This window comes from Vibrio sp. TBV020, from assembly GCF_046056895.1.
In the GTDB taxonomy this organism is placed as follows: Bacteria; Pseudomonadota; Gammaproteobacteria; order Enterobacterales; family Vibrionaceae; genus Vibrio.
The window spans coordinates 575764-691106 of sequence record NZ_JBEEAQ010000001.1 but is presented as its reverse complement, the minus strand read 5'-3'; the positions used below and the strand labels follow the sequence as shown (position 1 = coordinate 691106).

Below are 115343 nucleotides of genomic sequence, written 5' to 3'. Positions count from 1 at the left end.
AACAGTTCATGGGTTGATCATGGTGTTCGGTGCCGTGATGCCGGCGTTTACTGGTCTTGCCAACTGGATGATTCCAATGATGATTGGCGCGCCAGATATGGCACTGCCACGTATGAACAACTTGAGCTTTTGGATCTTACCTTTTGCCTTTGCCATTTTGCTTGCTTCTCTGTTTACGGAAGGCGGTGGTCCTGATTTCGGTTGGACGTTCTATGCACCACTTTCGACGACCTACGGGCCTGATAGCACAGCCTTATTTGTGTTCTCCGTACATATTATGGGTATCAGCTCAATAATGGGCGCAATCAATGTTATAGTAACCATAGTGAACATGCGAGCACCAGGTATGACGTGGTTCAAGTTACCTATGTTTGTTTGGACTTGGTTGATTACAGCATTTCTATTGATAGCCGTTATGCCGGTGCTTGCCGGAGCTGTAACCATGGTGTTAACCGATAAATACTTCGGGACCTCATTCTTTGATGCGGCGGGTGGTGGTGATCCGGTTATGTTCCAACATATATTCTGGTTCTTTGGTCACCCTGAAGTGTACATCATGATCTTGCCATCTTTCGGTATTGTTTCGGCCATTATCCCGGCATTTAGCGGCAAAAAACTGTTTGGTTACCACTCCATGGTATACGCAACCTGTAGTATCGCATTACTATCCTTCTTAGTATGGGCTCACCATATGTTTACCACAGGTATGCCCGTTTTTGCCGAACTGTTCTTTATGTATTGCACCATGTTGATAGCGGTGCCTACAGGGGTGAAAGTCTTTAACTGGGTAGCGACGATGTGGCGTGGGGCAATGACGTTTGAAACCCCAATGTTGTTTGCTATAGCCTTTATTATCCTGTTTACCATCGGCGGTTTTTCAGGGTTAATGCTGGCGATAGTTCCTGCTGATTTCCAATATCATGATACCTATTTTGTGGTCGCCCACTTCCATTACGTACTGGTATCGGGAGCGGTATTCTCCATCATGGCAGCGGCTTACTATTGGTTGCCGAAGTGGACAGGGAATATGTATGACCATAGGCTGAGCTTGTGGCACTTCTGGTGCTCAGTGATTTCGGTCAATGTGTTGTTCTTCCCGATGCATTTCCTTGGGCTTGCGGGTATGCCAAGACGTATTCCTGACTATGCAATCCAGTTTGCAGATGTAAACCAAATTGTTTCGATTGGTGGCTTTGCATTTGGCTTATCACAACTGATCTTTTTGTGGCTGGTGATTAAGTGTATTCGTGGTGGTGAGAAAGCGAGTGCGAAGCCTTGGGACAGAGCGGAAGGGTTAGAGTGGACTGTGCCAAGCCCAGCGCCTCATCATACATTCTCTACGCCACCAAAAGTGGACTAGGTAGCAGCCATGGATGGACAAGCGAAATCTCATAAAAAGCTAACTGCAAGACTATGTGTTGCAGTGCTTGCAATGTTTGGTTTTGGGTTTGCGCTTGTTCCGCTCTACGACATCATGTGTGATGCTTTAGGCATTAATGGTAAGACAAATAGTGAATCTGTCTTGCAGCCACAAGGAATGGTGCCAGATACGTCACGTCTTATTCGCGTCGAGTTCATGGCACACAACAATCAAGGAATCCCTTGGTCTTTCACGCCAGAGCAAACCATTATGGATGTTCATCCTGGCCAAGTGATTCAAACGGCTTATTTGGCAAAAAACCTCTCAAGCAAAGCGATTGTTGGGCAAGCCGTCCCTTCTGTATCCCCCGGATTAGGTGCAACCTACTTCAATAAGATCGAATGTTTTTGTTTTAACCATCAACCGTTACAAGCAAAAGCCAACGCAGAAATGCCACTGATCTTTTACATCGAACCTGATATCTCAGAATCTATTCATACTCTGACTTTGTCTTACACCCTCTATGACATTACAGATAAGGCAACCCCGTCAGAGATAGCGAAAGCTTCACTCGCTATTGCAAGTGAAGTGATGCAAGGAGCAACACAATGAGTTCTAAACATCAGCCTTATTACGTACCCGCACAAAGCAGTTGGCCCATCGTTGGAGCAGTTTCTCTTTTTCTGATCGCAGTAGGCGCCGGATTGACTGTTCAAAATATGGCAGAGGGAGGCGATGGTAGTGTCTTTGGCAAATTGATCTTACTCGCTGGCTTTTTGTTTTTGCTTTATATGTTTGCGGGCTGGTTTAGCAATGTGATTACTGAATCAATGAGTGGTAAAAATTCTGCCCAGCTATCACGCTCCTATCGACAAGGAATGAGTTGGTTCATCTTCTCAGAGATTATGTTCTTTGGCGCTTTCTTCGGTGCTCTGTTTTACGCTCGCATGATTTCCGTACCCTGGTTGGGAGGGGCGAGTAATAACGCGATGACACATGAAGTGTTGTGGCCAACCTTCGAAGCGTTATGGCCGCTGACATTAACTCCTGGTGGTGATACGACTACCGCTATGTCGTGGAAAGGGATACCACTGATTAATACCATTTTGCTGCTGACTTCTTCTGTGACGCTTCACTTAGCTCACGTCAGTTTAGAGCAGAATAAACGCATGGCGTTGATCGTATGGTTAGAGATTACGATCGTGCTAGCGTGCTTTTTCCTTTATTACCAAGGTGTCGAGTATGCCCATGCTTATCAAGACCTAGGGCTCACTTTGCAGTCGGGAGTCTATGGCAATACGTTCTTTCTTCTGACTGGGTTTCATGGAATGCACGTTCTTTTAGGAACAACATTCTTGATAGTACTGCTTGCAAGGGTAGCGAAAGATCACTTTACGCCAAAAGATCATTTCGCCTTTCAAGCAGGGAGTTGGTATTGGCACTTTGTTGATGTGGTGTGGTTGTGCTTGTTTGTCTTTGTTTATGTTATTTAATGCTAGGTTAAGCCGAAAAGTTTGACCGTTTAATAAGGCCGAATATTGGGCTCAATAAATCCAGAAAGTAGCGCGGCAACAAGTAGAACAACGGCAAGGGCAGAAAGAAATACGCGGCGGCCTAAATAGAAGCTCATGGGTTTATCGTCGTCAAGGGAGTCTTCGCCATCTTCTTCGTCGTTTGAGTCAGTACCTTTGACCATCTCAAACATTGCTCGGCCAAGGTTAATTAGGATGAAAAGTAATAGCAGCACTAGAACCAGTTTAAAGATGAATACCATGAGGGTTTCCTTTTTTTCTCAGCTCAATACCCGAGGGTTTCTTGTTGTTGTTCTTTTAACTGTGGTTGCCTTTTCTATATTGGTCAACTTGGGTTTATGGCAGCTTTCGAGAGCTGAAGAGAAAAAAGCAATCGAACACAAGGTAAGTTTGAGAGCATCCCAACAAAGGATCAATTTAGCTCAGCTAACCGCTCAGGAATTGGTGTCACCTACAGGAATAAGAGTCGAGTTTTACGCAACGCCAATCAAAGATAAGTACTTGCTGCTCGATAATCAGAATTACCAGGGAGAGGTTGGCTACATCGCAATGCAATTGGTGAAAGCTGAGAGCGGGGAACATGTATTGCTGGAGAGAGGCTTTATTGTAGCCCCTCCTACAAGAGCTGAACTGCCAACGGTGGATTGGCTAGATCAGCTGACCAAGGTTGAAGGCCGTTTGTATCGGAAGTCGCCGAACCCGTTGAGTCAAGAGCTGTACCTAGAGTCAGGTGTGCCAAGCCGAATACAGAATTTGAATTTTTCACAGTTAGAGCAACAGTGGCAGCTCAAGCTAGCGCGTTATGTGGTTCAACCTCAATCTGAGAATTGGCCGTATCCGCAACCGTGGCAGCCTGTGTCGATGAAGTCAGAGAAACATCAAGGATACGCAGTGCAATGGTTCTCTATGGCTGCAGCCTTATTACTGTTAAGCGGCTTTATTTTAATTCGCATGTTCAAGCAAGGAGAGCAAAATGATCAATAACCCAGTCTATCGAGGACGCATCATTTTCGTCAGTCTTGTTGTGATGTTTGCCTTACCGGCCATTATTGCTAAAACCGTGCTCAGTCAAGATTGGTATGAGTCTGGTGTGACAAATAAAGGGGAGCTTATAGAGCCACTCAAGACGTTTGAAATACTTGGGCTTTCGAATCCATATCAAAGCGAGCAATGGCAGCTAGGGTATGTGATTCCAAAAGAATGTGATGAGTTTTGTCAGCAGCAAATTCACCTCTTAGGGCAAAGCCATATCGCACTTGGAAAGTATCAACAGCGCGTTCAACCGGTCCTTTTAGTTTCTCCTGACAGTGACGCTATCGAAATCCCAGAAGGAAGTTATCAAACAATCGTTGTTAATAAGGAATTTGAACAAGTCGTAGGCCAATTTGAGTATGTCATTGTTGACCCTTTGGGACAGCTTGTGATGCGTTACCCAAAAGTGAGCTCTTCCTCTGAGCTAGTTCCTCAAAGCAAAGGCTTACTGGCCGATTTACGCAAACTTCTTAAGCTTTCTCGCGTAGGTTAATGGATTGGGAGTGGTGCTATGAACTTAGTTAATCTCATTCGTTGCAGTTTATTTCTCACCTTTGTTGTCGTGATGCTTGGCGCCTACACCAGATTGGCAGATGCTGGATTGGGCTGTCCCGACTGGCCTGGTTGTTATGGCCAACTGACCGTACCGAATGAACAACATGAAATTGCATTGGCACAGTCGTTATATCCAGCGTTAACAGTAGAAGCAGATAAAGCATGGCTCGAGATGATTCATCGCTATTTCGCTGGAACGCTTGGACTGTTTGTGTTTGCTATTACCTTTTTAGGCATTCGTTCTAAGCTCCTTTCAACGCGACTTTCTGTTTTGCTCTCGATTGTGATTGTGTTCCAAGCCTTGTTAGGTATGTGGACAGTGACAATGAAGCTGATGCCCATCGTTGTAATGGGGCACTTGCTTGGTGGGTTTACTCTATTTTGTTTGTTAGCGCTCGCTTACTGGTCAATCCAATCTAAACAAATAAATCTCGATTCAGCTATGGAATATGTCGGTCAGTTGAAGCTGCTTGCTGGTTTGACGCTTAGTATTGTCGTCGCCCAGATTGCATTAGGGGGATGGACATCCTCTAATTACGCAGCACTGATGTGTACCACACTGCCCATATGTCAGGGAGATTGGGTGTCTCACCTCGATTTCAAACATGCTTTCGATTTAATCCAGCCAGAGAAAGAGAGTTATGAGTTTGGCACTTTGGATTACGGAGCTCGGATGACTATCCACGTGACGCATCGAATCGGTGCACTTATTGTGGCAATTTTTACGTTGGCATTTGTGTTCCAATTGCTTCGCTCACGCATCAAGCTTTTACAACGTAACGGGCAAGTCGTACTTGCGTTACTCATGCTTCAAATAGCGCTTGGTATCGGCAATGTGATGTTTAGTTTGCCGCTGGCTATCGCGGTCGCTCATAACTTAGGGGCCGCATTGCTGCTATTGTCACTACTCCGAGCGAACTACTATATTTGGTTTTTTTCTAGCATTTACTCAGAACAAACAGCCACACAACAGGGAGAGTACTCATGAGCAAATCAATAAGTGTTACTTCTATTCCCCAAAAAGCCTTGTGGCGAAGCTATTTGTCACTGACTAAACCCAAGGTAGTGGCGTTGATGCTGCTGACGGCTTTGGTAGGAATGTGTTTAGCGGTTCCTGGCGCACTTCCACTTCAAAGTACTTTGTTAGGCTTATTGGGAATTGGGTTGATGGCTGGATCAGCAGCTGCATTTAATCATCTGATTGACCAACGAATTGATGCGATTATGGCACGTACTTATCAGCGCCCATTACCTTCGGGTGAGATTAAATCAAGTCGCGTATTCGGCTTTGCTTTGGCTATTGGAATTGTAGGATTTGCGGTACTTTACTTGGGCGTGAATGGGTTAACAGCGTGGTTAACCTTTGCAAGCCTATTGGGTTATGCGGTTGTCTACACTCTCTACTTAAAGCGAGCGACGCCACAGAATATTGTGATTGCTGGGATCGCTGGAGCTATGCCACCATTGCTTGGTTGGACGGCGGTAACGGGTGAGTTACATGCGAACGCGTGGCTGTTGGTCATGATCATCTTTATTTGGACCCCGCCTCATTTTTGGGCCCTAGCAATCCACAGAAAAGATGATTACGCCAAAGCGGATATACCGATGCTGCCAGTGACCCATGGTGTTGAATACACCAAAACATCTATTTTGCTCTACACCATTCTTTTGTATTTAATTTGCCTGCTACCCGTATTAGTCGAGATGGCTGGAGTCTTTTACTTAACCGCTGCGACAATCTTGTGTTCAATATTTATGTGGCATGCCTGGAAGTTGAAGTTTGCTCCTGATCCTACACGAGCAATCAAGACGTTTGTCTTCTCGATTTACCACTTGATGTTGTTGTTTGTCGCACTTCTTATTGATCATTATCTGTTGTAAACAAGACTGATGACGCGTGGCTTTACGTAATCATTGGAAATGGTGTCATAGCTGCTAAGTGCTTTTAAAAGAACAAGAAAACCTCTTTCATCTCTTTTGTGCATAAAGTAGTCTATTAGGCGCTTATCATTACACTTAGGTCATACTGCTAGTGGCGCTTCAACTGCTTAATAAACGACTATTGTTGTTATTCACTCTTATCCTGTTAGGTGGAACCGCCTCAATGGCCAAGTCATGGGATATATACGGCGACGCGGTGAGAAGCATAGAAGTGTCAGTTGGTGGGGCGTGGGTGCTGCATACCGTTATCGCTACGGTGCTAGGGTTTGTCGCAGCATGGGCAACGCCAAAAGCTTATTACGCCCAGTCTTCAATACCAATATCTCCGTGGGTGTTGTTACTTGTTTTGATGGTGACGACTGATGAGCTTCTGCAGGCATTCAATCCATTACGAGAATTCTCGCTGTTGGATATGAGTATCAACGTTATCTGTGTGGTGATGGGAGCGTTACTCTACCGTCTATTCAACCTGAATAACGCATAACAACTAACGACCTAAATGCTTTAAGCTACGCTTCTCTATTGCTCTAAACATCAGCGATAGGGCAAGACATAGCACCAAGTAAATTAGCCCAACAATAAGCCAAATTTCAAAAATCAAACCAGAAGAGTTGGCTATTTCTGTTCCAACAAAGGTCATTTCTTGAATTGAAATCAGAGATACAATTGAAGTGTCTTTGACCAAGGATATCGCTTGTCCTGCAAGTGCAGGGGTAATGGCTGCAAGTACTTGAGGTGCAATCACATAACGATATTTCACCCAAGTTGATAAACCTAGTGAGTCTGCCGCTTCCCACTGTCCGTTAGGGATACTACTCAAACCTGAACGTACCACTTCGGCTACATAAGCAGAAGATAGCAAACCAACACACAGTATGCCTGAGAGTAGGTTTTCCCACAGATTCGCTGGGCCAAAAAGAATGCTTTGAAGCGCATTGACGTCGCCATTGTGCTCACGAAGCAATGTGTCCAGCCCTAGCAACGGAATCAGTTGGTTTGAGATAAAGAAATAGAAGATAAATACAAACACCAGCGGTGGGATATTTCTAATCAACTGGACAAAAGCATTGGCAGGCAGGCGAAGCAGGGTAATGGTCGATTGCCTTGCGATGCCAAGTATCGTACCTAAGCTGAGAGCGAGCAACATACCCCATACACTAATACGGACCGTTGAAATCAATCCTTGAAAGAAATAAGGAAGAGAGCCGTCGGAACGAGGCGTGAAGATCAAAGTAAAAGCATCTTGCCAGCGCCAACTATAGTTAACGCCTGTAATTGAGCGTTCATACAACCAATATCCAGCTAACACCAAAAGAATGGTTAGTACCATATCGAACTTGTTGAATGTCGGTTTTGATTCAATAGAAGACGGATGAGAGAGCGATTTAGCTTTTGACACGTCGAGTAACTTTCCTAGCAGAAAAGCCCTACTCGCATAACAAGAGAGTAGGGCGATGTTGATTATTGACCTGAAGCGATCTGATTTTGCCAATCTAGAGTCGAGAACCAGTATTCGTAGCGTTCTTCCAACCAACCATCTTCAGTACGTGCTTGGATCCATTGGTTAAAGAATGCCTCTTTATCACTTTCACCTAAGCGAACAGCGAATGCTTCGTTTCCTTTCGATAGACGTTCAGTAAAAGGAATGAACAGCTTGTCACTGTTTTTGACTGCTTCGTGTTCTGGTTTTGGGCTAGAAGCGATAACAGCGTGTGCATTTCCATTAAGAACTTCTTGGAATGCCTGTGCATCGTCATCAAACTGTAGAATTTTCGCTTTCGGGAAGGTTTCTCGAGCGACTTGAACAGTAAAAGCACCACGACGAGCAGCGATTTTTACACGGCGTGAGTTAAAATCACTAAACTCAGAGAAGCCCTCACCCAACTGCTTGTTCGCTGCAACCTGAACACCTGAGTGAGAGTATGGTGAGGTAAACAGTACGCTTTTTGAACGCTCGGGAGTGATACTCATACCGCCGATAATGACGTCAAATTTGTTGGCAAGTAGCGCTGGAATAATGCCGTCCCAAGCCGTCGGTACAAACTCCACTTTCCAGCCAGAATCTTGAGCTAGTCTGTTCGCTACATCAATTTCAAAGCCAATTAAATCCCCCTGCTTGTCTCTCATCGCCCAAGGAACGAAAGTAGACATACCGACTCGCAGTGTGCCTCTATCATTGATTTTATCTAGGTTCGGCGTGTCAGACGCCAAACTCGGTAAACTGATAGCCAAGCCTAGTAACGCTGTAATTGCTGCTTTAAAGCCTTTGCCTTTCAGCAGCGCTCTTCCTATGTTTCGCATAGTTTATTTCCTTATTGTGTGCGCCAACTCGCGCCAAGTTTATGTTCCATCCAAGCAGAAAGCCCTGACAACATCAGCGTCAGAGTTAAATAAATTGCAGCGACCGTGAACCAGATTTCAAAAGGCATAGCGGTTTCAGACACAATATTGCGGCCTTCTGTCGTTAAATCAAAAATTGCCATCACGCTAACAATGGACGAGTTTTTAATTAGTGACACGACTTCGTTCGTTAGCGGCGGTAATGTACGTTGCAACAGTTGCGGCAAAACCACGTCATAAAAGGTGAAAAATGGATTCAGCCCTAATGATTTTGCCGCCTCAAATTGACCTTTAGGAATGCTATTTAGGCCGCCACGGAAGATCTCTGCGGTATAAGCACCTTGAAAGAGTGATAGAGCAAGAACGGCTGTAGCAAAGCGGTCGAGGCCTATCACTGGGCCAAATACAAAGTAAAGTAAGTAGATTTGTACTAGTAATGGTGTGTTTCGGATCAGTTCGATATAAACGTTAGCGATACCGCGTCCAACCCAAGAGTTAGAGAGCTTAAGCATCGCAGTAGTTAGACCTATTAATAAGGTAAAACATAAACTTAAAGTTGATATTTTAATGGTAACGACCAGACCTTCTAGCAATTCAGCAGGCCACCATTCGCCATCTTCAAAAAACAGAATGTAATCTGGAACGCGTTCCCATTGCCACTGATAGCCCATACTTTTTGCGCCCGAGTCGAGCAACCACACGACACCGATTAACAGTAGCGTGATTTGAAGCAAGGCAGATAAGACTGGCTTAAGTATTCTCTTCATGGTTAGTGGCTCAAAATCTGTTGCAAGAACTGTTGAGTTCGTGGGTGATTTGGATTCGAGAAGAGTTGCTTGGGCGTGTTAACTTCGAGAATTTCACCTTGGTCCATAAAAATTACGCGGTCGGCGACTTTACGCGCAAACCCCATTTCATGTGTCACGCACATCATAGTGATGCCATCTTTGGCCAAATCAATCATCACATCTAAAACTTCTTGAATCGTTTCTGGATCGAGTGCAGAAGTCGGCTCGTCAAAAAGTAGAATCTCTGGCTGCATGCAAAGTGAACGAGCGATGGCCACCCTTTGTTGCTGGCCGCCAGATAGCTGTATCGGATACTTGTTAGCTTGCTCTTCAATATTAACTCGGCTAAGGAAGTGCAGTGCTCGTTCTTGTGCTTCTAACTTTGACAGACCAAGGGTTCGTATTGGCGCAAGTGTTAGATTCTCGAGTACGGTCAGATGTGGAAACAAGTTAAAGTGCTGAAAAACCATTCCTACTTTGCCAGCACTAGGAAGGGCATTATCTTCTCCAAGTACAGAAATACTGCCATGGGAAATCTTTTCTAAGCCGTTTACGGTACGGATTAATGTGGACTTACCTGAGCCGGATGGTCCACAGATCACTAAGATCTCTCCTTTTAAAACACTTAGGTTAATCCCTTTTAGTGCTTGAAATGAGCCATACCACTTATTGACATTATTAAACTCAATGGCTTTCATGCCTGTTCTTATCTTTTTTCTAATTATACGCTTACCTTAGCAATATCAGCGAGATAATGCATCTTGTACGAAAAGAGGTATCGAAAAAGTAGGCTAATTGTCTCAAAATAACCGTATGTAATTTATATTTTACACGTTATGTAAATTGTAAAAATATAGAAAATATTGCCTTTTATTTAAAATAGTGGTTGCAAGCTTGGTTTTTGCTAGATAAGTTACACAGAACAGGAACAAGAAAGCACGAACGTTTTTTCACCACCTTATTTCGGTGTAGCGTTCAAATCGAGAGAAATAGGAAGAAGTAAGCAATGTTTCAAACTGATGATGTCCGAATTAATAAATCAAAAGAATTATTACCACCAGTTGCGGTTTTAGAGAAGTTTCCGGCAACTGAATCTGCTTCTTCTACAACATTCCGTTCAAGAGAAGCCATTTCAAATATTTTAAAGGGTGAAGATGACCGCTTACTGGTTATTGTTGGCCCATGTTCTATTCATGATACTGAAGCCGCAATCGAATACGGTAAGCGACTAAAAGTTCTTCGTGATGAGCTAGGCGATCGCCTAGAAGTCGTGATGCGTGTGTACTTTGAGAAACCACGTACGACGGTAGGTTGGAAAGGTTTGATCAATGACCCATACCTAAATGACACATTTAAGATCAACGATGGTCTAAGAATGGGCCGTAAACTGCTGCTTGATCTAACAGATATGGGTATGCCAACGGCAAGTGAGTTCCTTGATATGATCACACCTCAATACGTTGCTGATCTTATTAGTTGGGGTGCGATTGGCGCTCGTACTACTGAGTCACAAGTACACCGTGAGCTAGCATCTGGTATTTCATGCCCAGTAGGTTTCAAGAATGGTACAGACGGCAATATTAAGATTGCTTCTGACGCGATTCGTTCTGCAAGTGCATCGCACCATTTCCTATCGGTAACTAAGTACGGTCACTCTGCGATTATTGAAACGGCTGGTAACCCAGACTGTCATATCATTCTTCGTGGTGGTAAAGAGCCAAACTACAGCGCTGATCATGTTGGTGGAATTAAACAAGAACTTGAAGCATCAGGCCTACCTCAAAAAGTAATGATCGACTTCAGCCATGCAAATAGCTCTAAACAGTACCAACGTCAGATAGTTGTTTCTGAAGATGTAGCAGGTCAGATTGCGGGTGGTGAAGATGCTATTTTTGGTGTGATGATTGAATCTCACCTTGTTGAAGGTCGACAAGACCTCATTAATGGTGAAGCTCCAACGTATGGTCAGTCTATTACTGATGCATGTATCGGCTGGGATGATACTGAAATGGTACTACGCCAATTAGCAGATGCAGTTGCAGAGCGTCGCAACAATAAATAATGAGATTTGAGCTTTATACGCTCCAATCGCCATGATGAAAAAGCTCCTTCGGGGGCTTTTTTGTTTTTGATTCATTAATGAATGAACTGGTCTGATTTCGACAGTATATTGAAAAAACATGGAATAACATATTGTAAATATTTTAAGGAATGGTATCCTCTATCACGTAATGGTTCTCAGCGTAATGGATTGCGCATTTCAGGCTTTATGTTTATTGACATATTAATCGGGCATGTATGCCCGTTTTTTTCTCTTCTGTCAGTGAATGCCCTTCTATTTTGTCTATAATCAACTTGTTGCATTTATTCTTCTAAATCTCATTTTTGATACATTTGGCATAATTTTCATTGGAATTACTACCTTAATCACCTATTCCAAGGAAAATTCCCTTTAATTACCTATACTTATAATCGACTGGTTATTTTAAAACGCTTAGTGCAATCTACTGAAAAATAAGAAGTATCTGTATTGTTGTGTTACTCTGAGTTACAAAATTTATAAAAATGTTTCAGTCAAAGGTTTTGAGTAGGTGAGGAGACCTTATGGACGTAGAAGTTGTACGCCAAGCTGCCGTAGTAAAAGAAGTCTCGGGTGATGTGATCGGGGTTAATCCTGATGGCAAAGCTCGTAAGTTGATAGTAGGCGATCAGATCAATTCTGGCGAGATCGTGATTACTTCTAATCGAGCGACTCTTGACATTGAGACGGTGCAATCCGATTTTCATTTTGGTGAAAATTGCATTGCATGTGAGCAAGAACTCGGTGTGTGGGGAGATGCGCCGATTGCTGGTGAGGTTAACTTCGATGTACCTCTTGCTGAGTCAGCATCTATCGATGTTGATGAGTTAGCAGCAATCCAACAAGCTATCCTCGATGGCGTTGACCCGACGCAATTATTGGAAGCAACCGCCGCAGGTGGAGGAGCTGGGTCCGCCAATGCAGGGTTTGTCACCATCGACTACACCGGGGCTGAAGTGCTTGCGAGTACCTTCTTTGAAACCTCTGCGATTTCGAGTAGTGCTCAAGCTTTCGATCAAGATGATGAAATTGCCCCTCTAATCTTAGCTGATGGCGGTGAAAGTCTTAGCGTCCAATTAACAGAGGGTGACTTATCCTCTTCTACCTACCCTGTTTCTTCTACTACTTCTGCAACGATTTTTGCTGGTGGTCTGGCTCTAGACCCCGACTCTTTTGTTCCTGACACACTTTCTCTCACCTCTCTACTCAGTGAACTGAACTCGGATATTACATCAAATGGCGAAGTGGTATCGTTTATCTACAATGCAGCTGACAACGCAATTGTTGGTGTATTAGGTGGAGAAGAAGTACTTCGAATAGATATTGACGTAACCAGTGTTGGAAAAGACGTTAGCTTAGAGCTGACAACGACAATATCTCAACCCATTGACCATGTTCCATCAGTCGGCGGTGGTCAAGTCGCTTTATCCGGTGACCAAATTACTATCTCTTTCGAAGTGACAGGCACAGATATTGGTGGTAACCCAATTCGAACACCGATTGATGCGCAAGTTGCTATCAATGATGGTGTTGCGCCAGAATTTACTTCAATCGATACGGCCAACCTTTATGAAGCTGGTTTGGATGATGGATCGAATGTAGGTCTAACTGACACTGATTACACAGGTACATTAAAGGGTGATCTGGGTAGTGATACAGTTACAGAGTTACAAATCGATGTCGACGCTTTTAATGTCTCTCAGCAAACCTCACCTATTACTTCTCAAGGCCAAACTATCGTTCTTGAAGCGGTCAGTGGACAGCCGGGTAGCTACCTTGGTTATATCACTCTAGAAGGCATCCGAGTTGATGTTCTTAAAATCACAATAGGTGATGTTGCAACGTCGGAGACTGAGTTTAATGCCAGCTATCAAGTCGAGTTGCTTGAAGAAATTGATCAAGCGAGTCAAGGTGGTGCTACAGACAATGATTTCACTGCAATTTCACTCCCTGTATATGCTATTGATGCCGACAATGATCAATCGAGTCGTTCAGATCTGATCATTAATGTTGGCGATGACATTCAAGTCGTAGTGGATGGTAGCTTGAGTGTTGTAGAGCCAACGATTAGTGAGTCTAGTGAAAGTAATAGCATTAATGTGATTGCTCAAGCGGGTGCAGACCAGGGGCAAGTAACGTCATTTACGTTTGATAACGATGAGTACACTTTAGAGTCGGGAAAAACTGAATATCCAGTGACCGATGGTAAAGTGATTATCTCACCAAATGGCACGCTATCGTTCATCCCTAATAGTAATGTTGACCACTCTTTGAACGACGAAGTGAAACACACCATTGTCGTAACCGTTACCGATAAAGATGGCGATGAGCTGACGAGTAACGTTGAATTAACGATTACTGATGGGAAAAATCCTGAAATTGTCGCAATCACAGAAGCCACAGTTTATGAAGCGGGACTCAATGATGGCTCAGGTGTTGGCCCTACTCAAACCGAGTTTTCTGGAACTCTTGCTGGCAACTTAGGCAGTGATAAAGTTACTGACCTTCAGATTGATCTTCAAGCGTTTAAAACCGCACAACAAAGCTCTCCGATCACTTCTCAAGGTGAGACGATAGAGCTCGAAGCGGTGAATGGACAAGCAGGGGTTTACCTTGGTTATATTACCTTAGATGATGGTACGCGAGTCGATGTACTCAGAGTGACGATTGGTGCAATCAGTGAAAACAACGATACGTTTAACGCAAACTATAAAGTAGAGCTTTTACAAGAGATTGATCAGCCGAAACAAGGTGGTGTCGCTGAGAATGATTTCACTGCGATTTCATTGCCTATTTTTGCCACGGATTCTGACAATGATGAGTCTGTACGCTCTAATCTAGTGGTAAATATCGGTGATGATATCCAAGTCGTCACCAATGGAAGTCTTGAAGTGGTTGAGTCGACCATCGGTGGCTCTAATCAGAGTAATATCATTGAGGTAATTAGCCAGGCAGGTGCTGACCAAGGCGAGGTCACTTCGTTCACGTTTGACGGTAATAGTTACACGCTCCAAGAAGGGCAAACAAATTACTCTGTAACAGATGGCAACTCAGTTCCTGTAGGTAAAGTTGTAATTACACCGGATGGAAAAGTCTCTTTCATCCCGAATAGTCAACTCGACCACTCTACGAGCGAAGAGAACAAACACACCATTGTTGTGACTGTGACCGATAAAGATGGCGATAAACTGGAAAGCACCGTCGATCTAGTGATTAAGGATGGTGAGAACCCAGTAATATCTAATATCACGACAGCTACCGTTTATGAGGCTGGTCTAGATGATGGCTCAAAAATTGGTGCCACTGAGACCGAATTTACCGGTAAATTAACAGGGCAACTCGTTAGCGATAGTGTTACTGATGTACAGATTGATCTACAAGCATTTGAAACTGCTCAGCAGACGTCACCGATTACGTCTCAAGGCAAAACAATTGTATTAGAGGCTGTTTCGGGTCAGCAGGGCGTTTATCTAGGTTATATCACGTTAGATAACGGTACCCGAGTTGATGTGCTGAAAGTGACTCTTGGCTCAGTGAGCATGGTGGGGACGGAATTTAGCTCCGATTATACCGTTGAACTGTTGCAAGAGATTGATCAGCCCGCGCAAGGTGGCGCTGTCAGTGGTGATTTTACTAGCATCTCCTTACCTATTTTTGCCACTGATGCGGATAAAGACGAGTCTGTACGTTCAAACCTCGAAATTAAGGTCGGTGATGATATTCAAGTTGTCACCGATGGCAGTATTGAGGTCGTCGAGTCGACCATTGGAGGGGCTAACCAAAGCAACATCATTGATGTGATCTCTAAAACAGGTGCTGATCAAGCCAAAGTGAGCAAAGTCACTTTTGATGGTGATGATGTTCCACTCCTTGACGGTGAAACCGAGTACAAAGTTACGGATGGCACATTGGTCATTACCCTAGATGGCCAAGTCTCGTTTATTCCTGATAGCAATCGCGATCACTCAGGCAGCGAAGAGTTAAAGCACACTATTGTAGTTACGAGCACAGACACTGATGGTGATGCTCTTGTTAGCACGGTGGAACTTACGATCACCGATGGTCAGAACCCAGTGATCACTAATATCACTGAAGCAACTGTCTATGAAGCAGGATTAACTGATGGCTCGGGCATAGCAGGGCAAACTAATACTGAGTTTTCGGGCTCGTTAGTCGGCCAATTGGGCAGTGATAAAGTGACGGGTTTTGAAATTGATCTCAAAGCGTTTGAAACCGCACAGGAAACGTCACCAATCACTTCTCAAGGAAAAGTAGTTGAACTCGAAGCAGTGGATGGACAGCAAGGCGTTTATCTAGGCTATATCACTTTAGACAATGGGACACGAGTCGATGTGCTAAAAGTGACCATTGGCGCTGTAAGTATGACAGGAACCGAATTTAGTTCCGGCTATAAAATTGAACTACTGCAAGAGATTGAACAACCGAAACAAGGTGGTGCCGCTGCTGATGATTTCTCGACAATTTCCCTTCCTATTTTTGCAACAGATACTGATAACGATGAGTCTGTACGTTCAGATTTAGTCATCAAAGTTGGTGATGACATTCAAGTGGTGACCGACGGCGCGATAGAAGTCGTAGAGCCAATAATTGGTCAAACAACACAAAGTGTGACCGTTAATGTGATCACTGAAGCAGGTGCTGATCAGGCTAAGGTAACTGAGGTTAGCTTTGACGGAACGGATATTAAGTTTAATCAGGGCCAAACGGATTACCCTCTTGATCACGGTACCTTAGTGGTGACTGCAGATGGCCAAGTCTCATTTAAACCAAACCCTGAGCTTATTCACCCTGATAATGACCGTATTGAGCACACGATTGTTGTGACTGTAACTGATAGAGATGGTGACAAAACAACCAGTACGGTCGATCTGGTGATTAAAGATGGACAAGATCCGGTGATCACCAATATCACAGCGGGTAATGTGTATGAAGCTGGTTTAACTGATGGCGGCTCTCAACAGGGGGCTACTGAGACGATCGCAACGGGTGAGATTGCGTTCACGACCGGCAGTGATGATGTAACAGAATTAAATATCGATGTTGATGCCTTTAACCTTCTTCCTGCTAATCAAGGGCTGTACTCTAATAACGAACGAGTGATCCTAGAAGAGGTTTCAACTGGCGTATACCGAGGGTTTATCACCAAAGAAGTCAACGGTGTGGATACCGAAATTGATGTCTTTAGTGTCAGCTTTGATCAGTCTAAATTAGGCAACTATAAGTTTGAGTTGTTGCAAGAAGTTGATCACGCTAATCAAGGCCAAGACAACCTTGAAGTTCACCTTCCTGTGTATGCAGTCGATAGAGACAACGATGAGTCTGCCAACCATGATCTCGTGATTAATATTGGCGATGACATGGCTAAGATTAATGGCTTGGGTGCTGGTAGCAATCTATTGGTGAACGAAGATGACACTTCGACGGGATCTTCACCAGGTCAAGCGTATGTCACGGGCACATTCGACACCAACCAAGGTGCGGATACGGTAGTGAAGTATGAGCTAGTCAATATTGGTACTTCTGAAAGTGGCCTTCAATCGGGTGGCTTTAACGTTACTATCAAGGATGTGAGTACTGATCCCGCAACGACCGTTTACCACGGCATTGCCAATGGTATTGTTGTATTCACGCTTGAGTTAGAAAGTGATGGCAGCTACACCTATAGCCAAATTAAAGCGCTAGATCATGCTCAAGGTGAAGATAGCTTAACCATCCCATTTGATGTCGTTGCAGTTGATCGTGATGGGGATGTATCACCGTCTATTCGCTTACCGATTGAAGTGGCGGATGACAAACCAATATTGACGGGTACGACAGGTCAAACGACGGTTGATGAAGATGATCTATCCGGTATTGGCTCGTCACCAAATCTAAGTACAGAGATTTCAGGGAATTTCTCTGTTACTGAAGGTGCGGATGGTGTTGTCGAATATGAGTTGGTGGATGCAAATAAAACTCTAGAGGGGCTTCAATCTGGCGGCGAAACTCTAGAGTGGGCAACGACTTCTACGGCCACAACGTTTACATACACCGCGCAAACCGCGTCAGGTGAACCTGTCTTTACCATTAAATTTAATACTACCGATAATAGCTACACCTTTGAGCTATTAAAACCACTCGATCACCTTGATGGAAATGATCAAAACTCACTCGATATTGACTTTAAGATCAAAGCAACCGACTACGATGGCGACGAAAGTGATGTTATCAGTCTACCGATTACCGTGATTGATGATGTACCAACATTGACTGAACAAGGCATCTCTCGTGTTGAAGGTGAAGGCTTTAATGGCTCTATCGTCGACATGTTTGAAAATGAAACAGATAAAGGGGCCGATGGTGCTTCTTTGACCAAACTTGAAGGGACGACGAGTGACGGTGCAACCATTGTTTTTGGTGGCCCGAAAGGCACTTATTTAGATTCAGTTGATCTAAAAGAGGGTGTGCAAAACGTCAAGGTATATGAGCAAAATCCAAATGACCCAGAGCCTCGCCAGTTAGGAGTACTGCGTATTAACTCTAATGGTGAAGTAGAGTTTAAGGCACAAGGCACTCTTGCTCATCAAGGGGATGAGATTAAGTTCAATGTTAACCTTACCGCAACGGATGGTGACAAAGATACTTCCGTAGCACCACTTGAAATCACTATCACTGACCGTGAATCACAGCCAATCGCACTTAAAGTGAAGACGTTTGAAGATGCCGGTCGAGATAGCCAAATTAAGTATGCATCAGGGGATGAGCCTGAGTGGGAAAACATCCAAGATAACCAATCTGGTATGCCTAATTCTCCAGCTCAAGTATCGCTGTCGGTGAATCTATTCGACCGAGACAATAGCGAAGAAATCGGTCAGCTAACCATTAAAGCGGGTGAGCATCGTGGCACGTTCTACTATGAAGACAATGGTGTGTTGCACAAGTTAGATGTAGACCCCGTGACTGGCGATCTACTTTTAACTAAAGATCATATCCAACAGACCTTTAGCGGAACGAGTGATAATACAACGTCAACGATCAATAACCTCTATTTCGTACCAGATCGTAACTACTCCTCAAATGGTAAAGGCGTAAACATCAACTACCAACTGCAAATCGATAATAATGGTAGCGAAGATCACAGCGTCGATTCTAACTTTAGAATTGAGATAGAAAGCGTTGCTGATATCGCCACTTGGAACGATGGGCGTAGTACTTATGAGTACGAAACGGTAGAAGACCAAAGCAATGTTCGTTTACAGCTCAATGCTGAAACTCAAGACGCAAGTCGTCCTGAAACGATCACTTACGAGCTTAAAGTTGTCGAAGGTGAGGGCCAATTTGAGCTGCAAATTGGAAATCGAGTACTGACTCCTGTTGATGGTGCTTATACGCTTAAGGCATCGGAGATCAACAAAGTCGAAGTCAATCCGAACGACCACTACTCAGGTAAAATTCGTTTGGAAGCGACAGCGATCACCACAGAGCGTTCGAATCCATATAATGATGGTTCAACCGATAAATCTAGTGCTCGATCTGAACCGAAAGACATTATTATTGATGTTAAAGCTGATGCCGATTTAGGCAGCTTCAGTGTCAGTCGTATCTCGATTAACGAAGACAATATTGATGATCCAAATAAAGATCCATCGGCCTCTAACCGCGACCCATTCACGCTAAATGAAGTGATCGACATGAAGCCATCGGTTGATACTGATGGTTCAGAAACGCTTCATGTGCGTATTTCTGATATGACTGAAGGCGCGACCTTAGTTTGGGTTGGAGCGGGCGATAGTCAAATTACGACGGTCACTGTCGATGGTAAGACTTACCAAGAAATCCCTTACGATCAACTGACTAATGTTGAGGTCGTTCCTGAGCTGCATAGCAATAAGGACTTTAAGTTTGATGTGACTGGAGTGGTGAAAGACACGGCACAGTTGTCTGGCAACGTCACACATGTTGATACGCAAGTGATAGGCACTAAAACGGTGAACGTTGAAGTGACGGGCGTAGCCGATATCCCGAGAGGAAATACACTCAACTCTCATTGGGACGGCTTTGTTGATGGTGACATTGCAGGTGTCGAAACAACGATCAAAGAAAATGAAACGGTAGAGCTCGATTTCACTGTCATTTCTGGTGAGAGTATTGCTAAACCAAACGATGGCTCAGAATCTTTAACGGTATTGCTCTCTAATATACCGGAAGGTGTTGAAATTAAAGATGGCAACGGCTCAGTAGTAAACCTTAACTTTGCTGGCTATGAGACGGGGCCAGATGGTCAACCTGATACATCAAAGCCAATTTATGAGGCTAATATTACTGGGCTACAAAAGTCTGGAATTACGATCACTCCGATTAACTCTTCGACAGAGAATATTCATATTAAAGCTACGATCATCGTGACAGAAGATGATGGTCATAGTCGAAGCTTTGAACAAGAAGTCCGCGTTAAGGTTGAGCCTGTAATCAATACTAGCACCACGTATGAAACAGTTTCTAAAGGGTTAGAAGACAAGGCGATCAACATAGATTGGCACCCGAAAGGGCAAGGTGACTATCCTGACTCAGACGAGCACTTCACCTCAATTGTGATTAAAGGTGTCCCTGAGGGCGCAACAGTGGATGTGAACGGCGCTGTGGAATGGAGTTTTGATAGTGCTACCGGAACCATCACGCTTTCACCTCTTGATGGTCAGACTCCGGCAGAGTTTACTCAAATTGCTTTGAAGAGTGATTTCATTCAGATTACGCCACCGCAAGACTCGAGCACTAACTTCACACTGAATACTGTGGTTGAAATCGAAGAACGTGACCACGAATACACCAGTGATAACATTGTGGGTGAAGGCGGCCGAGTAACGGCAACGATTACAGGCACGATCAAAGTGACAGTGACGCCTGTGGTTGAGGACGCTGACAGTAACAATAAATTGGTTGTTGAGAATGAAAGTAGCACTGTCGTTGGTGATAATAGCAATAAGATTGTTGCGAATGACAAGGGCGTTATTAACTTCACCTCCAATGCAGATTCTGCCGATATGCAAGGCGAATACATCATTCGATACCAAGAAACAGATGCGACAGATACTCAGTACGAATCGTCTGAAACGGTAGAAAAGTTAGTCGTCCAATTTGATAACGTTGACCCTCTTATCATGGATCAATTGGTGGTGACAGGGGCATTGTATGAAGGAGGGGGCCGTTGGGTCATCTTAGATGCGAAGTCCTTTAGTATCAGTGCGCCAGCTGGATTAGATTTAACGCCAAGCAATGATAAAGACGATGACCCCGATCGTTTCAGTGATATTGGGTTGACGATTCATGCTCAAGTGCTCGACAAAGGGGACTTAGCTGACACCGACAAGAGTCCTGGCGTAATCGCTGAGCGTAAGACATCGGTGATTCTGTCTTTCCCTGAACATGTCAAAGACGTGAATAATATTGCCGCTGAAATTGATATTGTCGATAACAGTGTTATTACGGCAACGGAAGACTCCGTGTTGGATCTTGGTCACCAACTAAAACCGTTCTTGAAGGTGACCGGAGGAGATAGTAACCCTGATACAGTGACTATCGTGATTGATGACCAATTCACTGAAAACGGTCAAACTTTCTCAATTGGTATTTCAGGCGCGAATGTCGACTTCACTAATGGTAAATATGTCTTTTCTGCCCAGCTTGATGCAGATGGCAACATCAGTTCTTTGGATGGATTACAGCTGACATTACCGAAAGACTATTCTGGTGATTTCAAATTACCTTTGACCATTATTACGACAGATACGACATCTGGTCATAGTGAAACTCACACTGAATCAGTGACGGTTGAGGCTACTCCTATTGCCGATGTCTCTGCGAGTAAACCGGAGATATCACTCAATATTGTGGAATCGCTTGATGATAGCCTAAATCCAATGGCTCAGAATAGCGGTGATATAAAAGGATTTGAAGATAGCTATATTAAGCTCGATCTTGATTATAAGCTGGGTGATAAAGTCTCAAGCACAGACTCTCACAATGAGGGTGGTAATGAGGTTATCTCATCGATCACATTAACTGTAGAAGATGGTACGCCAGGCCAGTTTTATGATCTGACCGGTAAACCATTGGGGAATGAAATCACCTTCAATCAAAGTGATATTGAAAATGGTGCGCTGGACAATATCTTGTTTAGACCAGATGCCAACTACCCGACGAAAGACAGCGGCAACACGATTAATATTAAGGTCTCAGGTGTTGTCACAGATACAGTAGTGTTTGACGTAAATGGTCAAAGCAATCCCCAATCGCACTCAAAACCATTTACCGATACTGTGAGTTTTGAAGTTGAGCCTGTCGTTGATGGCGTTGTTGTTTCAGGACCAGGAGCGACCGGTGGCACTGTTGAACTTGTCGGTACAGAAGACACTGAAATCTCATTGGGCAGCGCTTCTGATCCGGTATCCATATCGTTGACTGATACCGATGGCTCAGAAACGTTCGTCTCGATTAAGTTCACTGATGTACCTGAAGGTTTTCTATTCCACACAGATCCAGGTAGTGATTACGTAATCAAGAACAACGGTGGTGGTGAATGGAGTGTCAAACTCCCTGCAGACGCAACTAGCTCTCTAAACTTGGAAGACATATCAATCCTGCCACCTAAACATTTTAGCGGTACTGCTGAGTTTGGTGTCACAGTGTATACCCAAGAAAACTTGCTAGGTGTACCAGTAGAAGCAAAAAATCTACCAAACTTTAAACTGACGGTAACCCCAGTAGGTGATGCGGTTGATATTGATGCAACGGATAACGTGGCAGGCTCGGAAGGGCAGAATATTGATATTGCTATCAACGCTTCTGTCATTGATAAAGCTTTGTCTGCCTCGGGTAGTGGCACCTATACCGAAAATAGTGCTGAGACGATTCGCGTCGAAGTGACCAATGTTCCTCAAGATGCGAAGATCTACTATCCAGATGGTACCACGTTAGCAAGCTACGACCCTGTGACTAAAATCTGGACGTTAGACATTGCGAAGCAGCAACTCGATAAGATTGTGTTTAATTCTGGTGAGCACAACAGCGACAAAGGCAATGCGCAAGGAATTGATAGCCCAATTCATATTGCGGTTCAGTCGATTGATAATGGTGTACTAGGGCCTAAGTCTGAGTTTGATGTCGAGCTTGTGGTTGATCCAGTTAATGACCAACCAACCTTTGTTAATATCATTAACCTCGAAACGTCAGAAGATGTCATCGGTGGGTTAGCGATCAATCAATTTGAAATCGCCGATGTTGATGCAACTTACGATGATCCAAACGCTACATATACGCTGACTTTACAAGTCGATAGTGGCACATTGGAGTTTGTCAGTGATCAAAATGTTAGCTTCACAATTGCTGCAGATGGAAGCCTTATAGTAACGGGTAAGTTGGCTGATATTAATGCAGCACTAAAAGACGGTAAGGTTATCTTTAAGCCAGATGCTGACAGCAATAATGTTACCGACGGCCCAGTGACCGTAACGGCAACGGTTGACGATGGTGGGAATAACGGCTCGATTGATCCTAATGATAGCTCAACCTCATCGAGCAATCAGGCGACCTTCTTGATTAACGTTACTGAGGTGAATGATGCCCCTGAACCGAAAGATCTCGATTTTGGGACGATGTTAGAAGAAGGCTTCTTGACGATAGATGCTCAAGACCTAATCAATGCAACAGACGACAAAGAAAACGACGATATCACGATTGAACGTCTTACGTTAGTTGAGGGGCAAGGCACCCTTACTCAACAAGGTTCAACGTGGATCTTTGAAGCGGCTCAAGACTACAATGGCCCAGTTAAGTTTAGCTATGTAGTCAAAGATGACGGTACGACCAATGGTCAAGCTGACCACAAAGAGGCAACAGCAAACATTAATGTTGTCGTAGAAGCTGTTAACGATAAGCCAATCATAGATATTGATGACATCACCTCTGTGATCGAAGAATCATCGGGTCAACAAATCAGAGGTATTAATGTTTCAGATGTGGACTATGTTGGAGGTTCCGCAGATGACTTAATGACCGTTACACTGACCGTCGATTATGGAAAGCTGTCGGTAGTTGCACCGGCTGGTGTCATGGTGGCAGGTGATGGGAGTGCTTCTGTAACGCTGACCGGAACACTGACTGAACTGAATGCCTTGATCGATACACCAACGGGTAGCAACGGCGTCTTCATTGATGCAAGCCTAGCGCCTTCTAATTCTATTAGTTTGGAAGTGACCGCAAAAGACAGTTGGAACTCTTCTGGTCTTGCTCTAGAAGCAGAACCTAAGCAGTATGACATCGTGGTTAATCCCGTGGCGAATGCTCCGATATTGTCGCTTGATCCTAAATTCAGCTCTACTAAGAACATCATAGCCACTTCAAACGCTAGTGCTAGTGGAGTTGCTGTGCTGGGCATCATGGCAGCATTAACCGATACAACAGAGGCGCTGACCTTAGAGGTGAAAAACGTCCCAGCGGGAGCGACGTTAGAAAGTAGCTCGGGTACGGTTACTTTTGAGAACAACGTGTGGCATGTTTCGCAAGATGCAATTGATACGTTGAAGGTTAAAGGTGCGAGCGTTGGTGATCACACACTGAAAATCACGGCTGTTTCTGAAGAAGTGAGTGACAATGGCATCAGCCTCGACCGAGCCGAATCGACAAACTCGATTGATATTCACTTAAGCGTTGTATCAAATGCCTCGATCATTGATAAGTCTTCTGAAACTGATGCGGTGCACCTTGATGGTAGTGGCGTCAATGCGACCCTGACCGGGGGAAGTGGTGATGACTATCTAGAAGGTGGAATTGGCCATGATATTTTGGTTGGTGGAGCCGGCAACGATACCTTAATAGGTGGTGACGGGAATGACACTCTAGAAGGCGGTCTAGGTAATGACATCCTAATTGGTGGTACAGGAATGGATACCTTTATCTGGAATGAAATTGATGATGGTGGTCTCGATACAATCAAAGATTTCAATGTCAGTGAAGGAGACAAAATTGATCTGCGTGAAGTGCTACCGGAACTTAAGTCGAATTCAGTGAATATGGATGAATTGCTTAAACACCTTGATGTTCAGGTTGATGGTGACAACGTAGAACTGCACATTCATCCACAAGGGCAAGGAACGCAAGATCAAGGTATTCTGGTCGAGAATCTTGTCCATCAACTGGACAGCGGCTTTAGCGGTATGTCTCATGAGGATAGAGTTTCTTCGCTATTGCAGCATGTCATGGTTCACGACAATAACTAAAACAGCAACGCCCCGTTAAGGGGCGTTTTTACATCTCGATGTAAACGAACTCACTTTACTTTGTAGGTTGCGACAAAGCTTGTTACGGCGTGTTCAATGGTCTCTTTTACCTGCTCGCAACTTGGAGGGGGAGTATGAGTGATCAATTGTGGCCAGAAGATGATCGCTTTAATACTTCCAATGTATTGTTCAATGGCAAGCGAGATATTGGCAATACTAAGCACTCCGGCATCAATACCCTGTTGAGCCCATTTCTGTAAGCCATAAGAGTCCTCGATCGACTCAAATTTAGACACCAGTACTTTAGACGTTTCATGGCAACGAATGCATTCTGCCATCACTAAGCGTGCGGTGATTTGAAAATCTTCATTATTGATGTAACACATCTGCTTCAGAGTAATTTCAGTCAACTGCTGCTCAATTGGTACAGAAGGATCAAACTCGACTTCATGTTGGTCATCAAAGCGGCACATCAATCTGTCTACAATCACTTCAAAAAGCGCATCTTTGTTTGGGTAGTACTTGTAAAGCGTGCGTTTTGATACGCCAGCTTGTTTGGAAATACCCTCCATACTGGCTTGGTCAAAGCCTTTCTGAGAAAAAACTTCGATAGCAGATTTAATGATATCTTCTTGTTTTATATCGCTTCTTTTTATCATTGCTCTATTCCAGAATAGTTAAAGTAAACGGATGTGTTTACTTTTTGATTCGGAGTAACTAAAGTATACACCATCGTTTACTTTTTTGAATAGCGAAGAGATCATGAAAATGAGCAATGTGATTAAAGCATCAGTAATTTCTGCGTTGGGTTTATTTGGATACAACCAATACCAAAGCCTGAACAACACACACGAATCCACGCAAAGCAAACAGCAACGCGCTGAGAAAATTGCTCAGTCTACGCAATTCAAAGAGGGCAAAGTCATCTCTCGACTACCGAGCGTTGCTTCTCCTGAAAGCATGCCATCGGTGATGTGGAAATTTTTCTTCGAGCGCGGTTCTTTAAAGCCAAGTCATACACTGCCTCATCAACCAGTAAATCTTGAGCTACTTTCGCAGCGAAGTGATTCAATGCGAGTGACTTGGTTAGGCCACTCAAGCTTGTTCATTGATATTGACCAAACGCGAGTCTTGATCGACCCAGTTTTTGAATACGCTTCACCGTGGGTGGCGCAAAAATTATTTAGCCGAAATGTGGAAGCGCCGATTAACCGTGAGAAACTGCCAGTACCTGACGCGATTGTTATCTCACACGATCACTATGATCATTTAGAAGAGTCGACCATTCGTTTCTACGCAGACAAAAATGTGAAATTCTTTGTTCCTCTAGCGGTGGGCAAACATCTTGAATCTTGGGGTGTATCACCGAAGCAGATAACAGAGCTGGATTGGTGGGAATCAGCCGAGATTAATGGCGTTGAGTTAGTCGCCACACCCGCTAACCATAACTCAGGCCGCACTGGATTTGATTCAAACACGACGCTTTGGGCATCTTGGGTTGTTAAAGGCGGTAATGGATCATTTTTCTACAGTGGTGATACTGCTTACGATACCCACTTCAAAGAAATTGGTGAAAAGTATGGCCCGTTTAATATGGCGTTTATTGAAGTAGCGGCCAACGTTAAAGAGGGAAAGGGCTTCCCTGTTGAAAACTGGGGCCACATGCAGGCAAGACATACCATGCAAGCCTTTATCGACGTAAAAGCGGAAAACCTGTTCCCGGTTCACTGGTCAACTTACGAATTGTTTGCTCATAAATGGGATGAACCAATGACTGATTTAATCGCTGAAGCAGAGGTCTCTGGCGCGAACTTAGTGACGCCTATGGTTGGTGAAACCTTGAACGTAACCAGTGGGATGAAAACCAGTTACTGGTGGCAACACAAAGACTTACAACTGGCAAACGTGCCGATGACATTTCAAAACTAAATTTCTTTTTAATGACTTAATGCCTTTTCAATTTTTGCTCGCTTTTAGCGGGCATTTTTTTTGATAACTACTTTCATTTAGACTTACCAAACGTATACTGTTGCATAACAAATAGATAACAATGCGGCTAGGGAAGGAGAGTAAATGAATAAGGAGCAGAGCTTATTTCAGTGGGAACGAGTACGCCGATTTAATCTACCAGTATGGACGGTCTTAGTTGGTGTTCTTATCGCTCGAACCAGCTTCTTTATGGCTTGGCCTTTTTTAGTTGTCTTCTTGTATAATGATTATGACGCAAGTGCGATTGAAGTTGGCTCTATGCTTGCGGCTGCCTCTCTACTGGGCTCTGTTGTTGGGCTTTATTCAGGGTATTTGTCAGACAAATTTGGCCGCAAATGGCTGATGGTAACGGGGTGTGTTATCGCCTTCTTCGCCTACAGTGGTATTGGTTTGGCCGATCAAATGTGGCAGTTTTATATTCTCGTCTTGATGACAGGTTTGATGCATCCGCTGATTGATGGCCCTGCCAAAGCGGTGTTAGGTGACTCCCTCTCTGATCATAAAGATAGAGAACTCGCGCTCAACATTCGTTATTTTGTCCTTAACATTGGCGGAGCGGTAGGCCCTTTGCTTGGTGTGACACTGGCGTTAGCGAACCCGCAAGGTCTGTTTTTAGTTACGGGTTTTACACACCTGGCTTATGCGTTGTGGATCATCTTTGGGATTGAAAGAAAACAGTCATTGCGTGAAAAGCTGAAAGAAACATCAGTACTGCCTAACTTCCGTCAAACGTTAAAAGTGATCAGTAAAGATAAGATTTTCATCTTATTACTACTGGCAAACCTGTTGCTGATGTTTGTCTACGCTCAACTTGAATCATCGGTACCACAGGTCATCGTGCGCAGTGACATAGCGGATGCAGCCACTCTGATCGCCATGTTGATGCTTGTAAACACTGCCACAATCGTGTTACTCCAATTCCCAATGCTTAAGTTGATGGAGTCGCTTCCTCTGTTTACTCGAACGCGCATCGGAATGGTCGCCATTGCACTCGGTCAGTTAGCGTTTGTTGTGTCGCCAAATGACTCGGCAATAGGTTGGGCGATTGCGTGTTTCATTGTCAGTGTTGGTGAAGTGATAACTTTCCCTACTATCAATGTACAAATCGACCGTTTGGCGCCTGCACACTTACGAGGTTCGTATTTCGGAGCGACGGGAATTTATACGCTTGGTTTTGCAATTGGGCCGTTGGTTGGAGGGATGATGATTCAGTGGCTCGGTTCTACCTGGCTGTTCAGTTTATGCTTTGTCATCTGTCTAGTGATGATTTGGCTCTACTTTGTTGCAGAGAGAGTCGAAGATACCGTGGAACGCGAAGTCGCATTGCAGTAGCTGACGGCTCAGCTATTGCGTGATTCGGTGTTAGTGCGATGCGGGTGAAACTTCGACTTCCCCCGCTTTTTGTGGCTCTAACTGAATAGTTTGGGTTGGGAACGCAATATCAGCACCATGAGAGCGAATGATGTCATAGATCTTTAGGAGAACATCTTGCTTCACTTCGTGATAGCGAATCCAGTTAACCGTCTTAGTAAATGTGTAGACAAGGAGCGTCAATGAAGAGGGTGCAAAGCCGTTAAAATTAACGATAAGTGTTTGTTTTGTGTCGATATCAGAATGATTTTCTAACATCGATTTAATTTCAGAGACGATCAGCTCTACCTTGGCACCATCTTGATAACGAATACCGATATTTTCATTGATACGACGATTGAGCATTCTAGACGGGTTCTCGACCACAATGTTGCTAAATACCGAATTTGGAACATAGATTGGTCGTTTGTCGAATGTACGGATGATGGTCATTCGCCAACCGATTCTTTCTACTGTTCCTTCTATTTGACGGTCGGGAGAGCGAATCCAATCACCCACTTTAAATGGACGGTCGAAGTAAATCATCATGCCGCCGAAGAAGTTAGATAGAAGATCTTTAGCGGCGAGACCGACAATTAAACCACCGACACCACCAAAGGTGAGAAGACCTGAAAGGCTTAAGCCGAAAGCTTGCATTACCGTCAACGCACCAATAACGATAAAGAATAACCTTGCGACTTTTGCAACCGCTTGAACCGTGGTCTCATCTCTATTTTGATTCGCTAAGACGTATTCTTCGATATTGTTAATCAGGCGCATAGTGATCCACACAAAGATCCCTATAACGAGAATTAGTTTGAGGGTACTTAGCCAATTTAACTTTGAACCCATGTAATCTTGAAGGATAAATCCAGCAGATATCGTGGCAGGCCAACACCAAATCAAAGTGCTAACAGGTGTTTTTAAAGCGGCTAAGGTGAGGTCATCCCAGTGGAATTGAGTCTTACTTACTAGGATTTCTAGACGACCGTAAACAATGCGCCAAGCAATCCATGCGAGTAAGCTGGCAATCGTGATAAATAGAACATTGGTGTCCCAGCTGTTCAACATCTCAGCGATGGATGGTGGTAAATAGGTGAGCAAGTCGTTCATTTTTCAATTCTATTTCATAAATTTGTAGCGTAAGTATAAGTCTTTGCCTATACCCAAACTAGTGTCTTTATTCAGTGCGTATTGTTGATATATTGAACAAGGTTAGAACTGTGTCAAGATTTTGGAATCAGTTTGATAACTGAATTAGACAGGCGCACACTTTGGCGTTTTCTCCCCTATCGAAATAGGAACTAAGATGAAATCAGGCGATAAACAGTTTGCGGTCATTGGGCTGGGTCGATTTGGCCTTTCTGTATGTCAGGAGCTTCAGCAAGCAGGTGCCGAGGTTCTTGCAGTAGACATAGATGAAGAAAGAGTGAGAGCCGCCGCTGGAATGGTTAGCCAAGCATTAGTAGCAAATTGTACTAACGAAGAAACGGTGGCTGAGTTGCGTTTAAGTGATTACGACATGGTGATGGTATCTATTGGTTCTGACGTAAACGCGAGCATTTTAAGCACTCTAGTAGTAAAAGAGGCCGGAGCAAAAAATGTTTGGGTAAAAGCCAATGATAAATTCCATTCAAAAATTCTACATAAAATTGGTGCTGACCATGTGATTCTGCCTGAGAGAGACATGGGTATTAGAGTCGCGAGAAAAATGCTCGATAAACGCGTGCTGGAATTCCAAGAACTTGGATCGGGTTTGGCGATGACGGAGATTGTTGTTGGGGCAAAATTATTAGGCAAGACACTTGGCGATCTCGCACTATGTAAAGAAGTCGGTGTGCAGGTTCTAGGTTTTAAGCGCGGGCCCGAAGTGACCAAAGCTCCCGAGTTAGAAAGAACGCTCGAAATTGGTGATTTGATCATAATTGTTGGCCCCCGCGATATTTTGGCTAAAAAGCTGAGCTCTCTATGAACCCTTTCGCTCGTAAAGATATGTTCTATGCGTTGGACTCGGGACAAAAACAACGCAAAGGCTCAGAGCCGCGTGTCATCTTATTTAGTTTTCTTGGCGTGCTTCTTCCTGCCGCCGTGCTCCTCACGTTGCCCGTTTTTTCTGTCACTGGCTTATCGATTACGGATGCGTTATTTACCGCGACCTCTGCGATAAGTGTGACAGGACTGGGAGTAGTTGATACTGGCGCCCATTTTACAATTGCGGGGAAAATCCTGCTCATGCTGCTTATGCAGATTGGTGGACTTGGTCAAATGACACTATCTGCTGTTTTGCTGTATATGTTTGGTGTTCGGTTGAGCCTTAAACAACAAGCTCTCGCGAAAGATGCATTAGGGCAAGATAGACGGATAAACCTACGCTTACTGGTGAAACGTATCATTATTTTTGCCTGCGTTGCTGAGGCTATTGGCTTTATCGTGTTAGCGTGTCGTTGGGTTCCGGAAATGGGTTGGAGTGAAGGGCTATTCTTTGCTTTGTTTCATGCTATCTCGGCGTTTAATAACGCAGGGTTTGCTCTATTCTCCGATAGCATGATGAGCTATGTAGACGATCCCGTTGTGATATTCACGCTGGCAAGTTTGTTCATTTTTGGCGGCTTAGGGTTTACTGTCGTTGGTGATGTCTCTTCTAACTGGCGGCGAGGCTTCAGAGCCTTTCAACTACACACTAAAATTATGCTGGTGGCCACTCCGGCACTACTGTTGACTGGTACTGTTCTTTTCTGGCTCCTTGAACATGACAATGAAGCAACCATGGCGGGCTTAACAACAAGCGGTCAGTGGTTAGCTGCATTCTTCCAATCGGCAAGTGCAAGAACTGCTGGTTTTAATAGTGTGGACCTTGCACAGTATACGCAGCCTGCCTTACTCGTAATGATCATTTTGATGTTGATCGGTGCTGGTTCGACTTCGACCGGCGGCGGAATCAAAGTATCGACGTTTGCGGTAGCATTTGTCGCAACGTGGTCCTTTTTACGTCAGAAAAAACATGTGGTGATGTTTAAACGTACTGTTGGTTGGCCAGTTGTGACTAAATCTCTGGCAATTATCGTTGTAAGTGGAGCGATACTGACACTTGCGATGTTTTTGTTGATGTTGACTGAGAAGGCTAGTTTCGAAAAAGTATTGTTCGAGACAATCTCAGCATTCGCCACAGTAGGGTTGACCGCGGGCCTGACTGCTGAGCTTTCTGAACCGGGCAAATATATCATGATTGTCGTGATGACTATCGGCCGTATCGGGCCGCTAACCTTGGCATATATGCTTGCTAGGCCTGAGCCATCTTTAGTGAAACGCCCTGAAGGTGTTGTGCTGACAGGATAGGTTGGTCATTTATTCCCAAAATGCTCTGAGAGTGCGGCTCGGCGATGTTTAGCTGCACCTCCTCCTTCCATATCGACTGTACTTTCATAACCCTCTTTGATAAATCTCTGTGTAGGACTATTCGGCTGAAGGCGTCTGAGTTGAGGTGAACTAAAGGTACCTGCAATCTGATAAATTGAAGTACCACCTCCGGTTTGTACCGTAATACGTTTACCGTCAAATTCAAACTGTGTAGAAACTAAGCGATTATTTCTATATACCCCTTGCGCATTGAGTGTTAGAACTTCTGTTTGATACGGAGGAGCACCAACCTCAATCCAATTGCCATAGACATGTTTTGGGTGAATATAGTCTTGATAGCTGACATAAAGCAGACTAGAAAACCCTGCGGCTAACAAAAGAAAGACTACGATGGCAGCAGTTTTTATGGCGACATTTTTGGTCATAATGGTAGGGAGTATCCCATATAAATAAACAAAGTACGGCAACAGTACAGACTGTAGGATATCTAGTACCAACATTCGTCAGATTGTAGGATATCGAGCACCAACGCAATTTCTTGCCCACAGAATATTGAACCTAAGCCCAAACTTTGATGCAGAAAATGAGTTGTTTCATTATAGTTTAGCGCTCATTTAGTTTAGACGATGGCAAATATAGAATTTTTATAAACACGGATATGTCCAGCGGATAATCGACCACCAGTAAAAAGTTCTGGCATTTTGAATTGCAAATCGTCCTTTCTTCAATGAATCATAAAGTTGCAAAGTCGGCACCGAGAAATTTGTTTATTGCTGAATGGCCTTAGTTCGTATAAAACAATCGATGGAAACAATATTATCCCCCAAGGAGAAAAGGATGATCAAAGCGAATAGCTATTTTGAAGGGCAGGTTCAGTCGTTAGGTTTTACTCAAGAGGATGGCGACTCGAGCGTTGGCGTTATGGCACCTGGTGAATATACATTTGGTACAGCAGCTGCAGAACGTATGACCGTTGTAAAAGGCGCTTTGACAGTGAAAAAAGCAGGTGAAACAGAGTGGAACACGTACCGCGCGGGAGAGTCATTCGATGTGCAAGGTGATTCATCTTTCGACTTACAAGTAGCGGTCTCGACGGCTTACTTATGTGAATATCTAAGTGAATAAGATGAGTGGAGTGTTGCTGCGCTCTAGCGTCTAGTTTTACACTTTCAAATAACAGGTGGTTATTTCCTCCTTTTTGCATAGCAGAGCTTTTCATGGCTCTGCTTTTTTATTTTCTATGTTTCCTCAGCCTTGACTACGAATTGTTATCATCATTGATTCTTGTCGGCGTCAATAATTGGTTATGGTACGAAAGGTTGTATGTTGCCGATCTTTGGTTTAAATTTTAATAATGTCAGGCACAAGGATAACTAAACGAAAGTCGCATTGATGAATATGGGTATTAGACTCAATATGCCCTAAGCGTCAAATTGTGATAGAGAAAACGAACGTTTCTTGATCGATTTAGTGTGCGAGAAATTGATGTCAGAAACAAAGCTTGCAAAAACATAACCTTATTACTGTTTTTTCGCTTAAATTTTGGCAAATGTGATCTATAAACTTTTCGAGCGAGTGCTCAACTATTATAAATCACATACGGAAGTATTTGCATAAAGGTCAATTATGACAGAATTAGCTGAAGATAAAGAACAGCAGGGTATTGATTTAGCTTCTTCAGACGGTGAGCAGCCCGAAAGTGCGAGTCAGGAAGGTGCAGATCACTCTTCTTCGATACGTTTTGGTGAAGACGCATTTCAAGACGTACTTCCCCTGTGTGAAGTTGCTTGTATAGTGACGACCCCGACAGGTAAAGTGCTTAAATGTCGTACTCGTTACATCGGCTTACACTCAAAAAATATCCTGTTGCTCGAAATGCCACCTGTGTCAGCACAAGAAATGTCACTGTTTATGCAGCGTGGTTATTCGATTAAAGCGTGTGTCATTTCTTCAAAAGGTGAGGGAGCACGCGTCTATTTCAAGAGTAAAATAGAATATGTCCTGAATGGTGGCGAGGCTGAATTACTTCTGATCACTCTACCAAAAGCAACCCAAGTTGTCGTTGGACTGCGATCTAGTGCTCGTTTGGAAATAGGTCTTGAAGGCTTACTATCACCAAGTAAACATAAATATGCTTGTCAGGTTCGAGATATATCTCAACACGGTTGTCTCATTGTTGTTGATCGTAACAAAACTAATTACCGAGTTGGTTCGGTGATAGAGCTAGAAATAAATCATGCAACAGCAGTGGATTTAGGCGCTGACAAGATCTTAAAAGCGATCGTGAAAAACGTATCAAAGACGTCTCATTACCATAAGTATGGGGTTCAATTTGATGATGACAGTTTAGACTACGCGTCGAAGCTTATCGAAGGCTTACAGTTCTGTTCACTACAACAAAAGTTTACTTTGTAGCTCACATACTTTATCCCTTTGGAACTGAATATTTCTACTAAACTTATTAGTGAGAATGCAAGCTACAAAGAAGGGATATAGTGATGGAATTACGAAATGAACGTGGTGAGAAAACACAAGTCGCGGATAATCTCACTATAAAGGAAGTGCTTGATATGGGGTACTCTATTGATCTATGTGATGAAGCATTTGATCCCAATGAACATTGGATTGCTAGTGCTGATGGGCAAGCGGCAAAAGGTGAATTTCCTGAGTCTTAACCTTAGGTAGTTTACACGGTAAGAATGAAAAGAAATCCGAGCTCTGCTCGGATTTTTTGTATGGGCATGATTATATCAACCAATATTAATTAGTGTTGGAGGTATCTGTGTACGAATTTTCGATATCAGGTATGATGAAAAGCCTTAATGATTTGAGTTTGCTGCCGATACAAAAATGTGAACGGTAAAGCGAAATACGATAAGAGAACGAATGAATATTATAGGGATTGCCATAGGGGTTACAGGGCTGCTCTTACTTGGTATGTTTATGTGGATGCTTGCTTTATCCGTTAGAAAAAAGCGACTAGAGCAAGAGCGTAAACAACGAGAAATTGCTCATAGAAAAGCAATCGAGCGAAACCGTCGGCAAGAACACCAAGAACGGATTGCAAAAGCAGAAGGTGGAGATATTCCTACCATTCTGTTTATGGGTAAAGAAGCTGAGCGAAAAAATCCCAAAGAGGCGATTTACTGGTATACCAAAGCAGCAAAGCTCGATAGCGTGATGGGCATGTACGGTATTGTGCGCATCAGTAACAAAATGCAGCAGGATGTAATCCTAAAAGAACAAGCGAGATTTTGGCAGACTTGTATTAATGCTTCAGAGGGGAGCTTGCCCCATAAATTTGAGATGGCACAAGCGCTTATCCATGGCCGCGGGACAGAAATTAATACGCCTAAAGCGTTAATGGTGATGGAGCAAGCCGCGAAAGAAAACTACGTAGATGCGTTGGTGTTCTTGGGGGATTGGTGGGCTCCTGACAATAACAATGATCCTACTAAATCCACTTCCTATTATCGACGAGCGACAGAGCTAAAAAGTAATGAAGGCCGGATGAAATTGGGCCTGAACTACATTAACGGTGTTGGTGTCGCGAGCAATTTTGCCCGAGGCTGCTATTGGTTAGAGCGTGCCGGCGAAAAGGGTCACCTAGAGGCTATGTACAAAGCGGGTGAAATTTGGATGGGGCAGAAGCCTAACGGAAATGCTATCAGCTACATCTGGCTCTTTCTCGCGGCTCAATTAGGGCATGAACCTTCGAGAGCTTTGCGTGATCAAGTTGCTTTGCAAATTGGTGTCGATACCGTTGTCGGCTTACAAAGCTTATCTAAGCCCATGTTGAAGAAAATACGTGAAAACAAAGTCGGTAAACACTCGATCATTAAGGCTCTGAATAAGCTATACAAGCGCGGTATACCCGTTGACGATGATGGAACAGTGCCGGTGGACTCTAATGTTATAGAGCCAACAAAAGAAGAATCTCAAGTGGAGAAGAAACTGGATTTTTCTCAGTCCCCGATGGACAAGCAGTAGAAACAAAAACGCCCGATGAGTCTCATCGGGCGTTTCCATACCTAGAAAGTACTAACGTTAGAAATGCAGTTGAATGACCGATGTTACGACAGCTCCAGGGCGACGAACACCTTCGATTTCTACTTTAATTTCACGTTCAATTTCTAAACCTTTACGGATAGGCGTTACTTTTGAAAGTGTACTCACTGCACGAACACGGTTGTCCGCTTTTACTGGGTATGGGAAACGTACCTGATTTAGGCCGATGTTTACTACCATTTTAGCTGTAGGGAACATGTTCTTATCTGGATCAACACTGTCAGTCAGTTTAGGCAGCAGTGCCAGAGTTAAAAAACCGTGCGCAATTGTGGTTTTGAATGGTGATTCTGCTTCAGCACGCTCAGGATCAGTATGGATCCATTGCATATCTTCAGTCACTTGACCAAATTGGTTGATACGTTGCTGAGAGACATCTAGCCAATCACCAGTATGAATAACCTCCCCAAGTTTTGCTTGAAGCTCTAAATACAAAGCTTCAGCCTCAGGTTTCATTTCAATGGCTTTTGGTTGCTTAGGTTCAACTGGCGCTGGTTTCACCTCGTCATTAACTGCAGGTGCATGGAAATCACGCAGACGAGTGAACAGATGACGGTTATGTGCCTTGTTAACAATCTCACCCCAGTATTCACGTACTACAGGCGTCATCCAGTGCATAAGCTCTGAATGTTGTTTAGAATTTGTTAGACCGCGATGTTTAAATAAGTCAGCGACTTTCATAAAAACCTCAGATAAAGACCATATTGCTCAGTTAATCCGTTAATTTTGAAACAGTTCACACTATTGTGCAATTACTTTCGGGCGTACAAGTGTTTCTCGAAAGTGGTTTTTCCTTTTATATTCAATTGCTTATTAATAAAACACTATTTTATTGCAAATCTATCAATAGAGCATTTATTTCAGGAAATAGGCCAAAAATAACTCTCTTTGAGTCCTGAATTAGCTTAGAGCTGTTTAGTTTATCAACACTTAAACCATAGGCAGTGAATTAATGCTTTACAAGCTCAGGCCTTATACCTAATATACGTCCCGCAACGGAGAGATGGCTGAGTGGTTGAAAGCACCGGTCTTGAAAACCGGCATACGTTAATAGCGTATCTAGGGTTCAAATCCCTATCTCTCCGCCACATTCAAAACCCCAGTCGAAAGACTGGGGTTTTCTCGTTTTAAGCGGGAAGTTTTTGATAGGGAATTCGAAAATCCCTAGTTCTTAGCAACATCCAGAAAAAAGGCCACTAACTAGTTAGTGGCCTTTTTCGCTTCTAGATATCTGAGCCTTATTTGCTTAACTACGATGAGTCTGGCGTTTAGGTTTACTTTGAAACTGCTTAATGCTTTTCTTGTTGTTTGTTCGGCGGTTAGCTTTCTTGTCGCGCGGGGCTCGTTTGCTCTCGTCTGTCGATGGCTTATCGGTAACAGGGAAACCTTCAAGCTCAAGCAGTGGCAAATCACGTTGAGTTAGATGACGAATCGCGTTGAGTGCATCCATTTCACCGTGACATACTAGCGACATAGCGCAACCTTGCTTGCCTGCTCGAGCAGTGCGACCCACTCGATGAACATATGTTTCAGCGTGCATTGGCAATTCAAAGTTAACCACAACAGGTAGCTGTTCTATGTGGATACCGCGAGCGAGAAGATCGGTGGCGATAAGCACTTGTGTCTGACCTGATTTAAATTGTGACAGCGCCTCTTCACGTTCGCCTTGACTCTTATTGCCGTGTAATGCGTTAGAGGACACACCAGCTTTGTTTAATTTCTTTGCCAAACCATCAGCATTCTCTTTGGCTCCAATAAACACTAAGACCTGAGACCAAGAATGTTGTTTGATAAGCTCAATCAGTGCTTTGGTTTTGCTCCCTTTATTGACCAAATAGAGTGTTTCAGCGATGTCTTGGTTAACGCTGTTTTCTTGGTGAGCCACAATTTGCTTTGGTGACTGCATGAGTTCGTTGGCTTTTAGTTTAAGTTCATCGGAGAACGTAGCTGAGAACATTGCAGTTTGGCGTTGGCGAGATGTTTGTTTAGCGATGGCGTGTACGTCTGGCCAGAATCCCATATCGAGTAAGCGATCAGCTTCATCCAATACTAAGTAATGGATTTGACTCAAATCTAAACCATTTTTAACAAGGTCAACCAAACGGCCAGTTGTCGCGACAAGAATGTTCGGCTCTTTATCGAGTTCTTGTTGCTGTAACTCTTTATCGACGCCACCACATAAACAGATTGCGCTAAGCTTGAGCTTTTGAGCAATTTGGTTGATTGATTGGCTCACTTGGGTCGCGAGCTCGCGTGTTGGTACTAATATTAAGGCTTGCTGCTTTGCGTTTGCTCGTAGCTTCTCTAGTAAAGGTAGGCCGTATGCTAGAGTCTTTCCGCTGCCTGTCTTTGCCAATGCCAATACGTCTATACCGTTGACAAGTTCGGGGATTGCTAACGCTTGAATCTCGGTTGGCTTGTTGAAGCTTTGCGGTAGAGCTTGAGTAACCTCGGAGCTTAGTGAAAGAGTAGAGAATGGCATACGAGAAGCCTCATATTTAATGGTGTTGGAACGATGACAGTGCCACAAAATGCAGGTGCGGACTGTACCACAATCTTAATGATCAAGCGTAACGCTTTAATGGTTGCTGACCTGATAATGAGCTTATTAGCGATTTGAGCTGTTAATCAATTTCCTCGAAATAGGATTTCAGCTTGTTCCTTAACCAAATATTAGACGGGCTCTTGCGTACTCGATTGTGAGCCATTAAACGATAGTGGATGGGAATGTCAGTAAATGGCGTCTTCAACACTTGGATATCCAGCTTATCAGCGAAAAGTTTGGCAATGCTGGCGGTCATGGTTGCAATACAATCGCTGGTCGAGACCATCGACATCTGCGACACCAAAGAAGTGCATTCCGCAGCAACAGTCCTTTCGTGCAGACTCTCTTCAGTAAAAAAATCGGCGAGATAAGCATCTTCCCGACGTAGTTTCAACGTAATGTGTTTTTCTTTATAGAACTGCTCCCGACTGATGCTTTGTGACACTCTCGGGTGGTCCTTTCGTGCAATGACACATATTTTGTCGTTGAAAAGAGGCTCAGTGAAGAAGGTATTGGTTGCGTGATCAGCGAACTCTATCGCTAAGTCTGCTTGGTGCTGGTTTAATCCATGTACGAGTCTTTCTTCATTGGAGTGAGTGGGCTGCAGCTCAATAGATACATTTCCAAGTGTCTTGTCAGCTTCAATCTTGGGTAACAGCATTAACATCACGGGTTCTGAGGTATACACCACGAACTTGTGTGGGTGATGAGTACTAAATCCATTGAGACTTTCTAATGCATTGCTTATTTGAATCAGGGCGGGCTCTACGTGCCGAATCAGTTCGTGAGCATGGTGAGTTGGGGCGATGCCTCTGCCCGAACGTACAAATAGCTGGCTCCCAACTTGTTGGTGTAGCCTTTTGAGCAATCCACTGACTCCAGGTTGGGTCATTCCCATCTCTTCAGCTGCAAGTGTAATTGATTGATGCCGATAAACGGCGACAAAAACTTTCAATAGATTTAGATCTAAGTCATTGAGCATAACGGCTTGCACATAATGAATTGTGATGTCTTAAATACAGTTTCATGCATGTATTGCTATGTGTCAACGGAGTAGATTAGCTTCATACCCGATATCAAACCCCAAGAGGTTCAGTATGAAAACTCGATTTGCTCCTTCCATTCTTTCTCTCGCAGTCGTTATGTCGTTTGGTGCATCAGCCAATGACTATACATCTATTGATACCTATGAAGGTAAGCCAGCAACTGAACATACTGTGAATGCGAATGCTGCGATGACAAAAGTTCTACCATGGGAAGATACTTCTGCATTTGAGCGCACAACTCGTGGTTTGATTGCTGAGTTCGGCACTCATGAAGCTGGCGAACTAAAAAATCGTTTCGAATATATGACGGATATGTCAGTAGAAGATCTACCACCAACGGTGAATCCTTCTATTTGGCGCCAAGGAATGCTCAATTACGCGGCTGGTGGTTTGTATGAAGTGACTGACGGTGTGTATCAAATTCGCGGCGCAGATTTATCTAACATGACGATCTATCGTACTGATAACGGCTATGTGGTTCATGATCCTCTGTTATCCAAGCAAGCCGCTGCAGCCTCTTGGGAGTTCGCGAAGGCCCACTTGCCTGCAATTAATGGTGAGCACAAAATAACAGGCCTTATCTATTCTCACATGCATGCTGATCACTTTGGTGGTTCTCGTGGCATTGTCGAGTCAGGAGATTTTGCTGAAGATGCAAAAATCTATGCGCCAAAAGACTTTATTAAAGAGTTAGCAGATGAAAACGTGATCGCAGGTACTGCGATGGGTCGACGCGCAAACTACCAATATGGCACGACCTTAGACAACAACACTAAAGGTATTGTTGATAACGCTCTAGGCTTGGGTACCTCGCGTGGTGAAGTGACCTTAGTTGCGCCAACCGATGAAATTCAAGAGCGTGAAAAAGTGATTACCATTGATGGTTTGGAGTTCCACGCGATCAATATGCCAGGAGCAGAAGCGCCTGCAGAGATTGTACTTTACGTTCCTGAGTATCGCTCACTCAATACGGCTGAACTTACCTACGATGGTATGCACAACATCTACACCTTCCGCGGTGCAAAAGTTCGTGATTCTTTGATTTGGACTAAGTACTTAACTGAGCTAAAAATGCGTTATGTTGACAGCGGTTTAGTCGACAATATTCATGCCGCTCACTCGGCGCCAGTTTGGAACAACGCTAATACTGATGTTAATGAAATCTCTGAATACATGACGTTGCAGCGTGATAACTATGGTTTTATTCATAATCAGGCGATGCGTTTAGCGAATCACGGTGTAACGATTAATGATGTTGGCCGTGAGATTGAGAAGATTGTTCCTCAATCACAAATCGATACTTGGCACACCAATGGTTACCACGGTTCATACAGTCACAATGCTCGCGCAGTCGTGAACTTATACTTGGGCTACCATGATATGAATCCAGTGAACACTAACCCGTTACAAACAACTGAAAAGTCATGCGTTTATGTTAACGCAGCGGGTGCGGACACCTTGTATAAAGCAGGTATGAATCACTTTAACCAAGGTGAATACCAAGAAGCGTCTCAGCTATTTAATGACTTAGTGCAGTGTGACCCGAATAACATCGACTACCGTTTCGCATTGGCGGACAGCTTTGAGCAGCAAGGCTACCAGTCAGAAACCATGGCATGGCGTAACAGCTACCTGCAAGGTGCAGTAGAGCTACGTACAGGTGATATTCAACCGTCAATTAAGCTGGCTTCAGCAGACGTGATTGCCAATACGCCAACGGGTATGTTCCTAGACTTTATCGCGGTAAGTTTAAACGCACCTAAAGCAGAAGCAGCCGAACTCAACTTTAACTTTGGTGTTTACCATCCAGACATTGAAGAGCGCTACTACGGTGAAGTATCAAACGCTAATATGTCTAACATTGAGGTAGAGAAAATCCCAGCAGTTGATGTTGAGCTAATCATCAACAAATCAGATTTCACACGAGTCGTTCTAGGTGAAACAACGTTAGATAAATTAGTGACGTCAGGCCAAGCTGGTATTAAAGGCGATGCGCCTCTTATTAAGCAGCTAGGTGGTTCACTCGATAAGTTTGATGGTCTGTTTGAAATCTTACCGATGCCGACTAAATAGTTGAGTTAGAATGAAAAAAGCCCCGTAGTTTTCGGGGCTTTTTTATCGTACAGGATGCAAGGCAGTTCCGTCATATTCGTAACATGCATTTTTATAGACTTCTAATGTGTACGCACTTTCACCCGATATGCATAGTTGATTGGACGAAACATTGAATTTAGCATCAAACTCTTGCTTCTCTGATGCTCCGATGAAGTCGTCAGGGAATGAGACAAAGCGGTTACTTGAAGAGTCAAAAATACTACCGCATACCGCGCCACCTCCGCATGGATATGTCACAACAAAGTCTTCAGAATTAAAATTTGGTCCTTTCTCATATACCTTAAGGAAGGTCTGCTTAAAATCAACAGGGCTCTCTTCATTTTTGAGGATATCGTTTATTGAAGCAGACGCTCTGTTTGTAAGGTATCCACTCAAGACAAGCAAGACGAAGGTTAAGATATATAGCTGAGTTCCCTTGAGCATTAAATACAACTTAGTTGTTGAACATCTTATTAAATTCACTTAGGGCGAAATTATAGACTCTAGCGTTTGTATCTTTTATCGAGAGTACTTCATTTGGAACAGACTTTAACTTTGTTTGGCTGTCAAAGTAAAAGAACCAAAAACTTTTAAGTTCCCGGTCTGATAAGCGATCTAGTTCTTCTATTGCAGTATTTTTGTGGGAAGTTAAAAATTCACGTAGAAGGTATTGCAGGTAGGCGACATTATCTACTTGCCAATGACCGTTAACACCGAGCTGGAACATATTAGAGTATTGGTTCTTTGAGATAGCAAGTTTGAAAAACTGGTCAAGGTAATCGTACGACTTTTCATTTCCTGCGAGTAGGCCGTCTGTGCCTGAGTCTGCTTCGGAATAACCAAATATTGCTAAGAAACGGTCAAAGTTTTTTGGGAAACACTGATAAAAGCGTTCCTGATTGCTTACAACATCATTATTTTTCTCAATCATACTGTACGTCGATTCGATACAGGTTACATCGGATGCTAGGTTATAAGGCCTTACTGGCTGTGCAGATGCAGAGAGAGACAGTATTAGAGTCGATAACAACAGTACGTTTCTAAGCTTATTACTAGTCTTCATATATTAATGTGATTTCAATTTTTTCGCATCTTAACTTCAGATGAATAGCGTATCGAATCTATGTCAGACTATCGTGAGCTGCACTGGTAGGAAAGGTGAATGAAAATAAAGTATCGTCATCTATTTGTTTCAAAGAGTAAATTTGGGAAGATTGTTATTGATTAGTTCTTTAATAGACACCTATTTATTTGTGTGACGAACTCTCGTGAATTATTGACATCGGGGGAGAACTCTCCCTCTAAATTTCCACTTATGTATACAGAAAAGTAATTGGCATGTTGTAAGCTTAGAATGAAATCATTCCACTTTTTATAGCTAGTTTTGTCTTCAAAGTTAGTGGGAAGTTCGTGGCTTGTTGAGTTAATTACAATGTTTACTTTAGAAAATTCTGGTGTGTAACTATTGCCTTCACCGATATCTAGAGCTACTGAGCTCATTTCTCCTGTGTCAGAAAAACCAACATCACAACTGACAATAAGCTTTGAACCTTGTTCATTAGTAATACTAAATTCGAGAATGCCTTGCCCATAGCCAGATAGCCATTTTTGATTGGACTTTGAGCACGTTGCAAATGAGTAACTTGATAGTGAAATAAGCACTATACCCAACAAAAAAGCTCTCTTCACGGCTGCGTAGCCTTTAGTTTTCATATTTTTTTCCGTTCTCATAGTATGCTCGAATATTAGAAGCTATTTCTTTTTTTGTGATTCTTCCATCCTTATCTACATCATGGAATAAGTTGTCTTCATACGCACGCTGCCCTTTTTTATATATGACATCATTAAGATCCTTTTTTATAATTGCAGGTGTGAAAATAGCAAAGTACACATCTTCTAAGGTCCACTCTTCTGTGGGCACTTTAACCATCCTCGCGATTTTTACAAAATATAGTTCTACATAGTCTAGCTGTTGACTATGAGACATTTTTGCTAAATCTGATGTTGTCGTACCCAACCATCGTGCAGTACGGTCCATAAATTGAATTAAGCCAGTAGCGGAGGACCTTGGGTTTTTAACAGCAGGGTCAAACGTTTGTCCTGTTTCTAAGGCAATGCATGCGAGAATATAGTTAGGGTCTATGCTCAAGTTTTCACCAACTTCGATAACCTTTTGTCTAAAAGACTTAGCAACTTCTAAGCCATAAATATCAATGACTTTTTTCATCCAGATTAGAGGATAATTATTTTTAGTTTCATTATTTATCGGCCACCAGTTCCATACCTGTTTTGTGTTACTTAGAGTCTGTGTATTAGGCATCCAGATCAAGTTATCAATACGACTCTTCTCATGTTCTATTAGCTGTTTAAAGTCGTTGTTGCTGTACTTTTCAGTCAACTTATCTAAGAAAGGCTTTTCGCCTGACTTGATGGCCCATTCGCTAGCATGCTTAGTGATAGCATGCTTACAACTATCCCACTCGGTTAAGTTCTCAATGATATCAGAGCCAGGGACATCCTCTTCACCAAGAGTGAGTTTTTTGAACAGAAGTTTGAAAAACTCTGATGGTTCATCTTTATCAAGAAAACCATCGCTTTCAAAGCTGTCTTCAACGATTTTAAATTCAGCAGTATCGTCACTATTGGTCTGAGTCGTGTCGGTAGGGCTAAGCTCCGTATTTGATGATTGGCCAAAGAAAATATCAATAAAAAACTGAGGCGGTTGCTCCGTTGAGAAAACTTCAAAGTGAACTTGATAACGACTCTTATATGATGACTGCTGGCCGAGTTGAGCTGCGTCAAAGCGCCCTAAGTAACCGATAGGATCTCCGGCTTTTACGGTGAGCTTCGAGCTGTTACCAAAGTTGTTAACCTTGTGAGCCCCATCAGAGCTAAGCGCAACAGTTTTTGGTCGTATTACTTCAACTAGGTTGTCTTCAATGCAAACCCAAGCAGCACGAATAGGTTGGCCGTCGTCATCCTTAACATCGTTATCAGGGAAGGAGCAACGTGCCATGTGACGCTCAGTACTACCGATGAATTGCATGCTGGAATCTTTAACTTTTGAATACTTTACTCGGGTCCCTTTAGGGATCGTGCAAATTTTTTCGCCTGCATTCAGCTCGCCATTTCGCGAAGTAGGATCAGACCTTCCAGACAACTTGTCGACGTTGACACGGCCTTCAACTTCAGTATAGAGCCAGCTAGGGATCGCGTAGGTTTTGGTGAATGTGCTAAAGAGATCAGTTGGCTCGGGATATTTGGAAACCGCTAGCCAAATGGTACTGCCTACCGAAAGATCGACATTGGTTGATCGCTCCCCTTTGTTGTCAATTATTTGATAGGCGGCCATGAGATACTTCTCGCTTCTTACTGGCTCAATGTTTTCTAGCCTCAACAGCTTGCTCTCTACGGCTAAAGTATGAGCAGCTTTGGACATGTCTGAGCTAGCTCGTGCTCTCCGTCTTTGCGTTGTTTGAACACAAGGGTTAACAGCCATGTCAAAGTCGCTGTTTTCAGAGTCATAGGTGGTGTAACTAGAATTAGTCAGAAAGCTATCGGTGATATCGACAGGTTGTTTTTCTTTGTGTGTTGCTAACCAGACAGTATTTCCCTCAGCAGCGATAGCATCGGTGTTGTTTTGATTATTGATGATGGTAAATGTTTTGAAGATATAGCCATCTCTAGTTACTGCAGTATCATTCGTCGCTTCAATGACAGAGCTAGCCCTTAAAACTACCTCGTTGTCATTTAACCCGGCTTCGAGGCGAATGTTTCGGTTTTTTGTCAGTTCGTAGCGGGCATTTGCCGAAACCTCTCTATGAGGGGCGCATAGCGGGGCGAGATGCATATACAGTGAGTAAAATGTAAATGTGGCATCACTGTCATCAGGGTTAGGTACGGAGTGTTGAAGCAAACAGAAATCATTGCTGAATTGGAGTTGTTCTCCCATAAACTCAGACGTTTGATATTCTTTGCCCACACGGCAAGCAATCACTTTTCCGTCAGCAATCGCTCTTATCGGTCTCTCACTTTTAAGCCAAGGAGCATTTTTGTCGGTAAAATGAATCCCGCCATGCCAAGATGAGTTGTTCGGGTTAAATCCGAACTGGCCAATTTTTTCGTGTTGTAGCAATGTTTCTAGTTCATTTTGATCTTTGAACTCGCTACCGTCTTCTTTGGTTAGAGGAAATACAAACTTCATGAATATGCTTAACCCGAAAAATTAAATGGAATGTAGTCTTGGTCGTCCGGTTTATTTTGAGCGTCAGTTGAGGACGATGATGCTCCTGAATCACTAGGTTGAGCTTGCTCCCCAAGCTTGCCAATAGAATCTCGTTCTGCGCTTTGGCTTAACTCATTCACAACGTTCGCATTGTCAGCTTGTTTGGTTGCGGTGACCGTATTTTTTTCAATTTCGTTGACGACGGTTTTGTTGGTGTGTGTTGCCGGTAGCTCTGCTAGCTTTCCTGAGTAACCACTACCTGAACCGGCACTGCCGCCTGAGTTTAGATTGACTTTTGCCCCTACCAAGTGGACACCCGCGGGGTCGACTTTCAAAAAACTTCCGGCTGCTTTTAGGGTTATCTCGCTACCAGCTTCAATTACAACTTTGTTGCCAGCTTTTACATGTATTTCAGAGCCGGAGTCGTTGACCCATATACTGCCTGTTTTTAGGTGTAAGCTACCTTCAACGATGAGCGTTTGATCTTTACTGACTTTCGTTCTTTTTTCTCCTTCAATGGTTTCATGTTTACTTCCATGGACATGAGCGAATTGGTCCCCCTTCACTATGAGGTGTTTGTCGTGTTTGATGTGTAATGTGCTGTCATGCTTTACTTCACTATCCCAATCTTTTTGAGCATGCAGGTAAATTTCTTCTTGTCCTGATTGGTCTTCAAAACTCAGTTCATTGAACCCCTCTCCTTGATGAGTCTCTGTACGTATAACCGTTTTACTTTTGTGTTTCGGAAGAGGGTAAGGTGTTGTATTGGTGACATGGTACGTACGCCCAGTAATTATGGGTTGGTCAGGGTCGCCATTAAGAAATTCAACAATCACCTCATGGCCGACTCTAGGAATTGCGACAGTGCCATATTGGCTACCTGCCCAAGCTTGTGACACTCGTACCCAGCAAGAACTGTGTTCGTCTCCGTTGGAATAACGATCCCAAGGGAACTGAACCTTTACTCGTCCATTATCATCACAATATATCTCTTCATTGTCTGGTCCTACGACGGTAGCAATCATAGGACCATGAATTAGTGGTTTAAGTTGTGGCGTAGCTTGCCAATTATATTGGCTTGGGATGGTGGAAAACGTATTCGAGTAAGTGGTTGCACCTGACCCCGCTTCTTCTTCAAGCGCTTGAGGTTGCGACCCCGAGTGATGAACGGAAACAATGACCCAAGTTCTATTTATTGCTTCATCAAAGTGCTGTTGGAGATCGACTTTATAGCCAGCTTGCAGTGTTGGGGCATTGCTCAGCCCTTTAGCTGTGTGTGTTTCTCTGCGTAAATGTTCTAGGCGAGTGTTAGCGAACTTCAAGCCTGATTCATCACATTTAAAGCGGCCTGGCGCGTCGAAATGTTCGTAGGCTTCAATTTGATCAGACTCATCTCGGGTGCTGATTAATTGTTGAAGTGAGTAATGAGGCTTTTTGAAGTAGCGATCTCTAAGCTCAACATGACTAACCTGAACAGATGCGGCGACTTCGAAGTTTGAAATATAAGGTTCACTCGTTATTCCACCAGCTAGGGCATTATAAGAAATAGGATCTGGCAGACTGGGAAGCGCCTCACTGTCATCACTAAAAACGACAGTATGTCGGCCATTTTGAAATACAAAACTGTAGTTCAAGCCTTCTTCCGCCGCTAAACGGTGCAGAAATTCGAGGTCACTTTCTCGATACTGGGTACAAAATTCTCTTTGGTGATACTCTTTCTGCAATGTGAACGCAAAGTCTTCGATGTTCATCTCTTGAAGAAGAATAGAGATTATTTCAGGAGCTGACTTTGATTGAAAAATTCTGCAATTGTGCCTGAGTGATAGTAGCTCTAACGCTGGAACGATGGTTAGGCTATAAAAGGTGTGATGATGGCCAGTGTCTCCTTTACTAAAGTTTCTAACAATACCGTGAACTCGACGAGAAGCTTGGCCGTTAAGAAATATCGTTAACTGAACAGGGCAATCGACGACATCTGATGCGTTAATATGCGGGTTTCTGCTAGCAAGTTGCACATCATAAAGGTAACCATTACAGGCTTTTCCATTCTCAAACTGATTATGAGACAGGGTTTCTGTTCCTTGAAACTCTCTTACCACAAAAGCATCAGAATTAAGCCCATCTACAGAGATTGTAAAGTTCAGAGTAGTCATTGGCTCGGTCCTACAAAATGGCTAAAACTCTAATCAAGAAGCAACATGAACTACTTCTTGATTAGAGCAACAAATAGCCCACCATTCGGCAGGCCATTGGTTTGAGTCGATTATGCTTCGATAGGTTTGCGCCAGTCGTCAGAACCAGACGTACCTGCATTGACATGATCCCAGGTAATCTTACGGTAAGACATTGAAACAGTGAGGTTTTGAGTGAAGTCAGACATCGATGGATCTTGACAGTGAGGCATCTCACAATTGATGTCTACAATTGAAGCGTTCTCTAGCTTGGTGGTAAAGAAGTTCTCTTGCTTACCTTCGATAGATGTACGGTACCATTTAAGTTCAACGCTCTTCATTTTTTCACCTGATGAAAGCGCGTTGTAGAGTAGAGGTACTGCTTTGTTGAGTGAAACAGTAAATGTAAACGGCTTATGTACGCGTTGTCCTGAAGGTTGACCAGACTGTGGGTCAGTTGGAACAGTCACTGTATGGTCAAACTGTTGTACCAGCATTTCATCTTCGTGACCTTCAACAAATGAATCACCGATAGAGTCAGCAGTACAAGCACCAGCAGTAATTAGACCCTGAGTTTCACCGTCGATAGAGATATAACATGGAGTTGGCATAGCGTTCCTTCCTTAAGTAAGTTCAAATAACAAATGAATGCGAATACTAAGGAGCAACAGCTATGCCTGATTTTTATATTTAATAAAATCAACTAGTTATGGTTTATGTTGTGAAGTGGCGAGCAAGTCTTTACCTAACGCAAGCAACATCACGAGGAAAAAGAAGCAAGGGTATGGTGGAATCAACTCGCTCTTTTAAATGGATTGAGTATCTTCTTACCAAAGACATTGATAAGTGCACCAGTCACGATCAAACTCCCCCCTAAATAAGTCCAGACGGATGGCACTTCATTGAACAACCAGACGCCCAGCAGCGCAGAGAAGACGATTTGGATATAGGAGTATGCAGACGCTTTGCCTGCTGCTTGAGTTTGCATCGCTTTGGTTAAACCATACTGACCGATTTGAGTAAAGACACCAACGAGTACCAGTATAAATGTAAGGTAAAGACTTGGTAGAACAAACTCATCCCACATCAAGAATATCGAAGTTGGCAGAGCAACGAGTGGGAAATAGAAAATGATCACTGAGCTGTCTTCTGTTTGGCTTAGCTTGCGAACGATGACGTAGGCAATGGAGCTGCCCATCGCACCAATTAGAGCAGTTGTCACACTGAATAATGGGAGCTCGTAATCTACATTGCTATTGATACTAGGCTGAACCATAACCATTAGACCCGCCAAACAAAAGGCAATGCATACCATGGTCGACGATTGTATCCGTTCCTTTAAGAACAGCACCCCGAGCAAGGCTGTGAATACTGGGTGCACGTACTGCAATATGGTGGCCTCTGCTAAGGGTAGGGTAGTCACAGAGTAGTAAACACACATGAGCGCAAGTGTGCCAACTGTTCCTCTGACGAGTAGCAACGGTTTATTATTACCCCACACAGAAATGCGTTTACGCTTCACATCTAGGTAGCTGATGATAAGAGAAACAAGCGCACGAGCGGCTACGATTTCGAAAACAGGGATGCCGTAGGTGCTGACATACTTAACGCATGCGGACATAAGTGCAAAACCGAGCGCAGAGAGTAGCATGTAGCGAATGCCGACAGGAATTTGTTCAAAAGTAAGTTTGGAAAAAGGCATGATTAGCTTTGTTTTCGGGGTCTTAGTTGTAATCATGTCATTTGCGCAAAAGAGGTTCAATGAGCTTTTAAAAAATAATAAAAAGGCAGCCCAAGATGGCTGCCTAATGTGTTGTAAAGCGACGCGCTGTTAGAAAGGGTTAACCCTCTAACGCCAAGAACTGAGTGCGCGTGAGTCCATAATAAAGTTTATCGTCAAACCCGCTCTCTAGTTTGTAGTAATCGGCTTGTTGACCTTCTTTGTGGTAACCAGACTTCTCCAATGTACGGTAAGAGCCTATGTTTGACGCATAGCAGTCCGCACTTATCTTATGTGCGCCAAGTTCATTAAAGCCTATCTCGGTCATTAGCTTGCAAGCTCGAGTGGCAATCCCCTGACCCCATGCAATTACAGGGAGTTGATAGCCGACTTCAAAATTGCCTGTATGGAACATCACGTTAGTAATTGCAGTCATCCCCATGTATTCACCACTGTTTGTGCGAAGAACAAAGGTTGGACTGTCTGGCCAATTACCATCTTTAATTGCTTGGCCCGTGTTCTCAATAATTGGGCCGAAGAAACCCTGATATAGGCTTTCATCAGCAGGTGCAAAAAACAAAAACTGATTTACTCGGTCGTCTTCTAGCATATTGATGATATCGCTAAGGTCGCTAGGCTGAATGAGACGTATGGTTAGGTTGTCACTAAATGGGATTGCGTTCCCTTGTTTTAGTTGTTCGTATTTCATCATGTGATACCTCTTAATTTTGCGGCCATGATAATGGTTACTGAGTACCAAAAATTGGACTTTTGCGACAACCTTTATTCGAAATCACCATAAATATCGATAGTAAGATCTCGGTTTTTAAGATAGCCAGCTGGCGTCTTCTTTAGCTGTTGTTTTAATTGACGGATCAGGTGGGACTGATCGCTAAAACCAAACTGTTGTGAAAATGAAGCCCAATCAATCGGTTTGTCGTTTTGATACAAGGCCAACACCATGTTTTCTAGGTTTCTCATCGTAAGGAACTTTTTTAGGGTCAGCCCCGTGACGGTTTTAAAGCTGCGTTCAAGCGTGCGTCTAGAGCAGGCACAGTGATTGGCAAGCTCGTCTATCTCAATGGGGTTAGCGGTGTTTTCAACCAAAGAAATTGCTTTATGTGACAGACGGTAGGCTTGATCTTGGTATGTCGATAGGTCTAACTTACTAAAAGTCGTACTCAAGGCATCGACGATTTCCTGTTGACATGAACTCGTCAGCAAACCATTGATAAAGTCCGTCGCCAGAATATCATTAAGCCATGGAAACCAAGTTATCTGGTTTGTCTCTATTGACGCCCCTTTGGTGAGAAGATAAAGCGCGTCTGGCTTTAATGTGATGCCAATCCTTTTTAGTGGAACTTGTTCTTCCAAGGTAAGGAGTTGTTCACTTGTGGTCAAAAGATGGCAACCATATCCGACATATTGCTCCTTATTCCCAACGTAGTGATAAGGCTGAGCCGATGGTGACAAAATAATATGAGCCCTAGGGTTTGGAATAAGCTTGGGCTGAGAATCAAGCGTCTCTTCTGGGGGTACTTCAAGGTACCAAATCTGGTGGATTAACCATTCATAGCCGGGTAAGGGCTGCTTCCATGTAATCATCTGGGTCTGACTATTCAAACATCTACTGGTTAATCTTAATGGGTTTTGCAACAAAAGGGCACAGATATACTGCGATAGAGATATTTACTCCACCTAGCTAAGGGGATAAATTGAGACCAAAGCTTTTGTCTAAGGAAAGGATAATGAGTGCAGAACTCAAACAGCGCTGTCATACACATTTACCAGGTAACCGTGAACCTTCACCTGCGGAACAATTTACTCAAATGGCAGCTTGGTGCGCAGAGCACGATGTTAGCCATGACATATATGGTGACGGCGAAACGATTCAAGCATTTGAACAGAAAGTGGCTGATCTATTAGGTTATGAAGCAGGGCTATTTGTTGTTACGGGGACAATGACACAACCTACCGTACTTAATCTTGCTTCCCGTAAGCGACGAAACCCAAATGTTGCAATGCATTGCTCTAGCCATATTTGTGTTCATGAAAAGCAAAACTATCAACTCCAAGACCGATTTAAAGTTCTGCCTGTGGGAAACCCCTATCAGCCCTGGACGCTAAAGGACTTAGAAGTGTGGCATGATGAAATTGCCGCTGTGCTTTATGAGTTACCAATGCGTGAGATAGGCGGGCAATTACCTGATTGGGGTGATTTAGAAGAGATTAAGTCTTATTGCCAAGCCAAGGACATTCACCTTCACATGGATGGAGCTCGTCTATGGGAATGTGCTGCTTACTATCAAAAATCATATCAGCAAATCGCCCAAGGTTTTCATACCGCTTATGTTTCTCTTTATAAGGGAGTCGGTGGTCTTGGTGGGTCAATGCTGCTCGGTTCAAAAGCGTTTATTGAAGAAGCTTCTGTTTGGATGAAGCGACAAGGTGGTAACCTTTATCATCGTACGCCATACATTGTATCTGCCGCGATGCAGTTTGATGATAGATTAGCGAACCTTCCGAGCTTATTCGAACGAACGAAACAGATTTACAAAGTGCTAGAAGAGTTTCCTCTGTTAGCAGTGAACCCGATGCAACCGCAAGCGAACTTGTTTCATCTGATACTTCCGTGCAGCCATCAAAAAGCGCTAGAAGTACAAAAAGAAATGGCGATTGAGAAAGGAATTTGGTTTGGAAACCCGCAAATTATGGAGTACCCAAGCCACTGCAAAATTGAGTGGTACGTTGGAGATAACCTACAGACTATCAGCGATGATGAACTACGTAATTTCTTTTCTGATCTACTTGAAATGGCAGCACGCTAGCACCACATATTGAATAACAGTTTGCTCGATAATGAGCCCAATTTATTTAGGTATGGTAATGAATCCAATTCTTGCACTTTTGAAAGAGAACAATGTTAGTGATGAGCAAATCAACGAGTTGTTTCAAACATTGACTCAAAACCCACTTGCAGCAATGGCTACGATTGGTCAACTCGGTCTACCTCAAGATAAACTGCAGCTACTTATGGGGCAGGTGATGCAAAACCCAGCTCTAATTAAAGAAGCGGTTGAAGAGCTTGGTCTGGACTTCGCGAAAGTTGAAGAAGCAAAAGAAAAGCTACAGAGCCAGCAGCAATAAAAGTTGTTCGTTCAATTTAGTGTTTAAAAAGCCAGCAAGCGTGTTCTTGCTGGCTTTTTTATTATTACTGTTTCTCAATTTGAGACTCTGGTAATCAAGATAATGGCTTAGCTTGATATACTCATCAAAAGAATAAGCCAGAGAGTGTGATGATATGTCAAAAACAGCAAAGCTCCATAACGAAGATAAGTTGGTTAAAAAGGCGCTAGAAATTGGCGGTAAGATGGCAAAAATGCAAGGGTTTGATTTACCCGAGTCACCGCAACCCGTTCGCGTAAAAGCCATCTATCTATTTTTAGTCGATGCCAAGCAAATAACCCCACTCCCTGATAGCAAACTTGATGGTGCTAATATCAAACACAGGTTAGCTCTTTGGATTCATAGTGCTTTACCTGACAATGACCCACTTAAATAAGCGGTCTATCTACAATCGATAATTAAGGCGAGCAAAGAATGTTCGCCTTTTTCGTCTTTTGGATTTGAGTTACGTCTTACTTTGTAGAGTCGGCTGGTGTTAATTCAGCTTTTAATTTTTGTACAGAGCAACAGAGGTAAGAATGTCCAATTTCAATCCGTCTATGGTGAACAGCCACAATAACTTTATTAAGTACCAACCAGAGATGTTGGAAAATATATATGGGCATCAGGATGTGTTTCCATACTGGGTTGCAGATATGGACTTTCAAGTTGCTCAGCCGATTACGGATGAAATCAGCCGTTTAGCGCAGCGCGGTGTATTTTCGTATGAATTTAATGAGCAAGCAGTATTCAATTCAATCTCTGCATGGCATCGCGATAGAAATAGCCTTGAATTATCGCCACAGCAATTCGTTCAGGTGCCTGGCGTACTATCAGGTATTGCCATGATTGTACGTCACCTGACGGATGAGGGAGACAGTGTTTTAATTCATACGCCAGCGTACCATCAGTTTTCGAATCTTATTACGAAAGCTGGACGAAATGTTGTTTCAAGTAAGCTTATCGACGTTGATGGCCACTACGAGATAGATTTTGCTGATCTTGATAAGCAGCTTTCTGAGCATCAAGTAAAGGTAATGATCTTTTGTAATCCACATAACCCAACGGGGCGAGTTTGGACAAAAGAAGAACTCGACAAAGTCACTCAAGTGGCGACGAAACATGACGTGGCAATAATCAGCGACGAAATTCATGCTGATATTGTATATGGCGATAATCAGTTCCATAGCTTAGTCACAACAGGTTATGACAAGCTGGTGACATTGTTAGGTTCTCCGGCAAAAACGTTTGGTATGCACAGTATCGCGAATGGCTATATTTACATAGAAAATGAGACGTTGTTTAAAGGGTTTAAGCAGCTAGTGGCTTCTATGTATCTTGATCATGGTAATGCGATCAGCACGCTGGCTACGATAGCGGCGTATACGAAAGGTCATCAATGGTTAGATGAAATGAATGCGTATTTGTCCGATACGGTTGATTGGATTGACGAGTTTGTTAGTAAAAACATTCCTGCAATCAAGATGTTTAAGCCTCAAGGGACGTATCAAATATGGTTTGATTTTTCTAAGCTAGGTTTGAGTGTTGAACAATTAAGAGAAGTTGTGTTCAATCGCGCTAAAGTAGGATTGACTCCAGGACAATGGTTTAGTGCAGAAAGCGGTCAATATATGCGTATGAATATCGCCACAGACCGAGACAATATTATTGCCTCATTCAAAGCCCTACACTCGGTAATTCAAGAGTTTGAACCGAACCAATGCCAAGAGCAACAGGCGTTTGAAGATAAAGGGTGTTGCTGCTAATCAGCAAAAAAAGCGAATCGAGAGGTTCGCTTTTTAGTTCCGTTCACTAAATTCTGATCTGCAGCGAAAGTGTGTGATTTTGGTATTGTACTGAGCATTAAAAGAGAAGTTATCGTACCTCGTAGCAAATAATCTGCTTTACTATAATTGTTACTAGGATTCTATAAATCGAAATGCTTGGTCTTTTATTTATGCCCGATAACATAAGAATACAAAAGTACTATCAGCAATGTGAAAACTTGCTCAAGTTTTCTGGGTTGTCTTGGTGGCTTATTGATCTTGAAGACAATCCTGACCTCTTTTACTGCAACGATACCATGTGTAATACCTTTCACTTAGACTCCACCTTAACCGCGCACTCTGTTAGTAAAACCTGCCCAATTGCAGGTGACTACAATCAGAATATTTCGATTAAGAACAGCGAAGAAGCACTTAGAATCTTTAACGAATATGGAGAACTAAGACATAACACGATTGAGGAATATCACAATCGGTTCCCATACTATGATTCGGTATTAGATGAAGTGCTTTATTTTACCAGCAGAGCAAGAGCGTTAGTTCGAAGTTGCGCAGGGCAGGCAACGGTCTTATTTGGCATTATTGAGCCTGAAATTGCCAGTGAAGAGCTCTATCGGCTTGCATCACTTGATGGCCTGACAGGGCTGAAAAACCGCAGAGAGTTTGATAGTCAGTTGCAGTTTTTACTCAACTTAGCGAAAAGAGAAGGTAGCGCGGTCTCCATGATCCTTTGCGATGTTGATCAATTTAAGCTCTACAATGATAGTTTAGGGCACTACGCCGGTGATCAATGCCTACAACGTATTGCCCATTCTTTGTCTGAATCTTGTAAACGCGAAACGGATTTGGTTTATCGATATGGTGGAGAAGAGTTTGCCTTTTTGTTTTATGGTACGGATATCGATGTAGGTAAATTAGCAAGCTCAATATGTCGTGGAATTAATGACCTTGCGATTCCTCATAGTTGCTCTAAAAGAGGGATTGTTACCGTGAGCACTGGACATGCAACTCTTGGCGCAGGAGGTAACTTTACAGCGAAGGAACTTATCGAAAAGGCTGATAAAGGGCTTTACTATGCCAAAAGCCTAGGGGGAAACCGAGAAGCTAGCTACTTTCAGGCGATAGAGTCTGTGAAAAGTGAGAGTGCACCAGCAGTGAAATAGTGGTCAATTACTCCTGTAAGTGGGTCTATGATCCGCAAAAAATATAACTCGCAAATAAAAAGGCGAACCGAATGGCTCGCCTTTGTCTATTTATCTACTCAGAATTAATCTTCGTAGTTGTCGGTGCTTGGGCATGAACAGATTAGGTTACGGTCACCGTATACGTTGTCTACACGGTTTACTGTTGGCCAGTACTTCCAAGACTTCGTTGCTGGTGATGGGAAACAACCTAGCTCACGTGAGTACGGGCGATCCCACTCTGCTGCAGAAAGATCAACTTGTGTATGAGGTGCGTTAACTAGAGGGTTGTTCTCTAGTGGCCACTCACCGTTCTTCACTTTCGCCATCTCTTCACGGATTGCAATCATTGCATCACAGAAGCGATCTAGCTCTTCAAGGTCTTCAGATTCCGTCGGCTCTACCATTAACGTACCTGCAACAGGGAACGACATCGTTGGTGCGTGGAAGCCGTAATCCATTAGACGCTTAGCGATATCTTCTTCGCTGATGCCTGTCTCTTCTTTTAGTGGACGAATATCGATAATACATTCGTGCGCTACACGGCCGTTTGTGCCACGGTAAAGAACAGGGTAATGAGGACGTAGACGCTCCATAACGTAGTTCGCGTTTAGGATAGCCACTTTCGTTGCATCTGTTAGGCCTGCTTCACCCATCATTGCGATGTAAGCCCACGAGATTGGCAAGATCGAAGCGCTGCCTAGGTCTGCTGCTGATACTGCAAAGTCTTCACCTTCTACACCGTTCTCGATGTGACCTGGTAGGAAAGGTGCAAGGTGTGATTTAACACCGATAGGACCCATACCTGGACCACCACCACCGTGTGGGATACAGAATGTTTTGTGAAGGTTCAGGTGAGAAACGTCAGAGCCAATAAAGCCAGGAGACGTTAGACCAACCTGCGCGTTCATGTTTGCGCCGTCTAGGTAAACTTGACCGCCCGCTGCGTGTACCATTTCACACACTTCTTTCACTTGCTCTTCGTATACGCCGTGCGTTGAAGGGTAAGTGATCATGATGCTTGATAGGTTTTCTGCGTGCTTCTCGATCTTAGCAGCAAGGTCTGCCATATCGATGTTACCTTCGTCGTCACACTTAACCACAACAACTTTCATTGAAACCATTGATGCAGTTGCTGGGTTAGTACCGTGTGCTGAGCTTGGGATAAGACATACGTTACGGTGACCTTCACCACGGCTGTCGTGGTAGCGTTGAATCGCGATAAGGCCAGCGTACTCACCAGATGCACCAGAGTTTGGTTGTAGTGAGAAGTCATCGTAGCCTGTGATTTCACAAAGCTTTTCTTTTAGATCTTTTGCTAACGCAGAGTAGCCCGCCGCTTGTTCGATTGGGGCGAATGGGTGGATAGAGCCGAACTCAGGCCATGTCACTGGAATCATTTCAGCGGCAGCGTTTAGCTTCATTGTACAGCTGCCTAGTGGGATCATACCGTGAGTCAGTGAGAAGTCTTTGTTCTCAAGCTGCTTCAGGTAACGCATCATTTGCGTTTCACTGTGGTGTGTATTGAAGACTGGGTGAGTTAGGTACTCAGAAGTACGGCGAAGCGCTTCTGGGATAGCGGCAAACTCATTACCTGAAATTTCAGAAGAGAGAGCATTTACTTCTTCTTTTACGTCGAATACTGCAAACAGTGCTTCGATATCTGCCGTTGTCGTTGTTTCATCCAAGCTAACGCCTAGTTGAGTCGGCAGTTTGCGTAGGTTGATATCAGCTGCTTGTGCTTTCGCGTAAAGCGCGTCTGTCTGATCACCAGAATTGATGGTGATGGTATCAAAGAAGCTGTTGTGTGCTAGTTCGAAACCCGACTTAGTCAGACCAGCCGCAAGGATAGCAGTCATGTGGTGAGTACGACGAGCAATTGTGCGTAGACCTTCTGCACCATGGTAAACCGCGTAGAACGAAGCCATGTTTGCTAGTAGAGCCTGAGCTGTACAGATGTTTGACGTCGCTTTTTCACGGCGAATGTGCTGCTCACGAGTCTGCATTGCCATGCGAAGTGCTTGATTACCGTTAGTGTCGATAGAAACACCGATAACACGACCAGGCATTGTACGCTTGTGCTTATCGCGTGTTGCCATAAACGCAGCGTGAGGACCACCGTAACCCATAGGAACACCAAAGCGCTGAGCTGAGCCGATTACTACATCTGCGCCCATTTCACCAGCAGGTTTTAGTAGAGCCGAAGCTAGAAGGTCAGTCGCTACTGTTACGAGTGTTTTGTTCGCTTGTGCTTTTGCGATGATGTCTGTTAGGTCGCGTACTTCACCTGTGGTGCCTGGGTACTGAACTAGTGCACCGAATACATCTTGCTCTGGTAAAGACTCAAGTGAACCAACTTGAATGTCGAAGCCGATGTACTTAGCGCGAGTTTTTACAACTTCTAGCGTCTGTGGATGTACATCATCTGCAACAAAGAATACTTTGCTCTTGCTCTTACCAGCGCGCTTACATAGCGTCATTGCTTCGCCAGCCGCTGTTGCTTCATCAAGCAGTGATGCGTTAGCAATATCCATTGCTGTTAGGTCCATCACCATTTGTTGGTAGTTAAGCAGGGCTTCTAGGCGGCCTTGTGAAATCTCTGGCTGATATGGCGTGTATGCAGTGTACCAACCTGGGTTTTCAAGTACGTTACGTAGAATGACATTTGGCGTGAAGGTATTGTAGTAACCTTGGCCAATGAAAGTACGTTTGATTTGGTTTTGGTTAGCGAATTCGCGCATCGCAACTAACATATCTGCTTCGCTTTTTGCTTCAGCAAGAGTCATTGGCTTTTCTAGGCGAATTTGCGCTGGAACTGTTTCGTCAATCAATGCATCAAGGTTTGCTACATTGATTGCGTCCAACATTTTTTGTTGGTCAGATTTGTTTGGTCCGTTATGGCGTGCAACGAACTCATTTTGTGTGCTGAGGCTTTGAAGTAATTCAGTCATTGTCCTTTACCTACTCCGGAGTTCGGGTAACGGATGTGAGCGTTACTGATAATGTTAATTATACGTCCGAACTTAGAAAAAAAGCTGCCTACCGAGGCGGAGGGCAGCTTCTTAGTTTGTCCTAATTACTCGTCTTCGACTGAGTTTTCGTATTCTTCTGCATCTTTTAGATTGTCTAGTTCAGATGCATCAGACATTTTCACTTTAACGATCCAACCGCCTTCGTACGGTTCTTCGTTGATAAGCTCTGGGCTATCTTCTAGTTCTTCGTTGATTTCAACGATTTCACCAGTGATTGGTGCGTAGATATCTGACGCTGCTTTTACAGACTCAACTAGAGAGAAAGACTCACCCGCTTCGATTTCAGCTTCTACTTCTGGAAGGTCAACGAATACTACGTCACCTAGTAGTCCTTGAGCGTGATCAGAAATACCGATAGTTACTGTACCGTCACCGTTGTCACGTACCCACTCGTGGCTTTCTGCAAACTTCAGTGTCTTGTCCATTGCTAATCTCCAAATATAAATTTGATTAAAATTGTTTATTGGTAAAGAGGGAAACGACCGCACAGCGCTTTTACTTCTTTGCGCACGCGTTGTTCCACTTCAGCGTTACCTTCAGGGTTTTCTACTAGCCCGTCGAGTACATCGCCAATCCAATTACCGATGAGTTTGAATTCTTCTGCGCCAAAGCCGCGGCTTGTCCCCGCAGGGGTTCCCAAACGGATGCCCGATGTAATCATAGGCTTCTCAGAATCGAATGGGATGCCGTTTTTGTTACATGTGATGCCTGCGCGTTCCAGAGCCTCTTCAGCTTTGTTACCCTTCAAGCCCTTAGGACGAAGGTCAACCAACATTAGGTGCGTATCTGTACCGCCAGTCACGATGTCACAACCGCGAGTTTGCAATACTTCTGCTAGAACTTTTGCGTTATCGATCACTGAATCGATATAAGTTGAAAATTCTGGGCCTAATGCTTCACCAAATGCTACCGCCTTCGCAGCAATAACGTGCATCAGTGGACCACCTTGTAGACCAGGGAATACTGCTGAGTTAATTTTTTTGATGATATCTTCGTGGTTAGTCAGGATCATACCGCCACGAGGGCCGCGCAATGTTTTGTGCGTTGTTGTAGTCACGACATGTGCGTGTGGTAGTGGGCTTGGGTGGGCGCCAGTTGCAATAAGACCCGCAATGTGAGCCATATCAACCATTAGAATTGCACCGACTTCATCTGCGATTTCGCGGAACTTAGCAAAGTCGATAACTCGTGGGATTGCACTACCACCTGCAATGATCATTTTTGGTTTGTGCTCTACCGCTAGGGCGCGCACGTCTTCGTAGTTGATTTCAAGTGTCTCGCGGTCAACACCGTATTGAACAGCGTTAAACCATTTACCTGATAGGGCAGGGCGAGCACCGTGAGTTAAGTGGCCGCCTGCGTCAAGAGACATACCTAGAATCGTGTCGCCTGGTTGAAGAAGTGCAAGCTTTACTGCGCCATTTGCTTGTGCACCCGAATGAGGTTGAACGTTTGCGTATTCGCACTTAAACAATTGTTTTGCGCGTTCGATAGCAATCGCCTCTACCGTGTCTACATGTTCACAACCACCGTAATAACGGCGACCTGGATAGCCTTCTGCGTACTTGTTGGTTAAACAAGTGCCTTGTGCTTGCATTACCGCTTTAGAAACAATGTTTTCTGAAGCGATAAGCTCAATTTGTTCATTCTGGCGTGTGTTTTCCGCTTGAATTCCAGCGAATACAGCATCGTCTGTAGCAGCAAGGTTAGTAGAGAAAAAGTTCTCTAGGCTGTGGTTTTGAAACGGTTTGTTCATGGTAGATGACCTTCCATTCGTGCCGATGAGATTTTTTGTAGGGTATTTTTCTCATCAGTTCTAATTTATTACTGCTCTTCTCTCAGTAAGAACAGGCGAATTTCCATACCCCGAATAAAGTGGGGAAAAACGAATCCAATTGTTAAATCTGTCAATCAGTGGATTCGGAAATAACATCTCTACAACTAACAAGCTGGTAACATAGCGGTTGTCGAAGGAACAATCAACCAAAAATTTCCTATTGGAAACAAGGTTTCTATTTTTGTTAACAAGAGCACGGTTTATTTCTTGTTCAGATCTTTCCTCTATTTAATGCTTCGTGCACAATGAAAATGACACAGGACGTAGTAAGAACATTAAGAGGGAAGCATGCCCGAAGATATCTATGATGAGTATCCATCGCTGACATTGTCTAAAGAATCAGTGGACGAAAATATAGAGCCGCTAAAGCTTGGTAAGCGAATTAAAACTATTCGCGGCAAGCTTGGGATCACTCTTGAAGAGGCGAGTCAGCGAACGGGTTTAGCACGCTCAACACTAAGTAAGATTGAGAACGAACAGATTTCTCCAACCTTCCAAGCGATGCAAAAATTGGCGCTTGGTCTTCAAATAGATATGCCGCAACTGTTTGAGCCACCTAGAAAAAAAGTTGCTACGGGGCGCCGGGATATCACGAAAGCTAATCAAGGGAAACCGCATCCAACCCCAACTTACGAACATGAACTTCTCGCGACACAACTGTCGAACAAAAAGATGATGCCGTTCAAAAGTCAGGTGCATGCTCGCAATTTTGAAGAGTATGGAGATTGGGTTCGCCACGACGGGGAAGAGTTTTTGTTGATACTTTCTGGCTCGGTTATGTTCTATTCAGAGTTTTATGAACCGGTTGAATTGAACGAAGGTGACAGTGTTTATTACGATGCAAACATGGGACACATGCTGATCTCGACGAGTGAGCAAGATGCGCATATTCTTTGGGTCACAGCCAAATAAAGTAATGATGATGTAAATTTCATATAGTGAAAGCAAACGTTTGCTTTTGTTTTTTAGATAAGTAAAATAGCGCCATCTTGACGGTTAAACGTTCAAGGTGGCGCTATTATTTTAACTGTCCAATGTGAATATGATGTTAAATGTCACATTTTGAACTGTTCTCACCTTGTTAATAGTGCAAAATCTCTCCACTCGTGTTTATTATTGGAAACAAGGTTTCCTGCATGGAAAACGAACCTGACTAAACGGAGACAATGATGACTCAAGAATTACTGAAAACACCGCTGCATGCTCTACACGTAGAAGCGGGCGCGAAGATGGTTCCATTTGCTGGCTACGATATGCCAGTTCAATACAAACTAGGCGTAAAGAAAGAGCACTTGCATACGCGTGACGCTGCGGGTCTTTTTGATGTGTCGCATATGGGTCAACTTCGACTACACGGTGAAGGCGCAGCTGCGTTTTTAGAATCTTTAGTTCCTGTAGACATTATTGACCTTCCTAAAGGTAACCAGCGCTATGCCTTCTTTACTAATGATGAAGGCGGCATTTTGGATGACCTAATGGTGGCTAACCTTGATGATCATTTGTTTGTGGTGGTTAACGCTGCATGCAAAGAACAAGACATCAACCATTTAGAAGCGCATCTACCTTCAGGTGTGGAACTAGAAATCATTGATGACCGCGCACTGTTGGCACTTCAAGGTCCTAAAGCAGTAGACGTACTTAAGCGTTTTAATGCTCAAGTTGCGGACATGGTCTTCATGGATGTGAAAAAGCTTAATATTCTAGGTGTTGAGTGTATTGTTAGCCGCAGTGGTTACACTGGTGAAGATGGTTACGAAATCTCTGTACCGAACACTCACGCAGAAGAGCTTGCGCAAAAACTGACGGCTGAAGAAGAGGTAGAGTGGATTGGCCTTGGGGCACGTGATTCCCTACGCCTTGAATGTGGCCTGTGCTTATATGGTCACGACCTTGATACGACAACAACGCCTGTTGAAGCGAGCCTACTTTGGGGTATTCAGAAAATTCGTCGCATTGGTGGCGAACGTGAAGGTGGTTTCCCTGGTGCAGATATCATCCTTAAGCAAATCGAAACCAAAGATGTTTCACGCAAGCGCGTTGGCCTAGTTGGCCAAACGAAGGCTCCTGTACGTGAAGGCGCTGAGTTGTTTGATGCAGAAGATAACAAGATCGGTGTTGTGACTAGCGGTACAGCGGGTCCAAGTGCGGGTAAGCCGGTTTCAATGGCTTATGTACGATCAGATCTTACGGCTGTTGGCACTGAAGTATTTGCCGATGTACGTGGGAAAAAGTTACCAATGACTGTAGAAAAAATGCCATTTGTTCCTCAACGATACTACCGTGGTTAATCAAATGTGACGAGTCATTCGTTTATGTGCTAAAACCTCTCTTAGGAGAGGTTTTTTTGTATGTGGATTTACGTACAATGAGATGGATTTTATAAAAGGTAGTAATTATGAGAAGTATTCCTATTTTGCTTGCTACGCTTTGGGCTCCTAATGCTCTTAGTGCGGAGGTCACTCCTTATATTGTGAATGGTACAGACATAAGCGCGTCTGCTTATCCGGACTTTGTCAGTCTTTTTTATGATCGTATTGATTACGACGGTGTGTACGGTAGTGGACCTTATTGTGGTGGAACATTATTGTCATCTCAGTATGTTTTAACCGCAGCGCACTGTATTTATGGCGATAACAATTATCAATTATTTACATCGGTTGTACCTCAGTTACAAAACGAAAATGACTTTCCAAACTCGGTTCAACAGCGAGTGATGGTTAGCGAATACTATTACCGAAGTGATTACAACGATACGACGCTTGCCAATGATATTGCAATTTTGAAATTAGCTCAGCCGATTACAGCAGTTACTTCCTACGCAGACCTAGCGGAGACTGCGGATGAGCCGAACTATCGTCTGACCAGCCCAGTGCAAGACTTCTATGCAGTGGGACGCGGGAATACCGAGACTAATGTCGACTCGACGGATGAGCTTCAAAGAACTCTTCTTAGATATGTTACGAATGCTGATTGTGCCGGTATTTATCAGGGGGTAGATACAAGTGAAAACTTATGTATGAATGGTGCAGCAACGGTTGTTTACGAAAACGCGACCTGTCAGGGTGACTCAGGTGGTCCGTTATATTGGAATTCGAAACAGGTGGGGATTACCAGCTTTGGTCCTCAGGTCTGTGGGGATACGGATCTTAATGTTAGAGCCAACTCAATATTTACGGAAGTGTCTCACCACACAACGTGGATTAACTCAGTTTTAAATGGCAGTGAAACACCAAAAGTCACAGTAACTGACAGCCAACGTAACTTAGCTCTTAACCCTAGTTCTGGTGGCGGTGGTGGTGGTTCAATCGGATTGTTTCTGTTATCAGCACTTGGCTTTTTAGGGTGGAAAAGAGCGTCTAAATAGAATTACTTAGAGCGAATTCTTCTACACAACGAGGAGTAATAAACTAAACTAAAGGTTGGTTTCAAAGGATTTGATACTATGCCTAAGTTGTATTGGTTAGTTTGGTTACTGTTTTACTCCTCAATTTCTTCAGCTGTTGGAATTCAGCGTTATATCGTTAATGGTAGTAACGCGAACATTTCCCATTACCCCTCTTTCGCCAGTCTGTTTTATCGTTCGAACAATCTTTACAGCACGTCTTCTTATTGCGGTGCAACCATAATTAATCCAAGGTTTGCACTGACAGCCGCTCACTGCATCTATGGCGATGATAATCTGATGCTCTATACGGTTGTTGCTCCTCAGCTTGAAGATGAGAGCCATTTTCTATCTTCCCAACAAGCGAGAGCGAAAGCTTTCTACTACCCCGATAATTATGTTGATTCATCAGATGCGTTATGGAAAAACGATATAGCAATCATTGAACTTGAAACGGCGTTGTCCGTGTCTGATTACACCTCGCTGCTCAATACCAGTGTTAATGATACATTCGCTGCAAATGATGATTACAAGGCGGTTGGACATGGTTACATTGAGGGAAATGTAGCGGGGGGGACGCGGTTACTCGACACCTCTCTCACGTATGTGAATAACCAAACTTGCCAATCTATCTACGGTAGTGATCTAACGTCGAGCCAACTATGTTTTACTGGGCCTATCCAAGGCGGCTATCGCAACTCGACCTGTAATGGCGATTCTGGGGGACCAATCTATTGGTACAATGGCAGCCAATACATACAAATTGGTATTACCAGCTTCGGGCCAGCAACATGCGGTGACACCACTATCAATGTGACTTCAGTTTTTACGGATGTATATGATTATCAAGCTTGGATTGCGAGAGTCATCAACGGCCAAGAAGAACCCAAAACATACGTTGTTACTTCTGGGAGCACGAGAACTTTGGTTAACAATGATAGTGGCTCTATCAGTAGAGACGTTTCTTCAAATTCAGGAGAGAGCAGTGGAGGTGGGTTAAACGTGTTCAGCAGTTTGATTCTCGCGCTACTACTTTTAGTCAAGCATCGAGTCGCATGGGTAACAAAATGGCATAGTTAACATTTTTCTCACAATTAAGAAAATGCACTTAATCTCATGATTAATTTGTATGTTTTCTTCGATGTTGGAGGTTTGGTGTTAAACAACATGTTGACTATTTGTGTCTAAACGATAGTTTTAAGTCATCGATTAGATGTGCCGAGGTTTTTGCCATGACGAACAATGATGTTTACCAAATTACCCTTATTTCAGATGTTAGCATGCAGTCAAAACTGCTCAAGGATTCTCTGGAAAAAGGCCTTCCCATACAGGTTAATATTGTTTCTTCAGATGCATTGAGAGTTATGGAGTCCAGTGGTGGTAAACTCGATGACCTTGTTCTGATCGACTATCACTATTTAGATGATGCGAAGTTTGATGATTACAACAACGCTAAGACACAGAGTAAAGCAACAATCAAAGAGATTGTATTTAACTGCCCATCTGAAGCCCCTTCTAGTCAGTTGTTCAAATGGCGCAACCTGGTTGGCGTATTTTATATTGATGATGATGTTTCATTGCTTCTTAAAGGTATGGACAAGATCATGAATGATGAGATGTGGTTGTCGCGTAAAGTCGCACAAGATTACATTGAGCATTTCCGTTGTGCGAACACAGTAACGACCTCTCAAGCGTATGCGAATTTGACTAAAAGAGAGAAAGAAATTATGCGTCTTTTAGGTCATGGTGCATCCAATGTTCAAATTGCTGATGAACTGTTTGTCAGTGAAAATACAGTAAAAACACATCTGCATAATATTTTTAAGAAGATCAATGCCAAGAATCGATTGCAAGCTCTGTTGTGGGCGAACAACAATATTTCATTAGAAGAACGTGTGTAGTTATCAGCTAAATAATCGGTGAGTAAAAAGGTCTGATTAAATGTCAGACCTTTTTCTTTTTAGAATACACAGTGTTTCGTATAGCTTGCAGCGTCGTTGGCACTCCAATCACCTTTCGGTGTTTCTTCAAGGTCATTACACCAAGCTTCACTGCCGACAGCATCTTGTAGTACACAGTATTTCGCGTAGTCCACAGCGCCTTGAGCATTCCACTCACTTTTTGGTTTGTCGGCCATGTCATCACACCATGCTTGTGTGCCTACTTCTTCTTTACAGCCACTAAGTGCCAATAGAGCCAAGAAAGTAATGGTTATCTTATTCATATTCTGTTCCTAATCTTTTCTGGCGCAACTATACCGAAAAAGATCAATTCGTGGGTAGAGATAAGATAAAAATTAGCTGAAAACGGACAATCGAAACGTTTCGATAGGTGAGCTAAATCACTTTGTTTTGCTCTTTTGAAGTATCAAAGAGGATCAAATTCACACTCTATAAATTGTAGTCTCGTATTTTCTAGGTGAACGACTAAGATGTTATCGAAACGTTTCGATGAGTTTTTTCTCAATAAGAAAAACGATGAAAACGACAAGGCTCACGAAAGCTTGAGCGTGTATTCGATAGGTCGATGAAATGAAAAAAAGTACTCTAATAAACTCTGAACTTTCTTACTTGGTGGCGACATTGGGCCACACCGATGAAATCACTATTTGTGATGCTGGCCTGCCTATTCCTGACGACGTTCAGCGTATTGACTTAGCGTTGACTCATGGTGTTCCTTCCTTTCTGGAAACAGTCAAAGTGATCCTGAGCGAATCCCAAATTGAAGGTGTTGTGATCGCAGAAGAGTTTGCGACAGTCAGCCCAGCGCACCACGAAGCGCTAATCCAGCAAGTTAACGCTGAAAGCGAAGCAACTGGAAAATCGATCTCAGTGACTTATGTTTCTCACGAAGAATTTAAGGCTCGCACAGCTGACAGTCGTGCCGTCGTTCGTACTGGAGAGTGTACTCCTTATGCGAACGTAATATTTCAAGCCGGTGTGGTTTTTTAACCCGTAACTGAAAGGAATAATTATGACTCAAGCCATATTACAGCTGAGTTCGATTGAGAAGGCATTTCCGGGTGTGAAAGCACTTGATAAGGCCAGCCTAAATGTTTACCCGGGCCGTGTAATGGCATTGATGGGAGAAAACGGTGCGGGAAAATCGACCTTAATGAAAGTGCTTACGGGTATATACACCATGGATGCAGGTTCGATTCACTATCAAGGTGATCAAGCGGCATTCAAAGGGCCTAGAGACTCTCAACAAGCCGGTATCAGCATTATTCACCAAGAGCTTAACTTGATCCCTGAGCTAACCATCGCCGAAAACATTTTCCTAGGACGTGAATTTACCAGCGCATTTGGCGGAATTCAGTGGGGCAAAATGTATGACGAGGCCGATAAGTTACTTGCTCGCCTCAACGTAAAACACAGCTCAAAAACGCTACTAGGTGATCTGAGCTTAGGCGAGCAGCAAATGGTTGAAATCGCCAAAGCACTCTCATTCGAATCTAAAGTCATCATTATGGACGAACCGACGGATGCACTGACGGATACGGAGACGGAGTCACTGTTTAAAGTGATCAATGAGCTTCGTGAGCAAGGCTGCGGCATTGTTTACATCTCTCACCGTTTAAAAGAAATCTTTGAAATCTGTGATGACATTACTGTGCTCCGTGATGGCAAATTTATCGGTCAGTGCGAAGTAGCAGAAACCGATGAAGATGGCTTAATCGAGATGATGGTGGGCCGCAAGCTAGACGAGCAATATCCGCGTATCGATGTGACCCACGGTGAAGATTGCTTAAAGGTGGTCGGGTTAACCGGTTCAGGTGTTCATGATGTTAGCTTCACACTCAAGCGAGGAGAAATCTTAGGTATTTCGGGCTTGATGGGTGCAGGACGAACTGAGCTGATGAAGGTTATTTATGGCGCATTGCCAAGCGAGCGTGGCGTAATAAATCTAGATAACAAAACCATAAACCCAGTGAGCCCTCAAGATGGTTTGGCGAATGGCATCGCTTACATCTCTGAAGACCGTAAAGGGGATGGCTTGGTGTTGGGGTTGTCAGTGAAAGAAAATATGTCTTTATGCGCTTTAGACAAACTCACTAAAGGTGGACGAATCCTACATGGTGAAGAGGTTATAGCCGTTGAAGACTTCATCAAATTGTTCAACATCAAGACGCCAACCCGCGATCAAATTATTGGTAATTTATCAGGTGGTAACCAGCAGAAAGTCGCGATTGCGAAAGGCTTAATGACGAAACCTAAAGTCCTGATCCTTGATGAGCCAACTCGTGGTGTCGATGTTGGGGCGAAGAAAGAGATCTACCAACTGATCAACAAATTTAAAGCCGACGGTATGAGCATCATTTTAGTCTCATCTGAGATGCCAGAAGTGTTGGGCATGAGTGACCGCATTCTTGTGATGCATGAAGGTCGTATTAGTGGCGAGTTTGATGCAAAAGACGCCGATCAAGAAAAATTACTCGCCTGTGCCGTGGGCAAAAAGATTAATGAGGAAGCAGCATGAGTACCAATACCATGAGCAAACCAACCAATTCACACGCTAAAAAGTTGTTTAGCAAAGAGTGGCTGATCGAGCAAAAATCGCTGATCGCGTTACTGTTTTTAATCGTCGTCGTGTCATTTTTGAATCCAAACTTTTTCACTGTCGACAACATCTTAAACATTCTTCGTCAAACCTCGGTGAATGCGATTATCGCAGTGGGTATGACGTTGGTTATCTTAACAGCGGGCATTGACTTAAGTGTCGGCTCAGTCCTCGCATTATGTGGCGCGTTTGCCGCTAGCTTAATTGCGATGGAAGTACCTGTGCTGATCGCTATCCCTACCGCACTGTTTGCTGGTGCAGCATTGGGTGCGATTAGTGGCATTATTATCGCGAAAGGCAAAGTTCAAGCCTTCATCGCAACGCTGGTTACCATGACGTTATTACGTGGTGTCACCATGGTTTACACCGATGGCCGACCAATTTCTACTGGTTTTACTGACACCGCTGATGCGTTCGCATGGTTTGGTACAGGCTACGCACTGGGTATTCCAGTACCTGTATGGTTAATGGTGGTGGTATTTGCTTCTGTATGGTACGTGCTTAACCACACACGCTTTGGTCGTTATGTTTATGCTTTAGGTGGCAATGAATCAGCGACTCGTCTGTCGGGTATCAATGTTGACCGAGTGAAGATTGGTGTTTACGCAATCTGTGGTTTACTTGCAGCACTAGCAGGCATCATCGTTACTTCTCGACTTTCTTCTGCTCAGCCAACAGCCGGTATGGGTTATGAGCTAGACGCAATCGCGGCAGTCGTGCTGGGCGGTACCAGCTTAATGGGTGGTAAAGGCCGCATCATGGGCACATTGATTGGTGCTTTGATTATCGGCTTCCTGAATAACGCTCTGAACCTACTCGACGTTTCCTCTTACTATCAAATGATCGCAAAAGCAGTGGTAATCCTTCTTGCGGTACTGGTAGATAACAAAAACAAGTAATTCATAACTAATAGGGTCAGGCAACGACTTGACTCGCCCTACACAAAGGACTAACACCATGAAAAAACTCGCAACTCTTATTTCAGCTGCACTTCTTTCGTCTACCGTTTCTGTTTCAGCACAGGCACAAGACACGATGGCGATTGTACTGTCGACACTGAACAACCCATTTTTTGTGACAATGAAAGATGGTGCGGAAGCAAAAGCGAAAGAACTTGGATATGACCTGATCGTTCTAGATTCTCAGAACGATCCAAGTAAAGAACTATCGAATATTGAAGACCTTACTATTCGTGGCGTAAAAGCAATTTTGATTAACCCAACAGATTCTGATGCGGTTTCGAATGCAATTCGTATGGCTAACCGTTCGAATATCCCTGTACTGACGCTAGACCGTGGTGCAAGTCGTGGTGAAGTAGTGAGTCACATCGCTTCTGACAACGTAGTTGGCGGCGAAATGGCGGGTAACTACATTGTTGAAAAAGTAGGTATGAAGGCGAAGGTTATTCAGCTTGAAGGTATTGCGGGTACATCTGCGGCTCGTGAACGTGGTGAAGGCTTCATGAACGCTGTTAAAGGCAGTGAGATGGATGTATTGGCTAGCCAACCTGCTGACTTCGACCGTACGAAAGGTTTAAACGTAATGGAAAACCTACTAGCGGCGAACCCTGACGTACAAGCGGTATTTGCGCAAAATGACGAAATGGCATTAGGTGCACTGCGTGCTGTTCAAGCGTCGGGTAAAGACGTGATGATCGTTGGCTTCGATGGCACAGATGACGGCATTGCAGCAGTAAACCGTGGCAAGCTATCAGCAACGATTGCACAACAGCCAGACCTAATCGGTGCACTAGGTATCGAAACAGCTGACCAAGTACTTAAAGGCACTACTGTTGAGCAGTACATCCCTGTACCGCTGAAAGTGATTACTAAATAACAATTCTGCCTTCTCTCCCATTTTTATCTGTCGTATGGGAGGGAGGGCAAATAAGCTTGCGCTCTTACTAATAAACTCTCAGAGAGTGCAAACTTATTATTCCTGTTCAAATTGTATAAAAGGTTCATAAAGAACCGAGGATAAGCGTATGAATAAGTTAGTGGTTTTAGGTAGTGTCAACGCTGACCATGTTCTTCAAGTGCCTTCTTTTCCTCGCCCTGGCGAGACGTTGCATGGTCAAAACTATCAAGTTATTCCTGGCGGTAAAGGGGCGAACCAAGCGGTTGCAGCGGCTCGCTTGAAAGCAGATACCGGTTTTATTGCATGTGTCGGTGATGATGCTTTTGGTATTAATATTCGTGAAAACTTCAAGATGGATAACATCAATATCACGGGTGTAAAAATGCAGCCAAACTGCCCGACTGGTATCGCGATGATTCAAGTATCTGAGAGTGGCGAAAACAGTATTTGCATCTCCGCTGAAGCGAATGCCAAACTCACTGCTGAATCTATTGAGTCGGACCTTGAGAATATTCGTCAAGCCAAGTATTTATTAATGCAATTAGAGACACCAATGTGTGGCATTGAGAAAGCAGCCCAAGTGGCAAAAGATGCTAAGACGAATGTGATATTAAACCCAGCGCCAGCCCGCGAATTGCCGGACTCTTTGCTTGCGTGTGTGGATGTGATTACCCCCAATGAAACTGAAGCTGAAGTATTAACCGGTGTAACCGTTACCGATAATGACAGTGCTCAAGAGGCGGCGAATGCTTTACACCGCAAAGGTATCGAGATTGTGATGATTACTTTGGGTGCAAAAGGGGTATGGCTTAGCCAAAATGGTCGCGGAGAGTTGATTCCTGGTTTTAAAGTTGACGCTACAGACACCACGGCAGCAGGCGATACATTTAATGGGGCATTGGTCACTGGTCTATTAGAAGATTTGCCTTTAGAATCAGCGATTAAGTTTGCACATGCGGCTGCAGCAATCTCTGTGACTCGATTCGGAGCTCAAACCTCCATTCCGACACGTGATGAAGTGGATGCATTTTTAGCACAAAGAAATTAACGCCCCACATCACGGAGAGAATGACATGGCAACAATGAAGGATATTGCGAAACGAGCCGGAGTATCAACTTCAACGGTTAGCCATGTCATTAACAAATCTCGCTACGTCAGTGAAGAAATCTCAGAGCGAGTTAATAAGGCAGCTCAAGAGCTAAACTATCGCCCTTCAGCACTTGCACGTAGCCTTAAAGTCAATCGAACTAAGACGATTGGTATGCTTGTTACGACCTCAACCAACCCATTCTTTGGTGAGGTGGTTAAAGGGGTTGAGCGTAGCTGTTATCACCAAGGTTATAACCTTATTCTATGTAATACTGAAGGTGATAATGAGCGCATGCGAGGGTCGATTGATACGCTACTTCAAAAGCGTGTCGATGGCCTGATTCTTATGTGTTCATCACTTGAAGGTGAGCGCATTGACGTCTTTGCCCAATACCCTGACATTCCCGTGGTTGTTATGGACTGGGGACCCATGCTATTTACTAGCGACAAGATTCAAGACAACTCTCTGCGTGGAGGCTACCTTGCCGCTAAGCACCTTATTAGCTGCGGGCACAAAGATATCGGTTGTATCACTGGTCCACTTGTAAAGCACCAAGCTCAGATGCGCTATGAAGGTTATAAGCGAGCGCTAAATGAAGCAGAGCTCTCTTTCAACCCGAATTGGATTGTAGAGTCTGACTTCGAATGTGAAGGGGGCTATGAGGCATTCAATCGTATCTATGCGAAAGGGAAGCTTCCAAGCGCTATCTTTGTCTGTAATGATATGATGGCAATGGGAGTAATCAATGCCGCACATGAGAAAGGCATCAAGATCCCTCAGGAGCTATCTATTATTGGCTATGATGATATTCATATTGCCAAGTTTATGACCCCTTCTTTAACCACTGTTCATCAGCCTAAATATCGCCTTGGTAAAGCAGCGGTAGAAGCACTTCTAAATAAAGTTGAAGGTCGTTCTACGGATGCACAAGTGGTGCAACTTGAGCCAACATTAGTTGAGCGTTCAACGGTTTTGACACTGAAATAATCTGAATCTTTTAATCTATCCGTACATTGTATTGATAAGGTGCTGGCTCTGAATTAAAATTGCACGGTTTCCATCTTTGGGTACTCGTGAAGTTGAGCCTATCAAGAATCATCAAACCGATAATAATCAGCCTGTTACCGCTACTCTTTGTAGCGGTATTTTTATTTCGTCCTTTTGAACCAGTATTGGTTGAAGGCAATTCACCAGACACTGAACAGGTATTTAACCCTGATGCTGAAGTTGGCAAAACTTCGTACAGGCAAGAGCTGTTAGTACTTCGCACACTGTCAAGAAGTGAGCCTCACGAATCCCGTCAACGTATTGCGCAACTTCAAGAGCAGATGCAAAGAGATGAGCTCCCAATCGAAACTGCATATCGCTATATGGTGATGGTGAACATTGCTCTTCATTCAGAAAACAATCAAAAAGTCGGAGAGTACACGCAGCAGCTTCTTAAATTAGCTCATCAGAATGATTTGGTCTGGTTAGAAGCCAGTGCTCTGGTCGAGCAAGCCATCGAGTTTGCGAAAAAGGGGGAAACAAACCGAGGTATTACGGCTGTGGAAACAGCGATCGCCCTAGCTGAAAGGATTGGTTATGAAGATCTTTTGGTGAAAGCCTATAACACCGCAGGCGCGTTGTACAACATTCGCAATGACTTCATCAGTGCCCAGCGCTATTTCCATCAAGGGATCTTACTTGGTCAAAAATACCCTCAGCACATATATAACAGCAAGCTTTTATCCAATATGGGGCTAGTGTATATCCACTTAGAAGAGTGGCAAAGTGCACTCGAATTTTTCAGCCTTTCGCTAAACGCTTATCAGTCGAGTGAGTTAGTCGAGAATGGGGTGCCGCTCATTTTGCACGCTAATCGCACCTATATCTATTATCGACTCGGGCAAGCAGAACTTGCTAGGCTTGAATATCAGCAGCTTGAACAGTATCTCGATGAGGTTTCGACCTCACGACAACAAGTGGTTGCTTTGAAGGCTTTGGCGGATGTTCAAATGGTTGAAGAAAACTTTCCCGCTGCATTGGCGACGGTCCAAAAATGCCTTACTCATCCAGAGTCTTCTCGCTACCCGCTACAGCTTGGACAGTGCTACCTGACCAAAGCTCAAACATTATTTGAAATGGATCGCTACGAGGAAGTCCTGACCAGTGCCAGCGCCGCTTTAAACTACTTTGAACAGATTGGTAGTCGTTCTTGGTTGATTCGCACATATCGATTTTTGGCGCAGGCTTATGAATCATATGGACTGCCTGATCAAGCGCTGCAAATGTTTCAGCTCTATTATCAGAAAGACAAGCAGCTTTTGTTCGACAGGCGACAAAGCGAGCTGCTATTGGTTGAGCAACAGTTTTCAAATCAACAATTGATGCAAGAGCGTGACCTTCTGAATACGCAAAACCAACTTGCTCAACTGACGCTAGAAAAGCAAAAGCTGCGTAATAGAACGCTCATTGTGATGGGGGTACTGTGCGCGTTAGTCTTGATTGTGTTAGTTCGCCGAGTGACTCGAGATAACCGGGAACTGGAAACGATTTCAAACACTGACCCTCTAACCAGACTAAAGAATCGTCGCTGCTATGAAAAGTGGCTTAAAGAAGCGGATGAGGAAGACCCACAGTCAGGCTTTGTATTTGCACTTATGGATTTGGATAAGTTTAAGCAAGTTAACGACCAGCATGGGCATGATGTTGGTGATGAGGTCTTAGTTGAGGTGGCAAGCCGCATCCAGCATAACTTGCCTGACGGCAGTGTTGCTATTCGTTGGGGCGGTGAAGAATTTGCTTGTCTTATCCCTTATCAACCAGATTGTGAACAGATACTGGAGCATATACGTCAAGCTGTCGCTGATACTCCGATTTCAACATTAGCAGGAGATGTAAAAAGTTCTGTTACGATAGGCGCCGTTGGGCCAGTAATGCGCCGGGATCTAGAGATGGATAGTAATCACTTTAGTGCTGCGGACAATGCGTTGTATAGCGGCAAAGAGGGTGGTCGCAACCAAGTTGTGTTTTCGCCGTCACTCTAAATGTTCATTTCTGTGCTAAAACTAAAGGATGAGTCATCGTATATGGTTGGGCGACTATATGGAATTGTTCGCGGATCATCGACAACAAGATGATCTTACTACCGCTCTAAATGAACCGAGAAAGCCAGTGGCTCCTTGGGTTGTGCTACTTGTAGATGATGATGAACAGGTACATCAAATTACTCGTCTAGCACTATCTGGCTTTCTGTTTGATGGCCGGCCGTTACAACTTATCTCTGCCTATTCCGCCCAAGAAGCCAAACAGGTTTACCATCAGCATTCGGATATCGCATTGGCACTCGTCGATGTGGTTATGGAAAGCGAACATGCAGGTTTGGAGCTGGTGCAGTACCTGAGAGATGATGCTCAAGATCATTTAATTCGAGTCGTTCTGCGTACCGGGCAGGCTGGTCAAGCGCCGGAAGATGTCGTCATTCGAGAGTATGAAATTGATGATTATAAAGAGAAGACAGAACTCACGACTCAGAAATTAAAAACACTACTTTATTCGATGCTGAGAGCTTACCGAGATTTGTGTTTGATCGCCGCACAAAAAACTGGGTTGAAAAAGGTCATTGAATCTTCTGCTAAAGTGCAAAATACCACAACGCTTCAAGCCTATGCGTCATCGGTGCTTGAACAATTGACCTCATTACTCAAATTAGAAAAATCAGCCTTCTATGGTGTTGTCAGACCTCGGCCTGAAGGTGAAGCTTCGCGTGCGCTTACTCTTGCTGCAACAGGGGAATATGTCGATTGCTATAGCGAGTGTGCGTTTGAAAAATTACCCGATGATGTGGCGATGCGATGTAAAAAAGTGCTCGAAGATCGCTACTCGCAGCATTTTGGGGATGCCTTCGTTTTATATGCCAGTGATGAGCAAGGCGTTGATAGTTTGTTGTACGTGAATTTTCATCAAGTGTTATCCGAATTAGATATTCAGTTGCTTGAAATCTATATGCAAAATATCGGGCTAACGTTTGAGAATCTGAATCTACTGCTTGATATCAGAGAAACATCGAAAGAGTTGGTTTATAGCCTAGCCAATGCTGTCGAAGCACGTAGTCGAGAAACTGGTGCGCACGTACAGCGCGTATCCATGTTCTGCGAGAAACTTGCGTTATTGTATGGATTGAGTCCAGAAGAAGCGGTGATGCTCAAGCACGCAGCGCCTTTACATGACGTAGGTAAGGTCGCGGTTCCTGATTCAATTCTGCATAAGCCTGGTAAGCTTGACGCAAGTGAATGGGAAATTATGAAGAAACATGTCGATTACGGGGTCGAAATACTTGATCGCTCCAAACGCTGTTTAATTGTTAAGGCGAAAGAGATCGCAGCATATCACCACGAAAAGTGGGATGGGACTGGTTACCCGAACGGCTTAAGGGGAGAGCAAATTCCAACGAGTGGAAGAATTGCAGCGTTAGCTGATGTGTTTGACGCACTTGGTTCGAAGCGAAGCTATAAGGAACCTTGGAGTGATGATCAAATTAAACAGGAACTCATCAAGCAAAAAGGGTTCCATTTCGAACCCAAGCTGGTGGAACTTCTAATCCAACACTGGGATGAATTCATCGAGATACGTCAATCACTACCCGATTGATCTGGTAGCGCCTGTGGTAACTCACGAGGTAAGAACAATTGAAAGTGGACCCCTTTTCCTAGCTCTGAATCAAATGCTAGTTCACCTTTAAGTTTTTGTTTAACAAGGTTAAATACGAGGTTCAATCCAAGGCCAGAGCCACCTTTTCCTCGCTTCGTCGTATAGAAAGGCTCAAAAATCTTTTGATGAGAGGCCTCCTCGATACCTGTGCCATTATCTTGATATTCCACCACTATGCTTTGTTCTTCCGCACGAAATTGGATAGTGATTTCTGCTTGCTGCGATTCTTCAAATGCGTGATTAACACTGTTCATAATCAAATTTGAAATCACTTGAGTCAGGACACCTGGCAAACTATTCATCATTATGGTTCGATCACCCTCTAAGACAGGCGTAACGGGAATTTTTCTAGTCTCTGGATGTAAGCTCGCAATCAGAGCCTCTAGCACTTGATAAATACTGAATTGACTTCGGCTTTCAGACACTTGATCAACCGCAGTCTGCTTAAAGTCGCGTATTAACTTGGCAGCGCGATTAAGGTTATGTTCAAGCATTGAAGAGCTCTCTGTCATTCGTTGCATGAGGGATTGAAATTGTTCAGTAGTCAATGATTGGTTATTAAAGGCTTGATTCGCTTCATTCGTTACATCTTGTATAACTGAAGTGGCTGTCACCGCGATGCCTAGAGGCGTATTGACCTCATGGGCGACTCCAGCCACGAGCCCACCCAATGCTGCAAGCTTTTCAGACTCAACAAGATGTTCTTGAGTTTGTCGAAGCTGAAGCATGCTTTGTTCTAAATCTTGAGTACGTTTAGCGACTGTTTTCTCGAGGTTTTGATTTAGTTTTTCGATCTCTACTTGAGTGAGCTTAAGCTCAGTAATGTTAATAGCAGTGCCACGAAATCCGATGAACTCCCCTTCTTCAAAGCGAGCTTTAGCTTTAAACAATAGGTAAACGAGCTTCTGATTAAGCGTGATACTCTCTTCGCACATCGAAATGTTGTAATGGTTATTAAGTCGATTTCGCAGCGTATAGCATGAAGACAGAGTGGGGATTTCGTCTAATCTAGGTTTACTTTCGGGAGGGATCATTAAGGCATTTCGCATGCTATCAGAGCAATATACGAGCTGACCTTGGGCATTGGTTTCCCATAACCAGTCCGACGAAATATGCGCAAACTCACTCAGCCGCTCTTGTTCCTGTTTTATATTCCCATACAGCTTAGTAACGTTATCAGTAATCTTATTGGTTTCGTTGGCTAGCCAATCTAGCTCATCTTCTTTTTCCGTAATCCATTTTAAGTGCTCAAGTTTTAGGGGCTTGGCTGGGTGGCGCGGATTGTATTTACGAAGGTATTGAGCGACAGAAAAGATACGCCGATTGATGCTTTTGTGAAATACCATCAGCACGAGAAAGCATACCAAGAATGTCTTCACTGCATTTAAGCCTAATGTCGATATCGCTTGCCATATTAGATAGCTATAGATTTCTTGCGCGTCAGATTGAATGTAGATCTGTCCGATCTCTTCAAAGCGAGTGGTATTTGGATATTGGTAGATAAGAGGGTATTGCTTGGTGATTGGGTCTGTAAGTACTTCCTTACCTGCTTGGAACGAGTATTCACCACTTGTGATTTTTAAGTAATCAATTCTCGGCAGGTTTACCAGTCCATCAATTTCTTGCTGGAGCACTATCAAGTCAAAATCCCAAAGGGAAGTAGCGATTAATGGTGAGTGAATATCGCGTATTTCAATTTGGCGTTGTTTCACCGTATTGAACTCTTTTTTATAGTCCCATGAAAGTTGTAATAACGTGGTGAAAAGCGTGATGACACTACTGAGTAGAACCATAATTAAAATGATTCGTTGGCCGATTCGGCTATAGAAGGGATTATTCTGGCTTTCTTCTATTTGTTTAGTTCGACTCATACCATTCATTCAATAGTTTATTTTTGAGTATAGTAGGTCACTCAATAATCGGGGGTATCTATCAGCAGATAACATAGAGCGCAACTACACTTAACAGAGAGTGAGTAGGAGGTAGTTATGCGCTTACTGATTATTTTGTTAATGGCTGTCGTGACAAACGCGTATGCGACAAAAGTACTACTGATAGAAAGTTACCATTCTGAATACCCATGGGATTCGAGCTACGTGCGTGGACTAGAGGAGGGCCTCCTTCCCTCTGTGACATTAGACTCTTTCCAAATGGATACTAAGCGTTTACCTAAATCTGAGTATGACCGTAAAGCGAATGAGGCGTTAGAAAGGTATCGACAGCTGAAACCAGATATTGTCATCTTAGGTGACGACAATGCATTAACTTATATGCTGCCAAAGCTTTATGATGAAGACATATCAATCGTCTTTTTGGGTATTAATTCAAATCCAAGGCAGGTTCTTCGTCAGTATCAAGGGAAAGCCAAAATAACCGGAGTTTTAGAACGACCATTATTTGTTAAGTCACTAGGTGAATTAAGAAGTATGTTTTCTGGTGAGTCATTTAAGGTTCGAGTGATGTTTGACTCTGGTGCCACTTCTCGGATCGCGAAAGAGTATATAGAGAAGCAATATGGCTTAATAAGAGATAATTTGGGCATTGACGTTGAGATCTTAGCGATTAGCACAAATCAGCAATGGCAGAACAGTGTGCTAAACGCAAGGGATGAAGGGCTAAGTGTAATTATTGTTGGGTTGTATCACACACTCGTTGATGAATCTGGCGAAAATGTCCCTGCTAATCAAGTGATCACCTGGACAAGTGAGCATACGCCTTTGCCTATCTTTGCTTTCTGGGATTTCGCTGTGGGTACAGGTAAAGCGGCAGGTGGTATCGTACTCTATGGTTACAGCCAAGGTGAAATGGCAGCAGGGTTAGTCAACAGAATTGCAAATGGAGAGTCGGCCAGTAGTTTGCCGATTCAGATCGAGAACAAGGGTAGTGCTATATATTCACAAACGATGATGGAACAGTGGGGTTTGACGGCTCCGAATCATTGGAAGCGTATTGATTAGGTCAATGGGGTGTTGAGTAACTCACAATATTTGCTAATGATTTCAAATGAAATTTACAAATAACTCAATAGTCGATAAAAAAGTCAATAGCCCTTAAAAATTGAGCGTAGGCCTAAAAATATGAGTGTATCAAGCAGTACGATACTGACGGAAAGCGGTACGAATGAGCTAGAGATCATTGAGTTTCACCTAGTCAAAGAAATGCCGGATGGTAGCAAAAAGACCTGTTACTACGGGATCAATGTTGCGAAAGTTCGAGAAGTGATTCAAGTTCCTGAAACAACGGATTACCCCAATGCTCAGCCGCATATGATTGGTGTGTTTTCGTCTCGTGACGTATTGACTCCGTTAGTCGATCTCGCGGGGTGGTTAGGCGTTCCGACCAGTAGTGAACTTGATCGTAAGTTTGTTATTGTCACTGACTTTAATAATATGACCAATGGCTTTTTGATTGATTCCATTAGTCGTATACACAGAATTTCTTGGAATGATGTTGAGTCGCCTAGCCAGTTTTTAGAGGCGGGTGAGCAAGATTGTGTCGTGGCCGTGGTGCGCAAAGATGGCAATCTAATCATGATCTTAGACTTTGAGAAAATTATCGCTGATATCAACCCAGAACTGAGTATGGAGAAGTATGACGTTAAGCTCGACCGAAGCGTGGATTTAAATCAGCGTATGGTTGCCAAGCGCAATGCTAAAACAGTAATGGTCGTGGATGACTCTGCGTTTATTCGTTCTATGATTCAAGACACACTAAGTTCTGCGGGCTATAACATTATTGCTTGTAAAGATGGCGGGGAAGCGCATGAGAAACTGATGAATCTGATTGAAGTGGCTAAGGAAGAGAACCTTCCAGTTAGTGAACTGATAGATGGGGTAGTGACTGATGTTGAAATGCCTCGTATGGATGGTATGCACTTAGTGAAGCGCTTACGTGACAGTGAAGCTTATGCTGATATGCCGATTGTGATGTTTTCTTCTTTGATGAGTGAAGACAACAGGGCTAAAGCGCTGGCCTTAGGAGCAAATGACACGATCACCAAGCCAGAAATTGGCCGCATGGTGTCGATGATGGATAAATATATCTTTAGCTGAACCGCTAGGTTTCATTCTCTCTAGAAACGAAAAAAGGATACGCAATGCGTATCCTTTTTACTTTTAAGCTAGGTGATTAACCTTCGCTGCGGTTACCACGACCATGGCCACGTTCGCCACGGTAGTTACCACGGTGATCGCCACCACGGTTACGGTCGAAGCGACGCTCGCCATCACGACGGCCACCTTCACGGTTTCCATCACGACCGCCTTCACGGTTACCACGGTATCCACCGTCACGGTTGCCATCACGGTTACCACGGTAGCCGCCACGGTTACCATCGCGACCGCCTTCACGGTTGCCACGGTAACCACCACCGTTACCGTCACGACGACCACGGCCGCCATCACGACCACCACCACGGCGTGGTTCACGGAAATCAGTGAAGTCACACACTACCGCATCAACTTGTTTCTGACGGATACGTAGTTTCTGTAGTTTGCCTGCAGTTTCAGAAGACATCGCTTTTGGAAGCTGAACGTAAGTTTCGCCTTGTGCTAGTTTGATTGCACCGATAGAACCTTTTGTTAGGCCTAGTTCGTTTGCAAGTGCACCAACGATATCTTTAACTTGAACGCCTTGCTCACGACCCACTTGAAGTTGGTAAGTATCCCAGTCTTGAGTGTTGAATTCGCGGCGAGCACCACCGTCACGGCCGTTCTCACGACGCTCTTTACGACGTTGCTTATCACGCTCAATTGCTTCAATCATTGGGTCTTCGCCAATGTAGAATAGTGGGCGCTTACCTTGCTGACGCTTAAGCAGGATTGCTGCTAGTGTCGCTGCGTCTAGCTCTAGAGACTCTTGTAGTTTTTCAACTAGCTCAGAGAATTTCTCTAGTGCTTTGTGTTCTTTATCTGCTTCAAGCTCTGCACCAAGTTGTGCAACGCGAGCCTCTGCAACTTTGTCACGGTGTGGAAGTTGGATCTCTTCCATTGATGACTTAGTTACACGCTCAATAGTGCGAAGCATACGTAGTTGGTTAGTGCGAACTAGAAGGATCGCTTTACCTTTACGTCCAGCACGGCCAGTACGACCGATACGGTGGATGTAAGACTCAACATCGAATGGGATGTCGTAGTTGAATACGTGTGTGATACGTGGAACGTCAAGACCACGAGCTACAACGTCAGTTGCAACTAGAATGTCGATAACACCTTGTTTGATGTGATCAACAGTACGCTCACGTAGAGACTGAGGAATGTCACCGTGTAGTGCAGATGCTTTGAAGCCACGTGCACATAGCCAATCAGCTAGACGTTCAGTGTCTTGACGTGTACGTACGAATACGATTGACGCGTCAGTCTCTTCAGTTTCTAGAAGACGAGACATTGCTTCGTCTTTTTCAACACCTTTAACAACCCAGAATTGCTGCTCTACTTTGTCTACAGTGTGGTTTTTACCTGCAACGTCGATCGTTTCTGGATCGCGTAGGAAGCGCTCAACAATGTTTTTAAGCATTGGAGGCATAGTTGCAGAGAATAGTACACGTTGTGCAGATGAAGGAGCGTGCTCCATGATTTCTGTTACGTCATCAACGAAACCCATGTTCAACATTTCGTCAGCTTCATCAAGAACGAATGTATGAACTTCGTCTAGGTGCAGACGGTCACGGTTGATTAGGTCTTGAACACGACCAGGAGTACCTACAACAATGTGAGCACCGTTTTTAAGTGCACGCATTTGGTCAACGATTGATGCGCCGCCGTAGATTTCTAGAACTTTAAGACCAGAGATGTTTTTACCTAGGTTCTTAACTTCTGCTGCAACCTGAATCGCTAGTTCGCGAGTTGGTGCAAGAACGATTGCTTGAGGCTTACGTTGTGCAAGGTCTAGCTTGTTAAGAAGAGGTAGAGAGAAAGCTGCAGTTTTACCAGTACCAGTCTGTGCTTTACCTAGTGCGTCTTTACCATCCAATAGGTGCGGGATAGCAGCAGCCTGAATTGGAGTTGGTGAAACAAAACCCATACCGTCAAGAGCTGAAAGGATAGAGTCGTTAAGCGCTAGATCGCTGAACTGAATTACAGAATCTGTCATTGGGATCCTACTATATATAAGTCAATAAAAGGTCCCACGAGCTCTACCAATTCCAATACAAATCCAGATGAGAGCTGATTCCATTCAGATGCGGAAAAGTCGTAAATCGCATCAAGCCACTAGGGACGTAAAACACATCGATACGGAAACACTGAGTTATCGGTACCGATATAAGGGGGCGGATTATTCCTGAAAAGCATAAAAAAAGCTAGAAAAAATTGAATTTCATCACAATTTTTTCCTGAATTGAGATTGTTTGTTCACATATTCATCATATCGACACATTGGTTGAACGAATTGACTGCGATGCAATGGTTCAATTAAGTGATTGAATTCCCTTTTGAGCGCTAGATTGACATGCTGATAAGGTAGCTAGGCTATAGGCTGAATGATATAGTGTGCACAATTTTTCAGTGTGATACTTATTCGGTAAAAACAAGATAGATGTTTCAAGATAATCCTCTACTGGCTCAACTTAAGCAGCAAATTCAAGAAAACCTTCCTAAAAAAGAAGGCACAATCAAAGCGACTGAAAAAGGCTTTGGTTTTTTAGAAGTCGATAATAAGACAAGCTACTTTATTCCGCCTCCATACATGAAGAAATGTATGCACGGCGACAAAGTCAAAGCGATCATTCGTACAGAGAAAGAGCGCGAGCAAGCTGAGCCTGAAGAGTTATTGGAACAGGGTCTTAACCGCTTTATCGGCCGAGTTAAACTGTTTAAAGGCAAATTGAACGTAACGCCAGATCATCCTCAACTTAAGAAACTGTCTTTAAAAGCAAAAACTCGCAAAGGCATCAAAAGTGATGATCTAAAAGAAGGCGACTGGGTTGTTGCGCATCTTATCCAACACCCGTTAAAAGGTGATAATGGTTTTTTTGTAGAGATCTCTGAAAAAATCACTGATGCAGATGACAAGATTGCACCTTGGTGGGTTACGCTGGCTCAGAATGATTTACCAAATAGCGAACCTGCCGGTATCGATCACTGGGAAATCAATGACGATGCGGATCTAGAGCGTGTAGACATGACTCACGTTCCATTCGTAACCATTGATGGTGCATCAACAAAAGACATGGACGATGCTCTATACGCTAAAAAGACTGAGTCTGGTGACTTTGAGTTAACTATCGCTATTGCTGATCCTACAGCTTACATTTCTCCGGAAAGTGAGATGGACAAAGTGGCTCGTGAGCGAGGCTTTACTATCTATTTGCCAGGTCGCAATATCCCAATGTTGCCACGTGATCTTGCTGATGAGCTTTGCTCTTTGATGCAAGATGAAGTTCGCCCAGCGCTTTGCTGTACAGTGACGGTAGGTAAAGACGGTGTAATTGCTGATGACATCAAGTTCTTTGCTGCGAACATTAAGTCTCACGCTCGCTTGGTTTACGACCATGTATCAGATTGGCTTGAAAACGGTGAATCACCGGAATGGCAACCAAATGAAGAGGTTGCACAAATCGTACGTGATTTGTATGAGTTCTCATTAGCACGTGCTGACTGGCGTGAAACTAATGCCGTTGTCTTCCCAGACCGCCCCGACTACCGTTTTGAGTTAAGCGAAGACAACGACGTTGTTGCAATTCACTCAGATATGCGCCGCAGTGCAAACCGCCTAGTTGAAGAAGCGATGATTACCGCTAACATTTGTGCGGGTCGTACTCTGCAATCAACTTTCAATTCAGGTGTCTTTAACACTCATTTAGGCTTCAAGTCAGAGAAAATTGCTGATGTTCTTGGTTTTGTTAATCCAGAAGGCGATTTACCGTTTACCGCTGAATCTATCGCGACTCTAGAAGGCTTTGCTGAGCTTCGTCGTTGGTTAGGTAAACAGGAATCGAGCTACCTTGATAATCGCATTCGTAAGTTCCAAGCGTACAGCGAGATTGGTAATCAACCGCTACCACACTACGCGATGGGTTTAGACATTTATGCGACATGGACTTCTCCGATTCGTAAATACGGTGACATGATTAACCACCGTATGTTGAAAGCGCACATCTTAGGTAAAGAGCCTGTGCAAACTGCTGATGAGACTGTGGGTGAAGAATTGGCACTTCATCGTAAACACCACAAAATTGCAGAGCGTAACGTCGGTGATTGGTTATACGCACGAACGCTTGCGGATGAGCCTGCGAAAGAGACTAAATTCAACGGTGAAATCTTCGACATTAACCGTGCAGGTATGCGTATTCGCTTAGTAGAAAACGGCGCTGCGGCGTTTATTCCAGGTTCACTGATTCTGGCGAATAAAGAACGCTTAGAGTGCAGTGCTGATAACGGCACTGTTTCTATCGACAAAGAAGTGACTTACCGTTTAGGTGATGTACTAGAAGTCGTGCTAACAGAAGTGAACCAAGAAAACCGTAACTTGGTAGCGAAACCAACTCAGATTTTTGAAGATGTGAAAACGGTAGAAGACGTAGAAAAAGCGGCAGAGTAATTTCGACGATCTTTACAATCATGACTATAAAGGGGCGCTCAAAGAGTGCCCCTTTGTTTTTGGTCTATGAATCTTTCTCTTGATATTCACTTCCTACTCATACTGACATTTAAGCAATGTAAGCTTCTCCAATATTTGTTAATAGAAGTCCATAAGCCGGAGACTTTCGACAACCAGATTAACTAATCAATTCACTAAAATTAGATAGTTAATGTTCTTAGTGAATATTACAAATATGAAACTATATTTATATTTGGTAAGGTTTAAAAAGTAAGCTAAGGCTGCCACATAATGGACTATGAATATGGCAAGAAACCAAAAACTGTTTGCAGCAATATTGTTGATACTCTTGGTTGGAGGCGCTCCTCTGATCTGGTTATTTACTCACGACGATACAGAGCATCACTCTCATAGTGACGAGCATGAGCATCATAGTTCTTCACTTCATGTCACTCACAATGTCTCAGGTAAGGTCGACTTGGTCGCTCCACTGCCGACGACCGAGAATATTAATAAACCACAGGCTAAAATTGGTTGGTTACTGTTTAAGGACCCTCAACTTTCATCAAACGGCCAAATTAGCTGTGAATCATGTCATGACTTATCTAGTAATGGTGCCGAACCAACAGCAGTGTCAACGGGTGTAGAGGGGGCAGGATTAAGAAACTCCATTACTGTTTTTAATACAGCTCTTAATTACCGTTTTTTCTGGGATGGACGAGCGAACAGTTTGAAGGATCAGATTGATGGTCCGATACATAGCAACATAGAAATGAATTCAAACTGGCAGTTTGTGACCGAGTATGTTGCCAACTCTCCGCGATACTCGAAGCTGTTTTCTGAGCAACAAATTGAAGTGAATGAAACGACCATCAAAGCGATGTTAGTTGAGTTTATGAATGCTCTTATTACACCTAATGCACCCTTTGATCAGTTCCTCAATGGCGATAAAAGTGCGCTTACCGCGAATCAATTTCAAGGATGGGAGCTGTTTCAGAAACATGGTTGTATACGTTGTCACCGTGGCACGAATATCGGAGGGGGTATGGTCATGAAGTTTGGTTTATATGGCTTGCAATATAATGGGCAAGAACGTTCAAACGATACGGGGCGCCATATGCATACAAGTAAATCGGAAGATATGTACATCTTTCGGGTAGCGAGTTTAAGAAATGTGGCTAACACTCCCCCTTACTTTCATGATGGAAAAACAGAAAAATTGGAAGATGCGATTCAGATAATGGCCAAGAGCCAGTTAGGACTTTCTCTAGAAACAAGTGAAGTTGACGCAATCAGTGCTTTTTTAAGCTCTCTTTCAGGTGAGAGACCATCTATTCTGGAGGAGTTTGAAAATGAACCTTACTAAAATTCTATTTTCAATTGCTTCAATTCTATCTTTATCAATCTGTACAGTTGTTTATTTTCTTTACATAGAGCATAAACAAATCACGTCTTATTACGCTGCTATTAGTGCTTTAGGCCATGAAGTTATTGAAGTACGAGATGTCGTGACCAATCACGCTCTATCTCCACAGTTAGATCCATACTATCTCAATTCAGTGATTGTCGATCTTGAAAAAGAGAGTGAAGCATTGCGCTCTAGTTACCAACAAGGTTGGAAATTGAGTTTATATAATGATCGCACAATCAAGGTATTAGACAATTTCCACCATTCTTTACTGGCGTTGACGGAAACTTTAGACAAAGTAGTTGGTTTGATCATCGTTAAAGATGCGCTGTTGGCGACAGTGGTTGACTACATGAACGTCCCAATTGAAGACAGCCTTCTAGAGCGAGAAGTCACCGCAAAACAAATACATGAACAAGCTAGTTTAGGGAATATGCCCAAGCAACTTGAATCGACGATTTTGACTTTTAAGCAAGTTGACTCGCAAAGGCGCGAGCTTTTTACTGCTTTACTTTCTCCCGTAAACTCAGAGTTTGTAGAACTCTCAGAAAAGTCTCTTAGACAACAAGCGATTACTGTTCAGAATAGAATGTTTCAGTTACTAACTGTTTTAGGTGTCGTGGTGTTCTCCTTTGTTATTTATACCTATCTTCATCGTTTACAAGAGCTAAAACGCAATAACCTTGCTTATCAAGAAGCAATAGATAGGACTGAAAAGGCGAACCATGCGAAATCAATATTCTTGGCTACAATGAGTCACGAACTAAGGACTCCTATGAGCGGAGTTCTTGGTGTCGCTCAAATGATACGGGCAGATAGTACGGAACCAAGGGTGAAAGAGCATGCTGAGGTGATTATAGATTCAGGTAATCACTTGGTCACTTTACTCAACGATATACTCGACTTTTCTAAGGTAGAAGAAGGAAAACTAGAACTAGAGAAAAGGCCATTTTCACTAAGAGAGTTGGTACAACCTTTAGGAAGCACACTACAGCCTTTAGCGCAGGAAAAGAATATTGAACTCTCTATACCAAGTTATAAAACTGATAGTTTAATGTTGGTTGGTGATGTGGCTCGGACTCGACAGCTTCTGTTTAACCTAATTGGTAACGCGATTAAATTCACTCAACAAGGAAAGGTAGAAATCAGAATTCAAATCGATGAATCTGAATCTCAAGGAGTACATTTCTTGGTTAAAGATACTGGGATTGGTATTGCCGAAGACAAGTTAGATTGCATATTCGTTCCCTTTGAACAGGCTGAGCTATCCACTACGCGAAAATTTGGTGGCACGGGTCTTGGCTTATCGATAGTGAAAAAGCTTGTCGACTTAATGAACGGTGATATCTCAGTGACCAGTCAAATCGGAAAAGGCTCTCAGTTTGATATTTACTTGCCGTTAGACATTGAACATATTGAAGTTGATGCTAGCGAAAGCGCGTTACACTCACTTGAAGGTATGAAAATATCGCAATCAATACGCATCCTCTTAGTTGAAGACAATCGAGTTAATGCTATTGTTGCGAAGCGTTTTCTTAAGGATTATGCCGATGATATTACCTGGGCTGAAGATGGCTTACAAGCGATTGAAATTCTTAAGAAAGAACGATTTGATTTGATTGTGATTGACAATCATATGCCAAAGTTGAGTGGTGTTGAAACTATTACGTGCATACGAAATGACCTAAAGCTTAATACTGTTATTTTCGCTTATACCGCTGATGTGTTTAAAGAAGCCCATGACTCACTTATTGGCTCCGGAGCAAACTTCGTGCTGACGAAACCTCTGCAAAAAGACAGCCTTGATCTCGCTCTTAATCAGTTCTCTGCAAAGATCATTACATGCTCACAAACTAGCGGAGATACCAGCACGGTTATTCCGTTGGTTCGCCATCCAATTAGCCAACTTGCTTTAACTGAAGAAGAACTGTCCGCCAGTTCTGCGTTTAATGATTCTACATTGAGCCACCTCGAAAAAGTTGAGCTACTTAAGGGGCTAGAAGAAAAACTTAATGGTCTGACGGACCAGTTAATTGAAGCCTACTCAACCGTAGATTTTGAATTAATGACCAATGTACTGATGAAAATTGAGAACTTAGGGAAAGAGCTGAAGTTCGATAGCGTGCTTACTTTAGCGGAAGGTGCTCGTATGAATAGCGAGGGCCAACAATTACCGAGTGTTGAACATTTACAGCAATTGGTGAATAGAATGTTGGTCAATTATCACCAAGCTCAACGGCTTATCGCAGGGTTATACAATGAAGCTAGTAGACGTGCGTAAGAAGGTTTAATCAGTCACTCCAAAACATCGATTTTGGGTCTTTATCGACTTCGCGCATTATCGCGGTTAGATCACTGCTTTGTGCTAAGAATGGATACGGTAGCCAGTTATCTAGTTCGGAATGATGGGGTAAGAACAGCTGCCACAAGTTCAGTTCACTATTCCATGCGACTTTTGCTACTGGATTCATGTAGTCGCAGTGGGTTGAGTCCAACAAGAAGTGCTGCTTGATAAATACTACGCCGTTGTTCATTGACTCATAGCTTGCTTTACCAAGTTCGGCAGGCGTACTTTGATTACGTTGTTTACAGATCAGTTGCGCACGGCTTTCAACTTGTCGTTGCAATAAACTCACTAACCCCATATCCATCTCACATTGGTCGCCAGAAGACTTTGTTATAAGCATAGTATGAATAAGTAATTCGATTGTCTGTATGGGTTTTCACAAAAATGTCATCTAATCGAAATACCATAATGCACGTTATTTGTTGTCCATTTCGATTAGGAGAGAATTATGGTTCGCGTTGCACTAGCAACATTATTATCAGCATCTATGCTAGTGGCTCCCGCTTTAGCAGAGGAAGTGAATGTTTCGGGATCGACATCCGTTGCGCGTGTTATGGATGTTCTCGCAGAAGATTTTAATAGCACTTACACAGACAGTTATGTGGCAGTTCAAGGCATTGGTTCTACAGCTGGCATTACCTTAGTCAAGAAAGGTGTGGCAGATATAGGTATGAGCTCTCGTTACCTTACTGAAAGTGAGCAAGACGAGTCTCTAACAGTGTCTCCAATTGCATTTGACGGTTTGGCGGTTGTGGTTAACCAATCGAACACAATCAGCAACGTTACGCGTGAGCAGCTATTCGATATCTATAAAGGCAAGATCACTAACTGGAAACAATTGGGCGGTGCGGATCAAAAAATTGCGGTTGTGACTCGCGAAGCGTCATCAGGCTCTCGTTATAGCTTCGAAAGTTTAATGGGATTAACCAAGATTGTTAATGGCCGTCTAGTCTCGGACATCAACCCAGACAACTTAGTGGTGAACAGTAACAGCATGGTTAAAACCATTGTGAATCACAACAAACAAGCGATTGGCTTTATTTCTACGGGCTCTGTCGACCGTTCAATCAAAGCTATTCAGTTTGAAGGTGTAGGTGCGAGCAACAAAACGATTGCTAGCGGAGAGTATGAATTATCTCGTCCATTCTTGGTCTTGTTTGAAAAAGAGAATGTTAGCAAAGACTCAAAAGCTTTCTTAGACTACCTCAAGAGCAAACAAGCAAACGAACTTATTGCGGAATATGGTTATACGCCGATCACTAAATAGCTAGGACAACAGATTCTACTCAAGAAAAAACCACCGCGAAGGTGGTTTTTTTGTTTTCAGCCCTAAACCACCTACTTCAGTAGGTGGTTATCATTCAGTTAGGCTTCGCCTGTAGTTCTACCCATGTTAAATGCTTCCTTGATTTTTAGCGAAGTCAAAGAGGACAAATAACATGAGTAGATACAATCAAGCTTCCCATGTATTTTGGATATGTCAATATCACATAGTGTGGACACCAAAATACCGATTTAGGATCTTGAAGAACAATGTAGGTAAAGAAGTTTATCGGTGTACAAATGTTTACTGTAATCAACTTGGATGTGAAGTTGTTGAATTGAATGTCCAGGTTGATCACGTGCACTTAGTAGTAAAAGTTCCACCTAAGCTATCAATATCCAAGTTAATGGGTGTGTTGAAAGGCAAAATAGCTTTAAAGCTCTTCAGTAAATTTCCGTATTTGAGGAAAAATAAGCTCTGGGGTAACCACTTTTGGCAAAGAGGCTATTTTGTCGATAGCGTAGGAATTAATGAAGAAATCATTCGACGTTATGTGAGACATCAAGAAAAGCAAGAGCGCGCGGAACAGCAACAATTAGCGCTGGACTAAACAAAGGCCCCCTTTTAGGGGGCTCACACAAAGCCACCTTCTTTAGAAGGTGGTAATTTACTTATAAGGCGATAACTTTATCTCGTCCGTTTTCCTTTGCTTGATAGAGAAGTTCATCAGCTCGAGCAATTGCGGTTTCAACGAATTCATTGTGTAGCTCTATCACCCCAATAGAAGCTGTTAACCTGATACCTTCTGGCCAATTTTTTAGTTTTATCTCATTTCGAAGGTCATTAAAGAATCGCTCCGTCTGCGACAAGGATTGTCCTACTTTAATCACAACAAACTCTTCACCGCCCCATCGAATCAAAATATCCCTTTCATGGCTGTTATCAAGTAACAATTGGCTAAATTGACGCAATACGTCATCGCCGGCTGCGTGCCCATAAGTGTCATTGATGTTTTTGAAATGATCGATATCGAGCACACCAATTGAGATATGGTGTTGATGCTTAGCGAGTTGTTCAACCGCTTGGAATAGATCGTTTAATCCACGGCGATTGCGTAAACCTGTGAGTGGATCTAAGGAGACTTCAGTTTGCAGTCTGGCTAAGTGACTTTGTAATTTTTGAATATTTTCTTTCTCTTTCCTAAGCATCTTATGAGTCGAAATAAGATAGAACAACAGGTATGAAAAGAGAGTCGCAATCCAAGCCACGATGATGATTTTCTGGTAATCAGCAAGGGGAAGCCATTTACCTCTAAACTCAATGGCATGGATCTCAAACGTACTGGTGCCTTCTGCAACAAACTCTTCGGTACCAATTTCTATTGAAACTGATTCGCTGATATCGACGGCCGTTAACGTCACTGGGTGTTGGTAATAATCGAACCACCATTTAGGTACATATAAATAGTCGAGAGAAAGAGGGGAGTTTAAATTGTGTGCGTCAGTATTGAATTCAAATACGTTGAATTTATCTGACTGGAGATCACCCTGCTTACTATACGCCTCATCAAAGTTTCGAATAATAAAGCGAGACTTGGGAAGGCTATCTCCACTATACCTTACGTCAAATGCAACTTGATCATAGACTGAAAGATCGAGATGTTTGTCGCTTGTGTCTGTAGGGTGAAAATCAAAGCTAACCTCACAGAATGGGTGCTTGTAGGCGTGTGAGACCTGACATGTCAAAAGTAAAGCACCCGAGTCAAGGCGGCTTAAAGATCCTGTCGTCAATCCACCATGATCTTGATCTGTGTTGACTCGTAGAGAGAATTCACTGCTTTGTACTGGATCTAAAGTACGATTAAAGCCATAACGATAATACCCTAGTGCAAGAAAGGTCATTACTGTTAAGGTGATGAGTATGAGCGATAATATTCTTAACTGGTTTTCGGTTTTCACAGCGGTTGTTGAATCAAATACACCTAGCCAATAAACAGTATACCAGTCTGTTATGTCAGAGCAACTTATACCCATATTATTTCCTCTGTAAATATACAAAGAATTCTCCCTGACTACATTGTTACTCTGACTTTAAACATTTTTGAATATGTCGTATAAATGACCATTTTCATCGGTTCAGTTAAGATAAATCTGATAGTGGAGGTAGGGGCAATTTGCTCTAATTCATAACCCTGTCGAAGCAAGAGTTGTCTAAAGTATGTTTTTTTCGCGTCAAAAATCGGTGAGTGAATCTCAGTCTCATTCAGATCTCGTTTATAGTTCACTAATGAAAAATATCCCTTGGATTGAGTTCAATACTCAGGGAATTATTCAAGACGTTAGTGATTTGTTTCTCAATGTCGTTGGGTATAAAAAGCAAGATGTCATTGGGCAACACCATCGTATATTCTGTTCACCGGAACTCATCAATTCACAAGAATACGTAGAATTTTGGAATCAATTAGGGACAGGAAAACAGTATTCTGGGACCTTCAAACGTTATAATCTCAATGGAGAGGAACGTATTCTTGAAGCTACCTACTTTCCGATTTCTGATGATCAAGGACATGTAAAGTCTGTGGCTAAAATCGCTTCAGATATTACTCAGTTGTATTACAAAAATCGCGATAGCAACTCAGTCTTATCTGCTTTAGACCGCTCTCTTAAAGTTATTGAGTTTGATGTGTCGGGGAATGTGTTGAGTGCTAACGATAATTTTTTACAGGCTTTGGGATATACATATGGAGATGTTATTGGGAAGCCACACAAAATGTTTTGCTTCGACCAATTTTATCAGGACAATCCATTTTTTTGGGATGACCTGAGAGCAGGAGAGTTTAAAACGGGTCAATTTTTGCGTCGCACAGCGGAAGGAGGGCAAGTATGGATCGAAGCAACTTACAACCCTATCTTTGATGATAAGGGGCATGTACATAAAGTCGTTAAGTTTGCTTCAGATATCACAGCTCAAGTTGAGCGCAACGAAGCTATATCTCAAGCTTCTGAGGTTGCTTTAAAAACGGCAATAGAAACCAGCCAGATTGCTAAAGAGGGAGATAAGCTACTTCAACAATGTGTGGTAAACTCTTCTGATATTAGAGGGTATGTTGAGGAGGCGGGTAAGAATATCCAGCAATTACATGACCGTTCGGCAAGCATTGCTGAAATAACGTCGACTATCAATAGCATTGCTGATCAAACCAATTTATTAGCGCTTAATGCTGCAATCGAAGCAGCGAGGGCAGGATCCCATGGTAGAGGGTTTGCTGTCGTTGCTGATGAAGTCCGTAATTTGGCATCTCGTACATCTCAGGCGACAACGGATATTGCTGTCGTTGTAAAAGAAAACCTTAAACTAATCAATGATGTTGTTGAATTAAGTAATGAAGTGACGAGCATCGCAACATTAGGAAAGGAGAACATTACGGAAGTCGCTTCTGTGATGGACGAAATTCATAATGGTGCAGAGAATGTTAGCCAAACGGTAATGCAGTTATCCGATCATTCAAAATAGACTTAAGTTTTAGCTTTGCTGAAATAAAAAATGGACATACTCTAGATATGTCCATTTTTTAAAGAGCCATGTTGATGGCTTATTAGTTTGTAACACCAGCTTCTTTGTACAAGCGGCGACAAGCTTTTCCGTCACTGTGGAATAGGTGACAGCGGTGAGCTGGAATGCCTACAGCAAGCTTATCACCAGATTCTACCGCGAGCGTGTCTGGTTGACGGTAAATCATGTCTGCGTCTGCCGCATCAATGTGCATGTAGACTTGCGTTTCATTACCCAATTTTTCGACGATGTTCACTTCACCTTCAATGGTCGCATCGCCTTCATCCGCTGGCAGTAAATGCTCTGGACGTACGCCAAGAGACATGCGTTCACCTGCAGTAACAGTCGTGCCATCTACTGGGATCCAGAAGGTTGTGCCGTTGGCTAATTGCACCATCACTCGTTCTTTTTCTACTGCTTCAATGAACACGCTCATAAAGTTCATTTTAGGAGAACCGATAAAGCCTGCTACAAAACGGTTTTGAGGGTAGTGGTATAACTCAAGTGGTTTACCTACTTGTGAGACGAAGCCTGCATCAAGAACAACAATCTTGTCTGCCATGGTCATTGCTTCCACTTGATCGTGCGTAACGTAGATCATGGTACAGCCAAGTTTGCGCTGTAGTTTTGTGATTTCTGAGCGCATCTGTACACGAAGCGCCGCATCTAAGTTTGATAGAGGCTCATCGAGTAGGAATACATTTGGCTGAGAAACGAGTGTTCGACCGATAGCAACGCGCTGACGTTGACCGCCAGAAAGGGCTTTCGGTTGACGCTCTAGGAGGTGGCTAAGTTGCAGAATTTCCGCAGCATGTTCGACACGTCGATCAACTTCACTTTTGTCTGCTTTAGCTAGCTTAAGACCAAAAGACATGTTGTCGTAGAGATTAAGGTGCGGGTACAGAGCGTATGACTGGAACACCATACCAACGCCACGTTTCGATGGTTCAACATCATTCATGCGCTCGTTGCCAATGTATAGATCACCAGAGGTAATGTCTTCTAGACCTGCAATACAACGTAGTAACGTTGACTTACCACAACCCGATGGACCAACGAAGACAACAAACTCACCTTCCTGGATATCTAAATCAACGTTCTTAGAAATTAGTACGTCGCCGTATGCTTTGCATACATTTTTTAACGTGACACTCGCCATCTAGCTCGCCCTCGATCGATGTTATTTTCATTGCCCTTCATTATATGAATTGTATTAGCGGCAATAATAGTAGGAATTTGATAAGAGATTGGATTCTACCAAATAGTAAGAAAATATGGGTGAAGAACTGTTTCAACACCCATCAAGCCAAATTTAGGTTTGCTACCCCCGTAAACATCGAGCTTCTCCCCCGAAAGAATCAGTTACCTAATTACCTACGTATCTCAATGTCTCTTAGCAAACCCTCGCGGCATTGTAACCAGTTACCGTGAAACTCGGTATGACTGGAAAGGGTTCTTACCATCCACTCTTGGATGACTGTATTTTGCTTATATAGACACTGCGCGACATCCTCCTAGGCAAATTAATTAAAGGGGGAGTAGGGAGGGAGTAGCGAAAAGGAGGAGGAGAAGGGGTAGAGAGACGTAGGTCAAAAAAAATAACCCAATCCTAGTGAATTCGGTCACATTCAGAGATGGTTTTGTGACTTCAATCGCTAACCCGCTACGATGGCGATCACGAAAATAGTACATAATAGCTAGGGCGTAGGGGGTAGGAGGATGAGTCATTTGTCAGTTTGGCTGAAAATAACCGATGAAATGAGGCGAAACCACCGGTCGAACCCTACAACACAAATATAAAAAGGATATGAACATGAAAAACGCCCTAAGCACAGTCGCGCTCGGAACACTTGTTGCTCTTGGCTCATTTGGTGCAAATGCTGCTATCGAAGAAGGCCAACTTACGATCTGGATTAACGGTGATAAAGGCTATAACGGACTTGCAGAAGTAGGTAAACAGTTTGAAGAAGACACAGGTATTAAAGTGACAGTTGCTCACCCTGATGCGCTTCAAGATAAGTTCCCTCAAACAGCTGCGACGGGTGATGGCCCTGATATTGTGTTCTGGGCACACGACCGTTTTGGTGGTTACGCAGAAGCTGGCTTACTTGCAGAAGTTAACCCTTCAGAAGAACTAAAAGAAGGTATTGTTGATTTTGCATGGGACGCAGTGAAATACAACGGTAAGACGATTGGTTACCCTATTGCAGTTGAATCTCTATCTCTTATCTACAACAAAGATTTAGTGCCTAACCCACCGAAAAGCTGGGAAGAAGTGGCAGCGATTGACACAAAACTGAAAGCGGATGGTAAGTCTGCAATTATGTGGAACCTAAAAGAACCGTACTTCACGTGGCCTCTAATGGCAGCTGATGGTGGTTACGCATTTAAATACGGTTCTGCAGGCTATGACGTTAAAGACGCGGGTATTGCCGCTGATGGCGTAAAAGACGCAATGAACTTTGTAAAAGGCCTTGTTGATAAGGGTGTGATTTCATCAGATATGGATTACTCGGTGTCTGAATCTGCATTCAACCAAGGTAAAACAGCGATGACTATCAATGGTCCTTGGGCATGGGGCAACATTGAGAAGTCGGGTATCAACTACGGTGTAACAACACTGCCTAAGTTCAACGGTCAATCATCTAAGCCTTTCGTTGGCGTATTGACGGCCGGTATCAGCACTGCGTCTCCAAACAAAGACCTTGCAGTTGAGTTCATTGAGAACTACCTACTAACAAACGACGGCCTACGCAAAGTAAACGATGACAAGCCACTAGGTGCGGTAGCGCTTAACTCATTCCAGCGTGAATTGGATGCTGACCAACGTATTGCAGCAACTATGGATAACGCAATGAACGGTGAGATCATGCCAAACATCCCGCAGATGAACGCATTCTGGGGTAGCGCGAAAAACGCAATCATCAACATTGTTGATGGTCGCCAAACAGTGGATGCTGCACTAGCTGATGCTGAAAAACAGATGACAAAATAAATCATTTCTCACTTTTTAAGGAGGGGGCAACCCCTCCTTCGTTTCTAAGTACTATCATCGTTAGCAGGTTCTTTTATGCAGTCAGTTCAAGGTACAGATGCTATGACATCTCCAACAGCGAGCTTGCCATCAAGTAAAAGCGTGTTCATTAAGTGGGGACTTCTTGGTTCCGTCGGTATTCTTAATGGCTACGCGACGATTCTAATGTATTCTCGTGGTGAGTTGGCCTTTGCCCTCCTTACCCTTATTTTAACCGCACTCGCACTATTTATTTTCGGTAGTAAAAAGACTTACGCCCACCGTTATATTTACCCAGGTATCGCAGGTATGATCCTGTTTATCCTATTCCCTTTGGCGTATACCGTGGGTCTTGCATTCACAAACTACAGTGCGAAAAACCAACTTTCATATGAGCGGGCACAAACCGTCTTACTGGAGCGCACTTATCAAAGTGGTGACAGCTACCCGTTCACTCTTTACAAAACTGACAACGGCCATCGCTTAGCGATTAAGAAAGGCGATCAGCTGTTTGCTACACAAGAATTCGATCTAACGGCGACAACTGCGACGGATATGGATTTGACCGCTGTAGAGTCTGTTTCTGGTGACAAAGAAAAAATCAAAACAATCATCAAGAACAAGGCTGTATTAGGTGGCATTGACCTGCATTTACCATCTGGTGATGATATTCGTATGAGCGGTTTGCGTAAATTTGCTGCTGTCGTACCTCTGTACACTCAGCAAGATGATGGTGAAACACTATTCAACAATCGCACAGGTGAATATCTAAAACCTAATATGGAAGTCGGTTTTTACCAACCGATTGATGAGAATGGCCAGTTCACTGGCTCTACAGTTTCACCTGGCTTCATTGTCGATATTGGTACTCATAACTTTGAGCGAGTTTGGAAAGACGAAGGCATCAAAGAGCCGTTTGTCAGCATCTTCATTTGGACTGTGGTCTTTTCCGCTCTGACGGTGGGTCTAACGGTCGTCATCGGTTTGGTGTTAGCAAGTGTTGTACAGTGGGAAGAATTAAAAGGACGCGCAATCTACCGAGTACTTTTGATTCTGCCTTATGCGGTACCGGCATTTATCTCAATCTTGATTTTCAAAGGTCTATTCAACCAGAGCTTTGGTGAAATCAACATGGTGCTTGAGTCACTATTTGGTATCAGCCCCGCTTGGTTCTCAGAGCCTATTCTAGCGAAAACAATGGTTCTGATTGTAAACGTATGGCTTGGCTTCCCTTACATGATGATTCTGTGTATGGGTTTGCTAAAAGCGATCCCTGAAGATCTTTATGAAGCGTCTGCGATTGACGGTGCGAACTTTATCGATAACTTCCGCAAGATCACTATGCCGTTGATGATTAAGCCATTAACACCACTATTAATTGCTGCTTTTGCATTTAACTTTAACAACTTTGTATTGATTCAGCTGTTGACTCAAGGTGGTCCAAACATGATTGGTACATCTGAGCCAGCGGGTTACACAGACTTGCTTGTGAGCTACACCTACCGCATCGCCTTTGAAGGTGCTGGTGGTCAAGACTTCGGTCTAGCAAGTGCAATCGCTACACTTATTTTCCTACTTGTAGGTGCGTTAGCGCTGATTAACCTACGTTTCACTAAGCTGTCTCAGGATTAAGGAGAGTCTCCAATGGCTATGGTACAAGGTAAATCCCTTAAATACCGTGTATGGGCAACGCACATTGCAATGTGGTTGTTCCTTGCGACAATCATTTTTCCACTATTGATGATCATCGCAATCTCCTTCCGTGAAGGTAACTTTGCGACAGGTAGCATCATCCCTGACAATCCATCGTTAGAGCACTGGAAGTTGGCGTTAGGTTTCTCAGTTACTAATGCGGATGGCTCTGTGACGCCGCCTCCGTTCCCTGTTCTTACGTGGTTATGGAACTCGGTGAAAGTTGCGGGCATCACGTCAATCTTGATTGTCGCTCTTTCTACGACGTCTGCGTATGCTTTTGCCCGTATGCGCTTTAAAGGTAAGAACACCATCCTAAAAGCGATGATGATCTTCCAGATGTTCCCTGCTGTGTTGGCTCTTGTCGCACTTTATGCTTTGTTTGATAAGCTTGGCCAGTACATTCCATTCTTAGGTTTGAACACGCACGGTGGCTTAATCTTCTCTTACTTAGGTGGTATTGCTCTACATGTTTGGACGATTAAAGGGTACTTTGAGACCATCGATACGTCACTGGAAGAAGCTGCAGCACTTGACGGTGCAACACCTTGGCAGGCCTTTAGATTAGTGCTGCTGCCACTGTCTGTGCCAATCCTTGCGGTTGTGTTTATCCTGTCGTTCATCGGGGTGGTTGGCGAAGTTCCGGTAGCATCTTTACTACTTTCTGATGTAAACTCTTATACATTAGCGGTAGGTATGCAGCAGTATCTATACCCTCAGAACTATCTTTGGGGTGATTTTGCAGCAGCAGCAGTACTTTCTGCATTACCTATTACAATTGTATTTTTGCTTGCGCAGCGCTGGTTAGTCGGAGGATTGACAGCTGGTGGTGTGAAAGGCTAATAAGAACAATAAGGGCGACCTTATGGCCGCCCACTTTGTACTTTACTTAACACTTTTGGTTTGGCCGCCGATCAGTTAAGAAGAGTACAGTTCTGGCGTTACGCATAGCTGGCTGTTAGCTAGATTCCTTACTATTTCACTACTAACAGTTTTTGTAACCAAAACCCGGTTTGTCCCGGGTTTTTTTGTATCTTAAGCTAGCCAATTGAGTATAAGAAGTGAGACAAACTGCACCACAGAAAGTCTAAATCGATGCGACCAAGGTAAGGTTACTATTTGAAATGGTGCAACTTCTTTCATTAAGTTGCGGTGATTCGCACGTTCTGGTGGCTATAGCTCACGATTGGAAGGTGCACACCCTAAATGACGAAGTAAAACGTAGATACTCTCTTGAGAGAGGGCGACTTTACGGAAAAGATCGGCGAAAACGTCATCACCGCCAAAGCATGTTTGGATGTAGCGGTTGATCTCTTGATCTTCATACCCTTCGACGTACATGGTTCTTACCCATTGATATTCGACGGCTTTCAGGTTTGAGAGGGTTGATTCACTGAGGGTAGTTTCACCAAGGCTCAAGCAATATTCCTTCATTTTTATGACTTTGCCGCCGAATTTAAGCAAACAAAGATGAAAGAATGATGACAAAGTGATGTGTTAACAGAAGGCTGACAGAAATAGAGGGGTTGTCCTCTATTTCTGAGAAAGTATTACTTAAGGTATTTCACGTGTGCTTCCATCTCTTCGCCAATCTGTTTACGCATGTTCATTAGACGAATAGCGGAATCTCGAAGTTCAATATCCTCTTCTGTCTCGGGAACCCACTCAGGTACGGATGTTGGTTTACCATGTTCATCAACGGCAACCATAATCACAATACAGTGGGTAGTTAGGCGGTTCTTTAGCTCTTTTGGATCACTGGCTTGCACGTCAATAGCAATGTGCATTGAACTGCGACCTGTATAAATAACTTTCGCACTCACTTCGACCAAGTTACCGACATGGATAGGCGCAACAAAGCGGATCCCACCAGCGTAGGCAGTAATACAGTATTTACCACTCCACGCAGCAGCGTTCGCGTACGCGGCAAGGTCAATCCACTTCATCACAGCTCCGCCATGGACCTTACCACCAAAATTCACATCACCGGGCTCAGCTAGAAAACGTAAAGTTATATCGCGTTGACCATTACTCATCTGTCAATCCTTTGTTTTTATAGGTTTACTATTTGATAACAAACCTGTAAATAAACTGCAATCACTATTTGAGCTTAGGCGATTAAAAGAAAGAGCCCAATATTTAATTGGGCTCTGATAGTCGTTTGGGAGGAAGAGAAATCTAACTTTTAGTCGACATCACTTTGTCCATTATCTCCATACTTTGCTGAAAGTAAGGGTTGTAGGTCAAACGTGCATGAGTTTTTCCAAGCTCGATATAACCGTAAGATGAGTACCAGACATCTTCACCCGAAGCACACTTATTGCCATCGGATTCCGTTTGACCATTATTACAGATGAGGTTACTGCCATTTATCCCATAATTTGGGTTGGTCGGCGAAAACAGTAAACCCATATGTGAGCCATTTGATATTCTTTGCTCCGGTAGCTTCATGGTAAATCGAGTAGAGCGAGGTTCACTTAAGTCATGCTCGCCTTGCCATACAATATGATTGTTGGGGTTTGGCATCTTGTTTGAGAAGGCGTCGATAGCAAACTCAGTATTGATCACTTGGTCCCCTTCGCTCATCAGCATGAATACTGGCTTACTATATTCAGCTTGTTCCAACTGATCTTGTACTACCGCTGATGTCTGATAATAGACAGCCGCAGCGCTCATCGGTAATGAGTTGTAGCGTAATGGATTGTCTTCAGGGTCTTGGTCGGCCCATGTAACGAAGTGGCTCGCTAGTTCGGCATATTGCACTGCGCTTGAGTTTGGCTGTAGCGCTGGCGAGAACAACAGCAATCCATTTATTGAATCATCATTTAATGCTTCAGAGGTGACGAGGTTAGCGCCGGTAGAGTAGCCTCCAAGCCACACTGAATCAGTGTCTTGTTTTAGCAATTCGATGTGGTGGTGTACCACACCCTGCCAGTCTTCTAGTGTGGGCAGTTGTAGATCGCCGACTTTACTTGCATGTCCAGGAAGTAAAACGGTACGCACTAGGTAGCCTTGCTCAGATAGATGTGTGGCTATATCTGTGAAAGAGTATGGAGAGTCGCCGAGTCCATGAACCAACAACACCCCTTGACCATTTGGCCTGGTAGGTCGGTATTCTTTGGGAGCAACAAGCTCTAGCTCGGTCTCTTTATCATTGGTAATAAATAGACGGTTTTGCGTTAGCCAATCCTTAGTCTCATTTGTGTACTGTGCAAAGCTCTCTTGAGAATAGTTCGGGAGCTGTTCGGCTTTTTCAAAAGCAGGATCTTGCGGCTGTGTAGTGCAGCCCACCAAGATAGCGGTGGTTGCTGCAGCGATATAAAAAGCAAAAGCGGTCTTTTTGCGCATCATATATTCGAGTTTTTCCTTTTTACTTTGATACGTCTTCATATTCGCCCTCTAGAACAGAACGTGATTGATTTTGTGAAAATTCTGAGCGATTCATTTTTAGTGATTTCTCAATTTTCTTACCAGTGATCAGCGCAGCAATGGTTAGTGGGATAGCCAAAACCAAACTGAACAGTAGGGTAAACATGCCAATAAATAGGGCTAAAATACCAGAAATTACTTTACTCATAATCTATACCTCTTAGTTACACAGCTAGATTACGTTGTCGTAAATGAATAAAACATGAACGGGTCATCAATCAATACAATAATCGAAGAGATTTGGTTTTGATCTGATCAAAAAAGCCACTTCCAGAAACTGAAAGTGGCAAACAAGGGGGATTATAATAAGTATAGGTGTTGTGGAGCTTTGCTCCTGACCTTAGCAGTCAGGAGCGATATTAGGTTATTTGGTTGGGTAGGTTTTAAAACGAACACCCATCATCTGTTCCATACAGTGAACAACTTGGCAGCTGTAACCAAACTCGTTGTCATACCAAATGTACAGTACACAACGATTGTCTTGCGCGATAGTCGCAGCGCCATCGACAACACCAGCAAAGCGAGAACCTACTAGGTCAGTAGAAACAATCTCAGTGGATTCTGTGTAGTCGATTTGAGCTGATAACTCTGACGTAAGAGCCATTTCGCGAAGGTACGCGTTTAGTTCATCTTTGTCAGTGCCATTGCTTAAGTTCAGGTTAGCGATTGCCATTGAAACGTTAGGCGTTGGAACGCGAATCGCGTTACCCGTTAGCTTACCTGCAAGCTCAGGTAGTGCTTTTGCAACGGCTTTAGCTGCACCCGTTTCAGTTAGAACCATGTTCAAAGAAGCACTACGGCCACGGCGCTCACCTGAGTGGAAGTTGTCGATCAGGTTTTGATCGTTTGTGAAAGAGTGAACCGTTTCAATATGACCAGAGATCACACCGTACTTATCATTGATCGCTTTTAGTACCGGAGTGATTGCATTCGTCGTACAGCTTGCTGCGGAAACAATGCGGTCTTCAGCTTCAATCACATTGTCGTTCACACCAAATACTACGTTTTTGATGTCGCCTTTACCAGGTGCCGTAAGTAGAACTTTCTCAGCGCCTTTACATTCTAGGTGTTGAGCAAGGCCATCAGCGTCACGCCATACACCTGTATTATCAACAACAAGTGCGTTGTTAATTCCGAAGCTTGTGTAATCGACTTCTTCTGGCTTATTCGCGTAGATAAACTGGATGTAGTTGCCGTTAGCAATGATTGCCTTGCGCTCTTCATCAACGATAATGCTACCGTTGAATTGCCCGTGTACAGAGTCACGACGTAGTAGGCTAGCACGTTTTTCTAAGTCACCTTTTTTACCGCCACGAACAACGACTGCGCGTAGTCGAAGTGGGTATCCAGGACCAGACTTTTCTACAAGTAGGCGAGTTAGCAGGCGACCGATACGACCGAAACCATACAATACAACATCGCGTGGCTCTGACACAGTTTGACCATTCATCGCACCAAGCAGAGAGGTGTGTAGAAAGTCTTTCACACCGTGCTCATCGTCGCGACCTTGCCAGAATTGGTGAGCAAGCTGACCAATATCGATACGGCATGGAGACAGTTCCATTTCAGCAAGGGCTTTGATTAGAGGTAGTGTTTGTTCAGGAGTAAGAGCAGTACCAGTGTAACGGCGAGCTAAGCGATGAGTTTTGATGATATCGATAGTCGCTGCGTTAACCAGTGTTTTACCAAAAAGTAATACTTCGACGCCTTTATGACGGTACAGTTGACCAAGAAGTGGAGAGATAGTTTCCGCAATCGTTTGGCTTGTTTGCCATTCTAAGAGATGTTTCTCTGGGCTCATTGTATTCGGGGACCTTTCACGTTTTTGGGGGCTGACTCTATTTCACTTGTAGGGGAGTGGATAGAGGTTGTATTAATTTTGTAATTTTTATGCGGCAGGATTGTAAGGCCTAACATCTTATTCTGCTAGGAAAAATAAAGGGGGGTTATTTTACTGTGATAGTGTCAATTTATGGCTTAATAAACTGATTGATTTAGGAGTGTTAGCCTATTGACTTTAAAATACAAGCTAGCTTAATTTTCGACTAAAAATACTTGAAGCACATAAAATATGTAACAGTTTAAGGGGATTGCTTATATCACTGTGAAATCCATCACCTTACCCACTTAAAATGTGAACGAAAGACCTAATGAAATCAATTGGACCTTAGAACTAAGGGCTTGTCCCGGATTTTGTAGCTCGGTGAAGTAACCACTGATCACGTTTTTATCACCTTCTATCAACTGCCATTCAAGAGAAGTGTTTATTTGTGAGGTCCAATCGTATCTGAACCCGACTAAATAACTTTGAGCATCTTTTATAATCCGCTTCTGTCCGTACTGAATATATGGCGTAAAATCCCCTACCTGATAGTCAAACCCTGCGTACCAATTGGCTGCTATATCGTTTGATAACATTGTTTCAGCTTGGAAGTGGAGTTGGTCAAAGTAGTGACTAAGACCAATGGACACAACGTTCAAGTTGAACGCGCTTTTTTGAGTCGATTGGCTGAACTGGGAAGCCTCAGTATTCATAAAAGCGAAATGAATCAGGTTTCCAGCGTAAAAAAGCTCGGAAGATATTCCTAACGCTCTCGAAGTTTCTAAGGTATAGCTTTCTCCATATCTCTCAAAACTGCGTGTATCCGGTATTGCATAGAAAGGGGAGATTGTTAGCTGAACTTCGTCTGCAAGGTCGAATGAAATGTCTGCTGTCAGCCCCTCATAATGAGTAATGCCGAGTTGGCTAGCGTATATTTCTGGTGGTAGACGAAGCCAAGGGTAAGCGGCAGAAACGTAATAGAACTCAGACATCATAGATAATGGGGCTCGTAAGCGGCCCGTCTTAATGCTGGAATTGTTTAAAGTATATTCGAGGAATGCTTGCTCGAGTTCCGGAGAAGAGAAGTGATCTTGCGGCCTTTTGATCACTTGAACCGTTGCTCGAAGTTCACTGTTTGCAAGCCAGTCTAATTGAAGCCCAAGTGTCGAATCGCAGTCAAAGCACCACTCATTAGTAATATCTCTATGTACTAACACAGGCGTACTATTGTCACTGCGAGTAGCTGAAAATGTGCCGAAACCGCTAAGTTGAACATCATTGGTCAAAGCGATTTGCGCGGCTGTATAGGGTGCAAAAAGCAAGAAGACTATCATTGCAAAATCCTTAGCCCAATCGCTAGTCTTTGAGGTGATAAAGCACATAGGCCTCCTCCGGACGCTGTTCAAACGGGATGTAAGCAATACCGTTGATATTGGCCTTAAGCCACAGCAATAAAGATGCACTATTAATTTCTGATATTTCTGCCGGCGTCAGAGCTTTACCAGAGAAAGATTGGCGTGCCCATATAGCAGACATTTGGCTAGGAGATTTTTTGAGAAGCTGCTGATAGAACATTTCGCGCTCTTCGGAACGGCGAGGTAAGTCGGCAAGTCGCACCGTCGCCCCATTGACGCTGGAAGCACGCCCTCGGTACAGCATTTTTACTTGGCTAAGGCGAAGCTCTTCAAGGTTTGGGTTGAGTGTGACAATAGCAAACTCGCCCGCCTGCACTGGCAAGAAAAAACCTATGAAAAGTATGATGAATGCGACGCTTTTCAAATCCCTTCTCTAAGTTGAGTGACAAGATATTGATTGTAAGTCCATTGATTTGAATTAGTCTGATGCAAACTTGATAATCAACTAAACTAATATATCTCATTTAAATTGATTCAAGGAACGAATCCAAATGATGCTGACTCGCATGTCTATTAAAAGCAGGCTGTTTGTTTTATGTCTTATACCTACTTTAGTCATCATCGCGTTCAGTGCAAATTTTGTTATTGATATTCAAACACGTGTCCATAGCTATAAACTGATTAACGATAAAAATAACGCCGTTAACTTATTGAGTGAGTTTTCCAATCATACTTATAGTGCTCTCACTAAAAGCTTACAAAGGCAGAGCCCGAAAATTTCAATAGCGATGGCAGAGCGAAGCTTAAGCATGATCAATGATGTTGCCATGACCGAAGCAATTCATGCGCGTGAACGTCTATTCGTTGAAAATATTGAAAGCTATACCCAAGAATTACAACAAATCCTGATTGAATTAGAAGATGCCAGCATCCCGGCCACTATTGAGCTAGGCCGCCTGGTTGACACGGTTTTGTACGAACTTCAATCTGAGCTCTCTGCAATTCAAATACATGGTGGGATAGGAAAAGCTGAGCAACTAGACAGTGTTATTAACGACTTAAGCTGGCTCTATTTCTGGATGGGGCGAGAAGCTTGGCTTGCGCGAGAAATTGAAGAACTAGATTTATCCTACCAAGACTATATTACTGACTACTATCGAATCAGCGAGCGCCAACAATATTACTTGGATAAGTTCGTAAACTTAGGTGCAAATAGTGAACAGCTTGATGCATTAATGGTGACGTTTGCTAGTTCGGATTTTCAAGCGGGTTCGCAAGTTAAAAATGAAATGCTTAGAGGTCAATCTCATGCGGTCAACGTGAAGTTTTCAAGGGTCATTGAGACACGAAACAAACTTGTTGCAACGCAGTTACTCTCTTTCTCTAAGCAGTTACAAGCTCAATTGCGAGAAGATACCGATCGTAGTGAGCGAGGCTTATGGCTGTTAGCTGCGACGGGATTATTGTTTTTTACTGTCATGATCGCTTGGGGGACAAGCACGCTCTATCGCATTAACTCTAAGCTATCGATGATACTAACCGTGATGGGCAGCCTTAAGGAAAAAGACAAACCAGAAATGATTCCTGTTGACGGAGCAGATGAGTTTTCAGAGTTTATCAGTGAATTAAACGACATTATTAATCAGCAAACGGAGTATAAACATAAGTTAGTGCTGGCCAAAGAAAACGCTGAAGCGGCTAACCAAGCGAAAAGTGTTTTTCTTGCTAACATGTCTCATGAAATCAGAACGCCTCTCAACGGCATTATTGGTATGACCGAAATTCTATCCTATAGCCATTTAGCTTCGGGACAGAAAGAAATTTTGGCGGATATTGATACCTCTTCCCATGCCTTGCTCATGTTGATCAATGATATTTTAGACCTCTCTAAAATTGAGTCTGGCAACTTAGTTCTTACTGTTCAAGCAAGCAATTTACGAGAAGCGGTATTTGATACGATCAATATGGTTTGCGCGAAAGCTCTCAAGCAAGATATAGAGTTGAAAGTGGTATTTTCAGATGACCTACCACGATTTGTTGAGATTGACGATTTTCGCTTCAAACAGGTACTGATGAATTTGTTGAGTAACGCTGCAAAGTTCACCAAAGAAGGTAATGTCACGATAGAAGTCGAAGTGGAAGGAGGGCAAATTCTATGTCATGTTTCAGATAGTGGTATTGGTATAACGAAAGACAAGATAGAGGAGATCTTTCAACCTTTTACTCAAGAAGATGGCAGCATCACTCGACGCTTCGGCGGCACTGGCCTCGGACTTACGATTTGTAAGCAACTGATTGAGAAAATGGATGGGGAAATTAGAGTGGCTTCCACCCCGGGAGTTGGTAGCCGATTTTCGTTTACGGTCCCCTTACTGGAAAGTGAAAAGCAGCCATTACCGTTTACCATCCAAGCACATGCATTGTTAATCGTGAACGGTTCAAAGTATAAAAGCTTGATTATGAAAGAGACGGAATCAATGGGGATAGACTTAACGGTCTGTGAAACCGTTGAAGAGACATTCAATATCAATTCTGAATTTGAAGTCGTAATGTATTGTTCGTCTAAGCAATACAGCTCTCGTAAAGATCTTGCCCAGGTTAGAGCACGTTTCCCCTCTGCTGAAGTCATTGGCATGCACCATCATTTATTTGTACAGCCGGAGCTCGATGTGTTGTTATCCGCTCATGTGACGCTGCCAGTGCTAGGTAAGCGATTTGAATCGGTGATGAATAGCGTCCTGTCACTAAATAAAGTGAATGTGGATCACGGCTTTGATGCGCATGCCAGTCTATCAGTGAGCAACGTAAAAAAGGTATTGATTGTCGAAGACAACTTGATGAATCAAAAGATCGCTTCATTTTTCCTAAGTAAAGTCGGTATTGAGTATACGATTACGAGTAACGGTTTAGATGCTTTGAACACGATTAAAACAGGCGAGGAGTTTTGTGCAGTTTTGATGGATTGCATGATGCCAATTATGGACGGATTAACAGCAACCAAAGAGATCCGAAAATGGGAAATGGAGCAGAGGCGGGGCAAAGTGCCGATCATTGCCTTGACTGCGAGTGTACTTCCAGAAGAAATTCAAAGCTGCTTCGATGCGGGGATGGATGCTTATTTACCCAAGCCTTATAAGTCTCAGCAGCTATTCGATACTTTTGAACGCTTACACGTTACGTTCTAGTTGTCGATCTCAGATAGTTCGGCAAGTGGTAGCCAGTTAACCTTAACGCCCGCTTGTAAGAACATCTCTTGACTGACTTTAATCTTATCACCCCAACGAGATAAGAAATCAGGAGTCTGTTCTGGACAGTGAACAGCAAAAATTCCTGTTTGAATGATCTTTGCAGCACAGTTTGGACAAGGGAAGTGCGTTACCCAAATTTCACACCCATCAAGGTCGCGCTTCGCGAATAGGATCGCGTTTTCTTCCGCGTGCAATGTTTTTAAATATTTCATCTCACGATCATCGGTCATCGCACTGTCTGAAATGCCATGAGGGTAACCGTTAAAACCGACAGAAACAATGCGGTTTTGTTTAGTAATGACAGCACCAACCTGAGTGGAAGGGTCTTTACTCCAAGACCCAACTAATTCTGCCATTTGGTAAAAGCGTTGCGCCCATTTTGAAATCATTCAAGCTTTCCTCTAGGAAATATCACCTAGCTTTATCAATAAAGCCAAGCCAAATATGTTATGTGATATAGATCTCCTAATAATATCCTAATTTACGTAGTGATAGTCCAGTAAAAGCGTATAAAGATGCACTATAAAGCGTACCGCTATGCAATGAGTGATATGGATCACGATAGAAATTCATCGTCTAAGACGCTAGCTTGGGTATATCGCCATAGAGCTTGTGCGAGATCTCTCACAAGGGCGTGAGTCAAAAGAGTGATATGAGTTGGGATATTAATGCGAGGCTATTGTAAGTGATTGATATTTATGATTATTGTGTTTGGTGGTGTTCTAGATGGCATAGAAAATAGCGATATTTACCATTGTGGAAAGCCACCAATCGCATAATCTTAAGTTGTCAGCAGGGAGCAGACACGGAACAGGAAAGACCCAAGGAAAGGTCATCTTCAGGACGAAGATTCGATTATTCAGGATGAATGGTCGGCATGGAAAGCGAAGGACATTGGCTGGACGCTAGTAACTAGGATGGTTACACAAGGAAAGACAATGGACACTTAACGGACTAAGGCAATTTCTATCAGGATGATAGAGTCAGGGACACCGCTTAAGGATTAAGTGATGAGAGTTAGCGAGGATAGCTAACGGGCTGGATTGCCAAGGACACCGCTAGGATGGCGATGATAAGGAAAGTGCTGAAGGATTCAGCGTACTATCAAGGAATAGATGCAGGGAGCACCTATTAGTAGCCGGATTGCTGCGAGTAAGACTATACCCCACTAGGCGAGAGCTTAGTGGGGTTTTCTTTTGCCTAGAGAAAACTCCGCTAGGACTGAAAATTAAAAAGGGAAGCCGATGCTTCCCTTTGTATATCTATTTTGCTTCCTGATTAACGCTTGAACGTCACTTGTTCCTGCTCACCAAGGTGAATCTGCGTTGTTGCAGGTTGCGTTTCTGCGATCACCTTACCGTGACGAACAGAGTAACGCACTGGCACTTGGCGGCGCACCGCATCAAAACCATTTTCAGCAGGAAGAATCAGAAGGCTACCTGGTTTACCTTCTTCGATACCATGCTTGTCTTTGATGTTTAGAGTACGTGCAGAGTTATCACTGATTAAGTCTAGACCGTTGTTGATCTGGTCGTAACCCATCACTTGGCTGACATGTAGCCCCATGTGCAGTACTTGTAGCATGTTCGCAGTCCCAAGTGGGTACCAAGGGTCAAACACATCATCGTGACCAAAACATACATTAATACCAGCGTTCAGCATCTCTTTTACTCGTGTCATACCGCGACGTTTTGGGTAGTCGTCAAATCGACCTTGCAGGTGAATGTTCACAAGTGGGTTAGCGACAAAGCTAATGCCTGACATCTTCAATAGACGGAATAGACGAGAAGCGTATGCGCCGTTGTATGAGCCCATAGCTGTCGTATGGCTAGCTGTTACTTTGTGGCCCATTTCATATTTGTGCGCCAGCGCTGCTAGAGTCTCTACAAAACGTGATTGCTCGTCGTCGATTTCATCACAGTGTACGTCGATAAGGCGATCGTACTTACGAGCCAGTTCGAATACGTAGTGTAGTGATTCAACACCATATTCACGAGTAAACTCAAAGTGAGGGATGGCACCAATTACGTCTGCGCCAAGTTGAACCGCTTCTTCAAGTAGCTCTTTACCGTTCGGGTAAGAAAGAATGCCTTCTTGAGGGAATGCAACGATTTGGATGTCGACCCACTCTTTCATCTCTTCACGTACTTCGATCATCGCTTTTAGAGCAATCAAAGTAGGGTCAGAAACGTCAACGTGAGTACGAACGTGCTGAATACCGTTAGCGATTTGCCACTTTAGAGTCTGCTTTGCGCGAGTTTTCACATCTTCAATAGAGAGTAGCTCTTTACGCTCAGCCCAACGCTCGATACCTTCAAATAGAGTGCCTGAGATATTCCAGTTTGGCTCACCAGCCGTTTGAGTCGTGTCTAGGTGAATATGAGGCTCGCAGAAAGGAGCGACTGCTAGGCCGCCCTCTGCATCAAGAACATTACCTTGATAGGCAACATCCGCATCGTTATCTAGAATTTGCTTAAATTGACCGTCTTCTATCAAGATTTGCTTAAGGCCTTCTTGATTTCGAAGTGTAGCGTTTTTGATCAATAGCGTTGTCATGATGCTTCCTTACGCTGCTTGTGCTTTCAGCGCGTGTTTGTTTAGTAGTGAATTAAGTACAACATAGCTTAGTGCGCCACCTAGAACTGCGTTTAGTGGCACCACACCTGGAATAAATTTACCTGCTGCTACACCAATTGCGACTGCCAGAATACCTGCCCAGTTAACCGTTTGGAATTCAGCTTTAGCAAAGTTTTGGTAACGTTTACGGTTAAGCAAGAAGTCCGCAATAATAACGCCGCCAATTGGTGGAATAGCCGTTGATAGGAACGTCAACCAGCCTACGAAGTTATTGTATAACCATAGTGTGAAGATAGTACCCACAATACCGTTGATGATAGACATTGTTGTGCTTGAACGGCCGGTGATGTTTGAAAAACCAAGACCAGATGCGTAAAGCGCGTTTTCGTTTGTTGTCCAGATGTTTAAGCCAAGAACGATGATAGCAGGTAGTAGAAGACCTTGCGCAATCATTACGTCAGAAATATCTGCTTGGCCGGTCGCTGCTGCACCTGCTGCGCCGAAGATGAACATGAGTGAGTTACCAATAAAGAAAGCAACCATGGTGACTAAAACAGCGCTTGCTGGCTTTTTGCCAAAACGAACGAAGTCAGCAGTTAGTGTACCTGCACTTACAAATGAACCTACCACCATTGCAAGTGCAACAGAAAAGTCCATCGGTGTTTCTGGTTGAATCAGCTGAAGTTGCTCTAGGCCACCGATGCTATCAACTGCCATTGATACAGAGTAGCTACCTAAGATTGCAATTGCAGGTACGGCAATTGCTGACAGAATCATTAGAGCTTTAATGCCAAAGTAAACCGTTGCTGTCATCAATAGACCAGAAACGATAATTAGGGTGTTTGTATCAATACCGGTCGCCTTCTGTACTGGAATTGCAAACATTGCAACACCGACACCAAACCAGCCAACCTGAGTACCACCTAGCAGTGCGGATGGAAGCCAAGAGCCTTTAGTACCAAAAGAGAAACGAGCAAGAAGGTGAGTAGAGAGACCAGTGGAAGCGCCGATGTAACCAAGGAAAGAAGTGTAGATACCGAGAATTAGGTTACCGATGAGAACAGCGAGGAAGAAATCATTGAAAGAGAGGCCGGTGCCAAGAGTGCCACCTGTCCACATACTAGCGGAGAAAAAAGTGAGTCCAAGCATTACCATAGTAAGTGAAGCGACTCCTTTCCTTGCCGTTGTCGGCACGGGTCCCAGACTGTAGTTGTTGTCCGCAGCCATTTATAACCTCCGCAATTAGATTATCAGTACAAATTGTATAAGTTTTAGGTAAACGGCGCGTATTATGAGGATATAAAAAAATGTGTCAATGACAAAATTGTTGTTAATGCCTAATTTGGTTATTAATGTTTTATTAAGATGTTGATTTTTAATGTTTAATTTTATTTTTGTTTTTCATCTTTTTGTGGCTTTTATGACGATATTAAATGCTTAGTTATAGTATTTACTGCCCATTTGTTGCATTAGTTTATCAAAGTACTTATGAATCATGTTCTATAAAGTGTGTTAACAAGATGTACTTAAGTATTATTAGGATGCAAACGTTGTCTTCTTGTATTCCTAACAGGGTGCTGATAAAAGCTGTGAAAGTAGTTAGATAAATGTACGTTTTTGATGGGTTCGAGGTTTTTTTAGTGTGAAATGGCTGTTTGTGGTGGTTATTGTGAAGGGTTTTGGTTGGATTCTAGACAAAACTAGCGATTGCGCAAATTAAGCTATTTAAAGGCTGCAGATAAAGAAAAGGCCAACCTCAATGTGGGAGATTGGCCGCTATACTTGTGAACAAAATTTGGTTCACTAACAACGTCAGTTGGCTAGGTGACCCTCGGCTTAATAAGGGTCACAAGTAATATTGCAGTATATGTGCCAACTTTTATAGCACTGAAATGCTATGAAATTGAGTGTTTTTTGTACTTTTTTGTCCTGGTGTTTGCATATTGAAAATGCATATTGCAAATAGCCATGTATTTGCTAATGATATATTTAATATCTATACAGCTATAACATCACTAAGCTGGCGGTGCCTAAAAAGGCAAAGAACCCAACTACGTCTGTCACAGTCGTGAGTATTACCGACCCAGCCAGAGCAGGATCAAGCTTCAGCTTGTCCAATGCAATAGGTATTAATACACCAAATAGCGCGGCGGTAATGATATTAACAATAATCGCGAGTGCTATGGTTCCTCCTAAAACAGCAGATTGAAACCACAGTCCTGCTAGGCCGCCTATGATTAACGCCCAAAGTAAACCATTGATAGAGCCAATGCCTATTTCATTTCTTAATAGGGCCCATCGGTTACCAGACGTAATTTGATTCAAGGCCATAGCACGGATCATTAGAGTCAAAGTCTGGCTACCAGCAATTCCCCCCATTGACGCAACAATTGGCATCAGAACAGCGAGCGCCACCACTTGGGCAATCACGTCTTCAAATAACCCAATAGTGACTGAAGCTAGAATTGCGGTCATAAGGTTGATGCCTAACCATACTCCACGCTTTTGCGAGCTTTTAAGAACAGGAGCAAAAAGGTCATCGCCTTCATCCATACCTGTACCGGCCATTAAACGTGTTTCGTAAATTTCTCGTTGAGTGCTTAGGGCAAATTGCCAATCTACTTCACCAATGAGCAGCTGTTCGCTATCAGTAACAGGCATAGTTGAAAGAGACGAGTGTTCAAGAGCTTCAATACTTTCAGCAAGGGTTAGCTTGGCATTGAGTGTTACCACATTATCGATTGCTAGATTGCGCAGTCTTTCGTTAGGCTCGGCTCTCAAAAGGTCGATGTAGCTGACAACACCGCGAAATTGTTTACGTTTGTTGATGAGGTAAATTTGCTGAGGTGCGTCATAGCTGTATCGCTCCATCAGTCCCTTTGCCTTCTCAACCGAAATGTTAAAGGGCAGCGTCACAACTTTTCTTTCTGCCCAGCGACCTAGTTCATCGTCTTCAAATTCGTTGGCTTGGTCGTAAAGCTCTAGTTCATCTTTTTCGATCAACTGGAGAGCTTCATTGATGATCTCTTCTGGAAGTGAATCTGCCCACTCTATTAATGAAAGGTTATCGAGTTTAGCCAAAGTGAGCTTCAACTCAATTTCAGACAGTTCATCAATAATCGAGTAGCGTACTTCGGCACGAGCTTCAGTTAGAACCTCAATGTGGAGTTCTAACGGAAGGCCACGCCATAACTGCACACGTTCATCGATAGGAAATGCTTCTAGGATCAGCGCGATTGAACCGGCTTCTAAGCCCTCTTCAATTAATTGGTTGAGGATATGACTTTGCTGCTCTGGCTCAGATTGGGCGATGCTTTCAATTTGATGAGATAAGTCTTGAAATTCGCTCATTTAGAAGGCTCCGTACTGTTACGGTTGAAATCTGGATGAGCGATATAGTATCAGAAAGGGGCGGGAGACCAAGGTCAAAAATAAGCAAAAAGCCCAGCATAACTGGGCTCTTAGGTGATTAGATAGAATAGAAGTAGTACAACTGTGATTTCATTCGAATAATGATGCCTCGAATTACATCCAAGAAGGCCATAAAGCTGATTGGTTTATCACCACTGACCCAGGCTAATCCAACCGAACCAACGGGAATGTCATACCCTTCCGTTTCTTCTATTTTCAAGCGAACAAAGTGGTGTTTGTTCTGCAAATTCTGCCCAGTCGTGGTTCGTACGGATGGGTCGAGACCAAGAAGATTACTTTGTGACTCTCCCGTTGCTTCAACAATGCCTTCTACTTGTGCAGAAAATATTTTACCTGGGTAAACAGAAGAGGAGAACTCTGCAGCATGGCCTGGCTTAACATTTCGAATCGCCTGATGGTTCACTCGCATTAAGACATACTTCTCGTCTGTGTACATTTGTAAGCGCGGCATCATGGAAACACGCTGGCCTTCTCGTAAGATAAAGTTTGTTACAAAGCCATCTGCAGGGGCACGTACTTTTGTGCTCTCAAGATCCCATCGAGCTTTCGCTAGTTGCTCTTGGCTCTTTTTCCAGTCTGCTTCTTCACTCTTTACAGTGAGCTCTGCTTTGCTGATGCTCAATTTAGCTTTATCCGCTTCTACGATTTTTGTACTAAGTTCAGACTTAATGGTTGAAACGTTGTGCTTCGCTTTTTCCACCGTAGTTTGTTGCTTATCGATATCACTGGCGGTGATGGTATTTTTCACCACTCGATTCTGTTCTTGGTAGCGTTCTAACATTTTGACTTGTAGGTCATAGTCTGCTTTCGCAGTCGCTAAACGGCTTTTCGTTGTTTCTACATCGAGTAACATGGATTGATGAGTAGCTTTAGCAATTTCAATGTCTTCCTTTGCTACGTTGTAAGCAACGTGTGCCGCTTCTTGTGTTACTTGAGCCTGATTAAGTGCAATTTGGTATTGAGTCGGGTCAATTTCATAAATCAACTGTCCTTTAGTCACCTTTTGGTTTGGCTCGATGTAGATTTTGTCCACTTTACCCGTGACATTCGGTGAGTCCGGACGCAATTGAATATGCGGAGATTGAACAACAGAACCACCAGATAGATCCATCGGCGTGTAGTTAATCAATCCAACCCAAACAAACATTAACCATGATACGCCACCTAAGTAAGCAAACGACTTGGTCGCTTTGTTCCATGGCATACCGACGAGACGCAGTAGATAAATAAATAATGCCCAAACAGCTAAGCCTTCTAACATTACGCTTCCTCCTGCTCAGTATTCTTATGCGGAGCGTGACGCCATGTGTCACGTAGGTTAATAACGGCTTTTTCCATATCGACAAAAGCGAGAATAACAGCCACAACCCAAACCCAGTGCCAGATGAAACCAATCCAGGTTAACGCAGTTATCAATCCAATTTGATGATGATTTTTACTGTGGGCCTTGTTGATTGGCATTTCGTGGAATTTCCAAAAGCCATAGCATGCAGCGCCAACTGTTGCGACAAGAACAACAGCCGCGACGACATGTAAAACGGTATCAGCGGTAGTTCCAACGAATGGGACACTTAATAAGCTCATTCAGCTCTCCAAATTTATTTGACCCGCCAATTGTGAT

Annotated in this window: 91 protein-coding genes and 1 tRNA gene (1 of these 92 running past the window's edge); 50 read left to right on the top strand and 42 right to left on the bottom strand. The window is 43.4% G+C overall.

Annotated elements, in window-relative coordinates; all coding sequences use genetic code 11:
* The 3 genes in view from ctaD to AAFX28_RS02870 are tightly spaced (at most 9 nt apart) and all read left to right on the top strand, a layout consistent with a single transcriptional unit that may run on beyond the window.
* Window positions 1-1360 carry the 3' portion of a cytochrome c oxidase subunit I gene (gene ctaD / locus AAFX28_RS02880; RefSeq protein WP_408685451.1) on the top strand. Its footprint begins 305 nt before the window's first position, so only the last 1360 of its 1665 coding nucleotides appear in the window; its start codon lies beyond the left edge, outside the window; the stop codon is at window positions 1358-1360.
* Between the two features lie 9 nt (window positions 1361-1369).
* Window positions 1370-1972: a cytochrome c oxidase assembly protein gene (locus AAFX28_RS02875; protein ID WP_408685449.1), complete on the top strand. Its 603-nt coding sequence runs from the start codon at window positions 1370-1372 to the stop codon at window positions 1970-1972.
* Entirely contained in the window at window positions 1969-2853 is an 885-nt protein-coding gene (locus tag AAFX28_RS02870; protein WP_408685448.1) for a cytochrome c oxidase subunit 3, read from the top strand. Before AAFX28_RS02875 ends, AAFX28_RS02870 begins: the two co-directional genes overlap by 4 nt.
* Before the next feature lie 29 nt (window positions 2854-2882).
* Here the strand turns inward: AAFX28_RS02870 and AAFX28_RS02865 are convergent, their stop codons facing one another.
* A complete protein-coding gene (locus AAFX28_RS02865) occupies window positions 2883-3134 on the bottom strand; it encodes a DUF2909 family protein (RefSeq protein WP_408685446.1) in 252 nt (83 codons plus the stop codon).
* Here AAFX28_RS02865 and AAFX28_RS02860 point away from each other — a divergent pair.
* The 5 genes from AAFX28_RS02860 (at window position 3133) to AAFX28_RS02840 (ending at window position 6904) form a co-directional block, all read left to right on the top strand.
* Window positions 3133-3876, top strand: coding sequence for an SURF1 family protein (locus AAFX28_RS02860; protein WP_408685444.1), 744 nt, complete (start codon window positions 3133-3135; stop codon window positions 3874-3876). The genes AAFX28_RS02865 and AAFX28_RS02860 overlap by 2 nt on opposite strands.
* Entirely contained in the window at window positions 3869-4417 is a 549-nt protein-coding gene (locus AAFX28_RS02855; RefSeq protein WP_408686807.1) for a hypothetical protein, read from the top strand. Before AAFX28_RS02860 ends, AAFX28_RS02855 begins: the two co-directional genes overlap by 8 nt.
* An 18-nt stretch (window positions 4418-4435) precedes the next feature.
* Window positions 4436-5467 carry a COX15/CtaA family protein gene (locus tag AAFX28_RS02850; protein WP_408685442.1) on the top strand — a complete coding sequence of 344 codons (1032 nt, stop codon included), beginning with the start codon at window positions 4436-4438 and terminating at the stop codon, window positions 5465-5467.
* Window positions 5464-6360, top strand: a complete 897-nt coding sequence (gene cyoE / locus AAFX28_RS02845; protein WP_408685440.1) for a heme o synthase — start codon at window positions 5464-5466, stop codon at window positions 6358-6360. The genes AAFX28_RS02850 and cyoE overlap by 4 nt, the downstream gene beginning before the upstream one ends.
* Before the next feature lie 223 nt (window positions 6361-6583).
* Entirely contained in the window at window positions 6584-6904 is a 321-nt protein-coding gene (locus tag AAFX28_RS02840) for a VanZ family protein (RefSeq protein ID WP_408685438.1), read from the top strand.
* A gap of 3 nt (window positions 6905-6907) precedes the next feature.
* Here the strand turns inward: AAFX28_RS02840 and AAFX28_RS02835 are convergent, their stop codons facing one another.
* The 4 genes from AAFX28_RS02835 to AAFX28_RS02820 form a co-directional block, all read right to left on the bottom strand.
* Window positions 6908-7819, bottom strand: a complete 912-nt coding sequence (locus AAFX28_RS02835; RefSeq protein WP_408685436.1) for an amino acid ABC transporter permease — start codon at window positions 7817-7819, stop codon at window positions 6908-6910.
* A gap of 62 nt (window positions 7820-7881) precedes the next feature.
* Entirely contained in the window at window positions 7882-8721 is an 840-nt protein-coding gene (locus AAFX28_RS02830; protein ID WP_408685434.1) for a transporter substrate-binding domain-containing protein, read from the bottom strand.
* 11 nt (window positions 8722-8732) lie between these two features.
* Entirely contained in the window at window positions 8733-9527 is a 795-nt protein-coding gene (locus AAFX28_RS02825) for an amino acid ABC transporter permease (protein ID WP_408685433.1), read from the bottom strand.
* Window positions 9528-9529: 2 nt separating this feature from the next.
* On the bottom strand, window positions 9530-10246 hold the full coding sequence (locus AAFX28_RS02820; RefSeq protein ID WP_408685431.1) for an amino acid ABC transporter ATP-binding protein: 717 nt from the start codon (window positions 10244-10246) through the stop codon (window positions 9530-9532).
* 308 nt (window positions 10247-10554) lie between these two features.
* On the opposite strand from AAFX28_RS02820, the gene aroG reads away from it, so the two are divergent.
* Together aroG and AAFX28_RS02810 are read left to right on the top strand one after the other, a co-directional pair.
* Window positions 10555-11610: a 3-deoxy-7-phosphoheptulonate synthase AroG gene (gene aroG, locus AAFX28_RS02815; protein ID WP_408685429.1), complete on the top strand. Its 1056-nt coding sequence runs from the start codon at window positions 10555-10557 to the stop codon at window positions 11608-11610.
* Window positions 11611-12152: 542 nt separating this feature from the next.
* A complete protein-coding gene (locus AAFX28_RS02810) occupies window positions 12153-24902 on the top strand; it encodes a retention module-containing protein (RefSeq protein ID WP_408685427.1) in 12750 nt (4249 codons plus the stop codon).
* A gap of 50 nt (window positions 24903-24952) precedes the next feature.
* Here the strand turns inward: AAFX28_RS02810 and AAFX28_RS02805 are convergent, their stop codons facing one another.
* Window positions 24953-25561, bottom strand: a complete 609-nt coding sequence (locus AAFX28_RS02805) for a TetR/AcrR family transcriptional regulator (protein ID WP_408685425.1) — start codon at window positions 25559-25561, stop codon at window positions 24953-24955.
* 103 nt (window positions 25562-25664) lie between these two features.
* Here AAFX28_RS02805 and AAFX28_RS02800 point away from each other — a divergent pair, with 103 nt between their 5' ends.
* Both AAFX28_RS02800 and AAFX28_RS02795 read left to right on the top strand, forming a co-directional pair.
* The gene (locus AAFX28_RS02800) at window positions 25665-26831 is read left to right on the top strand and encodes an MBL fold metallo-hydrolase (protein WP_408685424.1); all 1167 of its coding nucleotides are present in this window, start codon (window positions 25665-25667) and stop codon (window positions 26829-26831) included.
* Window positions 26832-26975: 144 nt separating this feature from the next.
* Window positions 26976-28223, top strand: a complete 1248-nt coding sequence (locus AAFX28_RS02795) for an MDR family MFS transporter (protein ID WP_408685422.1) — start codon at window positions 26976-26978, stop codon at window positions 28221-28223.
* Between the two features lie 30 nt (window positions 28224-28253).
* On the opposite strand, the gene AAFX28_RS02790 is transcribed toward AAFX28_RS02795, so the two are convergent.
* Window positions 28254-29354 (bottom strand): mechanosensitive ion channel family protein, encoded by a 1101-nt coding sequence (locus AAFX28_RS02790; protein WP_408685420.1) that lies wholly within the window; start codon window positions 29352-29354, stop codon window positions 28254-28256.
* Window positions 29355-29550: 196 nt separating this feature from the next.
* On the opposite strand from AAFX28_RS02790, the gene AAFX28_RS02785 reads away from it, so the two are divergent.
* Window positions 29551-30213 carry a potassium channel family protein gene (locus AAFX28_RS02785; RefSeq protein WP_408685418.1) on the top strand — a complete coding sequence of 221 codons (663 nt, stop codon included), beginning with the start codon at window positions 29551-29553 and terminating at the stop codon, window positions 30211-30213.
* Window positions 30210-31577: a TrkH family potassium uptake protein gene (locus AAFX28_RS02780; RefSeq protein WP_408685416.1), complete on the top strand. Its 1368-nt coding sequence runs from the start codon at window positions 30210-30212 to the stop codon at window positions 31575-31577. The genes AAFX28_RS02785 and AAFX28_RS02780 overlap by 4 nt, the downstream gene beginning before the upstream one ends.
* A 5-nt stretch (window positions 31578-31582) precedes the next feature.
* On the opposite strand, the gene AAFX28_RS02775 is transcribed toward AAFX28_RS02780, so the two are convergent.
* The gene (locus tag AAFX28_RS02775) at window positions 31583-32023 is read right to left on the bottom strand and encodes a DUF2850 domain-containing protein (protein WP_408685414.1); all 441 of its coding nucleotides are present in this window, start codon (window positions 32021-32023) and stop codon (window positions 31583-31585) included.
* Window positions 32024-32435: 412 nt separating this feature from the next.
* Between AAFX28_RS02775 and AAFX28_RS02770 the strand changes: the two genes are divergently transcribed.
* The 4 genes from AAFX28_RS02770 to AAFX28_RS02755 all read left to right on the top strand — a co-directional run bounded on the left by AAFX28_RS02770 (window position 32436) and on the right by AAFX28_RS02755 (window position 35588).
* Window positions 32436-32723 carry a pyrimidine/purine nucleoside phosphorylase gene (locus tag AAFX28_RS02770; RefSeq protein ID WP_408685412.1) on the top strand — a complete coding sequence of 96 codons (288 nt, stop codon included), beginning with the start codon at window positions 32436-32438 and terminating at the stop codon, window positions 32721-32723.
* A 501-nt stretch (window positions 32724-33224) separates the two neighbouring features.
* Entirely contained in the window at window positions 33225-34013 is a 789-nt protein-coding gene (locus tag AAFX28_RS02765) for a PilZ domain-containing protein (RefSeq protein WP_408685410.1), read from the top strand.
* Between the two features lie 83 nt (window positions 34014-34096).
* Window positions 34097-34273, top strand: a complete 177-nt coding sequence (locus AAFX28_RS02760) for a hypothetical protein (RefSeq protein ID WP_408685408.1) — start codon at window positions 34097-34099, stop codon at window positions 34271-34273.
* Between the two features lie 211 nt (window positions 34274-34484).
* Window positions 34485-35588 carry a tetratricopeptide repeat protein gene (locus AAFX28_RS02755; RefSeq protein WP_408685406.1) on the top strand — a complete coding sequence of 368 codons (1104 nt, stop codon included), beginning with the start codon at window positions 34485-34487 and terminating at the stop codon, window positions 35586-35588.
* Between the two features lie 57 nt (window positions 35589-35645).
* On the opposite strand, the gene AAFX28_RS02750 is transcribed toward AAFX28_RS02755, so the two are convergent.
* On the bottom strand, window positions 35646-36344 hold the full coding sequence (locus AAFX28_RS02750; protein WP_408685404.1) for a MaoC family dehydratase: 699 nt from the start codon (window positions 36342-36344) through the stop codon (window positions 35646-35648).
* 316 nt (window positions 36345-36660) lie between these two features.
* Between AAFX28_RS02750 and AAFX28_RS02745 the strand changes: the two genes are divergently transcribed.
* Window positions 36661-36751, top strand: a tRNA-Ser gene (locus tag AAFX28_RS02745).
* Between the two features lie 158 nt (window positions 36752-36909).
* Here AAFX28_RS02745 and AAFX28_RS02740 read toward each other — a convergent pair.
* Both AAFX28_RS02740 and AAFX28_RS02735 read right to left on the bottom strand, forming a co-directional pair.
* Entirely contained in the window at window positions 36910-38145 is a 1236-nt protein-coding gene (locus AAFX28_RS02740; protein ID WP_408685402.1) for a DEAD/DEAH box helicase, read from the bottom strand.
* 142 nt (window positions 38146-38287) lie between these two features.
* A complete protein-coding gene (locus tag AAFX28_RS02735) occupies window positions 38288-39190 on the bottom strand; it encodes a LysR family transcriptional regulator (protein ID WP_408685400.1) in 903 nt (300 codons plus the stop codon).
* Between the two features lie 115 nt (window positions 39191-39305).
* Here AAFX28_RS02735 and AAFX28_RS02730 point away from each other — a divergent pair, with 115 nt between their 5' ends.
* Window positions 39306-41327, top strand: a complete 2022-nt coding sequence (locus AAFX28_RS02730; protein ID WP_408685398.1) for an alkyl/aryl-sulfatase — start codon at window positions 39306-39308, stop codon at window positions 41325-41327.
* A gap of 42 nt (window positions 41328-41369) precedes the next feature.
* Here the strand turns inward: AAFX28_RS02730 and AAFX28_RS02725 are convergent, their stop codons facing one another.
* The 9 genes from AAFX28_RS02725 to AAFX28_RS02685 form a co-directional block, all read right to left on the bottom strand.
* Window positions 41370-41792: a hypothetical protein gene (locus AAFX28_RS02725; protein ID WP_408685396.1), complete on the bottom strand. Its 423-nt coding sequence runs from the start codon at window positions 41790-41792 to the stop codon at window positions 41370-41372.
* 10 nt (window positions 41793-41802) lie between these two features.
* The gene (locus AAFX28_RS02720) at window positions 41803-42411 is read right to left on the bottom strand and encodes a hypothetical protein (protein WP_408685394.1); all 609 of its coding nucleotides are present in this window, start codon (window positions 42409-42411) and stop codon (window positions 41803-41805) included.
* 161 nt (window positions 42412-42572) lie between these two features.
* Complete coding sequence (locus AAFX28_RS02715; protein ID WP_408685393.1) at window positions 42573-43061, bottom strand: hypothetical protein; 489 nt, start codon at window positions 43059-43061, stop codon at window positions 42573-42575.
* Window positions 43051-45552, bottom strand: a complete 2502-nt coding sequence (locus AAFX28_RS02710; protein ID WP_408685391.1) for a calcium-binding protein — start codon at window positions 45550-45552, stop codon at window positions 43051-43053. The genes AAFX28_RS02715 and AAFX28_RS02710 overlap by 11 nt, the downstream gene beginning before the upstream one ends.
* 8 nt (window positions 45553-45560) lie before the next feature.
* Window positions 45561-47726, bottom strand: coding sequence for a type VI secretion system Vgr family protein (locus AAFX28_RS02705; protein WP_408685389.1), 2166 nt, complete (start codon window positions 47724-47726; stop codon window positions 45561-45563).
* 110 nt (window positions 47727-47836) lie between these two features.
* Window positions 47837-48355: an Hcp family type VI secretion system effector gene (locus AAFX28_RS02700; RefSeq protein WP_408685387.1), complete on the bottom strand. Its 519-nt coding sequence runs from the start codon at window positions 48353-48355 to the stop codon at window positions 47837-47839.
* A gap of 182 nt (window positions 48356-48537) precedes the next feature.
* The gene (locus AAFX28_RS02695) at window positions 48538-49395 is read right to left on the bottom strand and encodes a DMT family transporter (protein WP_408686806.1); all 858 of its coding nucleotides are present in this window, start codon (window positions 49393-49395) and stop codon (window positions 48538-48540) included.
* 190 nt (window positions 49396-49585) lie between these two features.
* Window positions 49586-50173, bottom strand: a complete 588-nt coding sequence (locus AAFX28_RS02690; protein ID WP_408686805.1) for a GNAT family N-acetyltransferase — start codon at window positions 50171-50173, stop codon at window positions 49586-49588.
* A gap of 74 nt (window positions 50174-50247) precedes the next feature.
* Window positions 50248-51069 carry a helix-turn-helix domain-containing protein gene (locus AAFX28_RS02685; protein ID WP_408685386.1) on the bottom strand — a complete coding sequence of 274 codons (822 nt, stop codon included), beginning with the start codon at window positions 51067-51069 and terminating at the stop codon, window positions 50248-50250.
* 143 nt (window positions 51070-51212) lie between these two features.
* Between AAFX28_RS02685 and AAFX28_RS02680 the strand changes: the two genes are divergently transcribed.
* From AAFX28_RS02680 to AAFX28_RS02660, 5 genes are all read left to right on the top strand, one after another.
* Entirely contained in the window at window positions 51213-52292 is a 1080-nt protein-coding gene (locus AAFX28_RS02680; RefSeq protein ID WP_408685384.1) for a threonine aldolase family protein, read from the top strand.
* A 58-nt stretch (window positions 52293-52350) separates the two neighbouring features.
* Window positions 52351-52611, top strand: a complete 261-nt coding sequence (locus tag AAFX28_RS02675) for a DUF2999 family protein (RefSeq protein WP_408685382.1) — start codon at window positions 52351-52353, stop codon at window positions 52609-52611.
* A 154-nt stretch (window positions 52612-52765) separates the two neighbouring features.
* A complete protein-coding gene (locus tag AAFX28_RS02670) occupies window positions 52766-53026 on the top strand; it encodes a DUF5062 family protein (RefSeq protein WP_408685380.1) in 261 nt (86 codons plus the stop codon).
* A gap of 142 nt (window positions 53027-53168) precedes the next feature.
* A complete protein-coding gene (locus AAFX28_RS02665; RefSeq protein WP_408685378.1) occupies window positions 53169-54395 on the top strand; it encodes a MalY/PatB family protein in 1227 nt (408 codons plus the stop codon).
* A gap of 191 nt (window positions 54396-54586) precedes the next feature.
* A complete protein-coding gene (locus tag AAFX28_RS02660; RefSeq protein WP_408685376.1) occupies window positions 54587-55576 on the top strand; it encodes a GGDEF domain-containing protein in 990 nt (329 codons plus the stop codon).
* 104 nt (window positions 55577-55680) lie between these two features.
* Here AAFX28_RS02660 and gcvP read toward each other — a convergent pair whose 3' ends face one another.
* The 3 genes from gcvP to AAFX28_RS02645 all read right to left on the bottom strand — a co-directional run bounded on the left by gcvP (window position 55681) and on the right by AAFX28_RS02645 (window position 60382).
* Window positions 55681-58545, bottom strand: coding sequence for an aminomethyl-transferring glycine dehydrogenase (gene gcvP, locus AAFX28_RS02655; RefSeq protein WP_408685374.1), 2865 nt, complete (start codon window positions 58543-58545; stop codon window positions 55681-55683).
* 125 nt (window positions 58546-58670) lie between these two features.
* The gene (gcvH, locus tag AAFX28_RS02650; RefSeq protein WP_004411309.1) at window positions 58671-59051 is read right to left on the bottom strand and encodes a glycine cleavage system protein GcvH; all 381 of its coding nucleotides are present in this window, start codon (window positions 59049-59051) and stop codon (window positions 58671-58673) included.
* Between the two features lie 35 nt (window positions 59052-59086).
* A complete protein-coding gene (locus AAFX28_RS02645) occupies window positions 59087-60382 on the bottom strand; it encodes a serine hydroxymethyltransferase (RefSeq protein WP_408685372.1) in 1296 nt (431 codons plus the stop codon).
* Window positions 60383-60751: 369 nt separating this feature from the next.
* On the opposite strand from AAFX28_RS02645, the gene AAFX28_RS02640 reads away from it, so the two are divergent.
* The 5 genes from AAFX28_RS02640 to AAFX28_RS02620 all read left to right on the top strand — a co-directional run bounded on the left by AAFX28_RS02640 (window position 60752) and on the right by AAFX28_RS02620 (window position 65746).
* Entirely contained in the window at window positions 60752-61375 is a 624-nt protein-coding gene (locus AAFX28_RS02640) for a helix-turn-helix domain-containing protein (RefSeq protein WP_408685370.1), read from the top strand.
* A 257-nt stretch (window positions 61376-61632) separates the two neighbouring features.
* Window positions 61633-62751 carry a glycine cleavage system aminomethyltransferase GcvT gene (gene gcvT, locus AAFX28_RS02635; RefSeq protein ID WP_408686804.1) on the top strand — a complete coding sequence of 373 codons (1119 nt, stop codon included), beginning with the start codon at window positions 61633-61635 and terminating at the stop codon, window positions 62749-62751.
* A gap of 107 nt (window positions 62752-62858) precedes the next feature.
* The gene (locus tag AAFX28_RS02630; protein WP_408685368.1) at window positions 62859-63827 is read left to right on the top strand and encodes a S1 family peptidase; all 969 of its coding nucleotides are present in this window, start codon (window positions 62859-62861) and stop codon (window positions 63825-63827) included.
* A gap of 78 nt (window positions 63828-63905) precedes the next feature.
* Window positions 63906-64925 (top strand): S1 family peptidase, encoded by a 1020-nt coding sequence (locus AAFX28_RS02625; protein WP_408685366.1) that lies wholly within the window; start codon window positions 63906-63908, stop codon window positions 64923-64925.
* A 152-nt stretch (window positions 64926-65077) separates the two neighbouring features.
* Window positions 65078-65746, top strand: coding sequence for a LuxR C-terminal-related transcriptional regulator (locus AAFX28_RS02620; RefSeq protein WP_408685365.1), 669 nt, complete (start codon window positions 65078-65080; stop codon window positions 65744-65746).
* A gap of 59 nt (window positions 65747-65805) precedes the next feature.
* On the opposite strand, the gene AAFX28_RS02615 is transcribed toward AAFX28_RS02620, so the two are convergent.
* Window positions 65806-66069 carry a DUF3012 domain-containing protein gene (locus tag AAFX28_RS02615; RefSeq protein ID WP_408685363.1) on the bottom strand — a complete coding sequence of 88 codons (264 nt, stop codon included), beginning with the start codon at window positions 66067-66069 and terminating at the stop codon, window positions 65806-65808.
* 307 nt (window positions 66070-66376) lie between these two features.
* Here AAFX28_RS02615 and rbsD point away from each other — a divergent pair, with 307 nt between their 5' ends.
* The 8 genes from rbsD to AAFX28_RS02575 all read left to right on the top strand — a co-directional run bounded on the left by rbsD (window position 66377) and on the right by AAFX28_RS02575 (window position 75985).
* Entirely contained in the window at window positions 66377-66796 is a 420-nt protein-coding gene (gene rbsD / locus AAFX28_RS02610) for a D-ribose pyranase (protein WP_408685361.1), read from the top strand.
* Between the two features lie 22 nt (window positions 66797-66818).
* Window positions 66819-68324 (top strand): ribose ABC transporter ATP-binding protein RbsA, encoded by a 1506-nt coding sequence (rbsA, locus tag AAFX28_RS02605; protein ID WP_408685358.1) that lies wholly within the window; start codon window positions 66819-66821, stop codon window positions 68322-68324.
* Window positions 68321-69304, top strand: a complete 984-nt coding sequence (gene rbsC, locus AAFX28_RS02600; RefSeq protein WP_408685356.1) for a ribose ABC transporter permease — start codon at window positions 68321-68323, stop codon at window positions 69302-69304. The genes rbsA and rbsC overlap by 4 nt, the downstream gene beginning before the upstream one ends.
* A 58-nt stretch (window positions 69305-69362) precedes the next feature.
* Complete coding sequence (gene rbsB, locus AAFX28_RS02595; RefSeq protein ID WP_408685354.1) at window positions 69363-70241, top strand: ribose ABC transporter substrate-binding protein RbsB; 879 nt, start codon at window positions 69363-69365, stop codon at window positions 70239-70241.
* Window positions 70242-70389: 148 nt separating this feature from the next.
* A complete protein-coding gene (gene rbsK, locus AAFX28_RS02590; RefSeq protein ID WP_408685352.1) occupies window positions 70390-71310 on the top strand; it encodes a ribokinase in 921 nt (306 codons plus the stop codon).
* Window positions 71311-71335: 25 nt separating this feature from the next.
* On the top strand, window positions 71336-72340 hold the full coding sequence (locus AAFX28_RS02585) for a substrate-binding domain-containing protein (protein WP_408685350.1): 1005 nt from the start codon (window positions 71336-71338) through the stop codon (window positions 72338-72340).
* 92 nt (window positions 72341-72432) lie between these two features.
* Window positions 72433-74382 (top strand): diguanylate cyclase domain-containing protein, encoded by a 1950-nt coding sequence (locus tag AAFX28_RS02580; protein ID WP_408685348.1) that lies wholly within the window; start codon window positions 72433-72435, stop codon window positions 74380-74382.
* A 58-nt stretch (window positions 74383-74440) separates the two neighbouring features.
* On the top strand, window positions 74441-75985 hold the full coding sequence (locus tag AAFX28_RS02575) for a DUF3369 domain-containing protein (protein ID WP_408685346.1): 1545 nt from the start codon (window positions 74441-74443) through the stop codon (window positions 75983-75985).
* Here AAFX28_RS02575 and AAFX28_RS02570 read toward each other — a convergent pair.
* The gene (locus tag AAFX28_RS02570) at window positions 75967-77916 is read right to left on the bottom strand and encodes an ATP-binding protein (protein ID WP_408685344.1); all 1950 of its coding nucleotides are present in this window, start codon (window positions 77914-77916) and stop codon (window positions 75967-75969) included. The two genes, AAFX28_RS02575 and AAFX28_RS02570, sit on opposite strands and share 19 nt — an antisense overlap.
* 117 nt (window positions 77917-78033) lie before the next feature.
* Here AAFX28_RS02570 and AAFX28_RS02565 point away from each other — a divergent pair, with 117 nt between their 5' ends.
* Complete coding sequence (locus tag AAFX28_RS02565) at window positions 78034-79002, top strand: ABC transporter substrate-binding protein (protein ID WP_408685342.1); 969 nt, start codon at window positions 78034-78036, stop codon at window positions 79000-79002.
* A gap of 120 nt (window positions 79003-79122) precedes the next feature.
* Entirely contained in the window at window positions 79123-80097 is a 975-nt protein-coding gene (locus AAFX28_RS02560; RefSeq protein ID WP_408685340.1) for a chemotaxis protein, read from the top strand.
* Between the two features lie 76 nt (window positions 80098-80173).
* Here AAFX28_RS02560 and AAFX28_RS02555 read toward each other — a convergent pair whose 3' ends face one another.
* Complete coding sequence (locus AAFX28_RS02555; RefSeq protein WP_408685339.1) at window positions 80174-82135, bottom strand: DEAD/DEAH box helicase; 1962 nt, start codon at window positions 82133-82135, stop codon at window positions 80174-80176.
* Window positions 82136-82579: 444 nt separating this feature from the next.
* On the opposite strand from AAFX28_RS02555, the gene rnb reads away from it, so the two are divergent.
* The 3 genes from rnb (at window position 82580) to AAFX28_RS02540 (ending at window position 88272) form a co-directional block, all read left to right on the top strand.
* Window positions 82580-84583 (top strand): exoribonuclease II, encoded by a 2004-nt coding sequence (rnb, locus tag AAFX28_RS02550; protein ID WP_408685337.1) that lies wholly within the window; start codon window positions 82580-82582, stop codon window positions 84581-84583.
* A 304-nt stretch (window positions 84584-84887) separates the two neighbouring features.
* Window positions 84888-85949 carry a cytochrome-c peroxidase gene (locus AAFX28_RS02545; RefSeq protein ID WP_408685335.1) on the top strand — a complete coding sequence of 354 codons (1062 nt, stop codon included), beginning with the start codon at window positions 84888-84890 and terminating at the stop codon, window positions 85947-85949.
* Window positions 85936-88272, top strand: coding sequence for an ATP-binding protein (locus AAFX28_RS02540; RefSeq protein ID WP_408685333.1), 2337 nt, complete (start codon window positions 85936-85938; stop codon window positions 88270-88272). The genes AAFX28_RS02545 and AAFX28_RS02540 overlap by 14 nt, the downstream gene beginning before the upstream one ends.
* 10 nt (window positions 88273-88282) lie before the next feature.
* Here AAFX28_RS02540 and AAFX28_RS02535 read toward each other — a convergent pair whose 3' ends face one another.
* Entirely contained in the window at window positions 88283-88636 is a 354-nt protein-coding gene (locus tag AAFX28_RS02535; protein ID WP_408686803.1) for a DUF3024 domain-containing protein, read from the bottom strand.
* Between the two features lie 150 nt (window positions 88637-88786).
* Here AAFX28_RS02535 and AAFX28_RS02530 point away from each other — a divergent pair, with 150 nt between their 5' ends.
* Window positions 88787-89605 (top strand): phosphate ABC transporter substrate-binding protein, encoded by an 819-nt coding sequence (locus AAFX28_RS02530; protein WP_408685331.1) that lies wholly within the window; start codon window positions 88787-88789, stop codon window positions 89603-89605.
* Window positions 89606-89777: 172 nt separating this feature from the next.
* Window positions 89778-90212 carry an IS200/IS605 family transposase gene (gene tnpA, locus AAFX28_RS02525; protein WP_408685330.1) on the top strand — a complete coding sequence of 145 codons (435 nt, stop codon included), beginning with the start codon at window positions 89778-89780 and terminating at the stop codon, window positions 90210-90212.
* Between the two features lie 61 nt (window positions 90213-90273).
* Here tnpA and AAFX28_RS02520 read toward each other — a convergent pair whose 3' ends face one another.
* A complete protein-coding gene (locus tag AAFX28_RS02520) occupies window positions 90274-91635 on the bottom strand; it encodes a GGDEF domain-containing protein (RefSeq protein ID WP_408685329.1) in 1362 nt (453 codons plus the stop codon).
* Between the two features lie 184 nt (window positions 91636-91819).
* Between AAFX28_RS02520 and AAFX28_RS02515 the strand changes: the two genes are divergently transcribed.
* Window positions 91820-93115: a methyl-accepting chemotaxis protein gene (locus tag AAFX28_RS02515; RefSeq protein WP_408685327.1), complete on the top strand. Its 1296-nt coding sequence runs from the start codon at window positions 91820-91822 to the stop codon at window positions 93113-93115.
* 82 nt (window positions 93116-93197) lie between these two features.
* Here AAFX28_RS02515 and malK read toward each other — a convergent pair whose 3' ends face one another.
* Entirely contained in the window at window positions 93198-94313 is a 1116-nt protein-coding gene (gene malK, locus AAFX28_RS02510; RefSeq protein WP_408685325.1) for a maltose/maltodextrin ABC transporter ATP-binding protein MalK, read from the bottom strand.
* Window positions 94314-94967: 654 nt separating this feature from the next.
* Between malK and malE the strand changes: the two genes are divergently transcribed.
* The 3 genes from malE (at window position 94968) to malG (ending at window position 98702) form a co-directional block, all read left to right on the top strand.
* On the top strand, window positions 94968-96149 hold the full coding sequence (gene malE, locus AAFX28_RS02505) for a maltose/maltodextrin ABC transporter substrate-binding protein MalE (RefSeq protein WP_408685323.1): 1182 nt from the start codon (window positions 94968-94970) through the stop codon (window positions 96147-96149).
* 75 nt (window positions 96150-96224) lie between these two features.
* Window positions 96225-97799 (top strand): maltose ABC transporter permease MalF, encoded by a 1575-nt coding sequence (gene malF, locus AAFX28_RS02500; protein ID WP_408685321.1) that lies wholly within the window; start codon window positions 96225-96227, stop codon window positions 97797-97799.
* Between the two features lie 12 nt (window positions 97800-97811).
* Window positions 97812-98702 carry a maltose ABC transporter permease MalG gene (malG, locus tag AAFX28_RS02495; RefSeq protein ID WP_408685319.1) on the top strand — a complete coding sequence of 297 codons (891 nt, stop codon included), beginning with the start codon at window positions 97812-97814 and terminating at the stop codon, window positions 98700-98702.
* A 330-nt stretch (window positions 98703-99032) separates the two neighbouring features.
* Here the strand turns inward: malG and AAFX28_RS02490 are convergent, their stop codons facing one another.
* From AAFX28_RS02490 to AAFX28_RS02460, 7 genes are all read right to left on the bottom strand, one after another.
* The gene (locus tag AAFX28_RS02490; RefSeq protein ID WP_408685317.1) at window positions 99033-99278 is read right to left on the bottom strand and encodes a hypothetical protein; all 246 of its coding nucleotides are present in this window, start codon (window positions 99276-99278) and stop codon (window positions 99033-99035) included.
* Window positions 99279-99409: 131 nt separating this feature from the next.
* On the bottom strand, window positions 99410-99895 hold the full coding sequence (locus AAFX28_RS02485; protein ID WP_408685316.1) for an acyl-CoA thioesterase: 486 nt from the start codon (window positions 99893-99895) through the stop codon (window positions 99410-99412).
* Window positions 99896-100037: 142 nt separating this feature from the next.
* Complete coding sequence (locus AAFX28_RS02480; RefSeq protein WP_408686802.1) at window positions 100038-101207, bottom strand: alpha/beta hydrolase; 1170 nt, start codon at window positions 101205-101207, stop codon at window positions 100038-100040.
* A gap of 22 nt (window positions 101208-101229) precedes the next feature.
* Window positions 101230-101436 carry a hypothetical protein gene (locus tag AAFX28_RS02475; RefSeq protein ID WP_408685314.1) on the bottom strand — a complete coding sequence of 69 codons (207 nt, stop codon included), beginning with the start codon at window positions 101434-101436 and terminating at the stop codon, window positions 101230-101232.
* Between the two features lie 216 nt (window positions 101437-101652).
* Window positions 101653-103089 (bottom strand): glyceraldehyde-3-phosphate dehydrogenase, encoded by a 1437-nt coding sequence (locus AAFX28_RS02470; RefSeq protein WP_408685312.1) that lies wholly within the window; start codon window positions 103087-103089, stop codon window positions 101653-101655.
* 326 nt (window positions 103090-103415) lie between these two features.
* The gene (locus AAFX28_RS02465; RefSeq protein ID WP_408685310.1) at window positions 103416-104444 is read right to left on the bottom strand and encodes a sulfate ABC transporter permease; all 1029 of its coding nucleotides are present in this window, start codon (window positions 104442-104444) and stop codon (window positions 103416-103418) included.
* A 22-nt stretch (window positions 104445-104466) separates the two neighbouring features.
* On the bottom strand, window positions 104467-104841 hold the full coding sequence (locus AAFX28_RS02460; RefSeq protein ID WP_408686801.1) for a hypothetical protein: 375 nt from the start codon (window positions 104839-104841) through the stop codon (window positions 104467-104469).
* A gap of 175 nt (window positions 104842-105016) precedes the next feature.
* Here AAFX28_RS02460 and AAFX28_RS02455 point away from each other — a divergent pair, with 175 nt between their 5' ends.
* Window positions 105017-107650: an ATP-binding protein gene (locus tag AAFX28_RS02455; RefSeq protein WP_408685308.1), complete on the top strand. Its 2634-nt coding sequence runs from the start codon at window positions 105017-105019 to the stop codon at window positions 107648-107650.
* Here the strand turns inward: AAFX28_RS02455 and AAFX28_RS02450 are convergent.
* The 6 genes from AAFX28_RS02450 to AAFX28_RS02425 all read right to left on the bottom strand — a co-directional run bounded on the left by AAFX28_RS02450 (window position 107647) and on the right by AAFX28_RS02425 (window position 115306).
* Window positions 107647-108102 (bottom strand): dCMP deaminase family protein, encoded by a 456-nt coding sequence (locus tag AAFX28_RS02450; RefSeq protein WP_408685307.1) that lies wholly within the window; start codon window positions 108100-108102, stop codon window positions 107647-107649. The two genes, AAFX28_RS02455 and AAFX28_RS02450, sit on opposite strands and share 4 nt — an antisense overlap.
* Before the next feature lie 889 nt (window positions 108103-108991).
* Complete coding sequence (locus AAFX28_RS02445; RefSeq protein ID WP_408685305.1) at window positions 108992-110269, bottom strand: cytosine deaminase; 1278 nt, start codon at window positions 110267-110269, stop codon at window positions 108992-108994.
* A 9-nt stretch (window positions 110270-110278) separates the two neighbouring features.
* Window positions 110279-111517 (bottom strand): cytosine permease, encoded by a 1239-nt coding sequence (gene codB, locus AAFX28_RS02440; protein ID WP_408685303.1) that lies wholly within the window; start codon window positions 111515-111517, stop codon window positions 110279-110281.
* Between the two features lie 777 nt (window positions 111518-112294).
* Entirely contained in the window at window positions 112295-113641 is a 1347-nt protein-coding gene (locus AAFX28_RS02435; RefSeq protein WP_408685301.1) for a magnesium transporter, read from the bottom strand.
* Between the two features lie 118 nt (window positions 113642-113759).
* The gene (locus AAFX28_RS02430; RefSeq protein WP_408685299.1) at window positions 113760-114983 is read right to left on the bottom strand and encodes an HlyD family secretion protein; all 1224 of its coding nucleotides are present in this window, start codon (window positions 114981-114983) and stop codon (window positions 113760-113762) included.
* Window positions 114983-115306 carry an MFS transporter gene (locus tag AAFX28_RS02425; protein ID WP_408685297.1) on the bottom strand — a complete coding sequence of 108 codons (324 nt, stop codon included), beginning with the start codon at window positions 115304-115306 and terminating at the stop codon, window positions 114983-114985. The genes AAFX28_RS02430 and AAFX28_RS02425 overlap by 1 nt, the downstream gene beginning before the upstream one ends.
* Window positions 115307-115343: the final 37 nt, after the last annotated feature.

What these genes read in the sequence shown, in the direction of transcription:
- AAFX28_RS02875 (WP_408685449.1), top strand. Translation starts at nt 1,370, where the DNA reads ATGGATGGACAAGCGAAATCTCATAAAAAGCTAACTGCAAGACTATGT.
- AAFX28_RS02870 (WP_408685448.1), top strand. Translation starts at nt 1,969, where the DNA reads ATGAGTTCTAAACATCAGCCTTATTACGTACCCGCACAAAGCAGTTGG.
- AAFX28_RS02860 (WP_408685444.1), top strand. Translation starts at nt 3,133, where the DNA reads ATGAGGGTTTCCTTTTTTTCTCAGCTCAATACCCGAGGGTTTCTTGTT.
- AAFX28_RS02865 (WP_408685446.1), bottom strand. Translation starts at nt 3,134, where the DNA reads ATGGTATTCATCTTTAAACTGGTTCTAGTGCTGCTATTACTTTTCATC.
- AAFX28_RS02850 (WP_408685442.1), top strand. Translation starts at nt 4,436, where the DNA reads ATGAACTTAGTTAATCTCATTCGTTGCAGTTTATTTCTCACCTTTGTT.
- cyoE (WP_408685440.1), top strand. Translation starts at nt 5,464, where the DNA reads ATGAGCAAATCAATAAGTGTTACTTCTATTCCCCAAAAAGCCTTGTGG.
- AAFX28_RS02840 (WP_408685438.1), top strand. Translation starts at nt 6,584, where the DNA reads ATGGCCAAGTCATGGGATATATACGGCGACGCGGTGAGAAGCATAGAA.
- AAFX28_RS02830 (WP_408685434.1), bottom strand. Translation starts at nt 8,721, where the DNA reads ATGCGAAACATAGGAAGAGCGCTGCTGAAAGGCAAAGGCTTTAAAGCA.
- AAFX28_RS02825 (WP_408685433.1), bottom strand. Translation starts at nt 9,527, where the DNA reads ATGAAGAGAATACTTAAGCCAGTCTTATCTGCCTTGCTTCAAATCACG.
- AAFX28_RS02820 (WP_408685431.1), bottom strand. Translation starts at nt 10,246, where the DNA reads ATGAAAGCCATTGAGTTTAATAATGTCAATAAGTGGTATGGCTCATTT.
- aroG (WP_408685429.1), top strand. Translation starts at nt 10,555, where the DNA reads ATGTTTCAAACTGATGATGTCCGAATTAATAAATCAAAAGAATTATTA.
- AAFX28_RS02810 (WP_408685427.1), top strand. Translation starts at nt 12,153, where the DNA reads ATGGACGTAGAAGTTGTACGCCAAGCTGCCGTAGTAAAAGAAGTCTCG.
- AAFX28_RS02805 (WP_408685425.1), bottom strand. Translation starts at nt 25,561, where the DNA reads ATGATAAAAAGAAGCGATATAAAACAAGAAGATATCATTAAATCTGCT.
- AAFX28_RS02800 (WP_408685424.1), top strand. Translation starts at nt 25,665, where the DNA reads ATGAAAATGAGCAATGTGATTAAAGCATCAGTAATTTCTGCGTTGGGT.
- AAFX28_RS02795 (WP_408685422.1), top strand. Translation starts at nt 26,976, where the DNA reads ATGAATAAGGAGCAGAGCTTATTTCAGTGGGAACGAGTACGCCGATTT.
- AAFX28_RS02790 (WP_408685420.1), bottom strand. Translation starts at nt 29,354, where the DNA reads ATGAACGACTTGCTCACCTATTTACCACCATCCATCGCTGAGATGTTG.
- AAFX28_RS02785 (WP_408685418.1), top strand. Translation starts at nt 29,551, where the DNA reads ATGAAATCAGGCGATAAACAGTTTGCGGTCATTGGGCTGGGTCGATTT.
- AAFX28_RS02780 (WP_408685416.1), top strand. Translation starts at nt 30,210, where the DNA reads ATGAACCCTTTCGCTCGTAAAGATATGTTCTATGCGTTGGACTCGGGA.
- AAFX28_RS02775 (WP_408685414.1), bottom strand. Translation starts at nt 32,023, where the DNA reads ATGACCAAAAATGTCGCCATAAAAACTGCTGCCATCGTAGTCTTTCTT.
- AAFX28_RS02770 (WP_408685412.1), top strand. Translation starts at nt 32,436, where the DNA reads ATGATCAAAGCGAATAGCTATTTTGAAGGGCAGGTTCAGTCGTTAGGT.
- AAFX28_RS02765 (WP_408685410.1), top strand. Translation starts at nt 33,225, where the DNA reads ATGACAGAATTAGCTGAAGATAAAGAACAGCAGGGTATTGATTTAGCT.
- AAFX28_RS02760 (WP_408685408.1), top strand. Translation starts at nt 34,097, where the DNA reads ATGGAATTACGAAATGAACGTGGTGAGAAAACACAAGTCGCGGATAAT.
- AAFX28_RS02755 (WP_408685406.1), top strand. Translation starts at nt 34,485, where the DNA reads ATGAATATTATAGGGATTGCCATAGGGGTTACAGGGCTGCTCTTACTT.
- AAFX28_RS02750 (WP_408685404.1), bottom strand. Translation starts at nt 36,344, where the DNA reads ATGAAAGTCGCTGACTTATTTAAACATCGCGGTCTAACAAATTCTAAA.
- AAFX28_RS02740 (WP_408685402.1), bottom strand. Translation starts at nt 38,145, where the DNA reads ATGCCATTCTCTACTCTTTCACTAAGCTCCGAGGTTACTCAAGCTCTA.
- AAFX28_RS02735 (WP_408685400.1), bottom strand. Translation starts at nt 39,190, where the DNA reads ATGCTCAATGACTTAGATCTAAATCTATTGAAAGTTTTTGTCGCCGTT.
- AAFX28_RS02730 (WP_408685398.1), top strand. Translation starts at nt 39,306, where the DNA reads ATGAAAACTCGATTTGCTCCTTCCATTCTTTCTCTCGCAGTCGTTATG.
- AAFX28_RS02725 (WP_408685396.1), bottom strand. Translation starts at nt 41,792, where the DNA reads ATGCTCAAGGGAACTCAGCTATATATCTTAACCTTCGTCTTGCTTGTC.
- AAFX28_RS02720 (WP_408685394.1), bottom strand. Translation starts at nt 42,411, where the DNA reads ATGAAGACTAGTAATAAGCTTAGAAACGTACTGTTGTTATCGACTCTA.
- AAFX28_RS02715 (WP_408685393.1), bottom strand. Translation starts at nt 43,061, where the DNA reads ATGAAAACTAAAGGCTACGCAGCCGTGAAGAGAGCTTTTTTGTTGGGT.
- AAFX28_RS02710 (WP_408685391.1), bottom strand. Translation starts at nt 45,552, where the DNA reads ATGAAGTTTGTATTTCCTCTAACCAAAGAAGACGGTAGCGAGTTCAAA.
- AAFX28_RS02705 (WP_408685389.1), bottom strand. Translation starts at nt 47,726, where the DNA reads ATGACTACTCTGAACTTTACAATCTCTGTAGATGGGCTTAATTCTGAT.
- AAFX28_RS02700 (WP_408685387.1), bottom strand. Translation starts at nt 48,355, where the DNA reads ATGCCAACTCCATGTTATATCTCTATCGACGGTGAAACTCAGGGTCTA.
- AAFX28_RS02695 (WP_408686806.1), bottom strand. Translation starts at nt 49,395, where the DNA reads ATGCTACTCTCTGCGCTCGGTTTTGCACTTATGTCCGCATGCGTTAAG.
- AAFX28_RS02690 (WP_408686805.1), bottom strand. Translation starts at nt 50,173, where the DNA reads ATGAAATACGAACAACTAAAACAAGGGAACGCAATCCCATTTAGTGAC.
- AAFX28_RS02685 (WP_408685386.1), bottom strand. Translation starts at nt 51,069, where the DNA reads ATGATTACATGGAAGCAGCCCTTACCCGGCTATGAATGGTTAATCCAC.
- AAFX28_RS02680 (WP_408685384.1), top strand. Translation starts at nt 51,213, where the DNA reads ATGAGTGCAGAACTCAAACAGCGCTGTCATACACATTTACCAGGTAAC.
- AAFX28_RS02675 (WP_408685382.1), top strand. Translation starts at nt 52,351, where the DNA reads ATGAATCCAATTCTTGCACTTTTGAAAGAGAACAATGTTAGTGATGAG.
- AAFX28_RS02670 (WP_408685380.1), top strand. Translation starts at nt 52,766, where the DNA reads ATGTCAAAAACAGCAAAGCTCCATAACGAAGATAAGTTGGTTAAAAAG.
- AAFX28_RS02665 (WP_408685378.1), top strand. Translation starts at nt 53,169, where the DNA reads ATGTCCAATTTCAATCCGTCTATGGTGAACAGCCACAATAACTTTATT.
- AAFX28_RS02660 (WP_408685376.1), top strand. Translation starts at nt 54,587, where the DNA reads ATGCCCGATAACATAAGAATACAAAAGTACTATCAGCAATGTGAAAAC.
- gcvP (WP_408685374.1), bottom strand. Translation starts at nt 58,545, where the DNA reads ATGACTGAATTACTTCAAAGCCTCAGCACACAAAATGAGTTCGTTGCA.
- gcvH (WP_004411309.1), bottom strand. Translation starts at nt 59,051, where the DNA reads ATGGACAAGACACTGAAGTTTGCAGAAAGCCACGAGTGGGTACGTGAC.
- AAFX28_RS02645 (WP_408685372.1), bottom strand. Translation starts at nt 60,382, where the DNA reads ATGAACAAACCGTTTCAAAACCACAGCCTAGAGAACTTTTTCTCTACT.
- AAFX28_RS02640 (WP_408685370.1), top strand. Translation starts at nt 60,752, where the DNA reads ATGCCCGAAGATATCTATGATGAGTATCCATCGCTGACATTGTCTAAA.
- gcvT (WP_408686804.1), top strand. Translation starts at nt 61,633, where the DNA reads ATGACTCAAGAATTACTGAAAACACCGCTGCATGCTCTACACGTAGAA.
- AAFX28_RS02630 (WP_408685368.1), top strand. Translation starts at nt 62,859, where the DNA reads ATGAGAAGTATTCCTATTTTGCTTGCTACGCTTTGGGCTCCTAATGCT.
- AAFX28_RS02625 (WP_408685366.1), top strand. Translation starts at nt 63,906, where the DNA reads ATGCCTAAGTTGTATTGGTTAGTTTGGTTACTGTTTTACTCCTCAATT.
- AAFX28_RS02620 (WP_408685365.1), top strand. Translation starts at nt 65,078, where the DNA reads ATGACGAACAATGATGTTTACCAAATTACCCTTATTTCAGATGTTAGC.
- AAFX28_RS02615 (WP_408685363.1), bottom strand. Translation starts at nt 66,069, where the DNA reads ATGAATAAGATAACCATTACTTTCTTGGCTCTATTGGCACTTAGTGGC.
- rbsD (WP_408685361.1), top strand. Translation starts at nt 66,377, where the DNA reads ATGAAAAAAAGTACTCTAATAAACTCTGAACTTTCTTACTTGGTGGCG.
- rbsA (WP_408685358.1), top strand. Translation starts at nt 66,819, where the DNA reads ATGACTCAAGCCATATTACAGCTGAGTTCGATTGAGAAGGCATTTCCG.
- rbsC (WP_408685356.1), top strand. Translation starts at nt 68,321, where the DNA reads ATGAGTACCAATACCATGAGCAAACCAACCAATTCACACGCTAAAAAG.
- rbsB (WP_408685354.1), top strand. Translation starts at nt 69,363, where the DNA reads ATGAAAAAACTCGCAACTCTTATTTCAGCTGCACTTCTTTCGTCTACC.
- rbsK (WP_408685352.1), top strand. Translation starts at nt 70,390, where the DNA reads ATGAATAAGTTAGTGGTTTTAGGTAGTGTCAACGCTGACCATGTTCTT.
- AAFX28_RS02585 (WP_408685350.1), top strand. Translation starts at nt 71,336, where the DNA reads ATGGCAACAATGAAGGATATTGCGAAACGAGCCGGAGTATCAACTTCA.
- AAFX28_RS02575 (WP_408685346.1), top strand. Translation starts at nt 74,441, where the DNA reads ATGGAATTGTTCGCGGATCATCGACAACAAGATGATCTTACTACCGCT.
- AAFX28_RS02570 (WP_408685344.1), bottom strand. Translation starts at nt 77,916, where the DNA reads ATGAGTCGAACTAAACAAATAGAAGAAAGCCAGAATAATCCCTTCTAT.
- AAFX28_RS02565 (WP_408685342.1), top strand. Translation starts at nt 78,034, where the DNA reads ATGCGCTTACTGATTATTTTGTTAATGGCTGTCGTGACAAACGCGTAT.
- AAFX28_RS02560 (WP_408685340.1), top strand. Translation starts at nt 79,123, where the DNA reads ATGAGTGTATCAAGCAGTACGATACTGACGGAAAGCGGTACGAATGAG.
- AAFX28_RS02555 (WP_408685339.1), bottom strand. Translation starts at nt 82,135, where the DNA reads ATGACAGATTCTGTAATTCAGTTCAGCGATCTAGCGCTTAACGACTCT.
- rnb (WP_408685337.1), top strand. Translation starts at nt 82,580, where the DNA reads ATGTTTCAAGATAATCCTCTACTGGCTCAACTTAAGCAGCAAATTCAA.
- AAFX28_RS02545 (WP_408685335.1), top strand. Translation starts at nt 84,888, where the DNA reads ATGGCAAGAAACCAAAAACTGTTTGCAGCAATATTGTTGATACTCTTG.
- AAFX28_RS02540 (WP_408685333.1), top strand. Translation starts at nt 85,936, where the DNA reads ATGAACCTTACTAAAATTCTATTTTCAATTGCTTCAATTCTATCTTTA.
- AAFX28_RS02535 (WP_408686803.1), bottom strand. Translation starts at nt 88,636, where the DNA reads ATGGGGTTAGTGAGTTTATTGCAACGACAAGTTGAAAGCCGTGCGCAA.
- AAFX28_RS02530 (WP_408685331.1), top strand. Translation starts at nt 88,787, where the DNA reads ATGGTTCGCGTTGCACTAGCAACATTATTATCAGCATCTATGCTAGTG.
- tnpA (WP_408685330.1), top strand. Translation starts at nt 89,778, where the DNA reads ATGAGTAGATACAATCAAGCTTCCCATGTATTTTGGATATGTCAATAT.
- AAFX28_RS02520 (WP_408685329.1), bottom strand. Translation starts at nt 91,635, where the DNA reads ATGGGTATAAGTTGCTCTGACATAACAGACTGGTATACTGTTTATTGG.
- AAFX28_RS02515 (WP_408685327.1), top strand. Translation starts at nt 91,820, where the DNA reads ATGTTTTTTTCGCGTCAAAAATCGGTGAGTGAATCTCAGTCTCATTCA.
- malK (WP_408685325.1), bottom strand. Translation starts at nt 94,313, where the DNA reads ATGGCGAGTGTCACGTTAAAAAATGTATGCAAAGCATACGGCGACGTA.
- malE (WP_408685323.1), top strand. Translation starts at nt 94,968, where the DNA reads ATGAAAAACGCCCTAAGCACAGTCGCGCTCGGAACACTTGTTGCTCTT.
- malF (WP_408685321.1), top strand. Translation starts at nt 96,225, where the DNA reads ATGCAGTCAGTTCAAGGTACAGATGCTATGACATCTCCAACAGCGAGC.
- malG (WP_408685319.1), top strand. Translation starts at nt 97,812, where the DNA reads ATGGCTATGGTACAAGGTAAATCCCTTAAATACCGTGTATGGGCAACG.
- AAFX28_RS02485 (WP_408685316.1), bottom strand. Translation starts at nt 99,895, where the DNA reads ATGAGTAATGGTCAACGCGATATAACTTTACGTTTTCTAGCTGAGCCC.
- AAFX28_RS02480 (WP_408686802.1), bottom strand. Translation starts at nt 101,207, where the DNA reads ATGCGCAAAAAGACCGCTTTTGCTTTTTATATCGCTGCAGCAACCACC.
- AAFX28_RS02475 (WP_408685314.1), bottom strand. Translation starts at nt 101,436, where the DNA reads ATGAGTAAAGTAATTTCTGGTATTTTAGCCCTATTTATTGGCATGTTT.
- AAFX28_RS02470 (WP_408685312.1), bottom strand. Translation starts at nt 103,089, where the DNA reads ATGAGCCCAGAGAAACATCTCTTAGAATGGCAAACAAGCCAAACGATT.
- AAFX28_RS02465 (WP_408685310.1), bottom strand. Translation starts at nt 104,444, where the DNA reads ATGATAGTCTTCTTGCTTTTTGCACCCTATACAGCCGCGCAAATCGCT.
- AAFX28_RS02455 (WP_408685308.1), top strand. Translation starts at nt 105,017, where the DNA reads ATGATGCTGACTCGCATGTCTATTAAAAGCAGGCTGTTTGTTTTATGT.
- AAFX28_RS02450 (WP_408685307.1), bottom strand. Translation starts at nt 108,102, where the DNA reads ATGATTTCAAAATGGGCGCAACGCTTTTACCAAATGGCAGAATTAGTT.
- AAFX28_RS02445 (WP_408685305.1), bottom strand. Translation starts at nt 110,269, where the DNA reads ATGACAACGCTATTGATCAAAAACGCTACACTTCGAAATCAAGAAGGC.
- codB (WP_408685303.1), bottom strand. Translation starts at nt 111,517, where the DNA reads ATGGCTGCGGACAACAACTACAGTCTGGGACCCGTGCCGACAACGGCA.
- AAFX28_RS02435 (WP_408685301.1), bottom strand. Translation starts at nt 113,641, where the DNA reads ATGAGCGAATTTCAAGACTTATCTCATCAAATTGAAAGCATCGCCCAA.
- AAFX28_RS02430 (WP_408685299.1), bottom strand. Translation starts at nt 114,983, where the DNA reads ATGTTAGAAGGCTTAGCTGTTTGGGCATTATTTATTTATCTACTGCGT.
- AAFX28_RS02425 (WP_408685297.1), bottom strand. Translation starts at nt 115,306, where the DNA reads ATGAGCTTATTAAGTGTCCCATTCGTTGGAACTACCGCTGATACCGTT.